This window comes from Streptomyces sp. NPDC054866, assembly GCF_053610745.1.
Genome location: NZ_JBSGZA010000010.1, coordinates 167,439 through 280,032, shown reverse-complemented (window position 1 = coordinate 280,032; position 112,594 = coordinate 167,439). Strand labels below are relative to the sequence as shown.

109 protein-coding genes, 1 pseudogene and 1 riboswitch (2 of these 111 only partly in view) are annotated in these 112,594 nt (G+C 70.7%); of the genes and pseudogenes, 42 read left to right on the top strand and 68 right to left on the bottom strand.

The window, feature by feature from the left end:
- Both ACWGI2_RS37675 and ACWGI2_RS37670 read left to right on the top strand, forming a co-directional pair.
- Positions 1-58, top strand: the final stretch of a protein-coding gene (locus ACWGI2_RS37675) for a hypothetical protein (protein WP_160503705.1). 137 nt of this gene lie to the left of the window's left edge; only the last 58 of its 195 coding nucleotides appear in the window; the start codon falls outside the window, past its left edge; it ends in the stop codon at positions 56-58.
- 45 nt (positions 59-103) lie between these two features.
- The gene (locus ACWGI2_RS37670; RefSeq protein WP_453700344.1) at positions 104-1,732 is read left to right on the top strand and encodes a hypothetical protein; all 1,629 of its coding nucleotides are present in this window, start codon (positions 104-106) and stop codon (positions 1,730-1,732) included.
- Positions 1,733-1,754: 22 nt separating this feature from the next.
- Here the strand turns inward: ACWGI2_RS37670 and ACWGI2_RS37665 are convergent, their stop codons facing one another.
- On the bottom strand, positions 1,755-3,254 hold the full coding sequence (locus ACWGI2_RS37665) for an SCO1417 family MocR-like transcription factor (RefSeq protein ID WP_453700343.1): 1,500 nt from the start codon (positions 3,252-3,254) through the stop codon (positions 1,755-1,757).
- Between the two features lie 101 nt (positions 3,255-3,355).
- Between ACWGI2_RS37665 and yczE the strand changes: the two genes are divergently transcribed.
- The 4 genes from yczE (at position 3,356) to ACWGI2_RS37645 (ending at position 6,808) form a co-directional block, all read left to right on the top strand.
- Positions 3,356-4,012: a membrane protein YczE gene (gene yczE / locus ACWGI2_RS37660; protein ID WP_453700341.1), complete on the top strand. Its 657-nt coding sequence runs from the start codon at positions 3,356-3,358 to the stop codon at positions 4,010-4,012.
- Complete coding sequence (locus tag ACWGI2_RS37655; protein ID WP_453700340.1) at positions 4,009-4,776, top strand: glycerophosphodiester phosphodiesterase; 768 nt, start codon at positions 4,009-4,011, stop codon at positions 4,774-4,776. Before yczE ends, ACWGI2_RS37655 begins: the two co-directional genes overlap by 4 nt.
- A 48-nt stretch (positions 4,777-4,824) precedes the next feature.
- Entirely contained in the window at positions 4,825-6,177 is a 1,353-nt protein-coding gene (locus ACWGI2_RS37650) for an MFS transporter (RefSeq protein ID WP_453700338.1), read from the top strand.
- 256 nt (positions 6,178-6,433) lie between these two features.
- The gene (locus ACWGI2_RS37645) at positions 6,434-6,808 is read left to right on the top strand and encodes an RNA polymerase-binding protein RbpA (protein WP_030360404.1); all 375 of its coding nucleotides are present in this window, start codon (positions 6,434-6,436) and stop codon (positions 6,806-6,808) included.
- 98 nt (positions 6,809-6,906) lie between these two features.
- Here ACWGI2_RS37645 and fxsA read toward each other — a convergent pair whose 3' ends face one another.
- The 4 genes from fxsA to ACWGI2_RS37625 all read right to left on the bottom strand — a co-directional run bounded on the left by fxsA (position 6,907) and on the right by ACWGI2_RS37625 (position 11,077).
- Positions 6,907-7,485 (bottom strand): FxsA family membrane protein, encoded by a 579-nt coding sequence (gene fxsA, locus ACWGI2_RS37640; protein ID WP_453399592.1) that lies wholly within the window; start codon positions 7,483-7,485, stop codon positions 6,907-6,909.
- Between the two features lie 118 nt (positions 7,486-7,603).
- Positions 7,604-8,443 (bottom strand): polyprenol monophosphomannose synthase, encoded by an 840-nt coding sequence (locus tag ACWGI2_RS37635; RefSeq protein WP_453399591.1) that lies wholly within the window; start codon positions 8,441-8,443, stop codon positions 7,604-7,606.
- Between the two features lie 492 nt (positions 8,444-8,935).
- The gene (locus ACWGI2_RS37630) at positions 8,936-10,579 is read right to left on the bottom strand and encodes an amidohydrolase (protein WP_453700337.1); all 1,644 of its coding nucleotides are present in this window, start codon (positions 10,577-10,579) and stop codon (positions 8,936-8,938) included.
- A 57-nt stretch (positions 10,580-10,636) separates the two neighbouring features.
- Positions 10,637-11,077 (bottom strand): Lrp/AsnC family transcriptional regulator, encoded by a 441-nt coding sequence (locus tag ACWGI2_RS37625; protein ID WP_160503714.1) that lies wholly within the window; start codon positions 11,075-11,077, stop codon positions 10,637-10,639.
- 199 nt (positions 11,078-11,276) lie between these two features.
- Here ACWGI2_RS37625 and ACWGI2_RS37620 point away from each other — a divergent pair, with 199 nt between their 5' ends.
- A complete protein-coding gene (locus ACWGI2_RS37620; protein ID WP_453399589.1) occupies positions 11,277-11,720 on the top strand; it encodes a hypothetical protein in 444 nt (147 codons plus the stop codon).
- A 4-nt stretch (positions 11,721-11,724) separates the two neighbouring features.
- Here the strand turns inward: ACWGI2_RS37620 and ACWGI2_RS37615 are convergent, their stop codons facing one another.
- Positions 11,725-12,816: a phosphotransferase family protein gene (locus ACWGI2_RS37615; RefSeq protein WP_453700335.1), complete on the bottom strand. Its 1,092-nt coding sequence runs from the start codon at positions 12,814-12,816 to the stop codon at positions 11,725-11,727.
- A 30-nt stretch (positions 12,817-12,846) separates the two neighbouring features.
- Entirely contained in the window at positions 12,847-13,974 is a 1,128-nt protein-coding gene (locus ACWGI2_RS37610) for a hypothetical protein (protein ID WP_453700334.1), read from the bottom strand.
- Between the two features lie 260 nt (positions 13,975-14,234).
- Here ACWGI2_RS37610 and ACWGI2_RS37605 point away from each other — a divergent pair, with 260 nt between their 5' ends.
- Entirely contained in the window at positions 14,235-14,573 is a 339-nt protein-coding gene (locus tag ACWGI2_RS37605) for a hypothetical protein (RefSeq protein WP_453700333.1), read from the top strand.
- Here the strand turns inward: ACWGI2_RS37605 and ACWGI2_RS37600 are convergent.
- Positions 14,536-15,711, bottom strand: coding sequence for an acyl-CoA dehydrogenase family protein (locus ACWGI2_RS37600; RefSeq protein ID WP_453700331.1), 1,176 nt, complete (start codon positions 15,709-15,711; stop codon positions 14,536-14,538). The genes ACWGI2_RS37605 and ACWGI2_RS37600 overlap by 38 nt on opposite strands.
- Before the next feature lie 411 nt (positions 15,712-16,122).
- On the opposite strand from ACWGI2_RS37600, the gene ACWGI2_RS37595 reads away from it, so the two are divergent.
- The gene (locus ACWGI2_RS37595) at positions 16,123-17,367 is read left to right on the top strand and encodes a glycoside hydrolase family 18 protein (RefSeq protein ID WP_453700330.1); all 1,245 of its coding nucleotides are present in this window, start codon (positions 16,123-16,125) and stop codon (positions 17,365-17,367) included.
- An 89-nt stretch (positions 17,368-17,456) separates the two neighbouring features.
- On the opposite strand, the gene ACWGI2_RS37590 is transcribed toward ACWGI2_RS37595, so the two are convergent.
- Positions 17,457-18,119, bottom strand: coding sequence for a TetR/AcrR family transcriptional regulator (locus tag ACWGI2_RS37590; RefSeq protein WP_453700329.1), 663 nt, complete (start codon positions 18,117-18,119; stop codon positions 17,457-17,459).
- Between the two features lie 133 nt (positions 18,120-18,252).
- Between ACWGI2_RS37590 and ACWGI2_RS37585 the strand changes: the two genes are divergently transcribed.
- From ACWGI2_RS37585 to ACWGI2_RS37575, 3 genes are read left to right on the top strand one after another with little or no spacing between them, the layout of a single operon-like run.
- A complete protein-coding gene (locus tag ACWGI2_RS37585; RefSeq protein ID WP_453700327.1) occupies positions 18,253-18,867 on the top strand; it encodes a DUF6230 family protein in 615 nt (204 codons plus the stop codon).
- Entirely contained in the window at positions 18,858-19,862 is a 1,005-nt protein-coding gene (locus ACWGI2_RS37580) for a DUF6114 domain-containing protein (protein ID WP_453700325.1), read from the top strand. Before ACWGI2_RS37585 ends, ACWGI2_RS37580 begins: the two co-directional genes overlap by 10 nt.
- Positions 19,859-20,779 carry a hypothetical protein gene (locus tag ACWGI2_RS37575; protein WP_453700323.1) on the top strand — a complete coding sequence of 307 codons (921 nt, stop codon included), beginning with the start codon at positions 19,859-19,861 and terminating at the stop codon, positions 20,777-20,779. The genes ACWGI2_RS37580 and ACWGI2_RS37575 overlap by 4 nt, the downstream gene beginning before the upstream one ends.
- On the opposite strand, the gene ACWGI2_RS37570 is transcribed toward ACWGI2_RS37575, so the two are convergent.
- Positions 20,757-20,924 (bottom strand): SCO1431 family membrane protein, encoded by a 168-nt coding sequence (locus tag ACWGI2_RS37570; protein WP_453700322.1) that lies wholly within the window; start codon positions 20,922-20,924, stop codon positions 20,757-20,759. The two genes, ACWGI2_RS37575 and ACWGI2_RS37570, sit on opposite strands and share 23 nt — an antisense overlap.
- Before the next feature lie 272 nt (positions 20,925-21,196).
- On the opposite strand from ACWGI2_RS37570, the gene ACWGI2_RS37565 reads away from it, so the two are divergent.
- The 3 genes from ACWGI2_RS37565 to ACWGI2_RS37555 all read left to right on the top strand — a co-directional run bounded on the left by ACWGI2_RS37565 (position 21,197) and on the right by ACWGI2_RS37555 (position 23,765).
- On the top strand, positions 21,197-22,696 hold the full coding sequence (locus tag ACWGI2_RS37565; RefSeq protein ID WP_453700321.1) for a M1 family metallopeptidase: 1,500 nt from the start codon (positions 21,197-21,199) through the stop codon (positions 22,694-22,696).
- Between the two features lie 122 nt (positions 22,697-22,818).
- Positions 22,819-23,001, top strand: coding sequence for a hypothetical protein (locus ACWGI2_RS37560; RefSeq protein WP_453700320.1), 183 nt, complete (start codon positions 22,819-22,821; stop codon positions 22,999-23,001).
- Between the two features lie 125 nt (positions 23,002-23,126).
- Entirely contained in the window at positions 23,127-23,765 is a 639-nt protein-coding gene (locus ACWGI2_RS37555; protein ID WP_453700319.1) for a hypothetical protein, read from the top strand.
- Between the two features lie 56 nt (positions 23,766-23,821).
- Here ACWGI2_RS37555 and ACWGI2_RS37550 read toward each other — a convergent pair whose 3' ends face one another.
- Positions 23,822-25,186: a peptidase C39 family protein gene (locus ACWGI2_RS37550; RefSeq protein WP_453700318.1), complete on the bottom strand. Its 1,365-nt coding sequence runs from the start codon at positions 25,184-25,186 to the stop codon at positions 23,822-23,824.
- 206 nt (positions 25,187-25,392) lie between these two features.
- Between ACWGI2_RS37550 and ACWGI2_RS37545 the strand changes: the two genes are divergently transcribed.
- On the top strand, positions 25,393-26,043 hold the full coding sequence (locus ACWGI2_RS37545; RefSeq protein WP_453700316.1) for a uridine kinase family protein: 651 nt from the start codon (positions 25,393-25,395) through the stop codon (positions 26,041-26,043).
- A 433-nt stretch (positions 26,044-26,476) separates the two neighbouring features.
- Positions 26,477-28,348 (top strand): AAA family ATPase, encoded by a 1,872-nt coding sequence (locus ACWGI2_RS37540; protein WP_453700314.1) that lies wholly within the window; start codon positions 26,477-26,479, stop codon positions 28,346-28,348.
- A 33-nt stretch (positions 28,349-28,381) separates the two neighbouring features.
- Here the strand turns inward: ACWGI2_RS37540 and ACWGI2_RS37535 are convergent, their stop codons facing one another.
- The 10 genes from ACWGI2_RS37535 to ribD all read right to left on the bottom strand — a co-directional run bounded on the left by ACWGI2_RS37535 (position 28,382) and on the right by ribD (position 36,863).
- Positions 28,382-29,458: a hemolysin family protein gene (locus tag ACWGI2_RS37535; RefSeq protein ID WP_453399572.1), complete on the bottom strand. Its 1,077-nt coding sequence runs from the start codon at positions 29,456-29,458 to the stop codon at positions 28,382-28,384.
- Positions 29,455-30,834: a hemolysin family protein gene (locus ACWGI2_RS37530; protein WP_453399571.1), complete on the bottom strand. Its 1,380-nt coding sequence runs from the start codon at positions 30,832-30,834 to the stop codon at positions 29,455-29,457. The genes ACWGI2_RS37535 and ACWGI2_RS37530 overlap by 4 nt, the downstream gene beginning before the upstream one ends.
- Before the next feature lie 198 nt (positions 30,835-31,032).
- Complete coding sequence (locus ACWGI2_RS37525) at positions 31,033-31,470, bottom strand: PH domain-containing protein (RefSeq protein WP_453700312.1); 438 nt, start codon at positions 31,468-31,470, stop codon at positions 31,033-31,035.
- 21 nt (positions 31,471-31,491) lie between these two features.
- Positions 31,492-32,340 carry an ATP phosphoribosyltransferase gene (gene hisG, locus ACWGI2_RS37520; RefSeq protein ID WP_453399569.1) on the bottom strand — a complete coding sequence of 283 codons (849 nt, stop codon included), beginning with the start codon at positions 32,338-32,340 and terminating at the stop codon, positions 31,492-31,494.
- 52 nt (positions 32,341-32,392) lie between these two features.
- A complete protein-coding gene (locus tag ACWGI2_RS37515) occupies positions 32,393-32,665 on the bottom strand; it encodes a phosphoribosyl-ATP diphosphatase (protein ID WP_055564821.1) in 273 nt (90 codons plus the stop codon).
- A 35-nt stretch (positions 32,666-32,700) separates the two neighbouring features.
- A complete protein-coding gene (gene ribH / locus ACWGI2_RS37510) occupies positions 32,701-33,186 on the bottom strand; it encodes a 6,7-dimethyl-8-ribityllumazine synthase (RefSeq protein ID WP_160503731.1) in 486 nt (161 codons plus the stop codon).
- A 39-nt stretch (positions 33,187-33,225) separates the two neighbouring features.
- Positions 33,226-34,527, bottom strand: a complete 1,302-nt coding sequence (locus ACWGI2_RS37505; protein WP_453700311.1) for a bifunctional 3,4-dihydroxy-2-butanone-4-phosphate synthase/GTP cyclohydrolase II — start codon at positions 34,525-34,527, stop codon at positions 33,226-33,228.
- Positions 34,524-35,120, bottom strand: a complete 597-nt coding sequence (locus tag ACWGI2_RS37500) for a nicotinamide mononucleotide transporter family protein (protein ID WP_453700399.1) — start codon at positions 35,118-35,120, stop codon at positions 34,524-34,526. Before ACWGI2_RS37500 ends, ACWGI2_RS37505 begins: the two co-directional genes overlap by 4 nt.
- Before the next feature lie 56 nt (positions 35,121-35,176).
- A complete protein-coding gene (locus ACWGI2_RS37495; protein WP_453700310.1) occupies positions 35,177-35,806 on the bottom strand; it encodes a riboflavin synthase in 630 nt (209 codons plus the stop codon).
- A 1-nt stretch (position 35,807) separates the two neighbouring features.
- Entirely contained in the window at positions 35,808-36,863 is a 1,056-nt protein-coding gene (gene ribD, locus ACWGI2_RS37490) for a bifunctional diaminohydroxyphosphoribosylaminopyrimidine deaminase/5-amino-6-(5-phosphoribosylamino)uracil reductase RibD (RefSeq protein ID WP_453700397.1), read from the bottom strand.
- A gap of 218 nt (positions 36,864-37,081) precedes the next feature.
- Positions 37,082-37,212, bottom strand: a riboswitch (FMN riboswitch).
- A gap of 130 nt (positions 37,213-37,342) precedes the next feature.
- On the opposite strand from ribD, the gene ACWGI2_RS37485 reads away from it, so the two are divergent.
- The 3 genes from ACWGI2_RS37485 to ACWGI2_RS37475 all read left to right on the top strand — a co-directional run bounded on the left by ACWGI2_RS37485 (position 37,343) and on the right by ACWGI2_RS37475 (position 39,619).
- Positions 37,343-38,233, top strand: a complete 891-nt coding sequence (locus ACWGI2_RS37485) for an RNA polymerase sigma-70 factor (RefSeq protein ID WP_453700309.1) — start codon at positions 37,343-37,345, stop codon at positions 38,231-38,233.
- Positions 38,234-38,300: 67 nt separating this feature from the next.
- Complete coding sequence (locus ACWGI2_RS37480) at positions 38,301-39,050, top strand: SDR family oxidoreductase (RefSeq protein WP_453700308.1); 750 nt, start codon at positions 38,301-38,303, stop codon at positions 39,048-39,050.
- On the top strand, positions 39,047-39,619 hold the full coding sequence (locus ACWGI2_RS37475; protein ID WP_453700307.1) for a hypothetical protein: 573 nt from the start codon (positions 39,047-39,049) through the stop codon (positions 39,617-39,619). The genes ACWGI2_RS37480 and ACWGI2_RS37475 overlap by 4 nt, the downstream gene beginning before the upstream one ends.
- On the opposite strand, the gene ACWGI2_RS37470 is transcribed toward ACWGI2_RS37475, so the two are convergent.
- Positions 39,576-40,739 carry an ROK family transcriptional regulator gene (locus tag ACWGI2_RS37470; protein WP_453700306.1) on the bottom strand — a complete coding sequence of 388 codons (1,164 nt, stop codon included), beginning with the start codon at positions 40,737-40,739 and terminating at the stop codon, positions 39,576-39,578. The two genes, ACWGI2_RS37475 and ACWGI2_RS37470, sit on opposite strands and share 44 nt — an antisense overlap.
- Before the next feature lie 99 nt (positions 40,740-40,838).
- Here ACWGI2_RS37470 and ACWGI2_RS37465 point away from each other — a divergent pair, with 99 nt between their 5' ends.
- A complete protein-coding gene (locus tag ACWGI2_RS37465) occupies positions 40,839-42,032 on the top strand; it encodes an MFS transporter (RefSeq protein WP_453700304.1) in 1,194 nt (397 codons plus the stop codon).
- A gap of 87 nt (positions 42,033-42,119) precedes the next feature.
- On the top strand, positions 42,120-43,535 hold the full coding sequence (locus tag ACWGI2_RS37460; protein WP_453399561.1) for a uracil-xanthine permease family protein: 1,416 nt from the start codon (positions 42,120-42,122) through the stop codon (positions 43,533-43,535).
- On the opposite strand, the gene ACWGI2_RS37455 is transcribed toward ACWGI2_RS37460, so the two are convergent.
- Positions 43,514-44,629 carry a glycoside hydrolase family 6 protein gene (locus ACWGI2_RS37455; protein WP_453700302.1) on the bottom strand — a complete coding sequence of 372 codons (1,116 nt, stop codon included), beginning with the start codon at positions 44,627-44,629 and terminating at the stop codon, positions 43,514-43,516. The two genes, ACWGI2_RS37460 and ACWGI2_RS37455, sit on opposite strands and share 22 nt — an antisense overlap.
- 232 nt (positions 44,630-44,861) lie before the next feature.
- On the opposite strand from ACWGI2_RS37455, the gene ACWGI2_RS37450 reads away from it, so the two are divergent.
- A complete protein-coding gene (locus ACWGI2_RS37450) occupies positions 44,862-45,566 on the top strand; it encodes a DUF5995 family protein (RefSeq protein ID WP_453700300.1) in 705 nt (234 codons plus the stop codon).
- A gap of 88 nt (positions 45,567-45,654) precedes the next feature.
- A complete protein-coding gene (locus ACWGI2_RS37445; protein WP_453399558.1) occupies positions 45,655-46,587 on the top strand; it encodes an LLM class F420-dependent oxidoreductase in 933 nt (310 codons plus the stop codon).
- Positions 46,588-46,669: 82 nt separating this feature from the next.
- On the opposite strand, the gene ACWGI2_RS37440 is transcribed toward ACWGI2_RS37445, so the two are convergent.
- Together ACWGI2_RS37440 and ACWGI2_RS37435 are read right to left on the bottom strand one after the other, a co-directional pair.
- Entirely contained in the window at positions 46,670-48,364 is a 1,695-nt protein-coding gene (locus ACWGI2_RS37440) for a flavin monoamine oxidase family protein (protein ID WP_453700298.1), read from the bottom strand.
- A 69-nt stretch (positions 48,365-48,433) separates the two neighbouring features.
- A complete protein-coding gene (locus ACWGI2_RS37435) occupies positions 48,434-49,222 on the bottom strand; it encodes a carbon-nitrogen hydrolase family protein (protein ID WP_453700395.1) in 789 nt (262 codons plus the stop codon).
- A 333-nt stretch (positions 49,223-49,555) separates the two neighbouring features.
- Between ACWGI2_RS37435 and ACWGI2_RS37430 the strand changes: the two genes are divergently transcribed.
- Both ACWGI2_RS37430 and ACWGI2_RS37425 read left to right on the top strand, forming a co-directional pair.
- Positions 49,556-50,176 carry a Repetin gene (locus ACWGI2_RS37430; RefSeq protein ID WP_453700297.1) on the top strand — a complete coding sequence of 207 codons (621 nt, stop codon included), beginning with the start codon at positions 49,556-49,558 and terminating at the stop codon, positions 50,174-50,176.
- 185 nt (positions 50,177-50,361) lie between these two features.
- Positions 50,362-50,559 carry a hypothetical protein gene (locus ACWGI2_RS37425; protein ID WP_453700295.1) on the top strand — a complete coding sequence of 66 codons (198 nt, stop codon included), beginning with the start codon at positions 50,362-50,364 and terminating at the stop codon, positions 50,557-50,559.
- An 83-nt stretch (positions 50,560-50,642) separates the two neighbouring features.
- Here the strand turns inward: ACWGI2_RS37425 and ACWGI2_RS37420 are convergent, their stop codons facing one another.
- The gene (locus ACWGI2_RS37420) at positions 50,643-51,098 is read right to left on the bottom strand and encodes an AsnC family transcriptional regulator (RefSeq protein WP_160503743.1); all 456 of its coding nucleotides are present in this window, start codon (positions 51,096-51,098) and stop codon (positions 50,643-50,645) included.
- Between the two features lie 10 nt (positions 51,099-51,108).
- Positions 51,109-52,578 (bottom strand): amino acid permease, encoded by a 1,470-nt coding sequence (locus tag ACWGI2_RS37415; protein WP_453700293.1) that lies wholly within the window; start codon positions 52,576-52,578, stop codon positions 51,109-51,111.
- A 307-nt stretch (positions 52,579-52,885) separates the two neighbouring features.
- Between ACWGI2_RS37415 and ACWGI2_RS37410 the strand changes: the two genes are divergently transcribed.
- From ACWGI2_RS37410 to ACWGI2_RS37400, 3 genes are read left to right on the top strand one after another with little or no spacing between them, the layout of a single operon-like run.
- Positions 52,886-54,001 (top strand): LLM class flavin-dependent oxidoreductase, encoded by a 1,116-nt coding sequence (locus ACWGI2_RS37410; protein ID WP_453700291.1) that lies wholly within the window; start codon positions 52,886-52,888, stop codon positions 53,999-54,001.
- A complete protein-coding gene (locus ACWGI2_RS37405) occupies positions 53,998-54,822 on the top strand; it encodes an SDR family NAD(P)-dependent oxidoreductase (protein ID WP_453700289.1) in 825 nt (274 codons plus the stop codon). Before ACWGI2_RS37410 ends, ACWGI2_RS37405 begins: the two co-directional genes overlap by 4 nt.
- Positions 54,819-55,817 (top strand): GDSL-type esterase/lipase family protein, encoded by a 999-nt coding sequence (locus tag ACWGI2_RS37400; protein WP_453700287.1) that lies wholly within the window; start codon positions 54,819-54,821, stop codon positions 55,815-55,817. Before ACWGI2_RS37405 ends, ACWGI2_RS37400 begins: the two co-directional genes overlap by 4 nt.
- On the opposite strand, the gene ACWGI2_RS37395 is transcribed toward ACWGI2_RS37400, so the two are convergent.
- On the bottom strand, positions 55,790-56,197 hold the full coding sequence (locus ACWGI2_RS37395) for a winged helix-turn-helix transcriptional regulator (protein WP_453399550.1): 408 nt from the start codon (positions 56,195-56,197) through the stop codon (positions 55,790-55,792). The two genes, ACWGI2_RS37400 and ACWGI2_RS37395, sit on opposite strands and share 28 nt — an antisense overlap.
- A gap of 105 nt (positions 56,198-56,302) precedes the next feature.
- Here ACWGI2_RS37395 and ACWGI2_RS37390 point away from each other — a divergent pair, with 105 nt between their 5' ends.
- The gene (locus ACWGI2_RS37390; protein ID WP_453700286.1) at positions 56,303-57,115 is read left to right on the top strand and encodes an NAD(P)H-binding protein; all 813 of its coding nucleotides are present in this window, start codon (positions 56,303-56,305) and stop codon (positions 57,113-57,115) included.
- A 27-nt stretch (positions 57,116-57,142) separates the two neighbouring features.
- On the opposite strand, the gene ACWGI2_RS37385 is transcribed toward ACWGI2_RS37390, so the two are convergent.
- The 5 genes from ACWGI2_RS37385 to rpe form a co-directional block, all read right to left on the bottom strand.
- Positions 57,143-58,585 (bottom strand): GuaB1 family IMP dehydrogenase-related protein, encoded by a 1,443-nt coding sequence (locus tag ACWGI2_RS37385; RefSeq protein WP_160503749.1) that lies wholly within the window; start codon positions 58,583-58,585, stop codon positions 57,143-57,145.
- 174 nt (positions 58,586-58,759) lie between these two features.
- The gene (locus ACWGI2_RS37380) at positions 58,760-59,137 is read right to left on the bottom strand and encodes a barstar family protein (protein WP_453700284.1); all 378 of its coding nucleotides are present in this window, start codon (positions 59,135-59,137) and stop codon (positions 58,760-58,762) included.
- On the bottom strand, positions 59,134-59,523 hold the full coding sequence (locus tag ACWGI2_RS37375; protein WP_453700283.1) for a ribonuclease domain-containing protein: 390 nt from the start codon (positions 59,521-59,523) through the stop codon (positions 59,134-59,136). Before ACWGI2_RS37375 ends, ACWGI2_RS37380 begins: the two co-directional genes overlap by 4 nt.
- 101 nt (positions 59,524-59,624) lie before the next feature.
- Positions 59,625-60,623, bottom strand: coding sequence for a sugar-binding transcriptional regulator (locus ACWGI2_RS37370; protein WP_453700393.1), 999 nt, complete (start codon positions 60,621-60,623; stop codon positions 59,625-59,627).
- Positions 60,624-60,844: 221 nt separating this feature from the next.
- Complete coding sequence (gene rpe, locus ACWGI2_RS37365; RefSeq protein WP_453700282.1) at positions 60,845-61,531, bottom strand: ribulose-phosphate 3-epimerase; 687 nt, start codon at positions 61,529-61,531, stop codon at positions 60,845-60,847.
- 132 nt (positions 61,532-61,663) lie between these two features.
- Between rpe and ACWGI2_RS37360 the strand changes: the two genes are divergently transcribed.
- The 3 genes from ACWGI2_RS37360 (at position 61,664) to ACWGI2_RS37350 (ending at position 64,656) form a co-directional block, all read left to right on the top strand.
- Positions 61,664-63,886 carry an MMPL family transporter gene (locus tag ACWGI2_RS37360; protein ID WP_453700280.1) on the top strand — a complete coding sequence of 741 codons (2,223 nt, stop codon included), beginning with the start codon at positions 61,664-61,666 and terminating at the stop codon, positions 63,884-63,886.
- A gap of 134 nt (positions 63,887-64,020) precedes the next feature.
- The gene (locus tag ACWGI2_RS37355) at positions 64,021-64,311 is read left to right on the top strand and encodes a hypothetical protein (protein WP_453399544.1); all 291 of its coding nucleotides are present in this window, start codon (positions 64,021-64,023) and stop codon (positions 64,309-64,311) included.
- A gap of 42 nt (positions 64,312-64,353) precedes the next feature.
- A complete protein-coding gene (locus ACWGI2_RS37350) occupies positions 64,354-64,656 on the top strand; it encodes a hypothetical protein (RefSeq protein ID WP_453700279.1) in 303 nt (100 codons plus the stop codon).
- A gap of 165 nt (positions 64,657-64,821) precedes the next feature.
- Here ACWGI2_RS37350 and ACWGI2_RS37345 read toward each other — a convergent pair whose 3' ends face one another.
- Both ACWGI2_RS37345 and fmt read right to left on the bottom strand, forming a co-directional pair.
- Positions 64,822-66,279: an RsmB/NOP family class I SAM-dependent RNA methyltransferase gene (locus tag ACWGI2_RS37345; RefSeq protein ID WP_453399542.1), complete on the bottom strand. Its 1,458-nt coding sequence runs from the start codon at positions 66,277-66,279 to the stop codon at positions 64,822-64,824.
- A gap of 34 nt (positions 66,280-66,313) precedes the next feature.
- Positions 66,314-67,258: a methionyl-tRNA formyltransferase gene (gene fmt, locus ACWGI2_RS37340; protein ID WP_453700278.1), complete on the bottom strand. Its 945-nt coding sequence runs from the start codon at positions 67,256-67,258 to the stop codon at positions 66,314-66,316.
- A 415-nt stretch (positions 67,259-67,673) separates the two neighbouring features.
- On the opposite strand from fmt, the gene ACWGI2_RS37335 reads away from it, so the two are divergent.
- The gene (locus tag ACWGI2_RS37335) at positions 67,674-68,222 is read left to right on the top strand and encodes a hypothetical protein (RefSeq protein WP_453399540.1); all 549 of its coding nucleotides are present in this window, start codon (positions 67,674-67,676) and stop codon (positions 68,220-68,222) included.
- 430 nt (positions 68,223-68,652) lie between these two features.
- On the opposite strand, the gene ACWGI2_RS37330 is transcribed toward ACWGI2_RS37335, so the two are convergent.
- From ACWGI2_RS37330 to pyrR, 14 genes are all read right to left on the bottom strand, one after another.
- Complete coding sequence (locus tag ACWGI2_RS37330; RefSeq protein WP_453700276.1) at positions 68,653-70,800, bottom strand: primosomal protein N'; 2,148 nt, start codon at positions 70,798-70,800, stop codon at positions 68,653-68,655.
- Positions 70,801-70,913: 113 nt separating this feature from the next.
- On the bottom strand, positions 70,914-72,122 hold the full coding sequence (gene metK, locus ACWGI2_RS37325) for a methionine adenosyltransferase (protein WP_453399538.1): 1,209 nt from the start codon (positions 72,120-72,122) through the stop codon (positions 70,914-70,916).
- A 306-nt stretch (positions 72,123-72,428) separates the two neighbouring features.
- Positions 72,429-73,658: a bifunctional phosphopantothenoylcysteine decarboxylase/phosphopantothenate--cysteine ligase CoaBC gene (gene coaBC, locus ACWGI2_RS37320; RefSeq protein ID WP_453700275.1), complete on the bottom strand. Its 1,230-nt coding sequence runs from the start codon at positions 73,656-73,658 to the stop codon at positions 72,429-72,431.
- A 128-nt stretch (positions 73,659-73,786) separates the two neighbouring features.
- Entirely contained in the window at positions 73,787-74,059 is a 273-nt protein-coding gene (rpoZ, locus tag ACWGI2_RS37315; protein WP_005319902.1) for a DNA-directed RNA polymerase subunit omega, read from the bottom strand.
- Positions 74,060-74,142: 83 nt separating this feature from the next.
- The gene (gene gmk / locus ACWGI2_RS37310; protein ID WP_453399536.1) at positions 74,143-74,736 is read right to left on the bottom strand and encodes a guanylate kinase; all 594 of its coding nucleotides are present in this window, start codon (positions 74,734-74,736) and stop codon (positions 74,143-74,145) included.
- A gap of 38 nt (positions 74,737-74,774) precedes the next feature.
- Positions 74,775-75,098 carry an integration host factor gene (locus tag ACWGI2_RS37305; RefSeq protein WP_005319887.1) on the bottom strand — a complete coding sequence of 108 codons (324 nt, stop codon included), beginning with the start codon at positions 75,096-75,098 and terminating at the stop codon, positions 74,775-74,777.
- A gap of 276 nt (positions 75,099-75,374) precedes the next feature.
- Positions 75,375-76,220: an orotidine-5'-phosphate decarboxylase gene (pyrF, locus tag ACWGI2_RS37300; protein WP_453700273.1), complete on the bottom strand. Its 846-nt coding sequence runs from the start codon at positions 76,218-76,220 to the stop codon at positions 75,375-75,377.
- Positions 76,217-77,323, bottom strand: a complete 1,107-nt coding sequence (locus ACWGI2_RS37295; RefSeq protein ID WP_453700271.1) for a quinone-dependent dihydroorotate dehydrogenase — start codon at positions 77,321-77,323, stop codon at positions 76,217-76,219. The genes pyrF and ACWGI2_RS37295 overlap by 4 nt, the downstream gene beginning before the upstream one ends.
- Positions 77,324-77,377: 54 nt before the next feature.
- Positions 77,378-80,686: a carbamoyl-phosphate synthase large subunit gene (carB, locus tag ACWGI2_RS37290; protein ID WP_453700270.1), complete on the bottom strand. Its 3,309-nt coding sequence runs from the start codon at positions 80,684-80,686 to the stop codon at positions 77,378-77,380.
- A complete protein-coding gene (gene carA, locus ACWGI2_RS37285) occupies positions 80,679-81,836 on the bottom strand; it encodes a glutamine-hydrolyzing carbamoyl-phosphate synthase small subunit (protein ID WP_453700268.1) in 1,158 nt (385 codons plus the stop codon). The genes carB and carA overlap by 8 nt, the downstream gene beginning before the upstream one ends.
- Positions 81,833-82,411 carry a PH-like domain-containing protein gene (locus ACWGI2_RS37280; RefSeq protein ID WP_453700391.1) on the bottom strand — a complete coding sequence of 193 codons (579 nt, stop codon included), beginning with the start codon at positions 82,409-82,411 and terminating at the stop codon, positions 81,833-81,835. Before ACWGI2_RS37280 ends, carA begins: the two co-directional genes overlap by 4 nt.
- 5 nt (positions 82,412-82,416) lie before the next feature.
- Positions 82,417-83,703, bottom strand: a complete 1,287-nt coding sequence (locus tag ACWGI2_RS37275) for a dihydroorotase (RefSeq protein WP_453700267.1) — start codon at positions 83,701-83,703, stop codon at positions 82,417-82,419.
- 3 nt (positions 83,704-83,706) lie between these two features.
- Complete coding sequence (locus ACWGI2_RS37270; protein WP_453700265.1) at positions 83,707-84,693, bottom strand: aspartate carbamoyltransferase catalytic subunit; 987 nt, start codon at positions 84,691-84,693, stop codon at positions 83,707-83,709.
- Positions 84,694-84,775: 82 nt separating this feature from the next.
- Positions 84,776-85,348, bottom strand: coding sequence for a bifunctional pyr operon transcriptional regulator/uracil phosphoribosyltransferase PyrR (gene pyrR / locus ACWGI2_RS37265; RefSeq protein ID WP_363211019.1), 573 nt, complete (start codon positions 85,346-85,348; stop codon positions 84,776-84,778).
- Positions 85,349-85,546: 198 nt separating this feature from the next.
- Here pyrR and bldD point away from each other — a divergent pair, with 198 nt between their 5' ends.
- Positions 85,547-86,047, top strand: coding sequence for a transcriptional regulator BldD (gene bldD, locus ACWGI2_RS37260; protein WP_135330908.1), 501 nt, complete (start codon positions 85,547-85,549; stop codon positions 86,045-86,047).
- Between the two features lie 185 nt (positions 86,048-86,232).
- Here the strand turns inward: bldD and nusB are convergent, their stop codons facing one another.
- From nusB to ACWGI2_RS37190, 14 genes are all read right to left on the bottom strand, one after another.
- Complete coding sequence (nusB, locus tag ACWGI2_RS37255; RefSeq protein ID WP_453700263.1) at positions 86,233-86,667, bottom strand: transcription antitermination factor NusB; 435 nt, start codon at positions 86,665-86,667, stop codon at positions 86,233-86,235.
- 2 nt (positions 86,668-86,669) lie between these two features.
- A complete protein-coding gene (efp, locus tag ACWGI2_RS37250; protein ID WP_160503769.1) occupies positions 86,670-87,236 on the bottom strand; it encodes an elongation factor P in 567 nt (188 codons plus the stop codon).
- A 60-nt stretch (positions 87,237-87,296) separates the two neighbouring features.
- Complete coding sequence (locus ACWGI2_RS37245) at positions 87,297-88,403, bottom strand: aminopeptidase P family protein (protein ID WP_453700261.1); 1,107 nt, start codon at positions 88,401-88,403, stop codon at positions 87,297-87,299.
- 60 nt (positions 88,404-88,463) lie between these two features.
- The gene (locus tag ACWGI2_RS37240) at positions 88,464-89,411 is read right to left on the bottom strand and encodes a Pro-rich N-terminal domain-containing protein (RefSeq protein WP_453399527.1); all 948 of its coding nucleotides are present in this window, start codon (positions 89,409-89,411) and stop codon (positions 88,464-88,466) included.
- Between the two features lie 161 nt (positions 89,412-89,572).
- Positions 89,573-90,676, bottom strand: coding sequence for a 3-dehydroquinate synthase (gene aroB, locus ACWGI2_RS37235; RefSeq protein ID WP_453399650.1), 1,104 nt, complete (start codon positions 90,674-90,676; stop codon positions 89,573-89,575).
- 5 nt (positions 90,677-90,681) lie between these two features.
- Positions 90,682-91,197 (bottom strand): shikimate kinase, encoded by a 516-nt coding sequence (locus ACWGI2_RS37230; protein WP_453399526.1) that lies wholly within the window; start codon positions 91,195-91,197, stop codon positions 90,682-90,684.
- Positions 91,194-92,378, bottom strand: a complete 1,185-nt coding sequence (gene aroC / locus ACWGI2_RS37225) for a chorismate synthase (protein ID WP_453700259.1) — start codon at positions 92,376-92,378, stop codon at positions 91,194-91,196. Before aroC ends, ACWGI2_RS37230 begins: the two co-directional genes overlap by 4 nt.
- Before the next feature lie 128 nt (positions 92,379-92,506).
- Positions 92,507-92,737 carry a hypothetical protein gene (locus ACWGI2_RS37220; protein ID WP_453700258.1) on the bottom strand — a complete coding sequence of 77 codons (231 nt, stop codon included), beginning with the start codon at positions 92,735-92,737 and terminating at the stop codon, positions 92,507-92,509.
- Positions 92,738-92,779: 42 nt separating this feature from the next.
- The gene (locus tag ACWGI2_RS37215) at positions 92,780-93,613 is read right to left on the bottom strand and encodes a shikimate dehydrogenase (protein WP_453700257.1); all 834 of its coding nucleotides are present in this window, start codon (positions 93,611-93,613) and stop codon (positions 92,780-92,782) included.
- Positions 93,603-95,276, bottom strand: a complete 1,674-nt coding sequence (gene mltG / locus ACWGI2_RS37210) for an endolytic transglycosylase MltG (RefSeq protein WP_453700255.1) — start codon at positions 95,274-95,276, stop codon at positions 93,603-93,605. The genes ACWGI2_RS37215 and mltG overlap by 11 nt, the downstream gene beginning before the upstream one ends.
- 124 nt (positions 95,277-95,400) lie before the next feature.
- A complete protein-coding gene (gene ruvX / locus ACWGI2_RS37205; RefSeq protein ID WP_160510134.1) occupies positions 95,401-95,865 on the bottom strand; it encodes a Holliday junction resolvase RuvX in 465 nt (154 codons plus the stop codon).
- A gap of 20 nt (positions 95,866-95,885) precedes the next feature.
- A complete protein-coding gene (gene alaS / locus ACWGI2_RS37200) occupies positions 95,886-98,555 on the bottom strand; it encodes an alanine--tRNA ligase (protein WP_453700254.1) in 2,670 nt (889 codons plus the stop codon).
- Positions 98,555-98,929: a DUF6167 family protein gene (locus tag ACWGI2_RS37195; protein WP_160503777.1), complete on the bottom strand. Its 375-nt coding sequence runs from the start codon at positions 98,927-98,929 to the stop codon at positions 98,555-98,557. Before ACWGI2_RS37195 ends, alaS begins: the two co-directional genes overlap by 1 nt.
- A 7-nt stretch (positions 98,930-98,936) precedes the next feature.
- A complete protein-coding gene (locus tag ACWGI2_RS37190) occupies positions 98,937-99,407 on the bottom strand; it encodes a DUF948 domain-containing protein (RefSeq protein ID WP_202121085.1) in 471 nt (156 codons plus the stop codon).
- 139 nt (positions 99,408-99,546) lie between these two features.
- Here ACWGI2_RS37190 and ACWGI2_RS37185 point away from each other — a divergent pair.
- Positions 99,547-101,692, top strand: a pseudogene (locus ACWGI2_RS37185) (ATP-binding protein).
- Positions 101,693-101,714: 22 nt separating this feature from the next.
- On the opposite strand, the gene rpsD reads toward ACWGI2_RS37185, so the two are convergent.
- The 3 genes from rpsD to ACWGI2_RS37170 all read right to left on the bottom strand — a co-directional run bounded on the left by rpsD (position 101,715) and on the right by ACWGI2_RS37170 (position 104,784).
- Positions 101,715-102,329: a 30S ribosomal protein S4 gene (rpsD, locus tag ACWGI2_RS37180; protein WP_160503779.1), complete on the bottom strand. Its 615-nt coding sequence runs from the start codon at positions 102,327-102,329 to the stop codon at positions 101,715-101,717.
- Between the two features lie 392 nt (positions 102,330-102,721).
- Positions 102,722-104,071 carry an AAA family ATPase gene (locus ACWGI2_RS37175; RefSeq protein WP_160503780.1) on the bottom strand — a complete coding sequence of 450 codons (1,350 nt, stop codon included), beginning with the start codon at positions 104,069-104,071 and terminating at the stop codon, positions 102,722-102,724.
- Between the two features lie 53 nt (positions 104,072-104,124).
- On the bottom strand, positions 104,125-104,784 hold the full coding sequence (locus ACWGI2_RS37170) for a vitamin K epoxide reductase family protein (protein WP_453700253.1): 660 nt from the start codon (positions 104,782-104,784) through the stop codon (positions 104,125-104,127).
- Between the two features lie 136 nt (positions 104,785-104,920).
- Here ACWGI2_RS37170 and ACWGI2_RS37165 point away from each other — a divergent pair, with 136 nt between their 5' ends.
- Genes ACWGI2_RS37165 through ACWGI2_RS37150 form a run of 4 tightly spaced genes read left to right on the top strand, consistent with a single transcriptional unit; the run spans position 104,921 to position 108,472 of the window.
- Entirely contained in the window at positions 104,921-105,808 is an 888-nt protein-coding gene (locus ACWGI2_RS37165; protein WP_453700251.1) for an ABC transporter ATP-binding protein, read from the top strand.
- The gene (locus ACWGI2_RS37160) at positions 105,805-106,659 is read left to right on the top strand and encodes an ABC transporter permease (protein ID WP_453700249.1); all 855 of its coding nucleotides are present in this window, start codon (positions 105,805-105,807) and stop codon (positions 106,657-106,659) included. Before ACWGI2_RS37165 ends, ACWGI2_RS37160 begins: the two co-directional genes overlap by 4 nt.
- Positions 106,656-107,852: a sensor histidine kinase gene (locus ACWGI2_RS37155; protein WP_453399517.1), complete on the top strand. Its 1,197-nt coding sequence runs from the start codon at positions 106,656-106,658 to the stop codon at positions 107,850-107,852. Before ACWGI2_RS37160 ends, ACWGI2_RS37155 begins: the two co-directional genes overlap by 4 nt.
- A complete protein-coding gene (locus tag ACWGI2_RS37150) occupies positions 107,849-108,472 on the top strand; it encodes a response regulator (protein ID WP_453700247.1) in 624 nt (207 codons plus the stop codon). The genes ACWGI2_RS37155 and ACWGI2_RS37150 overlap by 4 nt, the downstream gene beginning before the upstream one ends.
- A gap of 201 nt (positions 108,473-108,673) precedes the next feature.
- Here ACWGI2_RS37150 and hisS read toward each other — a convergent pair whose 3' ends face one another.
- Entirely contained in the window at positions 108,674-109,936 is a 1,263-nt protein-coding gene (gene hisS, locus ACWGI2_RS37145) for a histidine--tRNA ligase (protein WP_453700246.1), read from the bottom strand.
- 13 nt (positions 109,937-109,949) lie between these two features.
- A complete protein-coding gene (locus ACWGI2_RS37140; protein WP_160503787.1) occupies positions 109,950-110,654 on the bottom strand; it encodes an MBL fold metallo-hydrolase in 705 nt (234 codons plus the stop codon).
- 146 nt (positions 110,655-110,800) lie between these two features.
- Here ACWGI2_RS37140 and ACWGI2_RS37135 point away from each other — a divergent pair, with 146 nt between their 5' ends.
- Both ACWGI2_RS37135 and ACWGI2_RS37130 read left to right on the top strand, forming a co-directional pair.
- Positions 110,801-111,622 (top strand): peptidylprolyl isomerase, encoded by an 822-nt coding sequence (locus ACWGI2_RS37135; RefSeq protein ID WP_453700244.1) that lies wholly within the window; start codon positions 110,801-110,803, stop codon positions 111,620-111,622.
- 134 nt (positions 111,623-111,756) lie between these two features.
- Positions 111,757-112,594 carry the 5' portion of a DUF349 domain-containing protein gene (locus tag ACWGI2_RS37130; RefSeq protein ID WP_160503789.1) on the top strand. Its footprint extends 395 nt past the window's final position, so the window shows 838 of its 1,233 coding nt (coding positions 1-838); the start codon lies at positions 111,757-111,759; its stop codon lies beyond the right edge, outside the window.

Here is a 112,594-nt window from a genome sequence, read left to right as displayed (position 1 = left end):
GAGCATCAAGGCCGGCAGCGCGAGCCTGGCGAGCCTCCTCGGCGGGATCAAGTTCTGACGCCTCCTCCTCCCTGTCGTACGTCCGCACCACCTGGAGACTGACGTGGCCCGGCGCCCCCTCCCCCGCATCCTGAGCAACGGCACCGCCTCGATCGCCCGGAGCCGGGAGTTCGCACGGTCGGCCGCCGACAGCGCCACCGACGTCCTCCACCCGCTGATCACGATCACTCGTGGACTGCGCCGGCTGGCGAAGGCCGGGCGGCGCAAGTGGGCCGACACCCCCAAGGACAAGCGCGGCCCGCTGATGTTCCTCGTGGCCTCCGTCGTCCTGGTCGTGGTCCTCATGCCGTACGGTCCGCTGCTCGCCGCCATCTGCCTGATGGCGGCCGCCGCGTGGACCGGCAGGGAACGCACGGAGCCCGCGCCCACGGGCCCCGACGAGGCACAGACCCAGCGCCTCCAGTCCCTCTACGAAGCGCTCGTGCCGTACTTCTCCGTCCCCGAGGACCCGGCGCCGCTCTTCGCACACGGCGGCGAGTGGGACAAGGCCCTCACGTCGTACGAGTTCGACGACGACGGACGTGTCTCCCATCTGGTGGTGCGCTACCCCGCGTACTTCACGGACGGCGAGGCCGAATCCCGTACGCGGATCGAGCAGTTGCTGCACGCCAAGGCGGGGCGCGGCCGTGAATACCACTTCGAGTGGGACGAGGAGGGCAACCAGCTCACGGTGCACGTGCTGCCCCCGCTGCCCACCGACATCGCCGCCCAGCGGTTCGTCACGGCCCCCGGCGAGACCGTGCTCGGCTTCACCGACCCCACCGGCGTCCAGCGCACCCTCCCCGTTGCGGACGGCGACGCACAGCGCGACGTGCCCCCCGTCGTCTGGCGCACCGGCCCCCGCTCCACCGAGCCGCACCTCCTGGTGGTCGGCGAGCCCGGCAGCGGCACCACCACCCTGCTGCGCTCCATCGCCCTGCAAGCCCTCCTGCACGGCGACGTCCTGATCGTCGAGGGCAGCGGCATCGGCGACTACGCCTGCCTGACCGGACGTGACGGCGTACTGGCCATCGAGTGCGGGCTCGCCGGGGCCCTGGCCAGCCTGGAGTGGGCGGCGCACGAGACGGAGCGGCGCCTGATCTCCGCCAACCGCGCCCGGCAGGCGGGCCACCCCGCCCCGGAGGACACCAAGCGCCCCCTGTGGATCCTCATGGACCGCCCCAGCGTGCTCGGTCACCTCGCGGCGGCGGACGGCCGCAAGGACCCTCAGTCGCTGCTCCAGGTGCCCCTGCGGCACGGCAGGGCGGCGGGCGTCACGGTCGTCGTGGCCGACCAGTTCGACAGCCTGGACTCCCTGAGCGACCCCGTACGCCAGCACACACGCGCGCGCGTGGTACTCGGCCCCACGACGCTCGACCAGGTCGAGGACATCCTCGGGGTGCCGCCGCGCACGACGCCCACGTCCGACGTCCCGCCCGGCCGCGGGTACGCCCGGCTCGGCACGGGCCCGGTGCACCGGCTCCAGGTGCCCGCGACGCCCGATCCGTACGACGACGCGACAAGCGAGGCGCACCGGCAGGCGGTGACGGAGCTGCTGCCCGCGCGGAGCACCCCCGCCGACGCCGGAACGGGCACAGCCGAGACGGGCACAGAGGTCGTCGCCGACGCCGATGCCGACACCGCGGCGACGAAACCGGGCCCGCAACCGGAGCCCGTGCCCGCCGAAGGCTGACGCCTCCCGTAAGCCTGGGTGCTCAGGCCACGAAGGCCCTCGGCACCTCCACGCCCGCAGCCGCCCCCGTCTCCACCAGACGCGCGGCCGCGGCCAGGCGCACCGCCGCCTCTTCGGCCACCGCGCCTCCCACGGTGAACGGCAGCCGCACATACCCCTCGAAGGCTCCGTCCACGCCGAAGCGCGGCCCTGACGGGACCCTGACCCCCACCCGCTCGCCCACCTCGGCGAGGCGGGAGCCGGAGAGGCCGCCCGCGCGGGCCCACAGGGTGAGGCCGCCCGCCGGTACCGCGAACTCCCAGCCGGGCAGCTCCCGGCGGACGGCGGCGACCAGCGCGTCGCGGTTCTCGCGGGCCTGGGCCCTGCGCACCTCGACGGCTGACTCCCAGCCGCCGGTGCTCAGAAGCCAGTTCACGGCCAGCTGCTCCAGGACGGGGGTGCCCAGGTCGGCGTACGCGCGCGCCGAGATCAGGCTGCGGATCACGTCGGGCGCGGCCCGCACCCAGCCGATGCGCATGCCCGCCCAGAAGGCCTTGCTGGCCGAGCCGACAGTGATGACGGTCGAGCCCGCGGGGTCGAAGCCGCAGACGGGGCGCGGCATCGTCAGGTCGTCGTCGAGCTGAAGCTCGATCATGGTCTCGTCGACGACGAGGACCGTTCCCGCCGAGCGCGCGGCGTCGACGAGCTTGCGCCTCTGGTCCTCGTCGGCGAGCGCGCCCGTGGGGTTGTGGAAGTCCGCGACCACGTAGGCGAGCCGGGGCGCCGCGTCGCGCAGCACCTGCCGCCAGCGGTCCATGTCCCAGCCTTCGAGCCCCTCGGACATGGCGACGGGGACCAGGCGGGCGCCCGTCTCGCGCATGAGCTGGAGGATGTTGGCGTACGACGGGGACTCGACCGCGATGCGTTCGCCGCGCGGCGCGAACAGGTGGCAGATCGCGTCGATGGCACCCATCGCCCCGGTCGTGACCATGATCTGCTCGGGCATCGTCGGGATGCCGCGCGCGGTGTAGCGCTCGGCGAGCATCTGGCGCAGCGCGGGCAGCCCGGCAGGGAAGTCGCCATGCGTGTGCGCGTACGGAGGCAGTTCCTCCAGGGCGCCCTGCACGGCGCGGGTGAGCCAGGGCTCCGGGGCGGGCAGTGCCGCGCAACCCAGGTCGATCATGGAGCCGAGCGCCTCGGGCGGAAGGGGTTCGAGCCCGCGGGCGGGGAGGGGGTTACCAGCCGGGACGGCGGTCCAACTGCCCGCTCCCCTGCGGGACTCCAGGAAGCCTTCGGTGCGCAGCGCCTCGTACGCGGCCGCGACCGTGGTCCGGCTGACGACGAGGGACACGGCAAGCTCGCGCTCGGCGGGCAGCCGTGCGGCGACCGGGACGCGGCCTTCGAGGACGAGCATGCGGATGCCGTCGGCGAGGGCGCGATAGGCGGGCGGGCGGCGTGTGCCGGGGCCCGCGGGGCGTGTCTGCTGAGAGGTGAGCAGCCGGGCGAGCTGTGTGGCGCCCACCGCCGAAGTCCACTGAGCCATGATTCCCAGTCCACCTTCCTGGAATTGGCCATGGTTGGCATCCCTTTACGAGCCACAGAGTGTCATGCGTCAGGCCAACACCACCAGCAGGGGGGCATCTCTTGTCCACGACGAAGCCACACGTCACACGCCGACTCCTCCAGTTGTACGTCGGCCTGACGCTCTACGGCGCGAGCTCCGGGCTCCTGGTGGTGGCCGGGCTCGGCCTCGAACCGTGGAACGTGCTGCATCAGGGCCTCGCCGAGCTGACGGGGATGTCCATCGGCGTCGTCTCGATCTTCATCGGCGCCGCGGTGCTTCTCCTGTGGATCCCGCTGCGGCAGCGCCCCGGCCTGGGCACCGTCTCCAACGTCTTCGTCGTCGGCCTGGCGATGGACGGCACCCTCGCGCTGATGCCGGAAGCGCACGGGCTCGGCGCCCGCGTCCCGCTCCTCGTGGCGGGGATCGTCCTGAACGGCTTGGCGACCGGGCTCTACATCGCAGCGAAGTTCGGGCCGGGCCCCCGGGACGGCCTGATGACGGGCCTTCATCAGCGCACCGGCCGCTCGATCCGGATGATGCGGACGCTGGTCGAGGTCGCCGTGGTCGCCACCGGCTTCGCGTTCGGCGGCACGGTGGGCATCGGTACGGTCCTGTACGCGCTGGCGATCGGCCCGCTGGCCCAGTTCTTCCTGCGTTTCTTCGCCGTCCCCGCTCCATCCCAGGGAGGCGTCGTGGCTGCCGGCGATCAACCGGAGCAGGCGATACTGCAGCGGTGACCACGCGCGTACGCCATCCCTACCTCGACCACGCGGGACCGCTCGCCTTCGCCCACCGGGGCGGGGCGGCGGACGGCCTGGAGAACACCACCGCCGCGTTCCGGCGCGCGGTCGGCCTGGGGTACCGCTACATCGAGACGGATGTGCACGCCACGTCGGACGGCCGCCTCGTGGCCTTCCACGACGCGACGCTCGACCGGGTGACGGACGCGGCCGGGCAGATCTCCGACCTCCCGTGGAGCGCCGTGCGCCACGCGCGCGTGGCGGGCAGTGAGCCGGTGCCCCTCTTCGAAGAGCTCCTGGAGTCCTTCCCCGACGTCCGCTGGAACGTGGACGTCAAGGCCGAGCCCGCCCTGCTCCCGCTCATGGATCTGCTGCGCCGCACGGGTGCCTGGGACCGCGTGTGCGTCGGCTCGTTCTCCGAGGCGCGTGTGGCACGGGCACAGCGGATCGCGGGCCCGCGCCTGGCCACCTCGTTCGGTACGCGGGGCGTGGCGGCCCTGCGGCTGAACTCGTACGGCGTCCCCGCCGTCGTGCGCCGCTCCGCGGTGTGCGCGCAGGTGCCCGAGACGCACGGCGGGATCCGGGTGGTGGACCACCGCTTCGTCCGCGCGGCCCACGCGCGCGGGCTTCAGGTGCACGTGTGGACGGTCAACGACCCCGCACGCATGGCCGCTCTTCTCGACCTCGGTGTAGATGGCATCATCTCTGATCACATCGAGACGCTGCGCGAAGTGCTGAAGGACCGGGGAACCTGGGCCTGACCGCCTCCAGGGCGGCAGCGGACCACGGGGACCAGCGAGGGGGCACGGGTGGGCACCGACACCGTGCGGGCCGTGCCACCGGCCGACGAGAGCGCCGCCGGGCGACGGCGGGAGCAGCGCGGCTGGTACGTCTACGACTGGGCGTGCTCGGTCTACTCGACGAGCGTCCTGACGGTGTTCCTCGGCCCGTATCTGACGGAGATCGCCAAGTCGGCCGCGGACGGCGACGGATACGTCCACCCGCTGGGCATCCCGGTCAGCGCCGGTTCCTTCTTCGCGTACGCGGTGTCGGCGTCGGTGATCGTGTCGGTCTTCGTCATGCCCCTCGCGGGCGCGGCAGCCGACCGCACGGGCCGCAAGAAGCCACTGCTCGCGGCGGCGGCCTATCTGGGGGCCGCGGCGACGGCGTGCATGCTCTTCCTGGACGGCGACCGCTATCTCCTCGGCGGCTTCCTGCTGATCGTCGCCAATGCCTCGCTCGCCGTCTCGATGGTGCTCTACAACGCCTATCTGCCGCAGATCGCGCCTCCGGAGGAGCGTGACGCGGTCTCCTCGCGCGGCTGGGCGTTCGGCTACGCGGCGGGCGCGCTCGTCCTGGTGGCGAACCTGGTCCTGTTCCTGGCCCATGACACCTTCGGTGTCTCGGAGTCGACGGCCGTGCGCATCTGCCTGGCGTCGGCGGGCGTGTGGTGGGGCGCTTTCACCCTCGTACCGCTGCGGCGGCTGCGTGACCGCAAGGCGCCGCCATCGGAGGCGTCGGCACGGGGCTGGCGGCAGCTGGCGTCGACCGTGCGCGACATGCGCCGCCATCCGCACACCCTGTCCTTCCTGCTCGCCTATCTCGTCTACAACGACGGCGTGCAGACCGTGATCTCCCAGGCGTCCGTGTACGGCTCCGAAGAGCTCGGCCTCGACCAGTCCACGCTGATCGTCGCGGTCCTCCTGGTCCAGGTGCTCGCGGTGGCGGGGGCGCTCGCCATGGGGCGGCTCGCACGGACGTACGGCGCCAAGCGCACCATCCTCGGTTCGCTCGTCGCGTGGACGGTGACGATCGGGGCCGGGTTCTTCCTGCCCGCGGGCGCACCGGTGTGGTTCTTCGTGCTCGCCGCGGGGATCGGCCTGGTGCTCGGCGGTTCGCAGGCGCTCTCGCGGTCCCTGTTCTCGCATCTGGTGCCCGCGGGCAAGGAGGCCGAGTACTTCTCCGCGTACGAGATCAGTGATCGCGGCATGGCCTGGCTCGGGCCGCTGATCTTCGGCCTGACGTACCAGCTCACGGGGAGCTACCGGGACGCGATCGTCTCTCTGGTGGCCTTCTTCGTGATCGGTTTCGTGCTGCTCGCGCGGGTACCCGTACGGCGCGCGATCCGCGACGCGGGAAATCCCGTACCCGACAGGATTTAGCAACTGAAGCCAAAGGGCGGTAGTGTACGCGTTTGGCTTACCAGGCGGACCGTTACTGCGCGCTCAAGATTGAGAAACGCAGGGTGACATCCTCTGTCAGATGTGACATACCGGGCGCTGGTGGGTACAACAAGGGGCGGCATACGACGGCGACGCATGACCCTTAACGGGAATCTTTACCGCCGACCGGACGTTGACCGGATGACGACGACAGCGACACCTGTCCTGTGGGCGACAAGCCCGGGAGGCACAATTCATGAGTGAGCGAGCTCTTCGCGGCACGCGCCTCGTGGTGACCAGCTACGAGACCGACCGCGGCATCGACTTGGCTCCGCGCCAGGCCGTGGAGTACGCATGCCAGAACGGACATCGCTTTGAGATGCCGTTCTCGGTAGAGGCAGAAATCCCGCCGGAGTGGGAGTGCAAGGTCTGCGGGGCCCAGGCACTCCTCGTAGACGGCGACGGACCTGAAGAGAAGAAGGGCAAGCCTGCGCGTACGCACTGGGACATGCTCATGGAGCGCCGTACTCGAGAAGAACTCGAGGAGGTCCTGGAGGAGCGCCTCGCGGTTCTCCGGTCAGGAGCCATGAACATCGCGGTGCATCCGCGGGACAGCCGCAAGTCCGCCTGACGGCGAACTGAACAACACCGCACACGAAGGCCGGGGCCACTGCTGAGCAGTGGCCCCGGCCTTCGTGCTGTACCTGCCCTGTTCCGGCGGGCCGCCGCTCAGCGGGGCGGCAGCTGCGGGTCGTCCGGGTGCGAGCCGCGCGGCGGCCGCTCGTCGTCCCTGATGACCTCGCCCTGGACGACCTTGCCGTCAGGGCGGTGCATGCGTGCCTGCTGGAAGGCGTCGCCGAGGCCGCCCCGCGTGGCCTCGCGGACCTTGCGCTCGAAAGTCTTCTCCGCCGTACGGCTGACGGCCTTCTGGACGGGCGGCACCAGCAGGAGCAGTCCCAGGGCGTCGGAGATCAGCCCCGGCAGGATGATCAGCAGGCCGCCCAGCATCGTCAGGGCATTGCCGCCGCCCCGCTCGGAGGGATGCGGCGCCAGGCCGCTCTGCTGCTGTTGCACCGCCTCGCTCAGCTCGCGGAAGGCGCGGCGCCCGGCGTGCTTGATGACCATGCCACCGAGCACGACACCGGCCACGAGCAGCAAGAACACCGTGAGCCCGCCGGCGGCGCCCGCCACGACGGTGAGCAGCCAGATCTCCAGAACCAGCCACGCGGCGATGCCGAGCGGCAGGAACCTCAGGACGCGGGAGCGCCGGGGCCGGGCGGGGTGGGTGGGCGGTACGCCAGTCGTCATGGCTCCAGTGTGCCTGGGCCAGGCTCAGACCGGCATAAGGGAGTGATCAACAAACGGCCGCCGGAGCCACGATGGGAGAGGCTCGCGGGCGGGCGGTCCCTCACGGGCGGGCGGTCCCTCAGAGCTTCTTGCGGTCCTTCGGCGGCTCCTGCGCCCCCTCCGCGTCCTTGCGGCCCAGAGCACGGCCCACGCGGCCCACGCGCTCGCCCACACCCCACGCCGTGACGCGCCACAGCGCCTCGGCGACGATGTCCTGGCTCATCTTGCTGTCGCCGTGCTCCCGCTCGACGAAGGTGATCGGCACCTCGACGACGTGATAGCCGGTCTTGATCGCGCGGCGCGCCAGGTCGACCTGGAAGCAGTAGCCCTGCGAGGCGACCTCGTCGAGACCGATACCTTCGAGGGTCTCGCGGCGGAAGGCGCGGAAGCCGCCGGTGACGTCGCGGATCGGCACGTCGAGCATCAGCCGGGAGTACGTACTGCCGCCGCGCGAGATGATCTCGCGGTACTTGGGCCAGTTGACGATCCGTCCGCCCGGCACCCAGCGCGAGCCGAGGACGAGGTCGGCGCCCTTGAGCGCGGTGAGCAGCCGGGGCAGCTCCTCGGGCTGGTGGGAGCCGTCGGCGTCCATCTCGACGAGGACTCCGTAGCCGTTGTCCAGGCCCCACTGGAAGCCCGCGAGATAGGCCGCGCCGAGGCCTTCCTTGCCCTTGCGGTGCAGTACGTGGACGTGGTCGTCGTCGGCCACGAGCTCATCGGCGATCTTGCCGGTACCGTCGGGGCTGTTGTCGTCGGCGACGAGGATGTGCGCCTCGGGCACGGCGAGCCGGACACGACCGACGATGGACTGGATGTTCTCCGCCTCGTTGTAGGTCGGAATGATCACCAAGGCCAGGCCGAGCGGGCCGAACTGCCTCCCCTGGTCACCGGTTTCGGAGACCCCACCGCCGTCGTTCACTACTGCCCCTTCGTTCGTACGCAGAGGACCACCATAATGGCCGCCTCCCGCACGGCCACGGCGGCACGGGCGGTTGATGGGGGGAGTACTGCGGATCGGGGCCCGGCACCCTTCGGGCCGACCTGGGGCCCGCTGGCTGCGGGTCGACCGAGAGCCGTTGTCTACTGAGCGTCCGGGCCCCACCCGGGTCACACCTGCCGGCCCGGTGGAACGTTCCCTCGCGTCCGCGGCGCGGGCGCTGGACCTGGCTCCCAGTGGTGGTGCGCCGGTGCGGCACACCGCCCATGGCCCAGCGGCGTTCGACGGCTGCGTGGAATTTCTCCGGTCGGACGTCCTTTGGTGGACCCGGCCGAACCTACCGGCCGACGGCCGCTTTCTGTCAATAGCCGTTTGACCTGGGCCGATTCCAAAGACAGCCAGGTCAGTGCCGAGGATACGCAGGTCGTGCGACGCGACAACGGGCCGCGATCGGCGGTACGCACCGCCGGGACATCACTCGTCCGGCCGTACGAAGACCGGCTGTCCGAAGACCACCGTGCGCAGGCAGACGGGGAGTTCGGCGCCCGGGGTCAGGTCGGGCAGTCCTGGCGTGCCGGAGCGCGGATCGGTCGACCAGCGCGCGACCCGGTCGTCCGGGGCCTGGACCACGAGTTCCGAGGTGCGCCAGACGGCGTAGTCGGCGGGCGCCCCCGGTACCAGGACGCCCGCGTCATCCCGGCCGATGGCCCGCCAGCCGCCCCGGGTGTGGGCGGTGAACGCGGCGCGCACCGACACGCGGTGCTCCGGGGTCTGATGGAACGCGGCGGCGCGGACGGTGCCCCAGGGGTCGAGCGGGGTGACGGGGCTGTCGGAGCCGAAGGCGAGCGGGACGCCGGTGCGCAGGAGGGCCGCGTAGGGGTTGAGGGTGCGGGCCCGTTCGGCGCCGAGGCGCTGGACGTACATGCCGTCGTCGCCGCCCCACAGGGCGTCGAAGGCGGGCTGCACGGATGCGGTGAGGCCGAGCTCCGCGAAGGCGGCGATCGTCTCCGGGGTGAGCATCTCGGCGTGCTCGACGCGGTGCCTCGCCGCCCGGACGCGGGCCAGGCCGACCTTCTCGGCGGCGGCGCGGATGCCTTCGACGACGGCGGTCACCGCGGCGTCGCCGATGGCGTGGAAGCCCGCCTGGACCCCCGCCTCGGTGCAGGCGACGACGTGCGCGGCGACGGCGGCGGCGTCCAGATAGGCGGTGCCGCTGTGGGCGGAGTCGGCGTACGGCTCGTGCAGACAGGCGGTGTGCGAGCCGAGCGAGCCGTCGACGAAGAGGTCACCCGCGGCGCCGACCGCCCCCAGTTCCTTTGCACGGGCGACGCCTTCCTCGCCGTGCTGTGCCCAGTAGCCGACGACGCGCGGCCCGGCCTCGTCGGCGGCCAGGCGAAGGAGACCCGTCAGGTCGTCCTCGCCGGAGATCTCGGGGCCCGCGCACTCGTGCACGGAGCCGATACCGAGGGACGCGGCATGCTTCAGGGCCGCGCGCTGGGCCTCGGTGCGCTGCCGCGGGGAGAGCGCGCCGAGTGCGGCGGCGCGCACCGCGTGGTGGGCGTCGGCGGTCAGCGGTGCGTCCGGGTGGAAGCCAGTGCGCCCGGTGACGCCGGGGACGAGGTCCAGCAGCGCCGTGGTGGCGACGGCCGAGTGGACGTCGATGCGGGAGAGGTAGAGGGGACGGCCGCCGGCCGCCTCGTCGAGTTCCGCGCGCGTGGGCGGACGGCCGCCCGCCCAGCGGGCCGCGTCCCAGCCGTGACCGAGGAGGACACGGTCGTGCGGCCGGGCGGCGGCGTGTTCGCGTACGAGAGCGAGGGCGTCGTCGAGGGAGCGGGCACCCGTCAGATCGAGTCCCGTCAGGGCCAGTCCGGTCGACGTGGTGTGCACATGCGCATCGGTGAACGCGGGGGTGACGAGCGCCCCTTCGAGGTCGACGACCTCGTCCACACCGTCGGCGAAGGCGTCGGCCGCGCCCTCGGAGCCCACCCAGGCGACGTGCCCGCGTTCGACGACCATGGCCGTGGCGAACGGATCGGCGGGACTGTGGACCTCGCCACCGCGCAGCAGCACGGTGCGGTGGCCCTGGGGGCCGTTCTGGGGGGTGGTGCTCTCGCTCATGGGACCAGTCTGGCCCCTCCAGGTGCGGGCCCCTCCCTGGGGTCGCCCGCGGGCGACTCAGACCTGCGGAGGCCGGGCCTCGTACGGAGTGGAGAGCACGACCGTCGTGCGCGTGGAGACGCCGGCAAGCGCTCGCAGACGGCTCAAGAGATGCTCCAGTTCGAGTGGAGTCGCTACCCGCACCTTGAGGATGTAGTTCTCGTCGCCCGCCACGCTGTGGCACGCCTCGATCTCCGGGACGCCGGCGAGGCGTTCGGCGATGTCGTCGGGTGCGCTGGGGTCGAACGGCTTCACCGAGATGAACGCCGTGAGCGGCAGGCCGACGGCCTCCGCGTCCACCACCGCGGCATAGCCGCGGATGACGCCGCGCTGCTCCAGGCGGCGCACCCGCTGGTGCACGGCCGATGTGGACAGGCCCGTGGCCTTGCCCAGGTCGGTGTAGCTCATCCGCCCGTCCTTGACGAGCAGCTGCACGATCTGTCGGTCCAGCTCCTCCATGCGCTGAACCTACAGGGCTCTTGATCCCTTCGGATACCGGTAGGCGCGACGGCGGCATCTTCGCCGGGCATGTGACGAACGCCACATACCTGTGACCGTGTCCAAAGGGATGCCACGATTACCTCTACGACGGGACGGGAAGTGCTTGCTGTGGTCGAGGCCGCAGCGCCTTCTCGGCCCACCCAAGGGGGAGAATCCCATGCAGAACTTGAAGCGCCCCGGTCGCCCTGCCCGCAGCAAGCAGCAGCGCTCCGATGAATCCACGTCCGCACTCGTATCGGAGGGCGTCGAACCGGCTGAGACCGAGTTCGACGCGTACGACACCTTCGAGATGTACCGGGTGACGTGCCCCGACTGCGCGCAGCCGATCGCGCTCCTGGCCGACGAGGACGTCCTGCCCGAGCACGCGCTGTGCGCCCAGCCGTGGAACCCGTTCGGGCTCACGGTGTGCGCGGGCACGGGGCGTGCCGCGGCCGACGCCGAGCCCGCCGACGAGTCGATGGAGGCTCAGGAGCAGGACACCGCCCTGCTCCTGACGCTCCCTCAGGGACTCGACTGGCGGACACAGCCCTTCTCGCACGTCGGCGGCCAGAGCTCGCGCCCGCGTCGCGTGCCCGAGCAGGACGGCCGCTCCGCGGCCTGAGGCCCTACCAGTAGCTGCCCTGCACCATGGCCGCCAGGCTGGCGTGGTGCAGGATCAGCGTGTCCGGGTCGTCGGGGACCGAGGCCTCGCCGAAGTGCACCTGGCGGTAGGCGACGCGCAGCATGACGATGGCATGCCGCAGCGCCGCGTACAGCGTGTGGAAGTTCATGGACTGGGGTGTGTGGCCGGCGAGTTGGGCGTAGCGCTCCTCGATGTGGTCGCGGCGCAGGAAGCCGGGCAGGCCGTCCTGCCCGAAGCTCACCGTCAGGTCCTGGAAGAAGCGGTGCAGATAGACCATCCAGCCGAGGTCGACCTCGCGGGGTGCGAGCGCCGCCATCTCCCAGTCCAGTACGGCCGCGGGGTCGAAGCCGTCGTAGATGACGTTCCCGATGCGTGCGTCGCCCCAGTTGAGGACGGGCTCACCCTCGTCCTGAGGCCACCACTCGTCGAGCCGGTCGAAGGCACTCTCGATGAGGGGCGAGCGGGGCAGTCCGTCGACCACCCAGTCGTAGTAGGCGCGTTGGGCGGCCACGTGTCGCCGCAGCGGGCTGCCCTCGCCGGGCAGGGCGAGGAACTCGGCCTCTGCGACGGGCACTTGGTCGTGGAGATGCGCGATCAGGCGGATCGAGGCTTCCTCCAGGTGCGCGCGTTCGGCGTCGCTCGCGGAGTGGAGCCAATTCCCCTCGTACGTATAGGGCATGACGTCCGGCGGCACGCGCCCCTCGACCCGCTCCATGACGAAGAAGGGCGCCCCGAGCGGCCCTGGGTCCTCCTCCAGCCACAGCACGCGTGGCACGGGCAGGTCGGTGTGTTCGGCGACGAGCCGCATCGTGCGGTGCTGGCGCGGCAGGTCGTAGACCGGGAAGATCGTGTACGCCGCCGGGTCCGCCGCCACGCGCAACGCGCAGGCCCGCAGCGGTGGTTGAGGGTGCTCGATGTCGAAGAGCAGAGTCTCGCTCGACATGCCGTTGGACTCGGGGACCCGCACGCCTGTGGCCTTGGCGCCGGGCAGCCGCGCGGCGAGCCAGGCCGTGAGCCTGCGGGCGAGCTCCTCCGGGTCGCGGGTGGTGGTGCGGGGGCGGGGTGCTGTGGCCATCGCGGAGCTCCTCTCAAGGGGCGACGGACTTCAGGGCGCGACCGAGTCGAAGCCGGTGAAGCCGCTCGGGTCGTGGCGGCCGAAGCTGCCGTGCTCGAAAATCCCGTACCCCGTCTGCCCGTTGAGGGTGAAGCGGGCGGCATGGTCGATGACCCCGTACGCGGCCCGGGGGTGCGCCTTCGGGTCCGACAGGTCGTACACACGGCGGTCGGTCCAGCCCCGCCCCTGCCACGTGCCGTGCTGCCAGTCGTCCGCGGGCGGGTAGCCGGCGCCCACCGCGAGCGGCAGGGAGGCGAGGACCTCGACGCCGAGCTCCAGGGGCTTGCGGTCTTCGGGGTCGGTGAGGTGGATGACGGCGCGCTCGGGGTGCCGGGTGCCGGAGCGGTAGGTGATGTCGGCCTGGGGCCAGCCGAGTTGGCGGTCGCGAACCCCGGGGCGTACGAGCGTGGCGTCGTTGAGGGAGCGGTAGCCGTCCGCGTCCTCCTGGGCGATGACCATCAGGAAACGGTCCTCGAAGCGCACCGGGCTCCAGATCCAGTGGAAGCCCTCGGTGCCGAACTCCTCCTCGAGGCGCCCGCGTTCCTCGCCGGGGATGGGCCGCACTCCCCAGCTGCGGTCACGGGTCGCGGTCCACTCCCCCGCCGCCACCGGGATGTCCTCGCCGCCGACACGGATCGTCCCGGCGCAGCCGCCCGCCTGGACGAAGCGACGTCCTTCGAGGGAGAGCCGGTCGCCTCGCCGCTGGATGTGGTGCGGCTCCCAGAGGGCGGGGAAGGAGGCGGTCCACGTGATGTCGTACGAGAGGGAATCGGGGTCGTCGGGATCGGCGGCGCACCTCAGGCGCAGCCGCCGCAGCGGTTCCTCGACGGTGATGGTCAAGGGGCCGACGGAGAGGTTCATCCGATCGTCGCCGAGCGCGTCCGACGCGCGTACGGCATGGAGCGTATCCCCCCTGCGCAAAGTGGCGTACGCGTCGATCACACCGACGTTCGGATAGACGCCGAGCCCGAGGATGAGGAGCGCGCGGCCCTCGTGGTCGAAGAGATGGAAGATGCAGCGGTCGTAGGCGTTGCGGTCGCCCGTCGCGACCTGCTTCATGGACAGCGGCACCTGATGGACCGGGTACTCGTCGAGCGGGACGGGGCGGTCGTCTGCCACGGCAAACCTCCCTGGGCGCACGGCAGTTGGCTGGCGCGGGGCGGATACCGGGCCCCCGACGCGGAGTTGACGGTACGTCAGAGAGTCCGCCGGAGCCAGACACGTGTCAGCCCGCGTTCGGGGAGCCCTTGCCCCGCCCGGCTCGCGGGGACACAGGGCATCACAGGGCCCGCCGCCTGGGCTCCGCACGGGCACTTCGCGAACTGACGCTCGAATCCGAAGGGCGGTGACCTGTCCCCCGCGCCGCGCGTTGGCCCCGTATGACCACCCCCACGCCGATGCCCATGGCGCACCCGCCGACCGGCCGCCGCAGGCGCACCCTCCTGACGGCTCCCCCGCCCCCCGCAGAATCGGTTCCCCAGCATCCTCAGCAGCCGCATTCCCAGCCGTACCAGCAGCCCTACCAGCAGCCCCAACCCCAGCCGCAGCCGCCGCACCTCCAGGATCCGCCCATCTACCGCGCCCTCATCCGGAACTGGGCCGAGCGGGGCAAGACCCTGCCGGGGCGCCACGACCCGGAGTGGGTGCGGCTCGCGGCGCCGCCGGTCAGGCTCGGACAGTTCAGCGCGAGTCGGGACCCGCGAGGTGACGGGCGATGACCATCCGCTGGATCTGATTGGTCCCCTCGACGATCTGCAGCACCTTGGCCTCGCGCATCAAGCGCTCCACGGGGAAGTCCGCGGTGTAGCCATAGCCGCCGAGGACCTGCACGGCGTCCGTCGTGACCTTCATCGCGGCGTCCGTGCACATCAGCTTGGCCATGGCCGCCTGCTTGGAGAACGGCCTGCCCGCGTCGCGCAGCCGCGCCGCGGAGAGATAGAGCGCCCGGCCCGCCTCGATCTGCGTCGCCATGTCCGCGAGCATGAACCGAAGGCCCTGGAAGTCCGCGATCGGCCGCCCGAACTGCCGCCGCTCGGTGGCATATCGAAGCGCCTCGTCGAGTGCCGCCTGCGCCACGCCGATCGCACAGGCCGCGATGCCGAGCCGCCCGCCGTCGAGCGCGGAGAGCGCGATCGCGAAGCCCTGACCCTCCTCGCCGATGCGGCGGGCGTCGGAGACCCGTACCCCGTCGAAGTTGATCTGGGCGGTGGGCGAGCCCTTCATGCCCATCTTCTTCTCGGGCACCGCCGCGTTCAGGCCTTCGGCGTCGCCCGGCACCAGGAACGCGGAGATGCCTCGGGCGCCTTCGCCGCCGGTGCGGGCGAGGACGGTGTAGAAGTCGGCGACTCCGCCGTGCGTGATCCACGCTTTCGTCCCGCTGATCACCCAGTCGTCACCGTCGCGAACAGCCTTGGTCCGCAGGGAGGCGGCATCCGACCCTGACGCCGGCTCGGAGAGGCAGTACGCCCCGAGCAGTCCGCCGCCCAGCATCGCGGGCAGGTGTTCGGCCTGCTGCTCCTTGGTGCCGTAGCCCGCGAGGGCGTGGCAGGACAGGGAGTGGACGCTGACGCCCAGGCCGACGGTGAGCCGGGCCGCTGCGAGCTCTTCCAGGACCTGGAGATAGACCTCGTACGGCTGGTCGCCGCCGCCGAATTCGGAGGCGTACGGAAGCCCGAGCAGGCCGGACTCGGAGAGGAGTGCGAAGACCTCGCGCGGGAAGCGCCCCGCGTCCTCCTCCTCGGCCGCGCGGGGAGTGATCTCCCGCTGGACGAGTTCACGGACGAGCGAGAACAGATCCCGCGCCTCGTCGGTGGGCAGCTGACGGTCCACCGGCTGCTGCAAGGTTCGCTCAGGCATGGCGATCGATCCTCCCTCTCGGCACTGCGGCGGACCCGCGGGGTAGTGCGGCGCCACCGTGTCTCACGGCCCGGCCGATGGCGCGCTTCCGGGTCGCGGAAGGTGCTGTGACCAGCGGCTGTGGCGCGTTGAGTATGCCCGATCGGCGGCAGCCAGTCACTAGTTAACGACCGCTTACTTAAAAGATAGCCGAAGGCCGCAAGAGGGGCGCGAAACTGGTACGGGAATTGGTCCGAACCATTGACCCCACTGGTCTAGTCCTCCTAGAGTCCAGCCGAGCGCTTTACCGCGTTCATGCCAATTCAACGTTCATCGACGTCGCACTGGCATTCGCAGGTCAGTCGCATTGGCATTTGCAGGTCAGCAGCACCATGTCCCCCCATGCGCCCTCTCCCCCCACGAGGAGAAACGATGCTCAGACCGCACCTCCCCCGCGCCCGGTTCCGGGCGCTCATAGCCACCGCGTGTTGTGCCGTGCTCGGCGCAGGCCTGCTCGCCGGCGCGGGCAGCGCCGCCGCCGGGCAGGACAAGGACTCCGCGACGAAGGCCGCGGCCGGCTCCAAGGTCGTCGGATACTTCACCGAATGGGGCGTCTACGACCGGAATTACCACGTCAAGAACATCGAGACGTCCGGCTCGGCGGACAAGCTCACGCACATCAACTACGCCTTCGGCAACGTCCAGGGCGGCAAGTGCACGATGGGCGACGCCTACGCGGCGACCGACAAGGCGTACACCGCCGACCAGTCCGTCGACGGGGTCGCCGACACCTGGGACCAGGACCTGCGCGGCAACTTCAACCAGCTGCGCAAGCTCAAGAAGGCCCATCCGGACCTGAAGGTCCTGTGGTCCTTCGGCGGCTGGACCTGGTCCGGCGGCTTCACCGAGGCCGCCAAGAACCCGGCCGCCTTCGCCCAGTCCTGCTACGACCTGGTCGAGAACTCCAAGTGGGCCGACGTCTTCGACGGCATCGACATCGACTGGGAGTACCCGGGCGCCTGCGGTCTGACCTGCGACACCAGCGGGCGCGCTGCGTACAAGGACCTGATGTCCGCGGTGCGTTCGAAGTTCGGCGGCGACAACCTCGTCACCGCGGCGATCCCGGCCGACGCCGAGGACGGCGGCAAGATCGACGCCGCCGACTACGCGGGCGCCGCCCAGTACGTCGACTGGTACAACCCGATGACGTACGACTACTTCGGCGCCTGGGAGGCGAAGGGCCCGACCGCCCCGCACTCGCCCCTCAAGACGTACGAGGGCGCCCCCAAGGCGAATTGGAACACCGACGCCACGATCAAGAAGCTCCAGGGCCTCGGCGTCCCGTCCGACAAGCTGCTGCTCGGCATCGGCTTCTACGGCCGCGGCTGGACCGGCGTCACGCAGAAGGAGCCCGGCGGCACCGCCACCGGGGCCGCCGCGGGCAAGTACGAGGCGGGCATCGACGACTACAAGGAACTCAAGACCAAGTGCCCGGCCAACGGCACGGTCGGCGGGACCGCGTACGCGCACTGCGGGACCAACTGGTGGAGCTATGACACCCCGGCGACCATCGCGGGGAAGATGGACTACAAGAACCAGGCCGGTCTCGGCGGCACCTTCTTCTGGGAGCTCAGCGGCGACACGGCGGACGGCGAGCTGATCAAGGCCATCAACTAGTCGTTTGCAGGCGTGAGTTGGGGCGGGAGCCGGACGGCTCCCGCCCCTTCCTCATGGCCGTCGAGGGTCCTCATGGTCGCCGAGGGGCCTCACGGCCGCGACGGGGCCGGGAAGGACGGCTCGAAGTCCTCGATGACACGCAAGGTGTCACCGAGGGTCCGCACAAGGAGGTCGCAGACCGTCTCGCGCGGCAGACCCCGCTGACCGATCCAGTCGAGCGTGACGCCCTCGACGCTGCACAGCCAGCCGAGCAGTGCGGTGCGCGCGAGTTCCGGGATGTCGCGGCGGCCGTACGCCCCGTCGGCGATCGCACCGATCAAGGCCTCGCGCACACCGTCGCGTATGGCGTGCACCTCGGCGTCGAAGCCGACACCGCCGCTGATGATGGTGCGGTACGCCGCCTGATGGTGCTCGGCGTAGCGCAGATAGCCGTCGATGGTGCTGTGCACGCGCTCCACGGGCGGCAGGTCGTCGTGGCGCCCGGCGCGCGCGACCAGTTCGGCGACCGAGTCCTCGATGATCGCGAGGTAGTAGCCGCGCTTGGACTTGAAGTAGTAGTAGATCAGCCCCTTGGCGACGGACGCCTGCTTGGCGATGTCGTCCATCGACAGCGCGTCGTACGACGTGTCGGCGAACAACTTCCGCCCGATGGTGATGAGTTCGGCGCGGCGCGCCACGGACCGGTCGGTGCCGCGCGCCTGCGGGCGAGCGTCCGCGGGACGGTCGGTGCCGCGCTGTTGACTATTATTCAATTTCGGCCCTAGTCTCCAACTGCCTCGGGAATCCGCAGTATGGCAGAAGCACGCCACCTGCCGTTTCCGCGCCCGAAGGCGCTCTCCACGCACTCCCCCTACGCACATGGACCGCCGTACGGGAGGAAGACTTATGAGCGCAGCGCGTACCCCCTCGCGCGAGGGCAGAACCTCCTGGAAGAAGACGGCCGTCGTGGCACTGCCGGCCGTCCTGGCCGTCGGCGCGATGGCCTCCGTGATGGCCGAGGGGGCGCTCGCCGCCTCCTTCGCCGTCTCCGGCACCAGCTTCCAGGTGTCATCGGGCAAGCTCACCAGCGAGGGCCTGTCCTCGTACGTACAGACCGACCGGGACATCGACGGCAAGGGGCACCCGGTGGCGCTCCTCGGGATCGGTGACGCGACTCTGTCAGACATCTGCCAGGCCGCCGAGGTCAAGACCCCTGTCGGCAACGTGGTGTTCAAGCTGACCGCGGGCGGCCCGGCGGGGAATGTCACCGCGAGCAATCTCATCATCGACGGCGAGGACCTGGAGGGCGACGCCCGCTTCGGCACGGCGGAGATCGGCCGGGACGCCTCGACCCTCGACGAGGTGCCCGGGATCAAGGGCGAGAAGGGGAAGTTCGGGCTGCAGGCCGGAGACATCACCGTCTCCGGGGTGAAGTCCAACGCCTGGTCGGCGACCGGCGGGAACTTCCGGCTCAAGGGCATGAAGGTCGATGTCAGCATCGGCGGCAAGAAGTGCTTCTGACCGGCGGCCGAAGAGCCGGAGTCAGAGCGTGGGGCAGGGACGGCGGCGGCTGGCTGGACAAGCGGCTGCCGCTGCCGGAAGCGCGCCGGGTGCTGCGCAGGTGGCGGCGCACCCGGCCCTTCTGGGGCGGCCTGCTGCTCGTCCTCGGCGGCGCCGAACTGCTCCTCGTGCCGCTCTCGCCGCTGACCGTCCTGGTCAGCCTGGGGCTCGGCGGGCTCGCGGCGATCGGCATCGGGCTCGCCCTGATCGCCGCCGGGATCTTCCTGTGGCTGCTGCCGCACGCCCACCACTATGTGAGCGTCAACGCCCTGATCCTGTCGGTGCTTTCGTTCGCGGCCACGAATCTCGGCGGGTTCCTGGTGGGCATGGTGCTCGGCATCGTCGGCAGCGCGATGGGCTTCGGGTGGACGCCGGTGCCCGAGGGCGCCGAGGAGGATCCTGAGCGGCCGAAGGTGCGGGACGGGCAGGGCACGCGGACGCTCGGCGTGCTGCTTCCGGTGGTCATCGTGGGGGCGACGCTGTGGGGCGGGACTCCCGCGAGGGCGGCTCCCGGCGAGGCGATCACGGCGGCTCCTGGCCAGGGGATCGTTGCGGCGCGGACTCCGCCGACCGTCACCACCACGCTCTTCTCACCGCAGGGGTTCCTCCTGGCCGGCGTACGCGAGATCCCCACGGCTGACGGGCCGTTGAAGGTCATGGTGCTGAAGATGAAGGCCGCCTCGCTCACCGACTACCGGCTGAAGACGCGCGACGGGAGCGAGGAACTCGCCCTGGGCGCCGACACCTTGGACCTCAGCGGCTCGGTCACGCTCTATCTGACCAAGTTCAAGGGCTGCCTGGAGGGGCTGCTCTGTCTGACCTTCACGCCCGACAAGCTGCCGGTGCCGCCCGTCGTGCCACCGTTCGTCTTCATGACCGACGTACAGGCCGAACAGGCCCTGGTCACTTCGGACTTGATCGTCGCGGGCGGACTCACCCTGAAGGCATCGGCATGATCCAGATCCAGGCCGCCCTCTTCTGGGCGTACGCGATCGGCGCGACGTTCGCGCTCTCCGCGGGGCGGCAGCTCCAGGTGTGGGAGCGGATCAACGCGGGCGAGGGGCCGCGCACGCGCAGCCGCGCCGCCAATCCGTATCTGGCGCTCACCGCGCTGTTCGCGGCGGTCCTGATGGTGCCGACAGGTCTCTTCCTGCTCTGGCAGAACCCCGCGTGGGCGACGATGCACGTCGCTGACGGGCACGAGGGCGTGTGGGCGGGGTTCGTGCTCTTCTACGCGGGCGGGATACCCGTCGCCGCGATCATCGGGTTCCTGGTGGCGCAGGGGCTCGTCCTGGTGGGGGCGGGCTACTGGGCGTATCTCCAGTGCGTGGGCGGGTACTTCCTGCTGTTCGGGACGCTGGTCCACGGCTGGGACGGCAGGGGGTACGAGCGGTTCTTCTCGCCCGAGGCCCGGGACTTCGCGGGCTGGCGGCAGGACAGCGTGGTCAACCACGTCCTGGACTTCGCGACGTCCGGGACGTTCCTCGCGCTGCTGATCTTCGGCGCGGCCGTGATCGGCACGATGCTGTTGACGGAGATCGGCTGGCTGATGGAGGGCTGGTCGCTGCCCGGCGCGGACGAGGACCGGAAGGTGCACCGGTTCCTGGCGATCGCCATCGCGGCGGCCGGGGTCTACGGCCTGCCGTTCATCGGCGCGCTCGTCGCGAGCGTCCTCGTCCGCCTCCTGGGCGGGTGGCTCGGCCTGCCGCTGTTCGCGGTCGTCGCGGGGCTCACGCTGCTGTCGCGGCGCTCGCCCGTGCGCTGGCTCTACGGCCTGGTGGGCGTGCCGCACCGGCACTGGCGGGCGGATCTCGATCCGGGGCAGGCCCACGACGGTCAGGAGACCGGGGTCACATCAGACCGGTCTGCGTGACGAGCATCGCGAGGACGACGACGAGCGTCCAGCCGAGGACGTGCTCCAGCACCTTCGGGCCGTCTTCCTTGGGGCCGCCGGTGCGGGTGGTCGCGCGGGGCTGTGCGGTGGCAGTGACAGTGGCTGTGGCTGTGGCAGCGGTCATGGCATCACTCGATACGTATGCGTCACGCCTCTCGACGCGACGTCCGGCAGCGGACTCCCCCCACTGACCCGTCCACCTTGCCATCGGATTCAGCGGTCGCGGGCGAGAGCTTGGTCACTAACCGGCCGGATCCCGTGCAACTCGGGCCCAGTGCCGTGCGTCTCAGTACCAGTGGTGGGGCACATCCACGTCTCGCTACGGGTGGTGGGGCACACCCCCAGGCGCACCCCCCGCCGACTCGTCCGCGCAACCTTCCGACCGAAAGGTTTCCGATGAGCACGCACCGGACGCAGGGGCCGTACCGGACGCCCCGCCGCAGAGCGCGGCTCGCCCTGGCGGCCGCCGTCACCGTGACGGCGGCCCTCACCGGCACGGCGTCGCAGGCCGCGCCGTCCGCACCCGAGGCAGCATCGCCCGGCGCGCCCGGCCTGGGCGACCCGATGTTCCCGCTGGACGGGAACGGCGGGTACCGGGTCGACCGCTACACCCTTGACTTCGACTGGCAGGCCCCGAAGACACCGTTCGAGGCGACGGCGACGATCAGGGCCACCGCCACGCAGTCGCTCTCCCGCTTCAACCTGGACTTCGGGGGCAACACCCTGCACGGCGTGAAGGTCGACGGCTCGGCCGCGCGCACGTCCCGCGCCGGGGACGAGCTGACGGTCACGCCCAAGTCCCCGATCGCGAAGGGGCGTACGTTCACCGCGAAGGTCACGTACACCGCTGACCCGACGCAGACGCGGCACCGTGACGATGCCATCGAGGACTACGGCTGGATACCCACCCCCGACGGCACGGTGGTCTACCCCCAGCCGAACGGGGCCCGGCTGATCTTCCCGGCGAACGACCACCCCAGCCAGCGCGCGCCGATCACCTTCCGGATCACCACACCGAAGGATCTGACGGCGGTCGCGAACGGCAGGCTGGTCGACCGCGCGGAGCGCCCCGGTGACCGGGTGCGCTGGACGTACGACTCCGAACAGCCGCTGTCGACGCAGCTGGTGCAGCTGGCGGTCGGCAAGTTCAAGCTGGTGGATGACAAGGGCCCGGGCGGCCTGCCGCTGCGCGACGTGGTCCCGGAGGCCTTGGTCGAGCCGACAGCGGAGTACCGCAAACTCACGCCCGACCACCTCACCTGGCTCCAGGAGAAGCTCGGCCCCTACCCCTTCAACCGCTACGGCCTCCTGGTCGGCGACACGGACCTGGCCGTCGCCCTGGAGACCCAGACGCTGTCGCTCATCCCGAAGGCCGATCTCCTCGGCACGAAGGTCGACGCCGAGCGGAACATGGTGCACGAACTGACCCACCAGTGGTTCGGCGACAGCGTGGCCCTGAAGAGCTGGTCCGACCTGTGGGTGAGCGAGGGGCACGCCCGCTTCTACGAGCGGATGTACTCCGAGGAGCACGGCGGCGACAGCTTCGAGGCCGCCATGAGGACGGCGTACGCCGCTCACGACCAGTGGCGCCACAACTTCGGCGCCCCCGCGGAGCCGACCGAGCCGAACCTCTTCAAGCGCATGCGGTACGACGGCTCGGCCCTGGTCCTGTACGCCCTGCGGGAGCAGGTCGGCAACGCGAAGTTCGAGAAGATCGAGCGGGCGTGGCTGAGCGAATTCCGCGGAAAGACCGCGAGCACCCAGCAGTTCATCGACCTGGCCTCGAAGACCGCGGGCGAGGACCTGGAGGGCTTCCTGCGTCCGTGGCTGTACGGCTCGAAGACGCCGCCGATGCCGGGGCACCCGGACTGGGTGGTGGATCCGGTCCAGGGCTGAGAGGCGGCCAGGTCCGTCGTCTGGCGGCGGCGTTCGTGTGAAGTGGCCTGCCGGACGCCAGTACGACGGAATCGGCGGGTGCTCCGGGGTTACTTTGGGCGCCCGTCGAACTGGGAGGTCTCATGTCGGACGACGAGGACAACACACGGGAGCGGAAACGCCCGCCGCTGCTGGGCACGGAGATGCGGGAGGCGACACTGCCCGACGGTTCTCAGGCGGTGATCGTCGTACAGGCCGGAACCTCCCAGGCCGAGGTGGACGAAAAGGCGGCCCGAATGCGCCGGGGCACACCCGAGGCGAAGTAGCCCCAAGCAGCCCCTGACAGCCGCCGACGGCCCCTCCCACACATCCGGGAGGGGCCGTCGCTGTGCGGGCGGCGGGATGCGTCAACCTGGTGGCCCTGCCCGCGCCCCGACGAAAGAGACCGCTCATGTCCGAAGGCACCCTGTGGAGCGCCGACCTCGGTGAGCTCCACATCGATACGGATGCCAACCAAGGCCTCTGGGGCTACCTGCACCTCCAGATCGACAAGCGGACCTTCAAGGAGTGGCTGGACCTGCACTTGACCGGTCTGGCCTCCATCCACGGCATCGAACTCACCCGCAAGCTCCGCCGATTCCACAAGAACTTCTACGAGCAGACGGTCGTGACGCTCCGGGACAAGCTCAAAGCCGACGAGGCGTTCATCTACCACCCCGTTCCGCTGACCTACATGCCGCTGGTCATGCACGCCACCCGCATCCACTGCGATGCCCCCGACGCGGCATCCTGCGAGGGGCTCACCGCGCCCACCGTGCCCCACCCGGACATCCCCGAGTGGCAGCAGCGGACCGGCAGCATCCCTTTCTCCTCCCCGTATCTCGGCGAGGACGGGGTCCGGGTCACACGCTCCTACCCAGCGGACAGCACCATCCTGATGACCTCGGTGACGTACCACTGGCACACCCCGCCCGGCGTCCCGGACGTCATTCTTCGCGGGCACCACGACGATCCCGAAGTGATCGCCGCGGCCATGGAGCCCCTGGACGACTTCGCGCGGACGCTTCGGCTCCCCGAGGCGGCCCGGTAGCCGAAACGGAAGAGGGGCCCCCTCTCCGCGAGTGGAGAGGGGGCCTTCGTGTTGCTTCAGTGGATCCCCACGCCCGCCAGCGCCGCCTTCTGCTTCGCCGAGAGCTTCACCGGGAAGTACAGGTAGCAGACTCCTCCCGTGCCGGAGACCACCTTGCCCGTGGAGTTGTAGCGCTTCGTCCGGAGCCAGATGTTCTCCCACTCGCGGCGCTTGTAGATCCGGCGCACCGCCGGATTGCTCGGTGATGCCGGGTCGTTGGCGATCACGTCGCCCTTCGGCGTGAAGCCGATCACCGTCATCAGATGGCCCGCCGTGCCGTAGCCGGCGCCCGTCAGTTCCTCCTTGAGGAACGACTGCGACGTTATGACCGGGATGCCCGCCGCGATCAGCGACTCCAGTTCGGTGAGCGAGGCGAGGCGGGTGACGACGCCCTGCATGTCCTTGTACGTGGATGCGTACGCCGCGTTGAAGGGCCAGTTGCCGCAGCCGTTGTACTGGTAGTCGAAGGTGTAGCGCGCCGCGTGGCACACCTGTGGGTCCGCGAAGGACGGGTCGACCCAGGCGAGGTCGTCCGCGGTCGGCTTGCGGCCCCAGTACTCGATGATCATCTGCGAGGAGGTGGGACTGCACCAGGCCTCGCCGCCGTTGTCGTACTCCGGGTACTGGCCGACGTGGGTCTCCTGCGAGTAGCGCGGGACCGTCAGCTCCTTGGCGAGCCCCGGCTCGGACGCCGGGACGGTGAAGCGGTCGGGGACGGCGGACGCCATCGCGCCGAGCCGCCACACGGTGGGCGTGGCCGTGGCTCCCGGCTTGCGGTACAGGGTCAGGCGCAGCCGGTACGAGGCGAGGCGGAGCCCCGTCGTCGTGTCGTCGATGGCGAAGGTGTCCGTCCAGATGCTCGACTTTCCGTCGCTCTGGTCGTCGACCGACGTACGGCGGATGTCCTTCTCCTTGTCGTCGCCCGAGGCCCAGCGGCCGAGGACGTACCAGGGAGTCTTCGTCTTGTCCGAGTACGTTCCCTGGAGCTCCACCTGGAGCCACGTCCCGGTGGGCGTGCGGGCGTTCCAGGAGGCGACGACCTCCGTCGCGGGGACGGTGGGGCGGTGCACGGGCGAGGTCCACCGGGCGTACTCCCAGGTGGCGGTCCTGCCGGTGTGCGGGTCGGCGTAGTCGGTGCGGCCCGCGGCCTCGGCGATCTCCACGGCCGGGCGGGCTCCGGACACGGCGCGGGTGCCCTCGGCGGTGCCGGCGCTCCAGTCCGCGTGCGAGGCCCAGAAGCGGTTGTTCACGGGCCGCTTCGCGCGCGGCGCCGGGCGCGGGCCGCCCGAGGCGAGCGCCGGGCTCGCGGTGGCGGCCAGCGCTGCCACGGCCGCGGCCGCGGTGAGGACGGTTCTGCGGGACATGTCATCAGCTCGGTCCATGGCGGGGACCCCCAGTCGACGTGGGCTCCGGACGGGTCCGGAAGGGGCAGGTCAGGTGCACGGCGGTAGGCCAACTATGGCTGCTCCACGCCGACTTCTGCCAGCGCTTCGACCACCACCGCGTCCGCCAATATTGGCCTCGACCACTGGCGTGAGCTGCGACGGCGCGCGGAGCGGGGGATTCCGCACCCGTACGCTTGCCGGTGATGACCGCACACGCCACTCCCGCTCCCCTGTCCCGCCTCGCCGCGGAGCTGCTGCGCCTGCCGCCCTCCTGCGGCCCCGTCCGCCTCGTCGCGGTCGACGGGCACGCGGGCTCCGGAAAGTCGACCTTCGCCGACCGCCTCGCCGAGGCCCTGGGCGGCGCGCCCGTCCTGCGGCTCGACGACATCGCGAGCCATGACGCGCTGTTCGACTGGACGGAACGGCTGCGGCGGCAGGTCATCGTGCCGCTCTCGCGCGGCGAGACGGCGCACTACGAGACGTACGACTGGCATGAGCGCCGCTTCGGCCCCGGGACCCGCACCCTGCCGCCCGCGCCCGTGGTCCTCGTCGAGGGGGTCGGCGCGGGCCGCCGCGCGCTGCGACCGTTCCTGGCGCGGCTGCTGTGGATGGAGCTGCCCCGCGACGAGGCCTGGGTCAGGGGGCGTGATCGGGACGGCGCGGTCCAGAGCGAGTTCTGGGACGGGTGGGAACCCGCGGAGCGCCGGCACTTCACGGAAGACCCTTCGCGCCCCTTCGCTCAGTCTTTGGTGCGACAGTGGCGCGAGGGATATGAGGTGCTGCGGGGGCCGAATGAGACGGCTGCGCAGAGCCAAGCTATTACACAGAGTGATGGACCAGAGGCGATCCGCTGAACCTCGCAAAGAGCGCTCCCAGAAGTTCGAGCCAGATTCCACAGAGTCCCTCAACTCGGCTTGACCGAGGGCCCTTACAGGACTTACGTTCTGAATGTGCGGCCTTTCGGGGTCGCCCGCAGACGCGAAGCCCCCGGTTGTTCCCCCGTGATCGGGGGCTTCGTTCTGCCCTCCGAGCTCGCATTCCGGACGCTGCGAGCCGTCTTTCGCTCACCCTCGGTGACGACGAGGCCCCCTTCACCTGCCTGATCCCGCGCTGCGGCACCCTACGGCCGAGTGCTCCCCCGCAGGTACGATGCCTTTCGGTGCGTTTTACGGACGGCTGCTCTGCGCACCGGTTCAACGCCCGTCCGCAGCACGGCGGTTCAGCGAAGTTGCCGACGGGCACCGGTCCGGCGGTACACAAACGGGGGCACGGTTTGTGGGGGACGTGATGGACTTCGACGCGGTGGGCTCACCCGCCCCGGCCGACCTCGCCTGGCTGAGGGGCGTCGACGCCTACACGATGGGCGCCTATCCGCAGGCGGAGGAGGAGTTCCGGGCCGCGGTCCGGATGGATCCGGGGATGGCCGACGGCTGGCTCGGACTGCACGCGCTGCGCATCGACACGACGACGGCACTCCTCCGGATGTTCCAGCACCGGGACAGGTTCGGCGAACAGCGCACCCGGCACGGGCGCACGCTCAACTCCTGGTACTGGCTGGGCTGGTGGGTGCAGCCCGTCCTGGAGAGCACGCGCGACCTGCTGCTCGCGCACGCCTCGCACTGGCTCGACGGGCGTCATGTCCCGGAGCTCGACCGGGCGTTGGCGGGTCTGCCGCCGGTCGACGCGGACCCGCAGGTGCGGTTCCTGCACGCCTGCCGCTCCTATCTGGTCAAGGACTGGGAGCAGTTGGTCCGGCACACGGACTCGCTGATCGACGACGCGATGCTGGGCATCGAGGCGGGCCTCTTCGGAGGCATGGCCCGCGTACGCCTGGAGATGTACGGCCAGGCGGAGCCGCTGCTCTCCGCGGCCCTGATGCGGTGCCGCAGCGAGCAGCCGCAGCGCAAGGAGCTGCGCTACTGGCTGGCCCGCGCGCACGAGGGCACGGGCCGCTCGGCCGCGGCCCTGCCGCTCTACCGGGCGGTGCACCGGGTGGATCCCTCCTTCATGGACACCTCCGCGCGGCTCGCGGCGATCTCCGAGGGCGACGGGTACGACGAGGTCACCGACCTGGCGGCGATCGCCCTGACCGGCTTCGGGCAGGACGCGATGGACGGCCCCGACGGGATCGATCCGCTGTTCGGTACGGAGGGCCGCGATCTGAAGGTCACCGAGCCCGAACTGCCGCCCCCCGGCGGCCCCGCCGAGACCGACTCGGTGCGCGAGAAGGCCGTGATCCCCATCCAGCCTGGACTCTCGCAGCTGCCGCCGGGCCCCACCGACCCCGCCCTCCTGGAGGCCGCGCTCGCCGAACTGGAAGGAATGGTCGGCCTCGAACCGGTCAAACGGCAGGTCAAGGCGCTCTCGGCGCAGCTGAACATGGCGCGCCTGCGGGCCGCGCAGGGGCTGCCCGTGCAGCCGCCGAAACGACACTTCGTCTTCTCCGGCCCCTCGGGCACCGGCAAGACCACCGTGGCCCGCATCCTCGGGCGTGCGTTCTACGCGCTCGGCCTGCTCGGCGGCGACCACCTGGTGGAGGCTCAGCGCGCGGACCTGGTCGGCGAGTATCTGGGCCAGACCGCCGTGAAGGCCAACGAACTGATCGACTCGGCGATCGGCGGCGTCCTCTTCGTGGACGAGGCGTACTCCCTCTCCAACTCGGGCTACGGCAAGGGCGACGCGTACGGCGACGAGGCCCTCCAGGTCCTGCTCAAGCGCGCCGAGGACAACCGCGACCACCTGGTCGTGATCCTCGCGGGCTACCCCGAGGGCATGGACCGTCTCCTGGCCGCCAACCCCGGGCTCTCCTCCCGCTTCACGACCCGCGTGGACTTCCCCTCGTACCGCCCCCTGGAGCTCACGTCCATCGGCGAGGTCCTGGCGGCCGACAACGGCGATGTGTGGGACGAGGAGGCGCTCGACGAGCTGCGCTCCATCAGCGGGCACGTCGTCGACCAGGCGTGGATCGACGAACTGGGCAACGGCCGCTTCCTGCGCACGCTCTACGAGAAGAGCTGCGCCTACCGCGACCTGCGGCTCTCCGGCTATCCCGGCGCGCCGAGCCGTGACGACCTGTCGACGCTGCGGCTCCCGGACCTGATGCAGGCCTACGGCGAGGTGCTCTCGGGGCGGGGGCCGCAGAGCCCGCCGGGGATCTGACTCCCCGGGGGTCTGGAGCCCCCGCGCACCCGATCACACCAGGGCGCCGTCCCGGACCTCCTGGGGCTTGCGGGGCACCGCGACCCGGTGCGCCGGGTCGCGGACCTCGCCGACCAGGAGCTCCAGTACGTCCTCCAGGGCGACCAGGCCGAGCACCTTGCCCGACGCGTCGGCGACCTGCGCCAGGTGCGTCGCGGCGCGGCGCATCACCGTCAGGGCGTCGTCCAGGGGGAGTTCGGCGCGCAGCGTCGTCATCGGGCGCCAGACCTGCTGCGGCACCGCGCGATCCGTCTCCGCGCCCTCGGTGAGATCGAGTACGTCCTTGACGTGGAGGTAGCCCATGAAGGCGCCGTTCTCCGCGCAGACCGGGAAGCGGGAGTAGCCGGTGCGCCCGGTGAGTTCGATGACCTGGGCCGGGGTGACCCCGGCGCCCACGGTCACCAGCGAGGCCCGGTCGAGCAGGACGTCCGTCACCTGGCGCGAGCCCAGCTCCAGGGCGTCCTCGAGGCGCTCCTGCTCCTCGGGGTCGAGCAGCCCCGCCTGGCCCGAGTCGCCGACGAGGCGGTTGAGCTGCTCGCTGGTGAAGACGGCCTCGACCTCGTCCTTGGGCTCGACCCCGAAGAGCTTCAGTACGAGCCGTGAGCACGCCCCGAGCGCCACCGTGACCGGGCGGCAGAGACGGGCGAAGGCGACGAGGCCGGGGCTGAACCAGAGCGCGGTCTTCTCGGGGGCGGCCATCGCGAGGTTCTTCGGGACCATCTCGCCGACGACGAGGTGCAGGAAGACGACCACGGCGAGCGCGATGGCGTACCCGAGCGGATGGATCGCCCCTTCGGGGATGTGCGCCGCCTCGAAGACCGGCTCCAGGAGGTGCGCGACGGTGGGCTCGGCGACCGCGCCGAGCGTCAACGAGCACACGGTGATGCCGAATTGGGCGGCCGCCATCATCTGCGGCAGGTGTTCGAGGCCGTAGAGGACCTGGCGGGCCCGCTTGGTGTCAAGCGGTTCGATCTGGCTGCGGCGCACGGAGACGAGCGCGAACTCGGCCCCCACGAAGAAGCCGTTGGCGAGGACGAGGAGCAGGGCGAACAGGAGTTGGAGCATGCTCATCGGGCGGCCTCCGCCACGCTCATGGCTTCCGCGACAGCCGCGACTTCCGCGACGCCGGCGACTTCCGTGACAGCCGCGGTCCGTACGAGCCGTACCCGCGCGGCGCGGTAGTGGTCCACCTGGCGCACCGCGAGCCGCCAGCCCGGGAGTTCGGCGCGGTCGCCGGGGGCGGGGATACGGCCGAGCAGATCGGCGACGAGCCCCGCCACGGTCTCGTACGGCCCCTCGGGGACGTCGAGTCCGATCCGCTGGAGGGTGTCGACGCGGCAGCTGCCGTCGGCGTCCCACGCGGGGCGGCCGTCCTCGGCCGGTGCCGCGGCGATCTCGGGCAGGTCAAGGAGGTCGTGCTCGTCGCGGACCTCGCCGACGAGTTCCTCGACGATGTCCTCCAGGGTGACCACACCGGCCGTGCCGCCGTACTCGTCGACGACGACGGCTATCGGCTGCTGGCTGCGCAGCTGCTCCAGGAGCTGCTGCACGGGCAGCGTCTCGGGGACCAGGAGCGGCGCCTGCGCGATGCGGCCGACGGGTGCGCGCAGCCGCTCGTGGGCCGGCACCGCGAGGGCGTCCTTGAGGTGCACCATGCCGACGATCTCGTCGATGCGCTCGCGGTACACGGGGAAGCGCGAGAGCCCGGTGGCGCGGGTCAGGTTCACCACGTCCTCGGCGGTGGCCGACGTCTGCAGCGCGCTGACCTTCACGCGCGGGGTCATGACGTGCTGCGCGGTCAGCTCGCCCAGGGACAGTGCGCGCACGAACAGGTCCGCGGTGTCCTGTTCGAGGGTGCCCGCCTGCGCCGAGTGCCGGGCGAGGGACACCAGTTCGCCGGGGGTACGGGCCGACGCCAGCTCCTCGGCGGGCTCGACACCGAGCAGCCGGACGAGCCGATTGGCCGTGGCGTTCAGGAGGGAGATCACGGGCCTGAAGAGGCGCGCGAACACATGCTGCGGGCCCGCGACGAACCGGGCGACCTGGAGCGGCTTGGACACCGCCCAGTTCTTCGGTACCAGCTCGCCGATCACCATCTGCACGGCGGACGCCAGAAGCATGCCGACGACTACGGAGACGCCCGGTACGGCGCCTTCCGGTAGGCCGGTCGCCGTGAAGGGGCCCGCGAGCAGATGCGCGAGCGCCGGTTCGGCGAGCATGCCGACGACGAGCGAGGTGATGGTGATGCCGAGCTGGGTGCCGGAGAGCTGGAAGGACAGCTCCTTGAGGGCGTCGACGACCGTACGGGCCCGTCGGTCGCCTTCGGCGGCGGCCTTCTCGGCGTCCGGGCGCTCCACGGTGACGAGCCCGAACTCGGCGGCCACGAAGAAGCCGTTGGCGAGAATCAGCAGGAATGCCGCCCCGAGAAGCAGCAGGGAAGTCGTCATGCCGCCGCCTCCCTGGTCTGACCTGTCCCGGTATGTCGGGAGGGGGCGGCGCATGTACTACAGGACGAACCGTCCATCGCCGGAGGGAGTCACTCCTCGGGTAGCAGGAGCCCCTGTGGACCGGGCGGGCCCGACAGGGGCGGGGCGGCACACCTTGCGTGCCCCGCCACCAGATTAATCAAGACCTGGCCCGAAGCGTCAGCCCTGCGGGGTGCGGGCGTCGGCCAGGGCACGCAGCGCTCGGGCGTCGCTGATGGCCCGCTGCTTGGCGATGCCCGGCTGGATGCCCATGGCGGGGAGGCTGGTGCCGTCGCTGAGGTTGAGGAACACCCACGGGTCGCCGGGGCGCAGGTTGACCTGAACGATCTCGGCCCAGGCCAGGTGCCTGCTGGTGGCGATGTTGACGACGGTCACGCCGGACTCGTCGGCGACGACCTTGGGCCTGCTCAGGAGCATGAGCACACCGAAGAGCAGCGCGCCGGTGAAGATGAAGCTGAGCCGCTCCCCCGGGCTGAGGCCCGGGATGAGCAGGGAGATCACCGTGAGGACCACGAAGATCGTGGCGCCGGCGGTGAGCAGGACGGCCCGGGTCCGCTTCGGCCGGAAGGTGACGGGCAGGGCGGGGAGCTCAGACATGAGGCGGATTCTCCTGCCGGTTCAGAGGCGGCAGGCGTGGATGGCCGTGGTCAGGATGGCCCGCGCCCCGATGGCGTACAGGTCGTCCATGATCCGCTGCGCCTCCTTGGCCGGGACCATGGAGCGGACGGCGACCCAGCCCTCGTTGTGCAGGGGGGAGATCGTCGGCGACTCCAGGCCCGGGGTGAGGGCGACGGCCTGCTCCAGGTGCTCGGCCCGGCAGTCGTAGTCCATCATCACGTACGCGCGGGCGACCAGGACGCCCTGGAGGCGGCGCAGGAACTGCTGGACCTTGGGGTCGTCGGTCTCGGCGCCGGTGCGCCGGATGACGACGGCCTCGGACTTCATGATCGGCTCGCCGAACACTTCGAGGCCCGCGTTGCGCAGCGAGGTGCCGGTCTCCACGACGTCCGCGATGACCTGGGCGACGCCCAGCTCGATGGCGGTCTCGACGGCGCCGTCGAGGTGGACGACGGAGGCGTCGATGCCGCTGTCCGCGAGGTGCTTGGCGACGATTCCCTCGTACGAGGTGGCGACGGTCTTGCCCGCGAGGTCGGCGATGGTGTTCGCCGTGCCCGGCTTCGCGGCGAAGCGGAAGGTGGAGCGTGCGAAGCCGAGGGGCAGGATCGTCTCGGCGTTCGCGCCGGAGTCGATCAGGAGGTCCTGACCGGTGATGCCGATGTCGAGCTTGCCGGCCGAGACATAGATCGCGATGTCCTTGGGCCGGAGGTAGAAGAACTCGACTTCGTTGTCCGGGTCGACGAGGACGAGTTCCTTGGACTCCTTGCGCTGCTGGTATCCGGCCTCATGGAGCATCGCCGACGCAGGTCCGGACAGTGAACCCTTGTTGGGGACGGCGATGCGCAGCATGAGGACGGATTCCTTTGCGTTAAGGGGAGTTGGAGACGGTGGGGCGTACGGCTCAGAGGTGGGCGTACACGTCGTCGAGGGAGATTCCGCGGGCGACCATCATCACCTGCACGTGGTAGAGGAGCTGGGAGATCTCCTCGGCCGCGGCTTCCTTGCCCTCGTGCTCGGCGGCCATCCAGACCTCGGCGGCCTCCTCGACGACCTTCTTGCCGATGGCATGGACGCCCTTGTCCACCAGCTCGGCGGTGCGCGACGTGGCGGGGTCGCCGTTGGCGGCCTTGTGCTGGAGCTCGGTGAAGAGCTCCTCGAAAGTCTTCTTGGACATGATGTCGCTTACTTTACGCGGCTCCCCGACCCCGCTCACCGCCAGGGTTCGGAGATCGTACGCAGCGTGGTCGCGGTGGCGACGGCCGCCGTGACCGCTTCGTGCCCCTTGTCCTCGCGCGAGCCCTCGATGCCCGCCCTGTCCAGGGCCTGCTCCTCGGTGTCGCAGGTGAGGACGCCGAAACCGACGGGCACTCCGGTGTCGATGCTGACCTGGGTCAGGCCCTGGGTGACGCCCTGGCACACGTACTCGAAGTGCGGGGTTCCGCCGCGGATGACGACGCCGAGGGCCACGATCGCGTCGTAGCCGCGTCCGGCGAGGACCTTGGCGACGACCGGCAGCTCGAAGCTGCCGGGGACGCGCAGGACGGTCGGCTCGTCGATGCCGAGCTCGTGCAGGGCGCGCAGCGCGCCGTCGACGAGGCCGTCCATGACCTTCTCGTGCCACTGGGCGGCGATCACCGCGACCCGCAGGTCTCCGCAGTTCTTCACGCTCAGTTCGGGTGCACCCTTGCCACTCACGCGCTTCTCCTGGTCGCTCGAAAGTTCTCTGTACGTTGCTTACTGGTTGCCGCAGGCGGACACTTCGGGGGTGGTGTCCAGCCAGGGCAGGTCGTGCCCCATCCGGTCCCGCTTGGTGCGCAGGTAACGGAGGTTGTGCTCGCCCGCCTGGACCGCCATGGGCTCGCGTCCGGTGACCTTCAGGCCGTGCCGGATCACCGCGTCGGTCTTGTCGGGGTTGTTCGTCATGAGGCGCACGCTGCGGATGCCGAGGTCGTCCAGGATCCGCGCGCCCGCGCCGTAGTCCCTGGCGTCGGCGGGCAGGCCGAGTTCCAGGTTGGCGTCCAGGGTGTCGCTGCCGCGCTCCTGGAGTTCGTAGGCGCGCAGCTTGGAGAGCAGGCCGATGCCGCGCCCTTCGTGGCCGCGGAGGTAGACCACGACGCCGCGTCCCTCGTCCGTGATGCGCCGCATGGACGCCTCAAGCTGAGGGCCGCAGTCGCAGCGAAGCGAGTGGAAGACGTCGCCGGTCAGGCACTCGGAGTGGATGCGGACGAGGACGTCGTCGCCCTCGCCGACCTCGCCGTGGACGAGGGCGACGTGCTCGACGCCGTCGACGGTGGAGCGGTAGCCGTACGCCGTGAAGTCGCCGAAGGCGGTGGGCAGGCGGACCTCGGCCTCGCGGCGGACCGTCGGCTCGGAGCTGCTGCGGTAGGCGATCAGGTCCTCGATGGAGATGATCGTCAGGCCGTGCTTGCGGGCGAACGGGATCAGCTCCGGCAGGCGGAGCATCGTGCCGTCCTCGCCCGCGATCTCGACGATCGCGCCGGCCGGGCGCAGGCCCGCGAGGCGTGCCAGGTCGACCGCGGCCTCGGTGTGGCCGTTGCGGACCAGGACGCCGCCGGACTTGGCGCGCAGCGGGAAGATGTGGCCGGGCCGCACGAAGTCGGTGGGCTCGTACGTGCCCGCGGCGAGCATCTGGAGCGTGGTGGCGCGGTCGGCGGCCGAGATGCCGGTGGTGACGCCGTGCGCGCCGCTCGCGTCGACGGAGACGGTGAAGGCCGTCCGCATCGACTCGGTGTTGTTCTCGACCATCTGCGGGAGCTGGAGGCGGTCGAGCTCGTCGCCCTCCATGGGCGCGCAGATCAGGCCGCGGCACTCGCTCATCATGAAGGCGATGATCTCGGGCGTGGCCTTCTCGGCCGCGATGACGAGGTCGCCCTCGTTCTCGCGGTCCTCGTCGTCGACGACCACGACGGGCCGCCCGGCGGCGATGTCGCGGATGGCCGCCTCGACGGGGTCGAGGGCGAGGTCCGACGCGTCCTCTTCGTGACCCGTGCTGTACCAAACAGGTGCCGCAGTCATGCCGGGGCTCCTTCCATGACGGGCTGCGAGGCCTGCGAGGACGCAGAGCGCGACCGCAGCCACCAGTCGCGCATGCCCCACAGGACGAGCGCGAGGTAGATGACGTACACGAGACCGGAGAAGGCCAGGCCGCTGCTGAACGCGAGCGGTACGCCGACCACGTCGACCAGGAGCCAGGCGAACCAGAACTCGACCAGGCCGCGGGCCTGGGCGACCATCGCGGCGAGGGTGCCGACGAAGATGTAGGCGTCGGGCCAGGGGTTCCAGGACAGGTCGGGGACGGCGGAGAACAGGGCGCCGACCGCGAGGGTGCCGACGGCGGTGCCGCCGACCAGGATCCCGCGCTCCTTCCAGGTCGCGAACCGGACGGCGATGGAGCCGTCCTGGGCCTGCTGCTTACCGTTCGTCCACAGGCGCCAGCCCCACAGGGCCACGCCGATGACGAGCAGCTGCTTGCCGACGCCGCCGGAGAGGTGGGCGGACGCGTAGGCGCCGACGAGGATGACGCCGGAGAGGAACTGGGCGGGCCAGGTCCATATGGAGCGCCGCCAGCCGAGCGCGAGGGCGATCAGGCCGATGGTGTTGCCCACCATGTCGGACCAGATCACGTGCTGCCCGAAGGCCGTGAAGGCTTCGGAGTTGAGCCAGTTCACTTCGTGGCCTCCTGAGCGGGAGCGGGAGCGGCGAGTACGCGGTCGCCGAGCATCCGCTCGACGTACTTCGCGATGACGTCCACCTCGAGGTTGACCGGGTCGCCGGGCTGCTTGATGCCGAGCGTGGTCAGGGCGAGGGTGGTGGGGATGAGGCTGATGGTGAAGTAGTCGAGTCCTGCGTCGACGACCGTCAGGCTGACGCCGTCGACGGTGATGGAGCCCTTCTCCACCACGTAGCGGGAGAGGTCCGCGGGGAGCGAGATCTTGACGATCTCCCAGTTCTCGGAGGGCTTGCGCTCGACGATCTCGCCCGTGCCGTCCACGTGCCCCTGGACGATGTGGCCGCCGAGGCGGTCGCCGACCGCGGTGGGCCGCTCCAGGTTGACCCGCGATCCGGCGGCGAGCGCGCCGAGGCTGGAGCGGTTCAGGGTCTCGGCCATCACGTCGGCGGTGAACTCGTCGCCCTCGTGCTCGACGACCGTCAGACAGACGCCGTTGACCGCGATGGAGTCGCCGTGCTTGGCGCCCTCGGTGACGACGGGGCCACGGACGCGGAAGCGGGACGCGTCGTCCAGGTTCTCGACGGCGGTGATCTCGCCCAGCTCTTCGACGATTCCGGTGAACACTTCAGTGCTCCTTCGCTACGAGGGTCGCGGTGACGCGCAGATCGGGGCCGATGCGGACGGTCTCGCTCACGTCGAGCCGCAACGCTTCGGTGATGGTCGTGATTCCGCCGCCCGTAAGGGCTGCGGGGCCCGCGCCGAGCAGGACGGGGGCGAGGTAGGCGACGACGCGGTCGACGGCGCCCGCGGCGACGAAGGCTCCGGCGAGCGTCGGCCCGCCTTCGAGGAGGACGGAACGCACCCCGCGCCCGTGCAGCTCGCCGAGGAGGGCCGGAATGTCCAACCCGCCGTTCGCGCGCGGCAGTCGCACCGTCTCGGCTTCGCCTTCGGCGGTCACGTTGTCGGCGACCGCGACGAGGGTGGGCGCGGCGTCGTCCAGGACGCGGGCGCCGGCTGACACCGCGGTGCCGTTCGTGTCGACGACGACGCGCAGCGGCTGTACGGCGCCTTCGATGCCCCGCACGGCGAGGTGCGGGTCGTCGGCACGCTGGGTGCCGGAGCCGACGATGACCGCGTCGCACTCGGCGCGAAGCCGGTGGACGTCGGCGCGGGAATCGGCGGAGGTGATCCAGCGGCTGGTGCCGTCGGCGGCGGCGATGCGGCCGTCGAGCGTCGCGGCGTACTTCCAGGTGACGTGGGGGCGGCCGAGGCGTACGGAGGTCAGCCAGGCGGCGTTGCCCGCGGCGGCCTCGTCCTCCAGGAGCCCCGCCCGCACGTCGACCCCGGCGGTGCGCAGTCGCTGCGCGCCCCCGGTCGCTGCGGGGTTCGGGTCGCCGACGGCGTAGACGACGCGGGCGATCCCGGCGTCGATGAGCGCCTGGGCGCAGGGACCGGTGCGTCCGGTGTGGTTGCAGGGTTCGAGGGTGACCAGGGCGGTGGCGCCCCGGGCCTGCTCGCCGGCCGCGCGCAGGGCGTGGACCTCGGCGTGCGGGCCGCCGGCGCGCTGGTGGTAGCCCTCGCCGACGATCTCTCCGGAGGCGTTGACGATCACGCATCCGACGACCGGGTTGGGGCTGGTGGAGCCGAGCCCGAGGGCGGCGAGCGTGATGGCACGGCGCATAGCGACGAGCTCGTGCTCGTTCGCTCCTGCTGCGGGTGCGGTGGCCACCGGGTCCTCCTGCCTCATAGGGCACGGACTCCGGGGCCTGTCGATGACGACAGAATGTACGGACTGCGGCGCCGGGAGCGACGCCGGAAACGAGACCTCTCCCCGGGAAACCCGAAGAGACGGGTATCCCAAAAACAAGCCACTCGGCGACGCGCACGAATGCCCGCCCGCCGCGCACTGCCTCCCATCCGGACTTTCACCGTCGGTCCAGGAATTTCACCTGGTCAACCGGCCGCTGGAGGCGACCGGGTCGCGGACTGTAACCGCCGGTTCGGAATTACACCGACCCCGGAGTGCGCTGCTTTTGGTACGAGGCCAGTGTGCCACGCCTGATCGACGCCCATACGGGCGAATCCCTGTGGCCTGGCTCACAGCAGCGCGTGACAGGGCTCTGACCGGCGGTGACGGCCCCCCTCTGGCACGCTGAGCGGGTGACGACCACAGCGCCGGCCGAAGAATTCGAGTCCCACCGGCCCCGTATGTTCTCGCTGGCCTACCGCATGCTCGGCTCCGCCCAAGAGGCGGAGGACGCCGTCCAGGACGCGTATCTGCGCTGGAATGGCGCGGACCGCGCGAACATCGGTCAGCCCGCGGCCTGGCTGGCCAAGGTCGTCACCAACCTCTGCCTGAACAGGCTGACTTCGGCGCGTGCGCGGCGCGAGGAGTACGTGGGGCCCTGGCTCCCGGAGCCGGTCGTCACGTCGGGCGGCACGCTCGGCCCGCTGGAGTCGGCGGAACAGCGGGACGCGGTGTCCATGGCCCTGCTGATCCTGCTGGAACGGCTCACGCCGGTGGAGCGCGCGGTGTACGTGCTGCGGGAGGCGTTCGCGTACAGCCATCGGGAGATCGCCGGTGTCCTGGACATCGGCGAGGCCAACTCCCGCCAGCTGTACCGCAGGGCGGCGCGGGCCGTGACCGACGAGCGGGCGCGGTTCGACGCGGCGGCGGAGCGTCGTGAGGCCCTCCTGGAGTCATTCGTCGCGGCGGCTCGCGAGGGCGATCTGACGGGCCTGGAGAAGATGCTCGCGGCGGACGTGACGTGGTGGGGCGACGGCGGCGGCAAGGCCACTGCCGCGCGCAGGCCGATCCTGGGGCGCGAGAAGGTGGTGTCGTTCGTGGTGGGCGGCATGAAGAAGTTCGCGTCCGCGATGGACCTCTCGTACGCCGAGGTCAACGGCGGGCCCGCGATCGTCGCGCGGACGGCGGGGGCGGTGGTGGGCATCGCCTCGTTCGAGTTCCGTGACGGCCTGGTCAGCGAGGTGTGGGTGATGGTCAATCCCGACAAGCTGGGGTTCGTGGCGCGGCAGCTGTCACATTCCTGACGGCTGTCCGGTTCTCAGCAGGTGAAGGACGACGCGGAAGTCGTCCACGCTGCGAAGGAGCCGAGCAATGACCACGATCCTGGTGACCGGCGGCACCGGCACCCTCGGCCGTCCGTTGGCCGAGAAACTGCGCGCGGCCGGACACGAGGTGCGCGTACTGAGCCGCCGCTCCCAGCCGTACGCCGTCGACCTGCGTGAGGGCGGCCCGGGACTCGACGCGGCCGTGGCGGGCGCCGACGTGGTCGTGCACTGCGCGACCACACAGCGCGGCGGCGACGAGAAGTCGGCGGCGCATCTCGTCGAGGCCGCACGGCGCGCCCGGGTCCCGCATCTGGTCTACATCTCGATCGTCGGTGTGGACCGGGTGCCGCTGGGCTACTACCGCTCGAAGCTCGCCGTCGAGAAGCTGGTCGAGGAGTCGGGGACCGGCTGGACGGTGCTGCGGACCACGCAGTTCCACGATCTGGTGGCGCGGATCCTTCAGACCTCGGCGAAGCTTCCGGTGATGTTGCTGCCAGCGGGCGTCAGTGACCAGCCGATCGAGGTCACCGAGGTCGCCGACCGGCTGGCGGAGCTGGCGCTCGCGCCGCCGGCCGGACGCGTCGACGACATGGGCGGCCCGGCGGTGCACACGTTCACCGAGCTGGCCCGCGCCTATCTGCGGGCGGCAGGCAAGCGACGACCGCTGCTGTCGGTGCGGCTCGCGGGCAAGGCGTACCGCGGCATGCGCGAGGGCGGGCATCTGGCGCCTCAACAGGCCGTGGGAAAGGGCACGTTCGAGGATTTCCTCGCGGCGCGGTTCGGCGGGCGGCGGTGAGCGGGTCCTGCCGGGAGGGCGGGAGCGGGCAGCCCTCGGCCGGACCGGGCGAGCCGGACTCCGCGGGCGCGAGCGGGCAGGGCCGAGCCGCCGCCGGTGGGCGGGGGCAGGACACGGGCGAGGGCAGCCGCACCGTACGGCGAGCCGGGCATGGCGCGCCTCTCCTCCGTGGCGGCCTGATCTTTCTCGCCGTCACTCAATTCGCCGTCGGCTTCTGGCAGTTGCTGGCACCCCGGTCCTTCTTCGGCTCGCTGTGGGTCTCCACCCTGCCCCCGTACAACGAACACCTGATGCGTGACCTGGGCGCGATGGTGCTGGCGCTGGGGGTGGTCGTGGCGGCGGCCGCGTGGAGCATGGAGCCGCGTCTGATCAGCGTCGCGCTCGCCGCCGATCTGACCTTCACCGTGCCGCACCTGGTCTTCCACTCGGCGCACTCGGGCCACCTGTCCGCCGGGTCCGCGCTCACCCTGCTCGGGCTCCTCGGGGGCGCCGTCCTGCTCCCGGCCTGGCTGCTGCTGCTCGCGGCTAGGGGCGCGGGCCGAACAGCTCGTCCTGCGCCGCGTCCCTAGCGGCGAGCAGCGCGCCCCGCAGCACCGCCGCGCCGCCGAGCGCGCTCGCGCGCACCTCGGTGTGCAGCGGTGACATGGCGGCGAGGCGGTCCGCCACACGGGTGGCGAGCGTGTCGCCGCCCGCACGGCCGATCTCGCCGCCGAGGACGACGCAGCCGGGGTCGAGGATCGCGGCCATGGCGGCAGCACCGATGGCGACGCGGTCGGCGGCGGCGTCGAGGAAGGCGTCGTGGCCGGTTGCGACGGCGTGCCGTACGAGGTCCGCGGCCTCGTCCCCGGCCGCGGATGCGAGGCCGTGCTCCGCACCCAGCTCGCGGAGCGCCGCGGCGCAGGCCAGCGAGTGGAAGCCGCCCTCGCAGCCGGTGGCCGATGGCAGTACGTGCGTGCCGGGCACCGGCAGGAAGCCGATCTCCCCGGTGCCGCCGGACGCCCCGCGGCGCAGGCTTCCGTCGAGCACGACGGCGGCGCCGACGCCTTCGCCGAGCCAGAGGAGGACGAACGTGTCGCGGTCGTGAGCGGCGCCGTCGCGCTGTTCGGCACGCGCGGCGAGGTTGGTCTCGTTCTCCACGAGCACGCGGGCCGGGAGCCGCCCCTGGAGGGCTCCGGCGAGACGGCGGTGCCAGGCGGGGAGCGAGGTGGTGTCGCGCAGTTCGCCGGTGGCGGGGTCGATGAGCCCGGGGGCGCCGATCGCCACGGTGTGCAGCCGCTGAACGCCGCCGTCCCGCGCGGTGCGCTCCACGAGGGCGACGGCCCGCTCGACGGCGGGCCCGGTGCCGGTGTCGGCGCCGATGGGCGCGGAGGCCTCGGCGAGCACCGCGCCGAGCAGATCCGTGACGACCACGGAGACGCCCCCGGTGCGTACGTCGAGGGCGGCGAGATGCGCCCGGTCGGCGACGATCCCGTACAGCCGGGCATTGGGGCCGCGGCGCTGGGCACCCGCCTCCCCCACGACCGCGATCAGGCCGGAGCCCTGGAGGCGCTCGACCAGATCGGCGACCGAGGGCCGCGAGAGGCCGGTCAGCTGCTTCAACTGGTTGGCCGTCAGCGGCCCTTCGCGCTGCAGGAGCCCCAGGGCGAGCCGGTCGTTGATGGCCCGGGCGGTGCTCGGTGATGCGGGCATGCCGGGGATCCTTCCATAAAGCTGCTATTTATCAGGCAGGGTTCCTGATAGTTTACGTCGCCGTAGCGGGGCGGCACCCTCGGGAGGGGCGGAGCATCGATGAGTGAAGTGACCTACGACGTACGTCAGTTGAAGCGGGCGCGGTACGCCGTGGCCGCCGTCTTCTGTGTGCACGGCGCCGTCACCGGCTCCTTCGCCACCCGCGTGCCCTGGATCCAGGAACACGCCGACCTCAGCGCGGGGCTCCTCGGTCTCGCCCTCGCCTTCCCCGCGATCGGCGCCTCCGTGGCGATGCCACTCGCGGGCTGGGTCAGCCACCGCTTCGGCGCCAGGACGGCGCTGCGCGGACTTCTCGCCCTGTGGACGATGTCGCTGATCCTGCCCTCGCTTGCGCCGAACCTCCTCACGCTCTGCTTCGCCCTGTTCGTGTACGGCGCGACGGCGGGCATGTCGGACGTGGCGATGAACACCCTCGGCGTCGAGGTCGAGACCCGCATGAAGAAGTCGATCATGTCGGGACTGCACGGCATGTGGAGCGTCGGCGCCCTGATCGGCTCCGCCGCCGGCACCGTCGCCGCGCACCTGGGCTCGGACGCCCGCCTGCACCACGCGCTCGCCGCCGTGGCCCTCACCGTGATCGGCCTCTTCGCCTGCCAGGGCGTGCTCGATCTCCAGGCGGCGCCCGAGGAGTCGGCGCCGCCGCGCTTCTCGCTGCCGCCCAAGTCGGCGCTCCTGATCGGCGCGGTCGGCTTCTGCGCGGTCTTCGCGGAGGGCGCGAGCCTTGACTGGTCGGCGGTCTATCTGCGGGACGTCCTGGACAGCTCGGCCGGTGTCGCCGCCGCGTCCACCACCGGTTTCACGCTCACCATGGCGATTGCACGGCTGGCGGGCGACGCGGTGGTGGACCGCTTCGGGGCGGTCCACACGGTGCGCGTGGGCGGCGTGGTCGCGGCGCTCGGCGGCCTGCTCGTCGTGGTGGCGCCGCATCCGGCGGTCGCCATGGGCGGGTTCGCGCTGCTCGGGCTCGGCATCGCGGTCGTGGTGCCGCTCGCGTTCGCCGCGGCAGGACGCAGCGGCCCCAACCCGAGCCAGGCCATCGCGGGAGTCGCCACCATCACGTACACATCGGGTCTGATCGCCCCGTCCGCGATCGGCACGCTCGCCGACGCGACGAGCCTGGTGGTCTCCTTCGGCCTGGTGACGGTGCTCGCCTGCGGGCTCGCGGTGTTCGCGGGGGTCCTGCGTACGGACAGCCGCGAGGCCACTCCGGTCGCTCCCGCGAACATCCCGTGAGAACCCATGGAACTTATGCCGGATTAACATTGCGCTGACTCATTCAGGTCTTGACAAAGTCGGGCGCACAGAAGGCGGAACAGAACCATGGATCTCGGCGTGCGCTGGAGACTGCACGGCGACGGGCGCACCCCCGCGCCCGGAGCCGTCGTCCGTCCCGACGAGCGGCTCTCGTGGCCGCGCACCTTCGGGCTCGGCGCCCAGCACGTGGTCGCCATGTTCGGCGCGTCCTTCGTGGCGCCCGTCCTGATGGGCCTCGACCCGAACCTCGCGATCATGATGTCGGGCGTCGCGACGGTCATCTTCCTGCTCGCCACGCGCGGCCGGGTGCCCAGCTACCTGGGCTGTTCGCTCTCCTTCGTGGGCGTGGCCGCGGTCATCCGCGCGCAGGGCGGCTCGTCGGCGACCGTGACGGGCGCGGTCTTCGTGGTCGGCGCCGCGCTCTTCCTGGTGGGCCTCGCCGTCCAGAAGTTCGGGGCGCGGATCATCCACGCCGCGATGCCGCCGATCGTCACCGGCGCCGTCGTCATGCTGATCGGCTTCAACCTGGCGCCGGTCACCGCGTCCACGTACTGGCCGCAGGACCAGTGGACGGCGCTCCTGGTGATGTTGTTCACCGGTTTGGCCGTGGTGTGCCTGCGCGGATTCTGGTCACGCGTCGCGATCTTCCTCGGCCTGATCTTCGGATACGCCCTGTCCTGGGTCCTCGACCTGACCTTCGGCAAGATCCACTCGGCGGACGGCTCGGGCAAGGTCGTCGACCACTGGCGCCTCGACCTCTCCGCCGTCGGCAACGCCGACTGGATCGGCCTGCCGTCCTTCCACGCGCCCAGCTTCGAGTGGTCGGCGATCCTCGTCGCGCTGCCCGTCGTCATCGCGCTGGTCGCCGAGAACGCCGGGCACGTCAAGGCGGTCGGCGAGATGACCGGCGACTCCCTGGACGACAAGCTCGGCACCGCGATCTCCGCCGACGGCGCCGCCTCCATGCTCTCCACGGCGGTGGGCGGCCCGCCCAACACGACGTACTCCGAGAACATCGGCGTGATGGCCGCGACCCGTGTCTACTCCACGGCCGCGTACTGGGCCGCCGCGTGCTTCGCCCTGCTCTTCGGCCTCTGCCCCAAGTTCGGCGCGGTCGTGGCGGCCATCCCGGGCGGCGTCCTCGGCGGCATCACCGTCATCCTCTACGGCATGATCGGCCTGCTCGGCGCCCAGATCTGGATCAACGCCAACGTGGATCTGCGCAATCCGCTGAACCTCGTCCCGGCCGCGGCGGGCATCATCATCGGCGTCGGCGGCGTCTCGCTGAAGATCACCGACAACTTCGAGCTGAGCGGCATCGCGCTCGGCACGATCGTCGTCATCACCGGCTACCACGTGCTTCGCGCCTTCGCCCCGCCGCACCTCAAGACGCAGGAACCGCTGCTGGATTCGGGCACGTCCACGTACGACGAGGGCGAGGACGGCCCGGAAGCGAGCGCTCAGCCGCGCGCCAAGTCGTAGGCGTAGCCGGGCGTGAACGTCCCCGGCGCGCCCTTGCAGCCGTCGGACTCACCCGGCAGTTTGATCCACAGATAGGCGTCGATGCGGGCCCGGCCGGTACGCAGCGTCGGGCTCTGCCCGAGTTTGCGGCCCGCCGGGTCGCACCACTCGCCGTCGGCCGGGGCGCCGTTTCCGTTGCGGCTCGTGTCGATGACGGCGCCGTGGCCCGCCGGGCCGCCGAGTGCGGACAGGACCTTGCGGGCGTAGGCGGCCTCGTCGTCGGTGCGGTGGAAGTTCGAGACGTTCGTGAAGATGCCGTCGGACGACGCGGGAGACGCCGCGCCCGCCGCGCGCAGCCGTCCGGCCTGCTTGACCGCGGCGTTCCAGCCGGAGTGCCCCGCGTCGTAGTAGACCCTGGCCTTGGGGTTGGCGTCCTTCAGGGTGCGGCCCGCGCGGGCGAGCGAGGCGAAGCGTGCGGTGCGCTCCTTGGCGGAGAGGCACTCGGAGAGCGCGATCGCGTCCGGTTCGAGGATGACGACGACCTCGCCGGAGCCGAGGCCCGCGGCGAACTTCCCGATCCACGCGTCGTACGCAGCGAGGTCCGGCGCCCCGCCCTGCGATGCGCCGCCGCAGTCGCGGTCCGGTATCGCGTACGGCACGACGACGGGCACCCTGCTCCCGGCGTTCGACGTCACCGCGCGCACCCGTGAGGTGATGGTCCCCGGCGCGTACTCCGCGAACCAGACGGCGGCGGGGCGGTCGGCGATCCGTGACTCGATGAGCGGCCTGCGCGGGTCGCCGCGGTTCGCCCTGACCCAGTCCAGGACCTGGGAATCGCCGTACCGGTAAAGGGAGTTGGCCTTCGGCGCCGCGCTGCTCGTCTTCCTGGGGCGCTGCGTCGAAGGCTTCGGCTTCGGGGCCGCGGAGGACTTCGCCGGGGACGGCTTCGCCGATGACTCCGACGCGGACGGCGTCGGCACCGCGGGCAGCGGTTCGAGCGTCGGCGACTTCGTCACCTTCGGGCGCGCCTGCTCCTTGCCGCCGCCCTCGTCCAGGGCGGACACCATTCCGGTGACGGTGCCGACCGCGGCCACGACCGAGGCCGCGGCGACCATGACTCCATGGCGGGCGGCGCGCCGCCGTTCCGCTGATTGTCCGGCCCGTCGTCCGGCGCGATGTCGTGCGCGGTTGCCTGACACAGTGCGGTTCCTCCCCCTCCCCCGTGTCCCCCTGACACGGCGTGCCGGCTCCCCTCCCCAGGGGCACACACGGTCGCCGTTCCCTCGTTCTGGGGAAGCGGCCGGTGCGGTGGCACTCGGGCCAGCGTAGGACTGGGACCCTGCCACCATGGCGCAGTTGGAGCGGTTCGCGGAGTTCACAGGCCCGGCATACGGGGTTGACGGCGTGGTGACGCGGATGCGCGCGCTGGGCGCCGGCTTCCCGCCGGGCGACGGGGTCGGGGTCTTCAACCGGGTGTATCTGTCGGTCACCGAAGAGGTCGGCAGGCACCTCGACGGCGGCCGTTTCCCGGACTCCGGGGCCGCGATCACGCTGGACGTCCTGTTCGCCGAGCGCTACCTGCGGGCGGTCGACGCGTTGGCGGCCGACCGCAGGCCGCCCGCCTGCTGGCGCCCGCTGTTCCAGCTCCGGCGCCATCCCGGCGTACGTCCCCTGCAGTTCGCCCTCGCGGGCATCAACGCGCACATCGGGCACGACCTACCGCTGGCCGTCATGGACGCCTGCCGTACGCTCGGCTGCGAACCGGCGGACCTGGAGGACGAGTTCGACCACGTGGGCGACATCCTCGTATCCCTTGAGGAGAGCATCCGCGAAGAGCTGATGCCGGGCCCCGACCTCTTCCAGATCGCCGACCCGCTCACCCACCTGCTTGGCTCCTGGAGCCTGGAGCGGGCCAGGGACAGCGCCTGGGCGACGGCCCTGACCATGCGGGCGCTCGATGAACTGCCCTCCATCGCCGCGGAGTTCAGGGAGCGCCTCGACGGAGCGGTCGGCCTGGTGGGCCGCATGCTGCTCACGCCCCTGCCGGACTGATCCGGCCACGGTGCGCCCGACGCCGAGGAACTCCCCGACGATCGCTGTACGTTGAAGGCAGTGACCCCGGATGCGAAGGAGCACCAGCATGGCCACACGACTCGGGCTCAGCCTCCCGCAGGGCCGGCAGTACAGCATCGGACGTGACGTCCCGGCTGTCGCCCGCGCGGCGGAGGAGATCGGTTACGAGAGCCTGTGGGTCTACGAACGCGTTCTGTTCCCCGAGCCCGCGACCCAGGGTCTTTACGGTGTCGAGGGCCTGCCCTGGCCGGACACGTACCGCTCGGTGCCCGATCCGCTGATCACGCTGACCCTGGCCGCGGCCGCCACGGAGCGGGCCCGCCTGGGCACCAGCGTCCTGGTCGCCCCGCTGCACGTGCCGTTCCAACTGGCACGCTCCCTGGCCACGTTGGACGCGGCGAGCGGCGGCCGCGTCGTCGCGGGCTTCGGCACAGGCTGGTCCCACGACGAGTACGCGGCTTCGGCGGTGGCCCCCTTCGAGAAGCGCGGCAAGGTCCTGGACGAGCTGATCGACGTCTGCCACGCGGTGTGGGGCCCGGACCCGGTGTCGTACGAAGGGGAGCTGACCACGATCGCGCCCTCGGTGGTCGGCCCCAAGCCCGCGCGCCCCATCCCGATCCTGCTGCCGGCCAACAGCCCGCGCGCCCTGCGCAGGCTCGTCGACCGCGCCGACGGCTGGATGCCGGTGGGCATGGGCGCCGAGAAACTGGCCGAGCAGGCCCAGGCGCTGAAGGAACTGGCCACCGAGCGGGGACGCACGCAGCCGGTCCAGAGCGTCCTGCGCGCCAACGCCCGGTACACGGCGAAGGCGTACGAGGGCGAGAAGCGCGCGCCCTTCCGGGGCAACGTCGCGCAGATCGTCGAGGACCTGGAGGCACACGCCGCGACGGGCGCGGTGGAGGAGATCCTCATCGAGCTCCAGGGGAGCACGCGGGACGCGGAGGAGCTGAAGGACCTGGCGGCGGAGGTGTACGAGGCGGCGAGGGCGGCGGGGATCTAGGGCCCCGAAGGGGCGCGGGGAACTGCGCGACCAGCCACGACGGCCCGGCAGGTCCCCACGCGCCCTGAGCACAACGGCGCGGTCAGTCCTCAGGCAACTCGACGGGAGCAACCTCGTCGTACACGTCCCCCGGACCAGGGTTGGTCGCATCCGTGGCCCCGCCAAAGTGATGCATAACCCCCCACACGGCATTCAGCGCAGTCTGAACCGCACCCTCGGCCCACCCCGCCGTCCAGGAGATGTCATCCCCGGCGAGGAAGATCCCCCGCTTGTCCGCCGGCAGGCGATCCTGCATGAAGTGCGTGAACAGGCGCCGCTGGTAGCGGTAGTGGCCCGGCAGGTTCGCCTTGAAGGCGCCCATGAAGTACGGCTCGTTCTCCCACGACACCGTCACCGGGTTGCCGATGATGTGCTTGCGGATGTCGACCTTGGGATAGATCTCGCCGAGCGACTTGAGCATGACCTCCATGCGCTCGTTCGCCGACAGCGGCAGCCACTTCAGGCTGTCGTCGCACCACGTGTAGGAGAGGCAGATGACGGCGGGCTTGTCCGGCCCGTCGTCGAGCAGGTAAGTACCGCGCGTCATACGGTCGGTGAGCGTCATCGACATGACGTCACGCCCCGTCTCCTCGTCCTTGTCCAGCCAGAACGGCCGGTCCACCGGCACGAAGAGCTTCGAGGACTCCATGTAGTGGGTCCGCTCCATCGCCGTCCAGTGGTCGATGGGGAAGAGCGTGTCGTCGCAGGCGATCTTCGAGAGCAGCATCCAGGACTGGGCGGTGAAGATCGCCGCCTGGTAGGTGCGGATGTCGCCCGAGGCGTCGGTGACGGTGACGCGGTTGCCCGCGGTGCGGTCGAGACGGGTCACGGCGGGCTTCGGCACACCGCCCTCGTGCAGCGAGCTCAGGGACGTGCCGGGCTCCCAGTGCACGATCTTCTGCGGCTCGCGGTCCCACATGCGAAGGGGCAGCTGCTGGCTTCCGCCGACGATGCCGCGGTGGTGGTCGTCGGCCTCGGTGTAGACGACGCGCAGGATCTCCAGGATGGAGTTCGGGAAGTCGGTGTCCCAGCCGCCCGTGCCGAAGCCGACCTGGCCGAATATCTCGCGGTGCCGGAAGGACTTGAAGGCCTCGGAGTCGCAGAGGAAGCCGTAGAAGGTCTGGTTGTCGAGCTTCTCGACGAGCTTGGACCAGATCTCGCGGATCTTCGGTACGTCGCGCTCGCGCAGGGCGCGGTTCATGTCGGAGAAGTCGGCGCCCTCCTCCAGGCAGGAGTTCCAGGCGTTCATCACGTCGCGGTAGACCTGGGGCAGGTCGTCGACGGACGTCGCGTAGTGGGACTCGCCCTTGAGGTCGACGACCGTCGAGGGGGTCGACTCCGCGAGGGGGTTGGGGAACGGCTGGGTCTTGAGGCCCACCAGGTCGATGTAGTGCTGGAGCGCCGTCGAGGACGGCGGGAAGCGCATGGCGCCCATCTCGGCGGTGAGGTCGCCGTCGCAGCCCTCGAAGCCGACGGTGCGCAGCCGGCCGCCGATCTGGTCGGCCTCGTAGACGACGGGCTTGAGGCCCATCTTCATCAGTTCGTACGCGGCCACGATGCCGGACAGGCCGCCGCCGATGACCGCGACCTCCGTGCCGTGCTCGGTCGCGGGTATCTGGCCGAGGCCCGCCGGGTGGGCGAGGAAATCGTCGTACGCGTAAGGGAAGTCCGGACCGAACATGGTGATCGGCGGCTGCGCGTCGGTGTGCTGGACGGCGTTGGGCACCGTGGACGTCATGGGGTACGGACTCCTTGCGGGAACGGCAGAACAGAAGACAGGGGAAGCTTTGGGGGGGGGCAGCGGGGTTCAGATCAGGGAGGCGTACAGACCCGGGCGGCGGTCGCGCAGATAGGGGTTGGCCTCGCGCGACGCGGCGAGGAAGGCCGGGTCGGCGTCGGCGAACACCAGCTGCTCTTCCCGTCCGGCGCGGGTGCGCGCGACTCCGTCGGGTCCGGCCAGCGTGGAGAGGCCGACGAATTCGAACTCCCCTTCCTTGCCGACCCGGTTGACGTACGCGACGTACATCTGGTTCTCGAAGGCCCGCACCGGCACGACCGACTCGGCGACGAACTGGAAGGGGTGCATCTGGGCCGTGGGCACGAGCAGCAGGTCGGTGCCCGCGAGGGCGTGCGCGCGGACGTTCTCCGGGAACTCCACGTCGTAGCAGATCATCAGGCCGATCCGCAGACCGCCCAACTCCGCCTGTACGACGGCCTGTTCACCGGGGGTGAAGTGGTCGCGCTCGAAGCAGCCGAAGAGGTGGGTCTTGCGGTAGTTCGCGAGGCGCGAGCCGTCGGGGCCGATCAGCTGGACGGAGTTGAAGACCTGCTCGCCCTCCCGCTCCGGGTAGCCGTAGGCGATCGCGACGCCGTGGCGTACGGCGGTCTCGGCGATCGCGGCGGCCGACGCCCCGTCGGCGGCCTCGGCCAGGCGCGGCACGTCGTCGCCGATGGCGTACCCGGTGAGGTACAGCTCGGGCGCCACAAGGAGCCCGGCCCCCGCCTCCGAGGCACGGCCCGCGGCGTCGTCGAGCGCCTTGAGGTTCTCGGCGACGGATCCGAGCTGCCCGGAACTCTGGAGCAGGGCGGTGCGCAGCGCAGGCATGGCGGATCCTCGGGGCGTACGAAGGGGCAGGTGGGGTCCGTTAGACGGTACGGTCGGCGGCCCTGCCCGGACAAGGCGCGAGCGTTGCGGGCCGCCGCTCGATCTGTTGCGCGTACAGGGCCCGGAGCGGCGATTCGTTGCGTGGCGTCGTGGGACCTGGGTCGTAGCGGTGTCCACCGCCGGGCGCAGGGGGTACGGAGGCGTTCCCCGCCGCGCGGCGGAGGCGGATTGCCGCCCGTGGCCGGACGTGCCGGCACCCCCTGCCGCGAGACCGTGATCTCGCCCGGAAGGACCGGGTGAACGGCACGCATCAGGAGGCTTCCCGTGAGCCGCAACGCAAGCACCCGGATCGCTGACAGCGGCCCGACCGGCGCCCGCCGCCGTGTGATCGCCATAAGCACCGCCCTGTTGCTGTCCGTGGGGACGGTGGGAGCCGCCGTCGCGTCGGACGACCGCGGGCCGCGGAAAGCCCCGTCACATCCGCAGGCCCGCGAGGCCGCCGCCCTCACCGGCAGCGCGAAGCTGTACCGCAAGACGACTGAGGACGTGACGTTCACCTTCGACGCCCATCTCGCGCGGCGCGACACCATGCGTCCGGACAAGGCGACCGGCACCTTCCGCTTCGTCCACCTCGACAAGCCGGGCGGCGAGGGTGGCTGGGCGAAGGGCCGTATCGACTGCCTGATGACGGGCGGCAAGGTCGCCACGGCGACCGGCGTGATCACGGACACCAATCTCAAGGAGATCAAGGGCGGCCGCGTCGGCTTCACGGTCCACGACCAAGGCAGGCACGACCGCGTGGGCTACAGCTGGGCCGCGGTCGGCCGCCCCGACGGGACCAAGAAGCTGCCCAAGTGCACGAGCGCGGCCCCCTTCGAGAAGGTCAAGCAGGGCACAGGCGACTTCGACGTCAAGCCCTGGCACCCCACGTACCCGACCGACTGACCGCGCCGGGCCCACCCGTACGGGGGTCGGGCGGGCCCGGCGCCTCCGCCTCACGGACCAGCAGCCCCCCGCCGCACGGCGGAGCCGGTCACCACCTTGCGCGCGATGTGCGGCCCGCGGGCGCACGGGAGTGTTGATCGCGCCCGGAGATGCCGGGCGCAGCACCCACATGACGGAGGATTCCCGTGAGCCCGACGATTCCCGTGAGCCCGACGAGCAGTACCGCCCGCACCCGCACCCGTGCCGCAGCCACGCTGGCCATCCTCCTCGTACTCGCCACCGGGGTGGCGGTACCAGCGGCGATCGCATCGGACGCCCCGCAGGGCACGGCCCACGGCACGTTCCACGCCCAGCCGGTCCAGCCGGTGCAGCCGCGGGGCTAGGGAAGCCCCGAAGGGGGCGCGGGGAACTGCGCGCTCAGCCGCAGCGGACCCGCAGAGACAGAACCGCCCATCCAGCGGAGCGACTAAGCAGGCGCCCCGGAAGAGAATCTCCGCATCAGCGGCGAAAGCACGAGCACGGACTTCGTCCGCTCCACGAAGTGCTCGCCCGCGATGCGTTCGAGCACCCGCTCGAAATGCCGCATGTCGGCGGCGAAGACCTGGACGACGGCGTCCGCCTCCCCGGTGACGGTGGAGGCGGACGCGATCTCCGGATAGCGCTCGAGGCCACGGCGGATGGCCTCGGGCGAGGTGTTGCGACGGCAGTAGATCTCGATGAACCCCTCGGTCTCCCAGCCGAGCGCGGCCGGGTCGACCCGCACGGTGAATCCCGTGATGGCGCCGGTCTCCCGGAGCCGGTCCACGCGCCGCTTCACGGCGGGCGCGGAGAGCCCGACCAGCTGGCCGATGTCGGCGTAGGAGCGGCGGGCGTCCTCGGCGAGGGCGTGCACGATGCGTTCGTCGAGATCGTTCAGTCGCACTGGGGGTGGATCACTTCTCTGCGGAGGCCAATCGGGAGCGGCTCATGCCGTACAGGAAGTAGAACACGAGGCCGACGGCCATCCAGACACCGAACACGACCCAGGTCACGGAGTCGAGGCTGAACATGTTGTACGCGCAGAAGCCGAAGCCGAGCACCGGGAAGAGCCAGCCCAGCGGCACGCGGAAGGTGCGCGGCATGTCCGGGCGGGTCCGGCGGAGCACGATCACGGCGATGTTGACCAGGCCGAAGGCGAAGAGCGTACCGATGCTGGTGGCGTCGACAAGCTTGCCGAGCGGGATGACCGAGGCGAGCGCGGCGCAGAACAGCGACACGATGACGGTGTTCACGCGGGGCGTGCCGGTCTTCTTGCTGACCTTGCCGAACACCTTGGGGACCAGTCCGTCGCGGGACATGGCGAACAGGACGCGGGTCTGGCCGTAGAGGACGGTCAGGACGACGGACGCGATGGAGATGACAGCGCCGGCAGCGAGGATCGTGCCCCACATGCTCTGGCCGCTGACGTCGTTCATGATCGCGGCGAGCGCGGCCTCGGAGCCTTCGAAGTCCGTCCAGTTCCAGGCGCCGACGGCGACGGCCGCGACCAGGACGTAGAGGGCCGTGACGATGATCAGCGAGAGCATGATCGCGCGGGGCAGGTCGCGCTGCGGGTTCTTCGCTTCCTCACCTGCGGTGGAGGCGGCGTCGAAGCCGATGTACGAGAAGAAGAGGCTCGCGGCGGCGGCGCTGACGCCGGCCGTGCCGAGCGGCATGAAGTCGGAGTAGTTGCCGGACTTGAAGCCCATGAAGCCGATGGTGCAGAAGAGGATCAGCGCGGCGATCTTCACGATGACCATGATCGTGTTGGCCGTCGCCGACTCCTTGGCGCCGCCGAGCAGGAACACCATGGCGAGCAGCACGACGATCAGGCCGGGCAGGTTGATGATGGCGCCGTCGACCTCGCCGGGAGCCGCCGAGAGGACGTCCGGGATGGTGACGCCGATGGTCCCGTCGAGCAGTTCGTTGAGGTACTCGCCCCAGCCGACGGCGACCGCCGCGACCGATACGCCGTACTCCAGGACCAGGCACCAGCCGCAGACCCAGGCGACGAGTTCACCCATCGTTGCGTACGCGTACGAGTATGAGGAGCCCGCGACCGGTATGGAGCCGGCCAGCTCGGCGTACGAGAGCGCGGAGAAGAGCGCGGTGAGGCCGGCGATCACGAAGGAGATGGTGACGGCGGGCCCGGCCTTGGGGACGCTCTCGCCGAGGACGACGAAGATGCCGGTGCCGAGCGTGGCGCCGATGCTGATCATGGTCAGCTGCCACATGCCGAGGGAGCGCCGCAGCGAGCCGCCCTCACCCTGGCCGCCCTCCGCGACCAGGAGTTCCACCGGCTTGCGCCGCATCAAGCGGGCGCCGAACCCGGTGGCCCGCGGGGGGCTTGGGCGGTTCTGCGGGGGTGCGCCTTGGTCGAGCACGCGTGGCTCCTTCATCGCTGCCGGTCAGGGCGGCGGGACCGGCGGCAGCTCCCACGCATGGATGGGGACCGCCGAGCAGGCGGTCCCCGCCACACCACGTACAGCGGATGACTCTATGAGGCGCGCTTCACGTACGTAATGCAGCAACCTTGCGCAGCCCCGCATGATCGTTGCGTACTTCCCTTTCCTGCGGGTCTTTGTTGCGCGGTCCGTTTCGTCCGTTGCGTGCCAAGGCTCTCGGGTGGTCATTGACACTTCGTCAGATCTCCCCCATCGTGCACTGCGGTCGAGAGGGAGGCAGCAGGCCATGGACCTCGATGTGCTGTACGAGATCGACGTACCGAAGCCCTGGGACGGACCCCATCCGCACGGCCAGCGCACCGCCGAGCAGCGTGCCTACCGCGAGGCCGTGGAACAGATCCGGCTCGCGGACCGGGTCGGCTTCCGCACGGTGTGGGCCGTGGAGCACCACTTCCGCGAGGGCCGCTCGCACTGCCCCGCCCCCGAGGTGCTCCTCGGGCACCTCGCGGCACTCACCGAGCGGATACGCCTCGGCTTCGGCGTCACGCTCACCCCCTTCGGCTTCACTCCCCCGCAGCGGATAGCGGAGAAGGTGGCGGCGGTGGACGTGCTCTCGGACGGCCGCGTGGAGTGGGGCACCGGGCGCTCAACACCCATGGAACAGACGGCCTTTGGCGTCGACAGGGAGCAGTCGCGGTCCGACTGGCGCGAGGCGATCGAGATCGTGACGGGTATGTGGCGCGAGGAGTACTTCGCGTACGAGTCCGAGCGGTTCTCCTTCCCCCGCCGGATGGTCACACCGAAGCCGGTCCAGGACCCGCACCCACCTTGCTGGATGGCGGCGACGTCCCCCGGTTCGGCGGAGGTGGCGGGCGCGGCGGGCCTCGGCCTGCTCTCCTTCTCGATCATGCAGCCGCTGGAGGCGATGGCACGTCAGGTCGCCGCCTACCGCGCGGCGGCGCGCACGCCGTCCCCCATCACGGATGTGACCACGGACCGCGTCAGCGCGTACACGCTGGTGCATGTGGCGGACCGGCCCTCGCGGCGGGTCTGGGACTCGGTGGCCTGGTGGTACCGCAACCTGGCCCAGTTCACGCTCGACTGGGAGCTGCCGCACCTGACCCCCGAGGAGCGCGAGCGGACGTTCCCCTTCCTGACCTCGATCATCGAAGGGACCGTCCCCGTCGAGGAGTTCGACAACGGCGACATGATCCTCATCGGCGACGCGGAGACCATCATCCGCAAGGCGAAGCGCTACGCCGACCTCGGCATCGACCAGCTCATCTGCTACGTCCAGTGGGGGTATCTGGAGCACCGGGAGATCCTGCGCACGATAGAGATCCTGGGCAAGGAAGTAATCCCGGAACTGGCGTCGTACAGGCCGCGGCGGGCGGAGCCGTGAGCGAGGAGCCCGTCGAGGAACCCCTCGACACATCCCCCGTCCCCGACTACGCGGCGCTCCACCGCTTGGACGGCCGCGGCTTCGTCCTGCTCGGCGCGGGCAATGGCATCGGCCGCCAGACCGCGCACGCGCTCACGGCAGCGGGCGCGCGGGTGCTGTGCGTGGATCTCGACAAGGGCCGCGCCGACGCGGTGGCGGCCGAGACGGGCGGCATCGCGTACGTCGCGGACGTGACGCGACGCGAGGAGGTACGGGAGCTCTTCGCTGACGCACGCCGGGAGTTGGGCGGAGTCGGCGGAGTCATCGATATCGTGGGCATGGCCCGCTACGCCCCTCTGGAGGAGCTGGACGACGCGTCCTGGGACTGGCACTTCTCCCTCGTCCTGCGGCACGCCTGGCTGGCGGTGCAGTACGGCGGTGAGGCGCTCGCTGACGCGGGCGGCGGCCCCCTGGTCTTCGTCGCGTCGGTCTCGGGCCTGACGGCGGCGCCCCTGCACGCGGCATACGGGGCGGCCAAAGCAGGCCTGATCTCCCTGGTCCGCTCGGCGGCGGTGGAGTACGGCCCACGCGGGGTACGGGTGAACGCGGTGGCGCCAGGCGTGGTGTGGACCCCGCGGGTGGCGGCCCTGATCGGCGAGGAGGGCCGCGCCCGCAACGCCGGCAACGCCCCGCTGGGCCGGGTGGCCGAGACATCTGACATCGCATCGGCCCTCCTCTTCTTCGCCTCGCCACTCTCCTCGTACGTCACCGGGCAGACGCTCGTCGTGGACGGCGGGGTGGGCGTGAAGTTCCCGTATCCGACCATCGGGGGCGCAAGGTGAGGGAGTTCGTGCGGGGCGCGCCCTGGTGGACCGAGGACGGCCGCGCAGTACGAGCAGACCCGTCCGACCGCGAAAGACTCACCGGCGACACATGGGAACGGGCGGGCGTCCCGGCCGGAATACGCCTGGAGTTCACGGCGCACGCAGTAAACGCAGTAGAGATCACGTACAAGGCCACACCCCCATCACAAACAGACACGCACCGCACAACACCCCAGGTATTCACGCTCCTGACGGCCTCGACCGAGGGCTTCCGCAAGGGGGCGGACGACACCCCAGCCGCGCCCGGCTCGCACTCGGTGTTGGTTCAACTCCCCCAAGCCGACGGTGACTTCGTCCTCCACCTTCCCGAGGCGCTTCGTCCCGCGCTCACCGGGCTGCGGCCCGTCGGGGGTGGCACGCTCGCGCCTCGGCCCAGGCAGCCGCGTTGGCTGGTGTACGGCGACTCGATTGCCGAGGGCTGGTTGGCCAGCCGGCCACACCTGGCGTGGCCCGCGGTTGCGGGGCGGGTCCTCCGGGTGGAGACGGTGAACCTCGGGTACGCGGGTGCGGCCCGTGGGGAGCTCGCTTCGGCCGAGCAACTCGCCTCACTGGACGCCGACTTGATCACCGTCGCCTTCGGCACGAACTGCTGGTCGCGTACGCCGCATTCGGCGAAGCTGCTGTACGAGACGGCGCGGGCGTTCCTGGACCTGGTGCGCCGGGGGCACCCGGACGTTCCCCTCCTGGTCGTCTCCCCCGTGCTCCGCCCGGACGCCGAGGCGGTGCCGAACGTGCTCGGCGCCACCCTGCGGGACCTGCGGACCGCCGTGGAGCGTGCGGCCCTGGACGCGGGGACCGAACTGCTGCCGGGCGGCGGCCTGCTGGACGCCGGGCACCTGGTGGACGGGGTGCATCCGGGCGACGCGGGCCACGCCGTCCTCGCGGAGGCGGTGGCGTCAGCCCTGCGGAGAGGGCTGCGGAAGGGTCACTCCTGGGCGGCCGCCTCGTCGTAGGCCTCGCGCGCGGCTGCGATGGCCGGGCGGTGGTCGATGGACCAGTCGGCGAGGGCCTTGACCAGGTGCGTGAGGCTGTGGCCCAGCTCGGTCAGCTCGTACTCGACCTGCGGCGGAATCGTCGGATACACCGTGCGCTTGACCAGGCCGTCCCGCTCCAAGCGGCGCACGGTCACGGTGAGCATGCGCTGCGAGATGCCGCCGTGGATCCTGCGCTGCAGCTCCTTGAACCGCAGGACGCCCGAGGCGAGTTCGACCACCACGTACACGGACCACTTGTCGCCGAGCCGGTCCAGGACGTCCCGCACCCCGCACTCGTCCTGCGGGGTCTCACAGCTGATGACCGGCGGGGTGGTTACCGCCGTGTGCCCTGCTGACATGAAAGTGCCTCCTTATGCGCCTGCGTCACGCCGATCACCATGGTCACAAGGCCGGCGCAACCGCACCACGCGCCCATCACGCACTCACCACGGGGGTACCTTCCCATGCTCATGATCACCGGCGCCACGGGCGCCCTCGGTTCGCTCATCACCGCCCGCCTCGCGGACCGCGAGGACGTCATCGTCGGCAGCCGAAACCCCGCCCCCGGCGGCCGCCGCGTCGACTTCGACGATCCGGCGTCCCTGGACTTCACCGGAGTCGACACTCTGCTGGTCATCTCCGCGGGCGCCGCCGAGGACGACGTGGTCGTCGCCCGCCACGAGGCCGTGATCTCCACGGCCGAGAAGGCAGGCGTCGGCCACCTCGTCTACACCAGCCTCAGCGGCGACGGCGACCACCTGACGTACGCGCTCGCCCACCGCTGGACCGAGCGCAGACTGCGCGGCTCCTCGCTGAAGTGGACGGTCCTGCGCAACGGCCTGTACGCGGAGTTCCTCGCGGCCGTCGCCGCGCCCGGCCCCGACGGGACCATCGCCGCGCCGCTGGGGACGGGCCGCCTCGCCGCCGTGGCGCGAGCGGACCTGGCCGAGGTCGCGGTGCGGGTGGCGACGGACCCGGCCCCGCACGCGGGCCGCACCTACGAGCTGATCGGCGAACAGGCCCTGGGCGGGGCCGACTTGGCGGCAGCACTGGACGCGACGTACGAACCAGCCACACTCGCCGCCACCCGCGAGGCGATCACCGCGGCCGGCCAAGCGCTGCCCTTCCAGGTACCGATGCTCCTGAGCACCTACTCAGCGATAGCGGGCCGCTTCCTGGACGGCACGGGAATCGAGGACCGGGGCGCGCTCCGCACCCTGCTGGGCAGAGAGCCGCGCCCAGCCCTCGACGCGTACAGGGCCGCGGTACGGGGCTGACCCCCGGGGGGGCGCCCCGTCGACGCGCTAGCTCCAGCTGGCGTGCAGCGGCTTGCCCTCCGCATAGCCCGCGGCACTCTGCACACCCACGGTGGCACGCTCGGCGAACTCCTCGAGCGAGCCCGCACCGGCGTACGTGCAGGAGGAACGGACACCCGCGATGATCGAGTCGATCAGATCCTCCACACCCGGACGCTCCGGGTCGAGGAACATCCGCGAGGTCGAAATGCCCTCCTCGAAGAGCGCCTTGCGGGCACGGTCGTACGCCGACTCCTCGCTCGTGCGGTTCCGCACCGCCCGCGCCGAGGCCATGCCGAACGACTCCTTGTAGAGGCGGCCGTTGGCGTCCTGCTGCAGGTCGCCCGGGGACTCGTACGTCCCGGCGAACCACGAGCCGATCATCACGTTCGACGCACCGGCGGCCAGCGCCATGGCGACGTCACGGGGGTGACGGACACCGCCGTCGGCCCACACGTGCTTGCCGAACTTCTTGGCCTCGGCGGCGCATTCGAGCACCGCGGAGAACTGCGGGCGGCCGACGCCGGTCATCATGCGCGTGGTGCACATGGCGCCGGGGCCCACGCCGACCTTGATGATGTCGGCACCGGCCTCGATGAGGTCCCGTACGCCCTCGGCGGCGACGATGTTGCCCGCGACGATCGGCACCTGCGGGTCGAGCGCGCGCACGGCCTTGACCGCGGCGATCATCGACTCCTGGTGGCCGTGCGCGGTGTCCACGACGAGCGTGTCGGCGCCCGCGTCGAGCAGCTGCTTGGCCTTGGCCGCGACGTCGCCGTTGATGCCGACGGCGGCGGCGATGCGCAGCTTGCCGTTGGCGTCGAGGGCGGGCGAGTAGAGGGTCGCGCGCAGGGCGCCCGTGCGGGTCAGGATGCCGGCGAGGCGGCCGTCCTTGCCGACGGCGGGGGCGTAGCGACGGTTGGCGTGGTCCAGCTTGTTGAACGCGTCGATCGGGTCGATGTCCGCGTCGAGGAGCACGAGGTCCTTGGACATGACCTCGGAGAGCTGGGTGAAGCGGTCGACGCCGTTCAGGTCCGTGTCAGTGACGACGCCCACCGGCTTCTGGTCGGCGTCCACGACGACGCCCGCGTTGTGCGCGCGCTTGGACAGCAGGGCGAGCGCGTCGGCGACGGTCTGCGTGGGGGCCAGGACGATCGGGGTGTCCAGGACGTGGTGGCGCGTCTTGACCCAGGAGATGACCTCGGTGACGACCTCGATCGGAATGTCCTGCGGGATCACGACGAGGCCACCGCGGCGGGCGACGGTCTCAGCCATGCGGCGTCCGGCGATCGCGGTCATGTTCGCGACGACCAGCGGGATCGTGGTGCCGGTGCCGTCCGGCGACGAGAGGTCCACGCCCTGACGCGATCCGACGGCGGAGCGCCTCGGCACCATGAAGACGTCGTCGTACGTCAGGTCGTACGCAGGCTGGATGTCATTGAGGAAGCGCACGTGCTGCTCATCCCAGTCGTTCAGAGGTGGCCCCCGGACAGTTAGGCCGAGGGAAAAGCACGTACTTCAGTGTCCCATGCCCGGGGCGGTGCGCCGCCTGGGATGATCACCCAGCCGGGCTGGAAGGGCCCTGGTCGGATCCTCCAAGCACCGGTCCGGACGGTCACCCTCCGCTCAGGTGTGGGTGCCGAGCGCGAGAACGATCTCCAGGCCGGCCTCGCGCTCCCGGGCGTACTCCACGGCGTCCGCGAACACCTCTTGGGCGACGATCCACTCCTGGGGGGCGGCTTCGGCGTACTCCTGCCAGCCGGTGACGACGAGCAGCCGTCCGGGTGCGGCGGGCGCCCATCCGAGGTCGGTGAGGCAGTCGGCGAGCGCGTCCCAGTTGCGCCCGAACCAGTCGGGCAGTTCCAGGGCGCGGGCGCAGCGCTCCATGAAGGCCGCCTTGTCGCTCACGCCTCTCAGGTCGAGCGAGACGGTGCTCAGTCCGGCGGCGCGGACGGCCTCCAGGACTGCTGTCAGGGGTTCGCGGGCCAGCGGTTCGGGCGTCATCTCAGTACCGCCTTGAAGGACGCGTAGTGGTCGTCCGTGTAGTAGGTCTCGCCGCCGCTCCCGGTGACGATGCGGCGCGCGCCCCGGTCGTGTTCGCCGGGGGTGGGGACGGTGTACTCGCGGTAGTGGCCGCGCCGCTGCTTCGGCAGCTCGCCCTCGAAGTTGCCGAAGACGGAGCCGTCCTTGGCGTAGAGGAAGGGCCCGCCGTCATCGATGAGCCGCAACGTCCGCCGCGCCTCGGCGGGCAGCCGACCGGCCTGGACGGTGGGCATGCCGTGCGCCCAGTCGGGGGCGGAGGTGCTGCTTCCCGAGGAACACCCCGTGCCAAGGACAGCGAGGCAGACCAGCAACGCCGCCAGAGCACGGGGGACAAACCGGGTCAGCATGCGACAGATGCTGCCACGGCGCCCCGTCAGGGGCGCGGGGCTGCGTCCATTTGCGGCTCCGCCGCGTGGGCGCGCTCAGCCACAGCGGACCCGCAGACGACTCAGCTCCCGTCCGGGTCCGCCCGGTCCAGCGCGGGGTGCGGAGTGGCCCCCATGACAAGCAGCTGATCCGCCGCAGCCGTGTCCGTGACGAGGCTGGTGACAAGCCCAGACCTCAGCACCGCGTCGATCGCCGCGGCCTTTCGCTGCCCACCCGCGATGGCGACGACCTCAGGAATCCGCCGGAGCCGATCCGCCTCGACAGTGATGCACCGCTCCCCCAGGTCACGCCCCACCCGACGCCCCTCGGCATCGAAAAGGTGCGCGGACATCTCAGCCGCGACACCCAGCGAAGCGTAATGCGCACGCTCCTCGTCGCTGAGCATGTCGTGGACGGTGGAGATGCCGGGCTCCCAGGAGCCGATGGACACCGCGGCGACGGTGACCTTGTCGAAGTACTCAAAGGCCCGCGCGATCCCGGTCTGGTTCCGCAGGGCGGCGGCCGTGGCCGGGTCCGGCAGGAGCATCGGCGCGTAGATGGGGTGGGCCTCGCCGCCGGAGACCTGCGCGGCACGCCGCACGGCCTCGACGGAGCCGCGTTCGGCGGTCCCGGCGTCGTACACGCCCGTCAGCTGCACCACCGTGCACGGCGGCAGCTGGTCGAGGGCGGCCGCCATGTGAATGGTCGAGCGTCCCCACGCGAGGCCGAGGACGTCGCCCTCGGTGACCAGCTCGCCGAGCAGATCGGCCGCGACCTCGCCGAGGTTCTCGGGGTCGGGCGACTCGTCGACCTCGTCGGCGGAGGACGGCGACTCGACGACGACCGCGTGCCGCAGGCCGTAGCGGGCGCGCAGCGCGTCCGAGCGCTCCGCGTCCAGCTCGGCGGGCACACGGATCTCGATCCGTACGAGATCACGCTCGAGAGCCGTCTCCAGGACCCTGGCCACCTTGAAGCGGCTGACGCCGAACTCCTCGGCGATCTGGATCTTGGACTTGCCCTCGAGATAGAAGCGGCGGGCCATGGCCGCCGCCTGCACCAGCTCCGCGGGTCCCATCCGCATGGCTGACCGGCCGCCCGTCGACACGACGATCTCCTCACTGTTATTTCAAGCAACTGTCGTTCACGCGTTCACACGCATTGGTGCGGCTTCGCGCGCATGGCCACGGCTTCGCGCGCAAAGCCTCTCGCGCATGGCCGCGGCGCAACCTGGGTTCGTCGTTCATCCTTGCAGATCTGACGTACTTGATCAGCCCCGAAGGACTGCGTTCACGTATCCGTGGCTCAGTGGCCGCATGCCCATGCCGCCGTGGACGTTGCCCCGGCCGCTTGGGTGCGCAGTGCACGTACCGCCTCCGCCGGGTCGTCCGCGCCGTACACCGCGGAACCGGCCACGAAGACGTCGGCGCCGGCCTCGGCGCAGCGCTCGATGGTCGAGGCCGAGACCCCGCCGTCGACCTGGAGCCAGAGTTCGAGGCCGTGCTTGCTGATCAACTCGCGGGTACGGCGGATCTTCGGGAGCATGATGTCGAGGAACGCCTGGCCGCCGAACCCCGGCTCGACGGTCATGATCAGCAGCATGTCGAGCTCGGGGAGCAGATCCTCGTACGGCTCGATGGGCGTCGCGGGCTTCAGCGCCATGGAGGCACGGGCTCCCTGGGCGCGGATCTCACGGGCCAGGCGGACGGGAGCCGCGGCCGCCTCCACGTGGAAGGTGACCGATCCGGCGCCCGCTTCGACGTACTGCGGAGCCCAGCGATCGACGTCCTCGATCATCAGATGGCAGTCCAGGGGCGTGTCCGTCGCTCGGGCGAGAGACTCTACGACCGGCACCCCAAGGGTGAGGTTAGGGACGAAGTGGTTGTCCATGACGTCGACATGGAGCCAGTCGGCACCTTCGACCGCCGTTGCCTCCTCGGCAAGACGGGCGAAATCCGCGGACAGGATGCTGGGGTTGATCTGCACGGCCATGCCCCAAGACTGCCATGCCCCGCGCTCGTTGCCCTCCGCGGTCCGTAGCGTGAGCCAACCGGCTCCTTTGACCATGGACCGCGTGCCATGCTGGGCGGTCCACCGGGACGACGTGGGGCAGCGGGGGTAGCCATGCCGGACGAACGGTCGGAGGCACGGTCGGACGCGCGGTTGGACGCGCGGTCGGAGGGACAGCGCCAGGCGGGCCGTGGCGTGGCCTGGCTGGTGTGCGGGCGGCGCACCAAGTGGCTTGTGGTGCTGTTCTGGCTGGTGGTGATCGTCGCCGCAGCGCCGCTCGCGCAGAAGCTCACGGACGCCCAGGACAACCAGGCGTCGTCCTGGCTTCCCGGCTCCGCGGAATCCACCCAAGTCCTGGACATCTCCGAGGAGTTCAGGCCCGAGCAGATTCCCGCGATCATCGTGTACGCCCGTGACGGCGGTCTCACCGCCGAGGACCGGGCGCGGATCAGCGAGGACCTCGGCGAGCTCAAGGAGCTGCGGGCCCACGGCGTGCGCGGCGCGGAGACCCGTGGCCCCGTCTTCGACGCGAAGGCCACATCGGGTGCCGACGCCGCCGAGGCGGCGCAGATCTTCGTACCCATCACCATGGACGAGAAGGGCTGGGAGCGGATCACTCCCGCCGTCGACTCGATGCGCGAGCGCGTGGGAGAGAGTGCGGGCGGCCTCTCGGTGCACGTCACAGGGCCGGGTGGTACGTCGGCGGACTTCTCCGAGGCCTTCGAGGGCATCGACTCGACGCTGCTCCTCTCGGCGGCCGGCGTCGTCATCGTGATCCTCCTGATCACCTATCGCAGTCCGATCCTCCTGATCGTCCCGCTGCTCGCGGCGATCGTCTCCCTCTTCGCCGCGCAGGCGCTGATCTATCTCCTGGCGGAGCACGCGGGCCTGACGGTCAACGGCCAGAGCGCGGGCATCCTGACGGTCCTCGTCTTCGGGGCGGGGACGGACTATGCCCTGCTCCTGGTCGCCCGCTACCGCGAGGAGCTGCGCCGCCACGAGGACCGGCACGAGGCGATGCAGTTGGCCCTGCACCGGGCGGGCCCCGCGGTCATCGCGTCGGGCGCCACGGTCGTGGTCAGCATGCTGGTGCTGCTCACCGCGGACATGAACTCGACGCGGGGCCTAGGCCCCGTGGCCGCCATCGGCGTCGCGGTCGCCCTGCTGGCGATGCTTTCGCTGTTCCCCGCGCTCCTGGTGGTCTGCGGCCGGTGGCTCTTCTGGCCACTGATCCCGCACAACGGCTCCGACGAGCCCACCGAGCGGGGCATATGGGCCCGTATGGGCCGCCGCATCGCTCACCGCCCGCGCCTGACCTGGGGCATCACGGCGGTGGCGCTCGCGGCCCTGGCGCTCGGCCTGACGCAACTGCGCGCCGAGGGACTCAGCAACGCCGACTCGTTCACGGACAAGCCGGACTCGATCGTGGGCCAGGAGGTGCAGGGGAAGTACTTCCCCGCGGGCAGCGGTGACCCACTGGTGATCGTGGCCAACGCCGACCAGGGCGACGAGGTCCGCGGGGCGGTCGCGAAGACGCGGGGCGTGGACCCGGCGAGCATCGGCGTACCGCCGGGGGCGAAGGCGGAGGCCGACGGCCGGGTCCTGTTCGAGGCGACTCCGACCGACCCCTCCGACAGCGAGGCGGCCAAGGAGACCGTGGAGCGGGTGCGCGACGCGGTGCACGCCGTGCCCGACGCGGACGCGAAGGTGGGCGGCGGCACGGCGGCCCTCCTGGACATGGACCGCGCGACGACCCACGACAACAAGCTGGTGATCCCGCTCGTCCTCGTGGTCGTCCTGCTGATCCTCGCCGTGCTGCTGCGCGCCCTGATCGCGCCGCTGATCCTGATCGCGACGGTGGTTCTCTCCTTCTCCGCCGCGCTCGGCATCAGCGCGCTCGCCTTCCGCCACCTCTTCGACTACGCGGGCGAGTCCACGGACTTCCCGCTCTTCGTCTTCGTGTTCCTGGTGGCGCTCGGCATCGACTACAACATCTTCCTGTCGACCCGCATCCGTGAGGAGGCGGGCCGCCAGGGCACCCGTGCGGGCGTGGTGACGGGCCTGGCCGCGACCGGCGCGGTCATCACGTCGGCGGGCCTGGTCCTCGCGGGCACGTTCGCCGCGCTCGGCACGCTCCCGATGGTGGCGTTCGCCGAGATCGGCTTCGCGGTCGCACTCGGCGTCCTGCTCGACACCTTCGTCGTACGGTCCGTCCTGGTCACGGCGCTGTTCCTGGACGTGGGCCCGAAGGTGTGGTGGCCCCACGCCCTGAGCAAGGACCTGGCGGCCGAACGCAACGCGACTCCCGCGAAGGCTGTGGGTTCTGATTCCCCATGACCCCTGGCACACCCCTGACCTGCACGCCTTCGGTGTCTCATGCGGTGGCCCCCGCTGATCCGTCTGGACTGTCAAGTACGGCACCGTACGCAGCATGTATCCGATCACGAAGCCGGTCGAGTAGGGGAAAGCCCGTGGCAGTCAGCATCTACCTGGAGAACGGGGCGCACGAGCGAGTGGCGGGCGTCGGCGACGATCCGAACGAGAGTTTCCTGTCGGCGTGCCAGGCCGCTCCGGACGGGAGCGTCATGAGCGGCGTCTTCTCCGTCGGCGACACGATGTTCAACGAACGGCAACTGGAGCAGTTCGCCCAGGAGTTGGACCAGCTCCCCGAGGAGCGGAAGACGGGTACGACCCGGCAGGTGGCCGACATGGCGCGGCGGGCGGCAGCCTTGCGCGGCTACTTGTTCATCTCCGGGGACTGACCGGAGCGACCCCGAGCGACACTCTGGAGGAAGACGTACCGCATGCCCCTCGTCATCTACGTGGAAGACCAAGTGCACGGCCGCATGGCCAAGACCTACGAGGACCACAAGGAGACGTTCCTGGCCTTGTGCGAGTCGGCACCGGAGGGAAGCATCCTGCGCGCCGTGAACCGCCACGGCGACACCATGTTCAATGAGCTTCAACTCAAGCGGTTCGTAGCAGAGTTGAACGCGCTCCCGGAACGAAAGAAGAACAGCACGGTGCGGAAGCTCATCGCGGCGGCCGAGTTCGCGATCGCCTCCTTCGGCTACCTGTATTTCGTCGGGGAGCCCGCACATGCCTGAGGGCCTGAGCCACTGAGAGGTGGGCGCCCCGCTTCGCGCGGGGCGCCCACTGCCGCGCTGGTACCCATGGGTTGACGTGTCCCACCGCAACCCCGCGTAACTTCTCCGCTCGTCGGCGAGCACGCCGATGACCATCGTTCTGAGGCGCTACACCCGAAGGCTGCCTCAGGCGGTTCGCCGGATCAGCGCTAGGTACATCGCGTCCGTGCCGTGCAGGTGCGGCCACAGTTGGACGTCCGGGCCGTCACCGAGCGCCGGTACGCCCGGCAGCAGCGGTCGCGCGTCGATGAGTTCGGCGCCCTCGTGCTGCTTGAGCACGTCATCGACGACGGCACGCGTCTCCGCGAGGTGCGGTGAACAGGTGGCGTAGCCGACGACGCCCCCGACGCGCACGGACTCCAACGCCGTGCGCAGCAGCCCCCGTTGGAGCGGCGCGAAGCCGTCCAGGTCCTCCGGGCGGCGGCGCCAGCGGGCCTCGGGGCGGCGGCGCAGGGCGCCGAGTCCCGTGCACGGCACGTCCATCAGGACCCGGTCGAAGGTGCCGGGCTGCCACGGCGGCCGGGTGCCGTCGGCGGCGATGACCTCGTACGGGCCCGGGTTTCCGCGCAGGGCCTGCGCGACGAGGCGGGCCCGGTGCGGCTGCTTCTCTGCGGCGAGCAGGGCGGCGCCCCGCTGGGCGGCGAGACCCGCGAGCATGGCGGCCTTGCCGCCGGGGCCCGCGCATCCGTCGAGCCACTTCTCGTCGCGCCCCTCGACCGGGGCGTTCGCGAGTGCGATCGCGACGAGCTGGCTGCCCTCGTCCTGGACCCCGGCACGGCCGTCGCGCACGGCCTCGATCGACCCGGGCTCACCGCCTTCGCTGAGCCGCACGGCGTACGGAGACCAGCGACCCGGCAGCGCGGACTCCTCGCCCACGACGTCGAGGAGTTCATCGGCGGTGGAGCGGCCGGGGCGGGCCACGAGGGTCACTTCGGGGCGCTCGTTGTCGGCGTCCAGAAGGTCCTCGATGCCCGCACGGCCGCCGCCGAGGGCGTCCCAGAGCGCGGAGACGACCCAGCGCGGGTGCGAGTGGACGACGGCGAGATGGTCCTCGGCGTCCTCGTCGTAGGAGGGCGCGACCTTCGCCACCCACCCGTCGAGGTCGTCGGCGGCGACCTTGCGGAGCACCGCGTTGACGAACTTGGCCCGTCCGTCACCGAGTACGACGCGCGCCAGCTCCACGGAGGCGGAGACGGCGGCGTGCGTCGGGATACGCGTCCCGAGCAGCTGATGGACACCCATGTTCAGCACGTCGAGGACCGGCGGGTCGACCTCGCGCAGCGGCCGGTCGATGCAGGCGGCCACGATCGCGTCGTACGTTCCCTGCCTGCGCAGCGTCCCGTACACCAGCTCGGTGGCGAGCGCCGCGTCCCGCGCGTCGAAATCGCCCTTGTCGCGGGCCTTGCGCAGCAGCGGCGGCAGGACGAGGTTCGCGTAGGCGTCACGCTCGTCCACGGCCCGCAGCGCCTCGAAGGCGAGGAACCGGACGGGATCCTTCTTGGGGCGGCGGTGGGGCTTGCCGGGCTTGCCGGACGTACCGGGCTTGCCCTGCTTCTGGGGTCGCCGGCTGGGCTGGTCGTTCAAAGGTGCTCCGCTAATGGGTGGGGGCCGAACCTGTTCAGCCTACGTCGGTTGCACCGAGTCGCTCACCCGGGGCGATCCGCACCCCGCGCGCCCAGTCGGCGCCGCGCATCGGCTTCTTGCCCTGCGGCTGGACCCAGAGCAGCTCCACGGCGTGCGAGCCGGTGCCGACGTACACGTTGTTCTTGGCGGCGGCGAGCTCGCCGGGTGCGAGGTCGGTGCGGTCCGCGACGAGCGCGGCCTGGATGATCTTCAGCCGCTCCCCGCGGAACACGGACCAGGCGCCGGGCGCCGGGGTGCAGCCACGCACGACGCGGTCGACACGGAGGGCCGGGGCCGCCCAGTCCACCTGGGCGTCCTCGACGGTGATCTTCGGGGCGAGGGTGACGCCGTCGGCTGGCTGCGGTACGGCCTTCAGGGAGCCGTCCTCGATGCCGTCCATGGTGGCGGCGAGCAGTCCGGAGCCGGCGAAGGCGAGGCGGGTGAGCAGGTCACCGCTGGTGTCGGTGGGCCGGACGACCTCGGTGACGGTCCCGTACACCGGACCGGAGTCGAGACCCTGCTCGATCAGGAAGGTGGAGGCCCCGGTGATCTCGTCCCCCGCCATCACGGCGTGCTGCACGGGCGCGGCTCCACGCCAGGCGGGAAGCAACGAGAAGTGCAGATTGACCCAGCCGCGGGCCGGGACGTCCAGGGCGACCTTGGGCAGCAGGGCCCCATAGGCGACGACCGGGCAGCAGTCGGGCGCGATCTCGCGAAGGCGCGCCAGGAACTCCTCGTCGCGCGGCTTCGCGGGCTTGAGCACCTCGATACCGGCCTCCTCCGCGCGCTGGGCGACGGGGCTCGCGACGAGCCTGCGGCCACGGCCCGCGGGAGCGTCGGGCCGGGTGACCACGGCGGCCACCTCGTGCCGGTCGGAGGCGATCAGGGCGTCCAGGGCGGGGACGGCTACCTCGGGGGTGCCTGCGAAGACGAGCTTCATCGTTGCCTTTCGGCCTCTCGGGACGGGAACGTACGGCGAGCGCACCAGTCTATGAGCCGCTCCATCGGGCCGCTCTCCGCGGGGCCGTCTGTCCCTGGCCGTCACGCCGCGGGTGCCGCTCTCCGCGAGGTCGTCTGTCTCCGGCCGTCACACCACGGGTGGCGCTCTCCGCGGGACCATCCGTCCTCGGCCGTCACGCCGCGGGCGCCGCTCACCGTGGGGCGCCGTCCCGAGCGTCTCTCCCCGCGTGCGGCTCATCTGGGGGCGTACGCACGGCCGCGCGCCCTGTGCACATACGCACACGCCCCTGCACCGTGACCCCACACGAGCTAGCGCGTTGGTCAAGAAAGAGTTGACCACAACGGGCCGCGATGGCGGCCCGATCCTTTTCAACGCCGGTTCGAGAGGCTTGTTCATGGCCGACCACGCAACCCACGACGCCCAGGCACGGGCCAGCCTGCACCTTCTGGTGCGGGACATCGAGCGGGTCCGCCGGCAGGTGGACGCACTGCGTACGCTCACCGCCCAGCTCGGCAACGTCTACCGCCCGCGCCGCTCAAGCCCCTCCGCGGGCTTCGTCGTGTACGGGCGGGCCCCCGCCCCGACCGTCCGCCTCGCCCAAGAACTGCGGGACAGCGTCGAGACGTTGGTGACCGCCGCGGTCGACTTCGACCGCTCGCTGGGCTTCTCGTGGGACGCGGTGGGCTCGGCCCTCGGGGTCACCAAGCAGGCGGTGCACCGCCGTTACGGGGCCCGCCGGGCCACGACACAGGCGGCGGCGGAAGCGGAGCGCGCCACGGAGACGATCCCCGCCCCCGCGGCCGCCCGCCCTCCGGTCCCGGTCGGCGCCCCCCTCCCCTCGGTCCCCGCGGCCCGCGCGATGCCGACCCAGCCCACGGCAGGCAGCCCCGCCCTCCGCGAGGACCCCCGCCCCAACGCTTTCCCGGGCCCACGCAACGGCTGACCACGACAACTCGGCGGCTGCCCTACCGGTTTCCCCGGCGCGGGCAGCCGCCGTCGTTGTGGGCGGCCACCGCCGTTGCGAGCGGCCCCGTCGTCGCGAGCGAACGCCGCCGTTGCGAGCTGCCGCCGCCGGTGCGGGCAGCCGCCACCGTTGCGAGCGGCCCCGTCGTCGCGAGCGAACGCCGCCGGTGCGAGCAGCCGCCGCCGTTGCGAGCGAACGCTCCACCCGGGCAGAGGCCCCCGCCCGAAGCCACGGCTGCCTGACTGCCCCGACCGCCCCGGTCCGCCCCGCCGTACGCAGACTTCCCCACGGGCGGAACACCCCGCCCCAACCCCGAACCCGGGCACCGGACACCGGACACCGCCAGGCAGCACCCCCAGAGGAGCCACGCCCGCACTCGCCCCCGGACGGAGCACAGCAGCAAGGCGGCCTAGCCGATATCCAGCGGGTCCACCCGAATCCGCACAGGCTCCGCGGCCCCCCGCGCCATCCGCGCGGCCTGCGCCACCTTCAGCGAAGCGGCGAGCGCGGCGCCGCTCCCCGGCGGCACCCTGATCAGCACCCGCTCCCACCGCTCCCCGGCCGGCGCGGCCCCGGCCCGCCGCGTGGGGCCGGGCCCCGCGTCCGGCACCGGAACGGGCCCCAACACCGCCGCGTCCCCCGGCAGTTCGGCCGCCGCGAGAAACCCGGAAAGCGCCTCCGAAGTCCCCGCCACGGAGGCCATCCGCGACACGGGCGGAAACCCCAGCTCTGCCCGCTCGGAAAGCTCCCGCACCGCATGCCCCACGGGATCCCACCGCACAAGGGCCTGCACGGGCCGCAGGGTCGGCTCGGCGACGACCACCACGGTCCCGCCCGCCCCCTGGGGCCGCACCAGGGCAGAGGCCGCGATCCACCGCCGCAACGCATCCTCCCCGGCCCGCAGATCGGGCCGCCCCAGCATGGCCCACCCGTCCAGCAGCAGGGCAGCGGCATAGCCGCCCTCGGCGACCGGCTCCGCCCCCGGAGTACTCACCACCAGCGCGGGCGTACCCGCCACGGTGTCCAGAACCTGCTCACGCCCCGACGTCCGCACCGGCACCGCCGGAAACGCCCGCCCCAACTCCTCGGCCGTACGCCGCGCCCCCACGATCTGCGCCCGCAGCCGGAACCCCCCGCACTCCCCGCAGTGCCAGGCACCTTCCTCCACCCCGCACCAGCCGCACCACAGCCCGCCGCCGTCCCGCGCCTCCAACGGCCCCGCACAGTGCCGGCACCGCGCGGGCTCCCTGCACCGCTCGCAGGCGAGCCGAGGCACGTACCCCCGCCGAGGCACCTGGACCAGCACAGGCCCATGCTTCAGCCCCTCCCGCACCACGTTCCAGGCCAGCGTCGGAAGCCGCGCGGCCCGAGCCGCCTCGTCCCGGGCAAGGTCGCCGTCCCCCACGGTCCGTACGAGCGGCGCGGCCCCCCGTACCTGCTCACGATCGGCGACCAGCGGCGCCGCCCACCCACTCTCCACCAGCTGCGCGGCCTCAACGGTGCAACTCCAACTCCCCAGCAGAAACCCGCACTTGTCCCGCGAGGCCCGAAGCTCCAACACCTCCCGCACATGTGGGAAGGGAGCGTTGTCATCGCTGTGGCTGGCATCGCCGTCGTCCCAGATCACGACGAGCCCGAGATTCCGTACGGGGGCGAACATGGCGGCCCGAGTGCCCACGACGGCCCGAACGGCACCGCGCCGCACAGAAAGCCACTCCCGATACCGCTTCTCCTGCCCCACGTCAGCGGTGAGCAGAGCATGCTGCCCCGCCCCCATCAGCTGGGTCAGCGCCGCATCAACCCGCGCCGCGGGCCGCCCAGCAGGCACGACAACCAGTGCCCCCCGCCCCGATGCAAGAGTCGCCTGCACGGCCCTGGCGATCTCCTCGGCCCACTCGGGCCCGGGAAGGGCGGTCCACACAGCCCGAGGCGCACCCCCGGAAGCCAGCGCCCCCAAAAACTCGGCCCCATGCCCATACCGCCGCCAGGTCCCCACGTCAGGCGCGGCAGGAGCGGCAGGAGCCTCCCCCGCTGCCCGCGCCTCGGCCCGAGCATGCCGAGGCGGAACCGCCAGCTGCAACACATCGGCAAGGCTCCCCGCATACCGATCGGCCACAGCACGCGCCAACCCGAGCAACTCGCCGTCGAGCACAGGCTCAGGCGAAACGACCTGCGCGAGCGCGGCCAGCGGCCCGGAGTAGTCGGTCTCCGCAACGCGCTCCACAAGAAACCCGTCGATCAACCCCCCACCCTCACGCCGCCCACCCCGAACGTTCCGCGCCCCGGCCCCGAACCGCACCCGAACCCGCACCCCGGGCTGAGCCTGCTCGTCCAGTTCCTCGGGCACCGCGTAATCGAAGTACCGATCAAGATGCAGCACGCCCTTATCAACAAGGACGCGAGCCACGGGCAGACTCTTCGCCAACGCGGCCCCCCGCCACGTCCGAGGCTTCGCCCGCGGCACCTCGGCCTTGCGCACCGCTTCCCGAATGAGCGCAAGCTGCTCGGGGGGCTCGGCCCCGCCGCCCCCCTCAGATTTCTGATCCTCGCTGCTCACAGCAGCATTCCTACCAGACCCCACTGACACGGCCACGAGCCCGATATCCACCACGGCACGACGAAGCCCGGCTCCCCCGAGAGGAAGCCGGGCCCCGAAAAGCCAACTGCCGGTTACAGCCCCGCAGCCTTCCGCAGCGCCTCCACCCGGTCCGTCCGCTCCCACGTGAAGTCGGGGATGGCGCGGCCGAAGTGGCCGTACGCGGCGGTCTGGGCGTAGATCGGGCGCAGCAGGTCCAGGTCGCGGATGATCGCGGCCGGGCGGAGGTCGAAGACCTCCGAGATGGCGGCCTCGATCTTGTCGGTGTCGACCGTGGCCGTGCCGAACGTCTCCACGAAAAGGCCCACCGGCTCGGCCTTGCCGATCGCGTACGCGACCTGGACCTCGCAGCGGGCGGCGAGGCCCGCGGCGACGACGTTCTTGGCGACCCAGCGCATCGCGTACGCGGCGCTGCGGTCGACCTTGGAGGGGTCCTTGCCGGAGAAGGCGCCGCCGCCGTGGCGGGCCATGCCGCCGTACGTGTCGATGATGATCTTGCGGCCGGTGAGGCCGGCGTCGCCCATCGGGCCGCCGATCTCGAAGCGCCCGGTCGGGTTCACCAGGAGGCGGTAGCCGTCGGTGTCGAGCTTGATGCCGTCGTCGAGGAGGGCCTTCAGCTCGGCCTCGACCACGAACTCCCGGATGTCGGGGGCCAGGAGCGAGTCCAGGTCGATGTCCGAGGCGTGCTGCGAGGAGACCACGACGGTGTCGAGGCGGACGGCCTTGTCGCCGTCGTACTCGATGGTGACCTGGGTCTTGCCGTCGGGGCGCAGGTACGGGATGGTCCCGTTCTTGCGGACCTCGGACAGGCGGCGCGAGAGACGGTGCGCGAGGTGGATCGGGAGCGGCATCAGCTCCGGCGTCTCGTCGCAGGCGTAGCCGAACATCAGGCCCTGGTCGCCGGCGCCCTGCTTGTCGAGCTCGTCCTCGTCGCCCTCGACACGCTGCTCGTACGCCGTGTCGACGCCCTGCGCGATGTCGGGGGACTGCGAGCCGATGGACACCGAGACGCCACAGGAGGCGCCGTCGAAGCCCTTCTTCGAGGAGTCGTAACCGATCTCGAGGATCTTGTCGCGCACCAGCTGCGCGATCGGCGCGTACGCCTTGGTCGTCACCTCGCCGGCCACGTGCACCAGGCCGGTGGTGATCAGCGTCTCCACGGCGACCCGGGATTTCGGGTCCTCCCGCAGAAGCGCGTCGAGAATGGTGTCGCTGATCTGGTCAGCGATCTTGTCGGGGTGACCCTCGGTCACAGACTCCGAGGTGAAGAGACGGCGGGACACATCGCTCCCTGTGGTTGCAGCGGCTGCTGGCTGATCATTGGTGGACGGGCCGGGAGCTGCGCCCGGCGTCGTCCGAGACCAGTTTATCGGTCGCACTCGGCCGCCGGACCACGTGTCTCGCCACTTGGGAGTGCTGTGACCTGCGGCACTGCATTGTGCGGTACGACGATCGGTCTCCACCAGAGGGCCTCACGCCCGAATTTCCCGGGTTTGAGGCGCCCAGTGGGACGAATGTGGCATTCGAGCCCAGGTTTCCACCCCTGTTCTGCTGTGGCCAGGGCAGGGGGTTTCTTCTGGGGGTCACCCCTATTTTTTCAGGAATTCGTCGGCAGGCGTCGCCAGGCGTTCCACCACGAGATCCCAGACCGTGTCCGCGAGCACTTCCTTCGGGCCGTACGGCACCGCGGTCTCGCTGCCGTCCGCGCCGAGCACGACCGCCTCGTTCTCCTCGGAGCCGAACGTCTTGCGCTCGCCCACTTCGTTGACGACGAGCAGGTCACAGCCCTTGCGCTCCAGTTTGGCGCGGCCGTTGGCGAGCACGTCGTCCGTCTCGGCGGCGAAGCCGACGACGATCTGGCCGGGGCGCGGCCGGTCTCCGGCGATCTCGGCGAGGATGTCGGGGTTGCGGACCAGGGCGATCGGGGGCTGCTCCTGACCGTCCCTCTTCTTGATCTTTCCGGTCGCGTACGTCTCGGGGCGGAAATCAGCCACGGCCGCCGCCATCACCAGGGCGTCGGCGTCCGCGGACGCCTTCAGGACCGCCTCGCGGAGCTGGACAGCGGTGCCGACGGGCACGACGTCGACTCCCGCGGGTTCCGGAAGGGCCGCGTTCGCCGATACGAGCGTGACGCGGGCGCCCCGCGCTGCCGCGCTGCGGGCCAGCGCGTACCCCTGCTTGCCGGAGGAACGGTTGCCCAGGAAGCGGACCGGGTCGAGCGGCTCGCGCGTGCCGCCCGCGCTGACGACGACGTGCCGCCCCGCGAGGTCGCGGGCCAGGTCGCCGCGCGCCAGGACACGGCGTACGACCTCGAAGAGCTCCACCGGGTCGGGGAAGCGGCCCTTGCCCGTGTCCACGCCCGTGAGGCGGCCGACGGCGGGCTCGATGACGAGGGCGCCGCGGCGGCGCAGCGTGGCGACGTTCTCCTGCGTGGCCGGGTGCTCCCACATCTCCGTGTGCATGGCGGGCGCGAAGATCACCGGACAGCGGGCGGTGAGGAGCGTGTTCGTCAGGAGGTCGTCGGCGAGGCCGTGGGCCGCCTTGGCCATCATGTCGGCCGTCGCGGGGGCGACGATCACGACGTCCGCGGCCTGGCCGATCCGCACGTGGGGCACCTCGTGGACGGAGTCCCACACCTCGGTCGAGACCGGGTTGCCGGACAGCGCCGACCAGGTCGCGGCGCCCACGAAGTGCAGCGCCGACTCGGTCGGTACGACGCGTACGTCATGGCCCGACTCGGTCAGCCGCCGCAGCAGCTCACAGGCCTTGTACGCGGCGATTCCGCCGCTGACCCCCAGAACGACCTTGGGCTTACCCACCCGTGCCTCCCCGCACTTGTGTTCCCCGCACCGGGGAACGTACGACTCCATGACACACCACAGGCCCGGCAGTCGCGCTGCCGGGCCTGTGGGGAAGAACTGCAAGTGAAGAAACTCAAGCGGAGAAACTACTGAGCCGGGCCCTCGATGGCCTCGGACGTCAGCAGACCCGCGTTGATCTCGCGGAGCGCGATCGAGAGCGGCTTCTCGTGGACGTGCGTGTCCACCAGCGGGCCGACGTACTCCAGCAGGCCCTCACCGAGCTGCGAGTAGTACGCGTTGATCTGGCGCGCGCGCTTGGCGGCGTAGATCACGAGGCTGTACTTCGAGTCGGTCGCTTCGAGGAGCTCATCAATCGGCGGGTTGATGATGCCCTCGGGCGCAGTGATGGAAGAGGACACTCTCTGCCTTCCGATGGGGATTGACCTCAGGAATGACCTTCGAATGAAAATGGAAGATCAAACCGGGTTACTGAGGATGAAGATCAAACAACTTTCATCAAGGCTAGCAGCTCACGCGCTACATCCTCGACGGAGGTATTGACCAGGGTCGTATCGAACTCGGCCTCCGCGGCGAGTTCGATCTTCGCGGCGCCGAGCCTGCGCTCGATCACCTCGGGCGCCTCGGTCCCCCGGCCGGTGAGCCGGCGGACCAGCTCCTCCCAGCTCGGCGGGGCGAGGAAGACCAGCTGCGCCTCGGACATCGACTCGCGGACCAGGCGCGCGCCCTGCAGATCGATCTCCAGGAGGACGGGCTCGCCCGCCTCCAGGCGCTGAAGGACGGCGCCCCGCGGCGTGCCGTAGCGGTTGCCCGCGAACTCGGCCCACTCCAGGAGCTCGCCGTTGGCGATCAGCTTGTCCATCTCATCGTCGGAGACGAAGAAGTAGTGGACACCGTCCTTCTCGCCGGGACGCGGCTTCCGGGTGGTGGCCGAGACCGAGAGCCAGACCTCGGGGTGTTCTTTGCGCATATGAGCGACGACCGTGCTCTTGCCGACCCCTGAGGGGCCGGAGAGCACGGTCAGCCGCGGACGTACGTCCGGGGGCACGGGGGTCGTCCCCCGGGATGTTGCAGCCATGCAGCGATTATCCAGGTTCTCAGGAGTGCCTGAGAACGTCAGGCAGCGCCACCACCGAACTCACGCTCCAAGGAGGCGATCTGGTTGGAGCCGAGACCGCGCACACGGCGGCTCTCGGAGATGCCAAGACGCTCCATGATCTGCTTGGCGCGGACCTTGCCCACGCCGGGCAGGGACTCCAGGAGAGCGGAGACCTTCATCTTGCCGATGACATCGTTCTCCTGTCCCTGCTTGATGACCTCATGAAGAGAGGCGCCGGAGTGCTTGAGTCGATTCTTGACCTCGGCCCGCTCCCGGCGAGCCGCGGCGGCCTTTTCGAGCGCGGCTGCGCGCTGTTCAGGGGTAAGGGGCGGAAGAGCCACGCCTACGTCACCTCGGATGTCGAACTGTCGGATACGGACCGGTGAGGAACCTAGTCGCCCCACACCTGGTGAGCAACGTGCAACGCGCTTGCCCGTTCGCTCTCGTCGGAGACTAGCGGGCATGGCCGCCGGAGTCAGCGAGAACAGACGAAAAGTCCTGGTCAGCCTCTACCGAGGTGTGCATTTCGGGCATTTCACCCCGGATTTGGTCCGGTGAGCCATCAACGAAACGTAAGGACGTGGCCGGACACGTCGTTCGAAGACGGAAAAACACCCTCAGGCCGAGGCGACGGCCTCACGGATCTCGTCCGCGAAGCGGCTCGCGGCGAGGCGCAGACCCACCACGTCGGGACCGTGACGCAGAACACCCCGGCTGACGCTCGGCACGACATTGCGCACGGCGTCTCCGAAGACCCCCGGCAGATCCGCCGGAGTGGCACCCTGCGCCCCGATGCCGGGGGCGAGCAGCGGACCGTTGACAGCGAGGTCGTACGAGGACAGGTCACCCAGCGTGGCCCCTACGACGGCACCGAAGGACCCCAGGGGCTCCGCACCCGCGTTCTCCGCCGCCAGGTGCCCGAGCATCGTCGCGCCGATCGTGCGGCCGTCCTCGCGCACCGCGTGCTGCACCTCGGCGCCCTCGGGGTTGGAGGTGAGGGCGAGCACGAAGAGCCCGGTGCCGTTCTCGCGCGCGAGGTCGACGGCCGGCTTCAGCGAGCCGTAGCCGAGGTAGGGCGAGACCGTGAGGGCGTCGCTGAACAGCGGCGAGTCCTTGTGCAGGAAGGTCTCGGCGTACGCGGCCATCGTCGAGCCGATGTCGCCGCGCTTGGCGTCCATGACCACCAGGGCCCCGGCCGCGCGCAGCTCCTGGACCGCCTTCTCCAGTACGGCGATGCCGCGCGAGCCGAAGCGCTCGAAGAACGCGCTCTGCGGCTTGAAGACCGCGACGCTCCCCGCGAGCGCCTCGACGACGGTCCCGGTGAACCGCTCCAGGCCCGCGACGTCGTCGTGCAGGCCCCAGGCGGACAGCAGGGACGCGTGCGGGTCGATGCCGACGCACAGGGGCCCGCGCTCGTCCATGGCGTGGCGCAGGCGCGTACCGAAGGGTTCGAGGGCACTCATGCGGACTTCCTTACGTCGGCGCCGACTGCCTCGGCGAGGGTGGCGTACGAGCTCGCCCGCAGACGGGCGGCGAGCCCCTTGTGGATCGCACGGCCCCAGAAGGGCCCTTCGTAGATGAACGCGCTGTAGCCCTGCACCAGGGTGGCGCCGGCGAGGATCCGCTGCCAGGCGTCCTCGGCGTTCTCGATGCCGCCGACGCCCACGAGCGTGATGCGGTCGCCCACGCGCGCGTAGAGGCGGCGCAGGACCTCCAGGGAGCGCTCCTTGAGGGGGGCTCCGGACAGACCGCCGGTCTCTCCGTAGAGCGAAGGTTCGGATTGCAAACCGAGGCTCTCGCGCGCGATGGTCGTGTTCGTGGCGATGATGCCGTCGAGCCCGAGCTCGACGGCCAGGTCGGCGACCGCGTCGATGTCCTCGTCCGCCAGGTCGGGGGCGATCTTCACGAGGAGCGGCACGCGCCGCCCGGTGACGCTCCGGTCGGCCGCCTCGCGTACGGCGGTGAGCAGCGGCCGCAGCGACTCCGTCGCCTGGAGGTTGCGCAGGCCGGGGGTGTTCGGGGACGACACGTTCACCACGAGGTAGTCGGCGTGGACGGCGAGCCGCTCGGTCGACTTCACGTAGTCGGCGGCGGCCTCCTCCTCGGGGACGACCTTGGTCTTGCCGATGTTCACGCCCACGACCGTCTGGAAGACGGCCTTGCGGGCGCCCAGGCGCTCGGCCACGGCCGCCGAGCCCTCATTGTTGAAGCCCATGCGGTTGATCAGCGCGCGGTCCTGCACGAGGCGGAAGAGCCGCTTCTTGGGGTTGCCGGGCTGCGGCTCCCCCGTGACGGTGCCGATCTCGATGTGGTCGAAGCCCAGCATCGACATGCCGTCGATCGCGACGGCGTTCTTGTCGAAGCCCGCGGCGAGACCGAAGGGCCCGTGCATCCGAAGGCCGAGGGCCTCGGTGCGCAGCTCCTTGTGGCGCGGCGCGAGGACGGCCGCGATGAACGTGCGAAGGACGGGGATGCGGGCCGCGAGACGGATCCAGCGGAAGGCCATGTAGTGGGCCTGCTCCGGGTCCATGCGCTTGAAGACGAGGTTGAAGAAAAACTTGTACATGTACGTGTCCTCACCAGAAGGGGGACACCGGATCGGTGTCCCCCAAGTGGGCTGCTAGTCGCGGGCCGCGGTCAGATGCTCCGCGTGTTCCTGGAGTGAACGGACGCCCACGTCCCCGTGGTTGAGCGCGTCGATGCCCTGGACGGCGGCGGCGAGCGCCTGGACCGTCGTCAGGCACGGCACGGAGCGGGAGACCGCCGCCGTACGGATGTCGTAGCCGTCGAGGCGGCCACCCGTGCCGTACGGGGTGTTGACGATGAGGTCGACCGCGCCGTCGTGGATCAGCTGGACGATCGTCTTCTCGCCGTTGGGGCCCTCGCCCTCGGACTGCTTGCGCACGACCGTGGCGTTGATGCCGTTGCGCTTGAGCACCTCGGCCGTGCCGGACGTGGCGAGCAACTCGAAGCCGTGCGCGACCAGTTCACGCGCCGGGAAGATCATCGAGCGCTTGTCGCGGTTGGCCACCGAGATGAAGGCGCGGCCCTTGGTCGGCAGCGGACCGTACGCGCCCGCCTGCGACTTGGCGTACGCGGTGCCGAACACCGAGTCGATGCCCATGACTTCACCGGTGGAGCGCATCTCCGGGCCGAGGACGGTGTCGACGCCACGCCCGTGGATGTCGCGGAAGCGCGACCACGGCATGACGGCTTCCTTCACCGAGATCGGCGCGTCCATCGGCAGCGTGCCGCCGTCGCCGGTCGCCGGGAGCATGCCCTCGGCGCGCAGCTCGGCGACGGTCGCGCCGAGCGAGATGCGCGCCGCGGCCTTGGCCAGCGGCACCGCGGTCGCCTTCGAGGTGAAGGGGACGGTGCGCGAGGCACGCGGGTTGGCTTCGAGGACGTAGAGGATGTCCCCGGCCATCGCGAACTGGATGTTGATGAGCCCGCGCACGCCGACGCCCTTGGCGATGCCCTCCGTGGAGGCCCGCAGGCGCTTGATGTCGTAGCCGCCGAGGGTGATCGGGGGCAGCGCGCACGCGGAGTCGCCGGAGTGGATGCCGGCCTCCTCGATGTGCTCCATGACGCCGCCGAGGTAGAGCTCGTGGCCGTCGTAGAGCGCGTCCACGTCGATCTCGATCGCGTCGTCCAGGAAGCGGTCGACGAGCACGGGCCGCGAGGGGCTGATCTCGGTCGACTCCTCGATGTACGCGGAGAGGCGGGTCTCGTCGTACACGATCTCCATGCCGCGGCCGCCGAGCACGTACGACGGGCGTACGAGAACGGGGTAGCCGATCTCGTCGGCGATGGCCTTGGCCTCGGCGAACGTGGTCGCGGTGCCGTGCTTGGGCGCCGGCAGGCCGGCCTCCGCGAGCACGCGCCCGAAGGCGCCGCGGTCCTCGGCGGCGTGGATGGCCTCGGGCGGTGTGCCCACGACCGGCACGCCGTTGTCCTTGAGCGCCTGCGCGAGACCCAGCGGGGTCTGACCGCCGAGCTGGACGATGACGCCCGCGATGGGCCCCGCCTGCGCCTCGACGTTGACGATCTCCAGGACGTCTTCGAGCGTGAGCGGCTCGAAGTAGAGGCGGTCGGAGGTGTCGTAGTCCGTCGAGACGGTCTCGGGGTTGCAGTTGACCATCACGGTCTCGTAGCCCGCGTCGCTCAGCGCGAAGGAGGCGTGGACGCAGGAGTAGTCGAACTCGATGCCCTGGCCGATGCGGTTGGGGCCCGAGCCCAGGATGATGACCGCGGGCTTCTCGCGCTTGGCGACCTCGTTCTCCTCGTCGTACGAGGAGTAGAAGTACGGCGTCTTCGCGGCGAACTCGGCGGCGCAGGTGTCGACCGTCTTGTAGACGGGGCGCACGCCGAGCGCGTGCCGCACCTCGCGGACGACGTCCTCGCGCAGGCCGCGGATCTCGGCGATCTGGGCGTCGGAGAAGCCGTGCCGCTTGGCCTCGGCGAGCAGATCGGCGTCCAGGCGCTCGGCGGCGGTCAGCTCGTCCGCGATCTCCTTGATCAGGAAGAGCTGGTCGACGAACCACGGGTCGATCTTCGTGGACTCGAAGACCTCCTCCGGGGTGGCGCCGGCGCGGATGGCCTGCATGACGGAGTTGATGCGCCCGTCGGTCGGCCGGACGGCTTCTTCCAGAAGAAGAGCCTTGTCGCCGGGCTCGCCCACGAAGGTGAACTGCGAGCCCTTCTTCTCCAGGGACCGCAGCGCCTTCTGCAGCGCCTCGGTGAAGTTGCGGCCGATCGCCATGGCCTCGCCGACCGACTTCATGGTGGTCGTGAGGGTCGAGTCCGCCGAGGGGAACTTCTCGAAGGCGAAACGCGGGGCCTTGACCACCACGTAGTCGAGGGTCGGCTCGAAGGAGGCCGGCGTCTTCTCGGTGATGTCGTTCGGGATCTCGTCCAGCGTGTAGCCGACGGCCAGCTTCGCGGCGATCTTCGCGATCGGGAAGCCGGTGGCCTTCGACGCCAGCGCGGAGGACCGCGAGACACGCGGGTTCATCTCGATGACGATGACCCGGCCGTCCGTCGGGTCGATGGCGAACTGGATGTTGCAGCCGCCGGTGTCGACGCCGACCTCGCGGATGATCGCGATGCCGACGTCACGCAGCGTCTGGTACTCGCGGTCGGTCAGCGTCATAGCGGGCGCGACGGTGATCGAGTCGCCGGTGTGCACGCCCATCGGGTCGAAGTTCTCGATGGAGCAGACGACCACGACGTTGTCGTTCTTGTCGCGCATCAGCTCCAGCTCGTACTCCTTCCAGCCGAGGATGGACTCCTCCAGGAGCACCTCGGTGGTCGGCGAGAGCGTGAGGCCCTGTCCGGCGATGCGACGCAGCTCCTCCTCGTCGTGCGCGAAGCCGGAACCGGCGCCGCCCATGGTGAAGGAGGGACGCACGACCACGGGGTAGCCGCCGAGCTCGTCGACGCCCTTGAGGACGTCGTCCATGGAGTGGCAGATGTACGAGCGTGCGGACTCCCCGTGCCCGATCTTCTTGTTGACCTCTTCGACGACGCCCTTGAAGAGGTCGCGGTCCTCGCCCTTGTTGATCGCCTCGACGTTGGCGCCGATGAGTTCGACGCCGTACTTCTCGAGGACGCCCTGCTCGTGCATGGAGATCGCGGTGTTGAGCGCGGTCTGGCCACCGAGGGTGGGCAGGAGCGCGTCGGGGCGCTCCTTGGCGATGATCTTCTCGACGAACTCGGGGGTGATCGGCTCGACGTACGTGGCGTCGGCGATCTCCGGGTCGGTCATGATCGTCGCCGGGTTCGAGTTCACCAGGATGACGCGCAGGCCCTCGGCCTTGAGCACGCGGCACGCCTGGGTGCCCGAGTAGTCGAACTCCGCTGCCTGGCCGATGACGATCGGGCCGGAGCCGATGACCAGGACGGACTGGATATCGGTGCGCTTAGGCACGCTGGCCCTCCATCAGGACGGTGTTCATCAAAGACGTGAAGCGGTCGAAGAGGTACGCGGCGTCGTGCGGACCCGCGGCTGCCTCGGGGTGGTACTGGACGCTGAACGCGGGCTGGTCGAGGAGCTGGAGCCCCTCCACCACCTGGTCGTTGAGGCACACGTGGGAGACCTCCGCGCGCCCGTAGGGGGTGTCGGAGACCTTGTCGAGGGGCGCGTCGACGGCGAAGCCGTGGTTGTGCGCGGTGACCTCGACCTTGCCGGTCGTGCGGTCCTGCACGGGCTGGTTGATGCCGCGGTGGCCGTACTTCAGCTTGTACGTGCCGAAGCCGAGCGCCCGGCCGAGGATCTGGTTGCCGAAGCAGATGCCGAAGAGGGGGGTCTTGCGCTCCAGGACGGCTCGCATGAGGGCGACAGGGCCGTCCGCGGTCGCCGGGTCACCGGGACCGTTCGAGAAGAACACGCCGTCGGGCTTCACCGCGTAGATGTCCTCGACGGTCGCGGTGGCGGGCAGGACGTGCACCTCGATGCCGCGCTCGGCCATGCGGTGCGGGGTCATGCCCTTGATGCCGAGGTCGACGGCGGCCACGGTGAAGCGCTTCTCGCCGATCGCGGGGACGACGTACGTCTCCTTGGTGGCGACCTCCGCGGCGAGGTTCGAGCCCTTCATCTCGGGCTGCTGGCGGACCTCGGCGAGCATCACGCCCTCGTCGGGGAGCGCGCTGCCGGAGAAGATCCCGACCCGCATCGCACCGCGCTCACGCAGGTGGCGGGTGAGGGCGCGGGTGTCGACGCCGCTGATCCCGACGACGCCCTGGCGGACGAGCTCCTCGTCGAGGGTGCGCTGGGAGCGCCAGTTGGAGGGCACGCGCGCGGGGTCACGTACGACGTAACCGGCGACCCAGATCCGCTTCGACTCGGGGTCCTCGTCGTTCACGCCCGTGTTGCCGACGTGCGGAGCCGTCATGACGACGACCTGACGGTGGTACGAGGGGTCGGTGAGGGTCTCCTGGTAGCCGGTCATGCCGGTGGAGAACACCGCTTCGCCGAAGGTCTCCCCCACGGCCCCGTAGGCGCGGCCGCGGAAGATGCGGCCGTCCTCCAGGACGAGAACGGCGGGAGTCTTGGAGGCTCCCCTGGTGGAGGTCGTCATCGTGCGGTGCCTTCCGTAGTGCTGGTGTTGATCATGTTGTTGATGGCCTCGACCCAGTCCGCCTGTTCAGCGGCGTGGTCCGAACGGAAGCCCGAGTCGATGAGCTTCTCGCCGTGTTCCCAGGTGACGATCAGCAGACCGCCCTCCGCGAGGACCTTGCCCGCGATGCCCTTGTCGAGACGGGCCTCGCGCAGCTGGGCGACCGGGATGAAGAAGTCGGCTGCCCCGGGGCGTACGACATCGAGGCCCGCGTCCGTGAGCGTCAGCTCCACGCGGCTGCGGGTACCGAGGCCGTGCGCCACGATGCGGTCGAGCCACTGCCCTGCCGTGGTCGAGCCGTGGTAGCGGCCGCTGAGCTCAAGTTTCGCCGGGCCCGGCTCGCTCGGCGCGCTGGGCAGCTCGGGCAGGTCGCCCTGGAGCGTGCCGCGCCACTTCCAGCCCTCGCGCATCAGCCAGTAGACGAGCGCGATGAAGAGCAGAAGGCCGACGACCCAGCCCGCGCGAGCGGCCCAGTCCGTGACGTCCGCCGACTTCTTCTCGGCGGCGATGGCACTTGCTGCGGCGGCAGAGATCAGAGAGGTCACGCGAGCTTCCCGTCGACGAGCGTGGCGCGGCCCCGCAGCCACGTGTGCGTCACGCGGCCGGGCAGCTCACGGCCCTCGTAGGGGGTGTTGCCGCTGCGAGAGGCGAAGCCCGCGGGGTCCACGACACCACGGTAAGCCGGATCGAGAAGCGTGAGGTTCGCGGGCTCACCTGCCGAGACGGGGCGTCCGTGGCCCTTGGCCTGCCCGATCTCGGCGGGCTTGACGGACATCCGGTCGGCGACCGCGGCCCAGGTGAGCAGGCCCGTCTCGACCATCGTCTGCTGGACGACGGAGAGCGCGGTCTCCAGGCCCACCATGCCCATGGCGGCCGCGGCCCACTCGCAGTCCTTGTCCTCGTGGGGGTGCGGGGCGTGGTCGGTGGCGACGATGTCGATCGTGCCGTCGGCCAGGGCCTCGCGCAGCGCCATGACGTCGCGCTCGGTGCGCAGCGGCGGGTTGACCTTGTAGACCGGGTTGTACGAGCGGACCATCTCGTCGGTCAGGAGCAGGTGGTGCGGGGTGACCTCGGCGGTCACGTCGATGCCGCGCGACTTCGCCCAGCGCACGATCTCGACCGAGCCGGCGGTCGACAGGTGGCAGATGTGCACCCGCGAGCCGACGTGCTCGGCGAGCAGCACGTCACGCGCGATGATCGACTCCTCGGCGACGGCGGGCCAGCCGCCGAGGCCCAGCTCGGCGGAGACGACGCCCTCGTTCATCTGGGCGCCCTCGGTGAGCCGGGGCTCCTGCGCGTGCTGGGCGACGACGCCGCCGAAGGCCTTCACGTACTCCAGGGCGCGGCGCATGATCACGGCGTCGTCGACGCACTTGCCGTCGTCGGAGAAGACGGTGACGCCGGCCGCGGACTCGTGCATGGCGCCGAGCTCGGCGAGCTTCTTGCCCTCCAGGCCGACGGTGACGGCGCCGATGGGCTGGACGTCCGCGTAACCGCCTTCCTGGCCGAGGCGGTAGACCTGCTCGACGACGCCCGCGGTGTCGGCGACGGGGAAGGTGTTGGCCATGGCGAACACGGCGGTGTAGCCGCCGGACGCGGCGGCGCGCGTACCGGTCAGGACGGTCTCGGAGTCCTCGCGGCCGGGCTCGCGCAGGTGGGTGTGCAGGTCGACGAGGCCGGGCAGCAGGATCTTGCCCTCGGCCTCGACGACGGTCGCGTCGCCCGCGTCGATGCCGGTCCCCACTTCGAGGATGGTCCCGCCGTCGATCAGGACGTCCTGGGGCTCGCCGCCAAGGACCTTCGCACCACGGATCAGGGTCTTGCTCATGTCTTACTTCTCCTCGGAACCGGTGGGGCGGGTGTGGGTGACGGCGGGTTCGTTGCCGCCCAGGAGCAGGTAGAGGACGGCCATCCGGGTGTGGACGCCGTTGGCGACCTGCTCGATGACCGTGCAGCGGTCGGAGTCGGCGACCTCGGCGGTGATCTCCATGCCGCGGACCATCGGCCCGGGGTGCATGACGATGGCGTGCTCGGGCATCTTCGCCATGCGCTCGCCGTCCAGGCCGTAGCGACGCGAGTACTCGCGCTCGGTCGGGAAGAACGCGGCGTTCATGCGCTCGCGCTGCACGCGCAGCATCATCACGGCGTCGGACTTCGGGAGCACCCGGTCCAGGTCGTACGACACGTCACAGGGCCAGCTGTCGACGCCGACCGGCACGAGCGTGGGCGGGGCGACCAGGGTGACCTCGGCGCCCAAGGTGTGCAGCAGGTCGACGTTCGAGCGCGCGACCCGGCTGTGCAGGACGTCGCCGACGAGCGTGATGCGCTTGCCGCTCAGGTCCTTGCCGAGGCCCTCGTCCTTGCCGACGAGCCGGCGCCGCATGGTGAAGGCGTCGAGCAGGGCCTGCGTGGGGTGCTGGTGGGTGCCGTCGCCGGCGTTGATCACCGGGGCGTCGATCCAGCCGGAGGTGGCGAGGCGGTAGGGGGCGCCGGACGCGCCGTGCCGGATGACGACGGCGTCGACGCCCATCGCCTCCAGGGTCTGGGCGGTGTCCTTGAGGGACTCGCCCTTGGAGACGCTGGAGCCCTTGGCGGCGAAGTTGATGACGTCGGCGGAGAGGCGCTTCTCGGCGGCCTCGAAGGAGATCCGGGTCCGCGTCGAGTCCTCGAAGAACAGATTGCAGATCGTGCGTCCGCGCAGGGCGGGAAGCTTCTTGATCGGCCGGTCGGCGACCCGGGCCATCTCCTCGGCGGTGTCGAGGATGAGAACGGCGTCGTCGCGGGTGAGGTCGGCGGCCGAGATGAGGTGTCGCATCATCTGGGTTTACTCCGTCATGTGGAGGTGTGCGGGCACGCGGGCGCGCAGGGGTGTGCCCCGGTGCCCGTGGAGGGAGCCGGTGCTACGCGGAAGCGGGCTTGGCACCGAGCAGCACGGCGTCGCGGCCGTCCTCCTCGGCGAGCTGGACCTTGACCGTCTCCCGCAGCGACGTGGGGAGGTTCTTGCCGACGTAATCGGCGCGGATCGGGAGTTCGCGGTGGCCGCGGTCGACGAGGACGGCGAGCTGCACCGCGCGCGGGCGCCCGATGTCGTTCAGACCGTCGAGGGCGGCGCGGATGGTGCGACCGGAGAAGAGCACGTCGTCGACGAGGACGACGAGGCGGCCGTCGATGCCGTCACCGGGGATCTCGGTGCGGGCCAGTGCGCGCGGCGGATGCATGCGCAGATCGTCGCGGTACATCGTGATGTCGAGTGAGCCAACCGGGATCGTGCGTCCGGTGATTTCTTCGAGCTTCTCGGCGAGGCGCCGGGCGAGGAAGACGCCGCGGGTGGGAATGCCGAGCAGCACCACGTCCTCGGCGCCTTTGGCGCGCTCGACGATCTCGTGCGCGATACGGGTCAACACCCGTGCGATGTCCGGGCCTTCGAGCACGGGGCGCGCGACATCGGGTTCGTTCGTGTCGTTCGAGTCCATATGAAACGGACCTCCTTCTCCGCCTCACGGGACGGACCTTAAAGGACGTCGGAATTGCGCCATCCACGGTACCAGCACGGGCAACACCGCCGGTCACGACCCCCCTGAGAAGTGCCGGTACGGACCATTCGGCTTGACGCAGCCAAGTAACGCTGCGTAACCTCACAGTGAGTTACCGTTCTTCGTCCGGGGAGCTATATGTCCAGCGAATACGCCAAACAGCTCGGGGCCAAGCTCCGCGCCATCCGTACCCAGCAGGGCCTTTCCCTCCACGGTGTCGAGGAGAAGTCCCAGGGACGCTGGAAGGCGGTCGTGGTCGGTTCGTACGAACGCGGCGACCGCGCCGTGACCGTGCAGCGCCTTGCCGAGCTGGCGGACTTCTACGGCGTCCCGGTCCAGGAGCTGCTGCCCGGCACCGCTCCGGGCGGCGCGGCCGAGCCGCCGCCGAAGCTCGTGCTCGACCTGGAGCGCCTCGCGCACGTCCCGGCCGAGAAGGCGGGCCCCCTCCAGCGATATGCCGCCACGATCCAGTCGCAGCGCGGTGACTACAACGGCAAGGTGCTCTCGATCCGCCAGGACGACCTGCGCACCCTCGCCGTGATCTATGACCAGTCGCCCTCGGTCCTCACCGAGCAGCTGATCAGCTGGGGCGTCCTGGACGCGGACGCCCGCCGCGCCGTCGCCCACGACGACGTCTGATCCGTCAAGGGACACTTGAGCAGAAACGTAACGCCGGGGTGGCCGGAACCGATCGGGTTCCGGCCACCCCGGCGTTTTACGTACGCATCTGAGCCCTCGGGAGCCCACAGAGGCACCGGAAGCCCCCGGACATGCCAGAGGGCCCGCAGCGACGTGCTGCGGGCCCTCTGAGCGGCGTAGGAGGCTTACGCCTCGTCGCGGCGCAGACCCGGCTTCAGATCCTTGAAGCGGCCGAGCAGGCCGTTCACGAAGGACGGCGAATCGTCCGTGGAGAACTCCTTGGCGAGCTGCACGGACTCGTCGAGCACCACGGCGTCCGGCGTCTCGTCGACCCAGATCAGCTCGTAGGCACCGAGCCGCAGGATGTTGCGGTCGACGACCGGCATCCTGTCCAGGGTCCACCCGACGGCGTACTGCGAGATCAGCTCGTCGATGCGGCGCGCGTGATCCGCGTACCCCTCGACCAGCTCCATCGTGAACTCGCTCACCGGCGGCTGCCGGGTATCGGTCCGCGAGTGGCGCACCCAGTCCGCGAGGACCGTCACTACATCTGCGCCACGCTGGTCGGCCTCGAAGAGAATCTGGAAGGCGCGCTTGCGGGCCGTATTACGAGCAGCCACGGTTAGCTGTTCACCCGGCCGAGGTAGTCGCTCGTGCGGGTGTCGACCTTGATCTTCTCGCCGGTGGTGATGAAGAGCGGCACCTGGATCTGGTGGCCGGTCTCCAGCGTCGCGGGCTTGGTGCCGCCGGTGGAGCGGTCGCCCTGGACGCCGGGCTCGGTCTCCTGGATGACCAGCTCGACGGCGGCCGGCAGCTCGACGAAGAGGACTTCGCCCTCGTGCTGCGCGACGGAGGCCGTGAAGCCCTCGATCAGGAAGTTGGCGGCGTCACCGACGGACTTGCGGTCGACGTGCAGCTGGTCGTACGTCTCCATGTCCATGAAGACGAAGTAGTCGCCGTCCATGTAGGAGAACTGCATGTCGCGCTTGTCGATCGTCGCCGTGTCGACCTTCACGCCGGCGTTGAACGTCTTGTCGACGACCTTGCCGGACATCACGTTCTTGAGCTTGGTGCGCACAAAGGCAGGGCCCTTGCCGGGCTTGACGTGCTGGAACTCGACGACGGACCAGAGCTGGCCCCCGTCGAGCTTGAGCACCAGGCCGTTCTTGAGGTCGTTCGTGGAAGCCACGGTTGCGGAATCTCCTGGACTGACGTGGACGACCCCGGCGCACGCGCATAGCTCGGAAAGCTAGAGCGCGAGCAGCTCCTTGGTCGTAATGGTGAGTAGCTCGGGTCCGCCGTCCGCCTCGGGGCGCACGACGAGCGTGTCATCGATCCGGACACCACCCCGTCCCGGGATGTGAACCCCCGGTTCGACGGTGACCGGCACGCAAGCGTCCAGTTTACCCATGGCCGCGGGCGCCAACTGCGGGTCCTCGTCGTTTTCGAGCCCCAGCCCATGTCCCATCAGCGGAGCGAGACCGTCCGCATACCCCGCGGAGTCCAGTACGAGGCGTGCCGCGCGGTCGATGTCGCGGTAGGCGGCGCCCGGTACGAGAGCCTCCCTGCCCGCCCGCTGAGCGGCGAAGACCAGGTCGTACAGCTCGATCTGCCAGTCCGCGGGGGACGTACCGATGACGAACGTACGCCCGATCTCACAACGATAACCGCGATAGTCGGCCCCCAGGCACACGGAGAGGAAATCCCCTTCCTCCACCCGCCGGTCCGTCGGCCGGTGGCCTCCCTTTCCGGAGTTCGGCCCGGTGCCGACGGAGGTCGGGAAGGCGGGCCCGTCCGCCCCGTGATCGACGAGGCGGCGCTCCAGCTCAAGGGCGAGGTGGCGCTCCGTACGTCCTACGAGGATGGATTCGAGGAGTTCGCCGAGCGCCTGGTCGGCGATCTCGGAGCCGATCCGCAGGCAGGAGATCTCCTCCTCGTCCTTGACGAGCCGCAGTTGCTCGACCGCTCCCCCGAGATCCGTGAGCCGCAGCCGCGGCGCGACCGATCTCAGCGCGCGATGCCGGGCGACCGTGAGGTCGTGCTCCTCCACGGCGAGCGCATCGGCGCCCCGCGTGGCCGCGAGGTCGGCCCCCGCGACGGCCGGGTCTCCGCCGGCCGCGTCGAGCAGCTGCACCCGCAGCCTCTCGTCGGGCCGCCCCTCGCCCTGCTGGTCGCCGAGCGGTCTGGAGCACAGCAGCAGGTCCTCGCCGCTGCCGAGCAGGAGCACGGCGCCCTGGGGCGCCGCCCCCGCGAGATACCGCACGTTGGCGGGACGGGACACCAACGCCGACGCGCTGCCGCCCGCGGCACAACGCTCCCTCAGCCGCTCGCGGCGGGCCGCGTACACCTCTGACATGGGACGAGCCTATGAGCGGTGGCGCCAGGCGGCCGGTTCAGCGCGTCCGACTGAGCGGTCCTACCACTGCGGCGGGCTCGCGATGGAGCGGGCGAGGACGTCGTCAAGGACCCGGGCCGTGGCGGGCACGTCCAGCTGGGAGTTGTCGATGATGGGCAGGCCCGAGCCGTACCAGCCGGCCATGCGGCCGTGGATGCGGGCCACTTCCTCGTCCGTGAGGCGGCGGTTGCCGCTGCGCTCGGCGTTGCGCTCCAGGACGATCTCCAGGCCAGGCAGCAGGACCACCGGAAGGAGGCCGGGGCCCACGTGGCGCTTCCAGCCACCGAGGCCGACGACCGGGCGGTCGGGGAAGACCGCGTCGTCGAGGATGCAGGAGATGCCGTTGGCCAGGAAGTTCCGTGCGGCGAAGCCGCAGGTGCGGCGGGCCAGGCGGTACTGCGCTTCCGAGTGGTCGTTCCAGCCCGACTGGGGGTCCGCGAAGCCCGAGCGGACCCATTCCCGTACGTCGTCGAGGCTGATGTGGGCGGTGGGCACCCTGCGGTGCTCCGCCCAGTACTTGGCGACGCTCGTCTTGCCCGCGCCCGCGGGGCCGATCAGAAGGACGGCCAGCGTGGTGGCGCCGGTGTCCGCCTGGGCCGTGCCGAGAGGGGGGCTCGGCATGGCGACGGGGCCGCCGGGCGGGAGCTGGATGTGGCCGGTCGTGTCCGGGGTCGGGGGCACAGGGGCGGCCGGGGCGTGGCTGTGCTGGGGGGCGGCGCCGTGCGGAGCGCCGGGCGCCACGTGCTGCGGCGTCGGGACATGCGGGTGCGGGGCAGGGCCCTGCGGATGGGGGGCCGTGCCCGGGGGGTGCGGGGCGCCGGCGAAACCCGGCGCGGGAGGCGGTGGGCCGCCCGGCGCTGCACCCGGCGGCGGACCGCTCGGGTGATGTGCGGCCGGGGACCAGCCGGTGGCCGGTCCGTGCCCCGGCTGATGGGGCGGCGGCAGCGGAGACCCCACTGCGTGCTGCATCCGGTGCCACTCCGTCTCGTGCGACTGACGCTGGTCGGGCGGCGGCCGGGGCCACCCGTTACCGAACGGTACCGTCCCCGGCCGACGTTGTGTGAACGGCCGGGGAGGCCGCAGGGTGCCCGTGGCTTGTTCTGACGGGCCGATTCAGCGCATTTCGAGCGCTAGTTCGCCACTTCGCCGTACGCGGCGAGCAGCACCGCGGGGTCGGGTCCCTCCAGGACGGTCGGCTTGCCGAGGCCGTCAAGGACGATGAACCGCAGCAGGTCACCGCGGGACTTCTTGTCGACCTTCATGGTCTCCAGGAGCTTGGGCCACTGGTCGTAGCGATAGCTCAGGGGCAGACCGACCGACTCCAGGACGGTGCGGTGCCGGTCGGCTGTCGCGTCGTCAAGGCGTCCGGCCAGGCGGCCGAGTTCGGCCGCGAAGGCCATGCCCACGGAGACGGCGGCGCCGTGCCGCCACTTGTAGCGCTCGTTCTTCTCGATGGCGTGGGCCAGCGTGTGCCCGTAGTTGAGGATCTCGCGCAGGCCCGACTCCTTGAGGTCGCCGGAGACGACCTCGGCCTTGACCTTGATGGAGCGCTCGATCAGCTCGGCGGTGTGCGGTCCCTGCGGGCTGCGCGCCGCCTGGGGGTCCTCCTCGATCAGTTCGAGGATCACCGGGTCGGCGATGAAACCGGCCTTGATGATCTCCGCGAGGCCCGACACGAAGTCGTTGACCGGCAGCGAGTCGAGCGCGGCCAGGTCGCACAGCACGCCCGTGGGCGGGTGGAAGGAGCCCACCAGGTTCTTGCCCTCGGCGGTGTTGATGCCGGTCTTGCCGCCGACCGCGGCGTCCACCATGCCGAGCACGGTGGTCGGCACGGCGATCCAGCGGACCCCGCGCAGCCAGGTCGCGGCCACGAACCCGGCGAGGTCGGTGGTGGCGCCGCCGCCGACACCGATGATGAGGTCGCTGCGGGTGAAGCCGGACTGGCCGAGGGCCTTCCAGCAGTACGCGGCGACCTCGGCGGTCTTGGCCTCCTCGGCGTTCGGCACCTGGATGGCGACGACCTCGTACCCCTGTCCTGCCAGGTCCTCACGCAGGGCGTCCCCGGTCTCGGCGAGCGCCTCGGGGTGGATGATCGCGACGCGCTTGGTGCGCTCACCGATCAGGCCGGGCAGCTCACCGAGGAGCTGCCGCCCGACGAGGACCTCGTACGGCTCGGTGCCCGCGGTGCCGCCGACCTGGATACGGGTGGGCGTCTGCCCCGCCGTCTCAGCCATCTCCGTCATGCTTCCTTCAACTCCAGTGCGTCGAGGACCGCCTGGGCGACCTCTTCGGGGGTGCGGTCGTCGGTGGCGACGACGGCGCGGGCGACTTCGGCGTAGAACTGGCGGCGGGCGTCCATCAGTTCGCGCCACTGCTTGCGCGGATTGACCGCGAGCAGGGGGCGCGCGACGTTCAGGCCGGTGCGCTTGACCGCTTCCTCGACGTCCATCGACAGATAGACGACGGGGTGCGGGGCAAGGAGCGCGCGGGTCGTCTCGTCGAGGATCGCGCCGCCGCCGAGCGCGAGGACACCCTCGTGCTCGGCGAGCGCCGTACGCACGGCATCGCGCTCCAGGTCACGGAAGTGCGACTCACCCTCGTCCACGAAGATGTCCGCGATCTCCCGGCCCTGTGCGGCCACGATGTCGGCGTCGGTGTCGCGGTAGACGGTGCCGAGGCGCTCGGCGAGCAGCGCGCCCACCGTCGACTTGCCCACGCCCATCGGCCCGACCAGAACGATCTGCGGGCCGGTCACCGGATCTGGAGGTTGTCGAGGTACGACGCCACGTTCCGCCGGGTCTCGGGCACGCTGTCGCCGCCGAACTTCTCGGCGACGGCGTCGGCCAGGGTCAGCGCGACCATCGCCTCGGCGACGATGCCGGCGGCCGGGACCGCGCACACGTCGGAGCGCTGGTGGTGCGCCTTGGTGGCCTCGCCGGTGGCGACGTCGACGGTGGCGAGCGCGCGCGGCACGGTCGCGATGGGCTTCATCGCGGCACGCACGCGCAGCAGTTCACCGGTGGTCAGGCCGCCCTCGGTGCCGCCGGAGCGGCCGGAGGTGCGCTTGATGCCGTCCTCGGTGGAGACGATCTCGTCGTGCGCCTTGGAGCCCGGCACCCGCGCGAGGTCGAAGCCGTCGCCGACCTCGACGCCCTTGATGGCCTGGATGCCCATGAGCGCGGCGGCGAGCCGCGCGTCGAGCCGCCGGTCCCAGTGCACGTGCGAGCCGAGGCCCACGGGCACTCCGTACGCGAGTACTTCGACCACACCCCCCAGGGTGTCGCCGTCCTTGTGGGCCTGGTCGATCTCGGCGACCATCGCCTTGCTCGCGTCCGCGTCGAGGCAGCGCACCGGGTCGCCGTCGAGCTTCTCGACGTCGGCGGGGGTGGGGTAGACGCCGTACGGAGCCTTGGCGCTCGCCAGCTCGGTCACGTGGCTGACGATCTCGATCCCGGCCGTCTCCTTCAGGTACGAGCGGGCGACCGCGCCGAGCGCGACGCGGGCCGCGGTCTCGCGGGCGGAGGCGCGCTCCAGGATCGGGCGGGCCTCGTCGAAGCCGTACTTCTGCATGCCCGCGAGGTCGGCGTGGCCGGGCCGTGGCCGGGTCAGCGGGGCGTTGCGGGCCAGGTCGGCGAGGATCTCGGGGTCGACCGGGTCGGCCGCCATGACCTGTTCCCACTTGGGCCACTCGGTGTTGCCCACCATGATCGCGATCGGCGAGCCCATGGTCAGACCGTGCCGGACGCCGCCCAGGAAGGTGACCTCGTCACGCTCGAATTTCATGCGCGCACCGCGCCCATAGCCGAGCCGCCGCCGGGCCAGGTGGTCCGCCACCATCTCCGTGGTGATCGGCACGCCGGCGGGAAGACCCTCCAGCGTCGCGACAAGTGCGGGTCCGTGGGACTCTCCCGCGGTCAGCCAACGCAACCTGCTCAACGGTGCTCCTCATGCTCGCGCCTGGAACTGCGTGGCGCGGCCGGGTGCGCGGCCCTGGCCCGCCATCCCCGATCCTCCCACGTCGGGGGGCGGGACCTGGCCTCCGGTCCATAAGACGGACGGCCCCGCTACCCCGCGGCGGTCGCGTCGGCCTTCGCGCGGGCCGCTCTGCGGGCGGCGATCTTGCGCGTGCGCTTGATGGTCCAGGCGGCCACGACGATCGCGACGATGACCGCGATGACCGTCAGCTGCAGCCACCAGGGCATGAATCTGAACGGCAGGAACCTGATGAAGAGCTCGAAGAGGTCCCCCTTGCCCGAGGCCAAGGACACCCCGGACATGGCGCTCACCATCGACATGACCCCGCACTCCCCCGTAATCGGTGCCGAACGGGGTGGATCTTAGCGTTTTTCGAGCGCGTGCTCCCCTGCCTTGCGCATCGCTGCCAGCGGCGCGGGCGAACGCCCTGTCATCTGCTCGACCTGGAGCACCGCCTGGTGCACGAGAAGATCGAGCCCGCTGACGACGGCCCCTCCGTACATGGACCAGCGGGCCGCCAGAGCGGTGGGCCACGGGTCGTACAGGACGTCGAAGAGGGTCGCGGGGCGCTCGGGCGCGGCGGCCGACAGCGCGTCGGTGGCACCGGCCGGAGTCGTGGCGATCACCAGCGGCGCACTCAGCGCCTGCTCGGCGTCCGCCCAGGCCTCGGTCCGCACCTCCACCCCGAGCCGCTCGCCCCACTGCCGCATCTCCGCGGCTCGCGCCTCACTGCGTACGTACGCGACGACCGCGCCCGTGCAGATCCGCGCGAGCGCGGCAAGAGCGGACGACGCGGTGGCGCCCGCGCCGAGGATCGCTGCCGACTCGACTTGCTCGATGCCACGTTCCCTGAGGGCGGCGACCATGCCGGGGATGTCGGTGTTGTCGCCGACGCGGCGGCCGTCGTCCGTGAAGACGACGGTGTTGACCGCCTCGACGGAGGCGGCGGTCGCGCTGATCTCGTCGAGCAGCGGGATCACCGCGCGCTTGAGCGGCATCGTCAGCGAGAGCCCGGCCCACTCAGGACCGAGACCCTTCATGAACCCGGGCAGGGCCGCCTCGTCGACGTCGAACAGGTCATACGTCGAGTCGACAAGACCCAGCTCCCCGTATGCGGCGCGGTGCAGTACCGGGGAGAGGGAGTGGGCGATGGGTGAGCCGAGGACCGCGGCCCGGCGGCCAGCCTCAGTCGCCATTCTTCTGCCGATCATTGAATTTGGCGACCAGCTTTTCGTGCTCAGCCAGCGTCTTCGTGAACTGGGTCTTCTTCTGGTCGACGGAGATGAAGAACATCCAACCACCACCGTCCGGAGCCAGTGTGGCCTTCAGCGCCTCGTCGCCCGGGTTTCCGATCGGCCCCGGCGGGAGGCCCTTGTGGAAGTACGTGTTGTACGGGTCGGGATCGTTCCGGATCTTCGAAATCGGGATATCGATCTCGCTCTGACCCTTGAGGTAGTTGTACGTCGAGTCGAACTCGAGCTTCTGGTTGGTCACCGTGTTGGACGTCTTGAGGCGGTTGTAGACGACGGACGCCATCTTCTTGAAGTCGTCGTGCGTCATGCCTTCGGCCTGGACGAGGCTGGCCACTGTGAGGACCTGCAGCGGATCCTTCAACTGCAGCTCAGCGGCCTTCGACTTGAGGCCCAGCTCGTCGTACTTCTCGTTGGCGCGGGTGACCATCTTCTTGAGGACATCCTCCGGCTTCTGGCCCTTGGCGACCGGATAGCTGGACGGGTAGAGGAAGCCCTCGAGCGGGTCCTTGATGTCCTTGTTGGTGTTCGCCCAGTCCGGAAGTCCGAGACTCTTCCATTCCTTCTTGGCGACGCCTGCCGTCGTTCCCTTGTCGAGCTCCAGGCGAGTGTCGATCTGCGAGTAGACCCACGCATTACGCCGCCCCTCAGGAATAATGAGGTTATTGCGGCTCTTCGGGCTGAGCATCAGTTCGACGGCACTCTTGGCGGACATTTCCTTCTTCAGGACATAGACGCCTTCCTGAATGGTATTGCCCTTGGGGTTCTGCGCCTGCGCGGAGACAAAGGCGTCCACGCTCTTGACGACCCCGGCCTCTTTCAGTTTCTGGCCGATCACATAGCCGCCGGCCCCCTTCGGGATGTCGACCGTCGCGATGCCGGTGCCCTCGCCCGCGTAGTCCGGCGACGTACCGAATCGGTCCTGGTAGAACTGGTAGCCGAAGTAGCCGACCCCGCCGAGACCACCGGCGAAGACCAGCGTCACGACCAGGCAGGCGCAGCCGCTGCGGCGCTTCTTCGGTTTCTTGCCGCCCCGGCCGCCCCGGCGGTCCCCGCGGCGCCCCGGCGGAGTGTCGTCGTCCTCGTCATCGTCGTCCGCGCCCGAGAAGAAGGCGTGCTCGCGCTGGTCCGGGCCCGGGTCCCAGTCCTGCCGCGGCTCCGGTTCGGGGCGGCGGCGGGACGGCGGCTCCGGCGGGGGGTACGCGTCGGGCGTGCCGTAGTAGTCCGGGCTCTCCGCGCCGTAGCCGCCCGGCTGGTGGCCGTAGGGGTCCGCGGGGTCGGCGGCGTAGGGGACCTGGCCGTGCTGGCCGGTGTCGTAGCCGCCGTTGTACTGCTGCTGCCCAGGGGCGCCGTTGTACTGCTGCTGGCCGGTGGGCCCGCCGTACTGCTGCTGGCCCTGCTGACCGTAGGCCTGCTGCTGGCCCGTGTTCCAGTCGTCGTACTGCGCCTGCTGCTGAGGGTGCTGCGGCTGCTGAGGGTGGTACTGCCCCTGGCCGCCGTAGGTGGACTGGCCGCCCGAAGGCTGCTGTCCTCCCCATCCGCCGTCCCCGTACAACGGGTCCTCGGGATGCCACGGTTCGGAGCCTGGACCCCGGCCATACTCAGTCATCGATCCCCTACATGCCGCGAGGCGGGGCCGCCGTCTGAGTGGGAGGGCAACCGTTCCGCCTCTTGATGCTGTGCGGCAGCTGTTCGAACACCGCCGCATCGCGCGGAACGTTACCGTATCGCGATCAGATGACCACTTCGACGCCCTCGCCCGGAGCTTTACCTGACGCCCGTTCGGACTCCAGTGCCTGCTGAAGGATGATGACGGCCGCCGCCTGATCGATGACAGACCTGCCCTTTTTGGACTTCACGCCCGAGGCGCGCAGCCCCTGACTGGCCGTCACTGTGGTCATCCTCTCGTCCAGGAGCCTCACCGGAATGGGCGCCACCAAGCGCGCGAGGTCCTGGGTGAAGGCACGAACCTTGACGGCCGCCGGGCCCTCGCCCCCCTTGAGGGAGCGAGGGAGACCGACGACGATCTCGATCGGTTCGTACTCGTCGACGAGCTGCTTCAACCGGCGCTGGGCGGCCGGGACATCGCGTCCCGGCACCGTCTCCACCGGCGTGGCGAGGATCCCGTCGGGGTCGCACGACGCGACCCCGATCCGGGCGTCACCGACGTCGATGGCCAGACGCCGGCCCCTGCGCATGCCCCCCGCGGAGTCGTCCATCAGGCCGTCTCGGCGACGAGGCGCTCGACGGCGGCCATGGCGTCCCCGATGGCCGCGGGGTTCTGGCCGCCGCCCTGGGCGACGTCCGGCTTGCCGCCGCCACCGCCGCCGAGGGTCTTGGCGGCCGTACGGACGAGGTCGCCGGCCTTGAGGCCGCGCTCGCGGGCGGCTTCGTTCGTGGCGATGACCGTCAGCGGGCGGCCGTTGGCCGTCGTGAACAGGGCCACCACCGCCGGGCGGTCGCCCGGGATGCGGTGCCGTACGTCGAGGACCAGCTTGCGCAGGTCGTCGGCGCCCGTGCCGTCCGGCACCTGGCCGGTGGCGAGCGCGACGCCTCGTACGTCCTTGGCGGACTCGACGAGACCGGCGGCGGCCTGGAGGACCTTCTCCGCGCGGAACTTCTCGATCTCCTTCTCGGCGTCCTTCAGCTTGCCGAGCATGGCGGAGACCTTCTCGGGCAGCTCCTCGGAGCGGCCCTTGACCAGCTCCTGGAGCTGGGCGACGACCGTGTGCTCCTTGGCGAGGAAGTTGTACGCGTCGACGCCGACCAGGGCCTCGATGCGGCGCACGCCGGAGCCGATGGACGATTCGCCGAGCAGCTTCACCAGGCCCAGCTGGGCAGTGTTGTGGACGTGGGTGCCGCCGCACAGCTCCTTGGAGAAGTCGCCGATGGTGACCACGCGGACCCGCTCGCCGTACTTCTCGCCGAACTCGGCGATGGCGCCCTGCTTCTTGGCCTCGTCGATCGACATGACCTCGGCCTGTACGTCGAGTTCATGGGCGAGGACTTCGTTGATCTTCTGCTCGACGTCCGTCATGACGGCCGTGGGAACGGCCGACGGGGAGCCGAAGTCGAAGCGGAATCGGCCCGGCTGGTTCTCGGAACCTGCCTGGGCGGCCGTCGGGCCGAGCGCGTCGCGCAGCGCCTGGTGCGTGAGGTGCGTGGCGGAGTGCGCGCGGGCGATGGCGCGGCGGCGGTGCACGTCGATCGAGGCCCACACCTGGTCGCCGACGGTGATCTCGCCGACCTGGACGACACCCTTGTGGACGTGCACGCCGGGCACCGGCTTCTGCACGTCACGGATCTCGACGACGGCGCCGTTGTCCAGGCGGATCCGGCCGGAGTCGGCGATCTGGCCGCCGCCCTCGGCGTAGAAGGGGGTGCGGTCGAGGACGACCTCGACCTCGTCGCCCTCGCGGGCGGCGGGGGACGAGACGCCGTCGACCAGGAGGCCCACGATCACGGCCTCGTTCTCGGTGAGGGTGTAGCCGGTGAAGTCCGTGGCTCCCGAGGCGTCGACGATCTCGCGGTAGGCGCCGAGGTTCGCGTGGCCGGTCTTCTTGGCCTGGGCGTCGGCCTTGGCACGCTCCCGCTGCTCCTTCATCAGGCGCCGGAAGCCGTCCTCGTCCACGGTCAGGCCCTGTTCGGCGGCCATCTCCAGGGTGAGGTCGATCGGGAAGCCCCACGTGTCGTGCAGCAGGAACGCCTTGTCGCCGGCGAGGACCTTGCCGCCTGCGGCCTTGGTCTCGGTGACGGCGGTGTCGAGGATGTTCGTGCCGCCCTTGAGGGCCTTGAGGAAGGCGGCCTCTTCGGCGAGGGCTACGGTCTCGATGCGCTTGCGGTCGGATCGGAGCTCGGGGTACTGCTCGCCCATCGACTTGATGACCGTGTCGACGAGCTCGTGGACGACCGGGCCCGTGGCGCCCATCAGACGCATGTTGCGGATGGCGCGGCGCATGATGCGGCGCAGGACGTAGCCACGGCCTTCGTTGCCGGGCGTGACGCCGTCGCCGATGAGCATCACGGACGTACGCATGTGGTCGGCGACCACGCGCAGGGAGACGTCCGAGCCCTGCTCGGCGCCGTACCGGACGCCGGTCAGCTCGGTGGCCTTGTCCATGACGACGCGCAGGGTGTCGGTCTCGTACATGTTCTGTACGCCCTGAAGGATCATGGCGAGACGTTCGAGGCCGAGGCCGGTGTCGATGTTCTTGCTGGGCAGCTCGCCGAGGATCTCGAAGTCCTCCTTCGAGGTGCCCTCGCCGCGCTCGTACTGCATGAAGACCAGGTTCCAGATCTCCACGTAGCGCTCGTCGTTGACGGCGGGGCCGCCCTCGACGCCGAACTCGGGGCCGCGGTCGTAGTTGATCTCGGAGCAGGGGCCACAGGGTCCGGGGACACCCATGGACCAGTAGTTGTCCTTCTTGCCCAGGCGCTGGATGCGCTCGGCGGGGACGCCCACCTTCTCGCGCCAGATGGTCTCGGCCTCGTCGTCGTCGAGGTAGACCGTCACCCACAGGCGCTCGGGGTCGAGGCCGTAGCCACCGTCCGCCACGGAGCTGGTGAGCAGCTCCCAGGCGTACTTGATGGCGCCTTCCTTGAAGTAGTCACCGAAGGAGAAGTTGCCGCACATCTGGAAGAACGTGCCGTGCCGCGTGGTCTTGCCGACCTCTTCGATGTCGGGCGTACGCACGCACTTCTGCACGCTAGTGGCGCGCGAGAACTGCGGCTTGACCTCACCCAGGAAGTAGGGCTTGAAGGGCACCATGCCCGCGGGGACGAGGAGCAGAGTCGGGTCGTCCGCGATGAGCGACGCCGAAGGGACGACGGTGTGCCCGCGCTCCTCGAAGAAGCTCAGCCAGCGGCGGCGAATCTCGGCCGACTCCATCAGTGGTCCTCATTCCGGTTGTACGAGTACTTCGACTTCGAGAGGTACTTGCCCTGCTTGTTCTTGTCGGTCTTGCTTGACTTGCTGGTTCTGCCGTTCTCGATGGCCACGACCACGCGGCGCTGCCCGGGCAGTTCGGGGTCGACCGGGGCTTCGAGGCCGAGGGCCTCGCCCAGTTCGGCCTCGCGCTGGGCCATGCCGTCGCGGACGTCGAGAGCGAAGTCCTTGAGCTTGTGACCCGCCTCGACCGCCTTGTTCGCGGCCTGCGCCGCGAGGCTTTCGGGGGTCAGTTGCTTGATCTTGCGGTTGACCTTGGTGGTGGCCCACACACCGGCAGCGGCGCCCGCGGTGAACCAGAACGTACGGCGGAACATCGCTGCGTCAGTCCTTCTTCCGCTTGCCCCGCCGCCGCGCGGAGGGGACGGTGCGCCCCACGATCACGGTACGTCGGGCGGGCGCCGGGGGCACATTGGTTGATTCGGGTCCTGCCTTGCGGCCCAGGGCCCTGCGCACCCCGTAGCCGAACGCGGCGACCTTGACGAGGGGCCCGCCGAAGGTGGAGGCCACCGTCGTGGAGAGCGCCGAGGCGTTCGACGTGACTTCCTGGACGTCCGACGCGATGGCGTCGACCCGGTCGATCTGGGTCTGCGCCGAGCGCACCGCGGTAGAGGCGTCCGCGAGGAGCGGGACGGCCTGCTCGGTCACTTCCGCGACGAGCTTGGTGGTCGCCCTGAGCGTCTGCGCCAGCCTCACCAGCACCACGGCCAGGAAGGAGACCAGGATCGCCCAGAAGACGGCCACCAGGATCCCGGCCACCTCTCCACCGGACACTGTGCACCGCTCCCTGAACATCGGTCCCGAACATCGAAAAGTCGTCCCCCGACCCTATCGCGCCGGGGCGAAGGCTCCGCACCGCATTACCGTGTAGCGGCAAGGGAGTTACCTGAAGTGATTGTACGGACTGCTTACGGATGGGTACGCTCCGTATCTCATGCGACGCGATCAGGGCACCGGTAACCGTCGGTACGACTCCCCCGCCCGCCCGCCGAGACCCGGCAACCTCCCTCTGGAGCTCAACGCCTTCGTCGGACGCACCGCCGAACTCGCCTCTCTCGCCGCCGCGTTGGAGGCCGGACGCCTGGTCACGGTGACCGGCGTCGGCGGTGTCGGGAAGTCGCGCCTCGCCCTCCGGGCGGCCTGCGGCACCGCGCCGCGGGGCGGTGCCTGGCTGGTGGAGCTCGCCGGGGTCAGGGATCCCGATCTGGTGGAGCACGCCGTCGCCGACGCCCTGCGTCTGACGGATCACACCCACCGCGCGCCGCGCGAGGTGCTGCTCGACCATCTCGCGGAGCGGGAAGTCCTCCTCGTCGTCGACGGGTTCGAGCACCTGGTGGAGGCGTGCGCCTCGCTGGTGGGGGATCTGCTGCACCACTCCCCCGGGCTCCGCGTGCTCGCGGCGGGGCGCCGGCCGCTCGACACCTGTGGCGAGCGGATCTTCCCGCTCGCGCCGCTGCCCACCGAGGACGCGGCCGTGCTGTTCGCCGACCGTGCGGCGGCCGGGCTCCCCGGGTTCGCCCTGGACGAGGAGAACGAAGCCGACGTGGCGGAGCTGTGCCGCCGCCTGGACGGGATCCCGCTGGCCGTCGAGCTGGCGGCGGGGAGGCTGCGGGCGCTCTCGCCCGCACAGCTCCTTGCCCGGCTCGACAACCGCTTCGCGCTGCTCACCGGGACGCGGCGCGATGTGCCGCCGCGGCATCAGACCCTGCGGACGGCCATCGGCTGGAGCCATGAGCTGTGCACGGCGAGCGAGCGCCTGCTGTGGGCGCGGCTCTCGGTGTTCTGCGGGCCTTTCGACCTGGAGGCGGCCGAGTACATCTGCAGCGGCGACGGACTGCACGCCGACGACGTCCTCGACGTACTCGGCGAGCTGCTCGCGCAGTCCGTCGTGACGCGTGAGGAAGGGCCGACGGGCGTCCGCTACCGCATGCTCGACACGGTCCGGGCGTACGGCGCCGACTGGCTGGAGGCGACCGGCGACGCCGCGCGGATGCGGCGCAGACACCGCGACTGGTACATGGGGCTCGCCACCTGGTGCGAGCTGGACTGGTTCTCGCCGCGCCAGGCGCGGGTCGCCGAGCTCGTCGACTGTGAACTGCCCAATCTGCGGGGCGCGTTGGAGTACTGCCTGACCGAGCCGGACGAGACGCATCTGGGCCAGTATCTGGCGGGCAGTCTGTGGTTCTACTGGGTGGGCTGCGGGCGGCTCGCGGAGGGGCGGCACTGGCTCGACCGCGCCCTCGAACTGGACGGCGGCCACGACGAATCGCGCCTCAAGGCGCTGTGGGTGCTCGGCTACGTCGCGGTCCTCCAGGGCGACACGGTCGCCGCGCTCGCCGCACTCCAGGAGTGCAAGGACGAGGCGGAACGTACCGGCAGCGCCATCGCGACGGCGTACGCCGTGCACCGCATCGGCTGCCTCGCGCTCCTCGCCGACGACATGGAGCGCGCCGAAACCTTGCTGCGCTCGGCTCTCGCGCAGTACCGCGAGATCGGCGAGCTGAACAGCAACGTCCTGATGGGCCAGGTCGAGCTGGCGATGGCCCTGGCCTTCCGCGGGGAGCTCGCCGACGCGGTGGAGCTCTGCGAGGACGTACGCCAGGTCTGCGAGGACCACGGCGAGCGCTGGACTCTCGCGTACGCCCTCTATGTCCTCGGCTTCGCGGCCTGGACGCGGGGCGAGGCGGCGACCGCCCGTGACCTGGTGATGCGGTGCCTGGCGCTGGACCACGCGTTCCACGATCTGCTCGGTACGGTGCTCGCGATCGAGCTGCTCGCCCTGTTCACCGCGGTGGAGGGTGACCCGGCTGAGGCCGCCGTCCTACAGGGCGCCGCGTCCCGTATCTGGCCCTCGGTGGGCCTCCCGCTGTTCGGCTCCGGGCACTTCGGCAGGCCGCACGCGCTGTGCGAGTCGCAGGCCCGCGAGCAGCTGGGCGACGCGCGGTACGAGGAGTGCGTGGCCGTCGGGGCCGGTCTCGCCCCGGACGCGGCGGTGTCCCGTGCTCTGGGCGCCGGCTCCAGGAGCAACGCAAAAACCCGCCGCCTGCCCCACCACGAAGGGAGGGCGGGCGACGGGCTGAAGCAGGGAGAGCTACGTCCGGGTCAGCGGGCGTAGTACTCGACGACGAGCTGCTCGTCGCAGATCACGGGGATCTCCTTGCGGTTCGGGTCACGGTCCAGACGGAAGGCCAGGGCCTTCAGGTTGACCTGGAGGTAACGCGGGATCTCGCCGTCGGGGGCGAAGCCGCCCTCACGGGAGACCTGGAACAGCGGCTTCTCGCGGCTGCGCTCGCGGACCATCACGACGTCGTCGGGACGGACGCGGAACGACGGCTTGTCGACCTTGCCGCCGTTGACCTCGATGTGGCCGTGGCTGACCATCTGACGGGCCTGGTAGATCGTGCGGGCGATGCCCGAACGCAGGATCAGGGCGTCGAGACGGCGCTCGAGCTCGATGACCAGGGCCTCGCCGGTCTTGCCTTCGGCCTTCTTGGCGCGGTCGTAGGCACGGGCCATCTGCTTCTCGCTGATGTCGTACTGCGCGCGCAGACGCTGCTTCTCGAGCAGACGGACCTTGTAGTCCGAGTTCTGCTTGCGCCCACGGCCGTGCTCGCCCGGCGGGTAGGGGCGGGCCTCGAAGTACTTGACGGCCTTCGGGGTCAGCGCGATGCCGAGGGCACGCGACTTCTTGACCTTGGGGCGGGACTGGTTCGGCATGAACCAACCTCTCTGTTCATTGTGAAATCGGCTTCACCAGGGTTAGGGGAGGTCGCAATCCGCAGCCTGGGAAACCCATCGGATCCGGTGGTTCTGGATCCGGCGGGCAGCCGCTCCCTGGTCTGGGCACTATGTGCAGCACGCGAGTGGCCCACCGACCGCTTCCCGGAGTACGAGATGGTGGTGGGCTGCCCGCGACACCTTCGACGGTGCGCGACGCTCCTGGAGATCCCTGGACGGTGAGGTCCGGGGCTCCGGCTGGATGTCCCGTTCTGGTGGTGCCGGTACGAGACCGGACACAGGACGCAGCACTTCGGGCAAGTGTACCGGGTGGCGGGGGGTGCCTCAGCCGCGGGCCGGAGTGGGCCGCGAAGAGGTGGGGAGGGGTGGGGCTACTCGCCCTTGAGGCGCTCGCGCACCCGCTCGACCACGTCGGCGTACCTCGCCTCGGCTCCATAGCGCGTGGGCTGGTAGTAACGCTTGGCCGCGACGGTGTCCGGTGCGTACTGCTGGGCCGCGATCGCGCCCGGTACGTCGTGCGGATACACATAGCCCTGGGCGTGGCCGAGCTTGGCCGCTCCCTTGTAGTGCCCGTCGCGCAGGTGGGGCGGGACGGGGCCCGCGAGGCCCGCGCGGACGTCGGCCTGGGCGGACTGGATGGCGATCGTCGCGGCGTTCGACTTCGGGGCCAGGGCGAGCGCGATCGTCGCGTGGCTGAGGGTGAGCGCGGCCTCCGGGAAGCCGATCATGGCGACGGCCTGGGCGGCCGCGACCGCCGTGGGCAGGGCCGTGGGGTCGGCGAGGCCGATGTCCTCGCTCGCGGAGATCATCAGGCGGCGGGCGATGAAGCGGGGGTCCTCGCCCGCCTCGATCATCCGGGCCAGATAGTGCAGGGCCGCGTCCACGTCCGAACCGCGGATGGACTTGATCAGGGCGCTCGCGACGTCGTAGTGCTGGTCGCCGTCGCGGTCGTACTTCACGGCGGCGCGGTCGACCGACTCCTCCAAGGTCTGGAGGGTGATCGTCTTCTCGCCCTTGGCGAGGGCCGAGCCCGCGCCGGCCTCCAGGGCGGTGAGCGCGCGCCTGGCGTCGCCGCCGGAGATCCGCAGGAGATGCTCCTCGGTGTCCTCGGGCAGCTCCACGGCGCCGCCGAGGCCCCGCTCCTCGGTGAGCGCCCGCCGCAGCAGGCCGCGCAGGTCGTCGTCCGTGAGGGGTTCGAGGGTGAGGAGGAGGGAGCGGGACAGGAGCGGGGAGATGATCGAGAAGTACGGGTTCTCGGTCGTCGCCGCGATGAGCGTCACCCAGCGGTTCTCGACGGCGGGCAGCAGGGAGTCCTGCTGGGCCTTGCTGAAGCGGTGGATCTCGTCCAGGAAGAGGACGGTCTCCTTGCCGTGGCCGCCCATCGCGCGCCGGGCGCCCTCGATGACCGCGCGGACTTCCTTGACGCCCGCGGTGATCGCGGAGAGCTCCACGAAGCGCTTGTTCGTGGCCTTCGAGACCACGTACGCAAGGGTCGTCTTGCCGATGCCCGGCGGTCCCCACAGGAACACCGACGAGGGGCCCGCCGGTCCTCCGCCGCCCTCGCCGACCAGCCTGCGCAGGGGCGAGCCCTGCTTCAGCAGATGCTGCTGGCCGACGACTTCTTCGAGGGTGCGCGGGCGCATCCGGACGGCCAGGGGACTCGTCGAAGGGTCCTTCTCCTGGCGGTCCTCGGCAGCTGCGGTGAACAGGTCGGGCTCCACGAATCGAACCCTACGTCAGCCCACTGACAACGCGGCCCGCGCGAGTGCGGCTGTCAGCTGGTCCAGAAGTCCCACCAGCGCGTGAGGATCAGCATGCCGATGATGCCGATGTGCAGCACCGGAAGCACCCAGGTGAACTCGCTGAAGAACGTACGCAGCCAGGAGGGCGCGGGCAGGAAGCCCTTGCGGATGTTGAACGACGTGACGTACCAGAACATGATGATCGTGGCGACCCAGGCCAGGCAGCACCACAGGCACAGCGAGTTGATCTCGTACAGCGACTGGTACTGGAGCCACGTGCAGAAGCCGACCCCGAAGAGCGTGCCCGCGTTCAGCGTCAGCCAGTACCAGCGCGGGAAACGCGCGCGGCCCAGCAGGCTCATGCCGACACAGATCACGGCGGCGTACGCGGCCAGGCCCAGCATCGGGTTCGGGAAGCCGAACACCGATGCCTGGTCGCTGGTCATGATGTTGCCGCAGGAGACCACCGGATTGAGGCTGCACCCCGGCGTGAAGTCCGGGTCCTCAAGGAGCTTGAACTTGTCCAGCGTGATGACCCACGCCGCAAGGAGGCCCGCCGCACCCGTGATCACCAGAAGCAGCGCGAACGCACGGCTCCCACCGACACTGCGTGGCGCGTCCGCGTCCGTTCCCCCGTGATCGTGCTCGTGCTCGGAGGGGCGGCTTTCGCTTGCCGGGGTCGTCTTGCTCATCACGCCGTTCCGTCGCTTGGGGGGCCTGCGGGCACGGACATTGTGCCGCACGCGCGCGGGTGTCCACCGTTCGATGGACATAAGGAGGTACGCACGGAGGTCCCGGAGCGTTCGGTTCACCGGAACGCTCTACGTCATGACAGCAGACGACGGCACGACGGCAGCCAGAGGCGAACTCGCGGTGGACGTTCGAGGGCTGCGCAAGCGATACGGCGATGTGACGGCGGTCGACGGCATCGACCTGGCCATCCGGCACGGCGAGGTCTTCGGCATCCTCGGCCCCAACGGCGCGGGCAAGAGCACCACGGTGGAGATCCTCCAGGGCAACCGCGCCCGGGACGGCGGCGAAGTCGCGGTACTCGGCGCCGACCCCGCGTCCGCAGGGCGTGCGTGGCGCTCGCGCGTGGGGATCGTCTGGCAGGACGAGTCTGCGCCCGCCGAGCTGACGGTGCGCGAGACAGTGCGTCAGTTCGCCCGCTACTACCCGAAGCCGCGCGACCCCGAAGACGTCATCTCGCTCGTCGGCCTCGATGAGAAGGCGGCGAGCCGCGTCAAGGGCCTCTCCGGCGGCCAGCGCCGCCGCCTCGACGTGGCACTCGGCGTCATCGGCGACCCCGCGCTCCTGCTCCTCGACGAGCCGACGACGGGCTTCGACCCGGCCGCGCGGCGCCAGTTCTGGGGCCTGATCCGCAGGCTCGCCGACGAGGGCACCACCATCGTGCTCACCACGCACTACCTGGAGGAGGCCGAGGCGCTCGCGCACCGGCTCGCGGTGATCGCCGACGGCCGGGTGGTCGCCGAGGGCGAGCCCTCGGCCCTGCGCCACCGCCACGGCGCGGAGGCCACCGTCGAGTGGACCGACCTGGACGGGACCCCGCGCGGCGAGCGCACCGGCACACCGACGCGGACCGTCGCCGAGCTGACGGCCCGGTTCGACGGGGAGATCCCGGGGCTGCGCATCAGCCGGCCCTCCCTCGAAGACGTGTATCTGCGGCTCACCGGGCAGGAAGGCGACGCACGATGACATCGACGGCGAGCACCACGGGCGTACGTCCCTCCGAGCGGGTCCCCCAGCGGCTGCCCTCCGCCTGGGCGCTCGGTCTGCACCAGGGGGCGATGGAACTGCGGCAGTTCTTCCGGCTGCGCGAGCAGGTGGTCTTCACCTTCGCCTTCCCCATCGTCTTCCTCTTCCTCTTCGCATCGATCTTCAGCAACGACGTGGAGGGCGCGGGCATCACGGCGTCGCAGCTCTACGTGGCCGCGATGATCGCCGCGGGCGTCATGTCCACCAGCTTCCAGTCGCTCGGCATCTCCATCGCGATCGAGCGCGACGAGAAGGTGCTGCGGCGCCTGCGCGGGACGCCGATGCCGCCCGCCGCGTACTTCCTCGGCAAGATCTGGCTCGTCCTGGTCACCGGACTCCTGGAGACCGTCGCCCTGCTGGTCGTCGGCGTGACGCTCTTCGACGTCGATCTGCCCACGAGCGCGGGCAAGTGGCTCACCTTCGGCTGGGTCTTCGTCCTCGGCCTCACCGGCTGCGCGCTGCTCGGCATCGCGATCAGCAGCGTCCCGAAGTCCGGACGCGGCGCGAACTCGGTGGTCGTACTCCCGTTCCTGGTGCTGCAGTTCATCTCCGGCGTCTACATCGCCATCGACACGATCCCCGACTGGATGCTGAACATCGGCGCGCTCTTCCCGCTGAAGTGGATGTGCCAGGGTTTCCGCGGGGTGTTCCTGCCCGAGTCGGCCAACGTCCTGGAGCAGACGGGTAGTTGGGAGTACGGCCGTATCGCCCTGGTGCTCGGTGCCTGGTGCGTCGGAGGATTGGTGCTGTGTCTGCTGACCTTCCGGTGGAAGAACCGGCGCGAGGGATGAGCAAGGCGTCCGGACCGCGCGACGCGCACATCTGGCTGCGCACGTTCCGGCTCTGGGACGCGTACTTCGCCGTGGTGTGGGTGGCCACCCTGATCTTCGTGCTCGGCACGGCGGAGCCGGGGTGGCCCGTCCGGCTCACCACCGCGGGGCTGCTGCTGCTCCTGGCCCCCTGGTACGTGGGGTTCGGGCGCGGCGTCCTCATGGAGGAGGGCACCGACGAGCGGCGGGCGTTGATCTACGTCGCGGGCGCCGTCGTGCTGTTCCTGCCACCGGGTGTGCTGATCGGCGAGACCCGCCTGATGACCTTCGCGCTCATCCCGCAGTGCTTCATCTGTCTGCGGATGCGCTGGGCGATCGCGGGGGTCACCGTCATCAACTTCGCGCCCGTGGCGGGCTGGGCGCTGCTGTGGCGGCCCTCGCCGCAGGACCTCTTCTACAACTCGGTGTTCGCCGTGGTGACGCTGGTCTTCTCGGTGGCGATGGGCAGCTGGGCCGTCCGCATCATCGAGCAGAGCCTCGAACGGGCCGAGCTCATCGCCGAGCTGGAGGCCAGCCGCGAGGAGGTCGCCCGGCTCTCCGCCGAGCGCGGCGCCCTCACGGAGCGCGAGCGCATGTCGCGCGAGATCCACGACACCCTCGCGCAGGGCTTCACCAGCGTCCTCATGCTCGTCCAGGCCGTCGACGCGGAGCTGGAGCGCGACGTTCCCGCCGCCCGCCGCCACCTGGGCCTGATGGAGGCGACGGCCCGGCAGAACCTCGCCGAGGCGCGGGCCCTGGTCGCGGGGCGCGCGCCCGCCGACCTGGACGGCGGTTCGCTCCCTGACGCCTTGCGGCGCCTGGCCTCCCGGCACGAGGCCGAGGTCTCCGTGACGGGTGAGGTGCGCCCGCTGCCGCCGGGCCTCGAAGTGGTGGCCCTGCGCTCCTGCCAGGAGGCCCTCACCAACGTACGCAGGCACGCCGGGCCCGGTGCGTCGGCGAGTGTCGCCCTGGCCTACGCGCCGGGCTCGCTCACCCTGGCGGTGCGGGACACGGGGCGCGGCTTCGACCCCGGCGTGCCGCGGCAGGGGTACGGCCTGCCGGGGCTGCGCGAGCGGGCCGCCGAGGTCAGGGGCACCGCAGAGGTGACCAGTGGCCCCGGTGGCGGCACGACCGTCACCGTCCTGCTTCCGATCCCCGAGAGGAGCGCCCCGTGATCCGCGTCGTGCTGGCCGACGACCATCCCGTCGTACGCGAGGGACTGCGCGCCATGCTGAGCGCCGAGCCGGACCTGGACGTGGTCGCGGAGGCGTCCAGCGGGCCCCGGGCGGAGGCGCTGGCCGCCGAACTGCGGCCGGACATCGTCCTGATGGACCTGCGGATGCCCGGCGGTGGCGGGGCCGACTCGATCGAGCGGATGGCGGCGGCGGGGCTGCCCTGCCGGGTCATCGTGCTCACGACGTACGAGACCGACCGCGACATTCTGCGGGCCGTGGAGGCGGGGGCGGCGGGTTATCTGCTGAAGGATCTGGCGCGGGGGGAGCTGGCCGAGGCGGTGCGGGCCGCTGCTCGCGGGGAGACGGTCCTTGCCCCTTCGGTGGCGGCGCGGCTCGTCGACCAGCTGCGGACTCGCCCGGAGCGGCCTCGGCTGTCCGCGCGCGAGACTGCGGTGCTCCGGCTTGTCGCCGAGGGGTGTACGAACGCGGAGATCGGGCGGCGCTTGCACGTCGCGGAGTCCACGGTGAAGACGCATTTGCTGCGGGTCTTCGGGAAGCTGGGGGTGGATGACCGCACCGCCGCAGTCACGAGTGCGATGCGGTGCGGGCTGCTGGACTGAGTTTCTCGCCCCCTCCGCCCCTACCCGTCCCGTCCTGGGGCTCCGCCCCAGACCCCGCTCCTCAAACGCCGGAGGGGCTGAATTTCAGCCCGTCCGGCGTTTGAGGACGAGGCCGTTCAGGCCGATCCGGGGGTCTGGGGGCGGAGCCTCCAGGGACGGGACGGGTAGGGGGCGGAGGGGGCGAAAAAACTGCCCCCGGGGTTAGCTCAGCCGGGACTTCAGCTCCGCCACCAACTCGTCCACGGCGACAGCCACCTGCTCCCCGGACTCCATGTCCTTGAGCTGGACCACGCCCTCGGCGAGATCCCTCTCACCGGCGACGACGGTGTACCGCGCGCCGCTGCGGTTGGCGTTCTTCATCGCGCCCTTGAGGCCCTTGCCGCCGTACGAGAAGTCCGCCGCGACCCCGGCCCTGCGCAGCTCCGTCACCTTGGAGAACAGCACCCGGCGCGCCTCGTCGCCCAGCGGCACCGCGAACACGCTGGTCGCCGAGGGCAGTTCGAGCTCCACGCCCTCCGCCTCCAGGGCAAGGACCGTGCGGTCCACGCCGAGCGCCCAGCCGACCGACGGCAGCGAGGGGCCGCCAATCATCTCGGACAGGCCGTCGTAGCGGCCACCGCCGCCCACCGCGGACTGCGAGCCCAGGCCGTCGTGGACGAACTCGAAGGTCGTGCGGGTGTAGTAGTCCAGGCCGCGGACCAGCTTCTCGTCGTCCTCGAAAGCGACACCCGCCTCCGTGATCAGCTCGCGTACCTGCTCGTGGTACGCCTTGCACGCGTCGCACAGATAGTCGCGCAGCATCGGAGCGCCGACCAGCTGCTTCTGGACGTCGTCACGCTTGTCGTCCAGGACCCGCAGCGGGTTGATGTCGATACGTCGACGTGTCTCCTCGTCCAGATCGAGCCCGCGCAGGAAGTCCTGCAGCGCGGCGCGGTAGACGGGGCGGCACTCCTTGTCGCCGAGCGAGTTCAGCAGGATGCGGAACTGCCGCAGGCCGAGCGCGCGGTACGCCTGGTCCGCGAGGATGATCAACTCGGCGTCCAGGGCCGGGTCCTCCGCGCCGATCGCCTCGGCGCCGACCTGCGAGAAGTGGCGGTAGCGGCCCGCCTGGGGCTTCTCGTAGCGGTAGTACGAGCCGGAGTACCAGAGCTTGACCGGCAGGTTTCCCTGCTTGTGGAGGTTGGCCTCCAGGGCCGCGCGCAGCACGGAAGCAGTGCCCTCGGGGCGCAGGGCGAGCTGGTCGCCGCCCTTGGTCTCGAAGGCGTACATCTCCTTGGAGACGATGTCGGTGGACTCGCCGACGCCACGCGAGAACAGCTCGACGTTCTCGAAGCCGGGCGTCTCGACGTAGCCGTACCCGGAGTTCCGCAGCGGCGCGGCAATGGCCTCGCGCACCGCAAGGAACGTAGCCGAGCGCGGCGGAAGCAGGTCGTAGGTGCCCTTGGGGGCCTTGAAGGTGCTCACGGGTTTTCTCTCGTCACATTCCTCGTCGGGGAGCGTCGGCTCCCAGGCCGGCGGCCACCTGGCGCAGATACGGGTTGGTGGCGCGCTCACGGCCGATGGTCGTGTGCTCGTTGTGACCGGGCAGGACCACGGTCGAGTCGTCGAGCGGCAGGCACACACGCGCCAGCGATTCGAGCATCTCGTCGTGCGATCCGCCGGGCAGGTCGGTGCGGCCGATGGAGCCGGCGAAGAGCAGATCGCCCGAGAAGAACACCGAGGGAACCTCGGCGGACTCGGGGAGCTGGAACGTCACCGACCCCTTCGTATGCCCCGGCGCGTGCGCGACGGAGAAGTCGAGTCCGGCGAGCTTCAGCCGCGCGCCGTCGGCCAGCTCCTTGACGTCGGAGGGTTCCCCCACGGTCAGTTCGCCGAGCAGCTGCGCGCCGAAGGAACGGCCTATGGCCTTCTCCGGGTCGCTCATCATGTACCGGTCGTCGGGGTGGATCCACGCGGGCACGTCGTGCGCCCCGCAGACCGGCACGACCGAGGCGACGTGGTCGATGTGGCCATGGGTGAGGACGACCGCGACGGGCTTGAGCCGATGCTTCTTGAGCGCGTCCTCGACTCCCTCGGCGGCCTGGTGGCCCGGGTCGATGATCACGCACTCCTCGCCTGCGGCGGGGGCGACCAAGTAGCAGTTGGTGCCCCAGGCCCCGGCGGGAAACCCGGCAATGAGCACGATCGTCCTTCGTTCGTAGTCCGGCGGAGGTGACCGCGCGGGATCGCGGCAGATCAGAGCCTACCGGCGCTCCCGATTCCACAGCTAACCCATATACGGTACGGGGCACACAGAAGCGGTCATCCACGCAGAGGAGAGAGAACCCGGTGGTCAGCAACGATCAGCGGCGGCGTCAGCTCGCCCGGGAGAAGTTCTTGCGGCAGCAGCAGCGCCGGGAGGCCGCGCGGCGCAGGGCGCGGGTGCGCAACGCGGTGATCGCCTCGGCGCTCGCGGTGGTGGTGGCCGGTGGCGCGGTGTCGTACGCGGCGGGTGCCTTCGACGGCGACAGCGCGGCGAACGACGAGGCGAACGCGAGCCCCACCACCAAGCCGGACCCCTGCGAGAAGCCCGCGGGCGGCAAGGTGAAGCCGCTCAGCTTCAAGAAGGAACCGAAGCTGACGATCGACAAGTCGGCCGACTACACGATGAAGCTCGGCACCACCTGCGGCGACATCGACCTGAACCTGTCGGCGGCCAAGGCCCCGCACACGGTCAACTCCTTCAACTTCCTGGTGAACAAGGGCTACCTCGATCACACCAAGTGCCACCGGCTCACCGCGGGCGGCATCTTCGTGCTCCAGTGCGGCGACCCGAAGGGCACCGGCGAGGGCGGCCCCGGCTACTCGATCCCGGACGAGAACCTCAAGGACAAGCGCCTGAAGGGGAACGTCTATCCGGCGGGCACGGTCGCGATGGCCAACCAGTACAACGCCGAGAAGAAGACGGGCCGGGACACCGGCGGCAGCCAGTTCTTCCTCGTCTACCAGGACAGTCAGCTCCCGCCCGACTACACACCGTTCGGGACCATTTCCGATTCCGGGATGAAGGTGCTCAAGAAGATTGCCGACGCCGGCGAGAGCACCGGGCAGGGCGACGGCGCCCCGAACGCGACGGTCGTCATCAACAAGGCGACCGTGTCGAAATCCTGACCGCCCGCGGGCAAACTTCGGACGCGCGGGATGCGGACAGCCGCCCCGCTGGTCGCCTATGTTGGCGGTGACGAAACTGTGGACGATGCCGGGGGCCCCGAGGCCCTGCGCAGGCATCATGTGGAGGAGGCGCTGTGAGCAGCGACCCGTGGGGCCGCGTCGACGAGACGGGGACCGTGTACGTGCGCAAGGCCGACGGCAGCGAGCGCGAGGTCGGTTCGTGGAAAGCGGGGTCTCCTGACGAGGCCCTGGCCTACTTCGAGCGCAAGTACGACGGTCTGGTCGTCGAGATCGGACTTCTCGAGCGCCGGGTGAAGACGACCGACCTGTCGGCCAAGGACGCCATGACCGCCATCGACCACCTGCGCCAGCAGGTGGACGAGGCACACGCGGTCGGCGATCTGGACGCCCTGAGCACGCGCCTGGACAAGCTCGTCGAGACCGTCGACGCGCGCCGTGAAGAGCGCAAGGTCCAAAAGGCCAAGCAGTCGGACGAGGCGAGGCACGCCAAGGAGGCGCTGGTCGTCGAGGCCGAGGAGCTCGCCCAGAGCGAGCAGTGGCGGGCGGCGGGCGAGCGGCTTCGCGCCCTGGTGGACACCTGGAAGGGTCTGCCGCGCCTGGACCGCAAGTCGGACGACGAGCTGTGGCACCGCTTCTCGCATGCCCGCTCGGCGTTCTCCAAGCGGCGCAAGGCCCACTTCGCCTCGCTGGACGCCCAGCGCGAGGAGGCCCGCAAGACCAAGGAGAAGCTGGTCGGCGAGGCCGAGGCGCTGTCCGGGTCGACCGACTGGGGTCCGACGGCCGCGCGCTACCGCGACCTGATGACCGAGTGGAAGGCCGCGGGCCGCGCCCAGCGCGAGCACGAGGACGACCTGTGGAACCGCTTCCGCGGCGCCCAGGACGTGTTCTTCGCGGCGCGCAGCGCGGTATTCGCGGAGCGGGACGCCGAGCAGACGGAGAACCTGAAGCTGA

Coding starts and splice junctions, on each gene's coding strand:
- ACWGI2_RS37665 (WP_453700343.1), bottom strand. CDS start 3,254: ATGGCTCAGTGGACTTCGGCGGTGGGCGCCACACAGCTCGCCCGGCTG.
- ACWGI2_RS37645 (WP_030360404.1), top strand. CDS start 6,434: ATGAGTGAGCGAGCTCTTCGCGGCACGCGCCTCGTGGTGACCAGCTAC.
- fxsA (WP_453399592.1), bottom strand. CDS start 7,485: ATGACGACTGGCGTACCGCCCACCCACCCCGCCCGGCCCCGGCGCTCC.
- ACWGI2_RS37630 (WP_453700337.1), bottom strand. CDS start 10,579: ATGAGCGAGAGCACCACCCCCCAGAACGGCCCCCAGGGCCACCGCACC.
- ACWGI2_RS37625 (WP_160503714.1), bottom strand. CDS start 11,077: ATGGAGGAGCTGGACCGACAGATCGTGCAGCTGCTCGTCAAGGACGGG.
- ACWGI2_RS37620 (WP_453399589.1), top strand. CDS start 11,277: ATGCAGAACTTGAAGCGCCCCGGTCGCCCTGCCCGCAGCAAGCAGCAG.
- ACWGI2_RS37615 (WP_453700335.1), bottom strand. CDS start 12,816: ATGGCCACAGCACCCCGCCCCCGCACCACCACCCGCGACCCGGAGGAG.
- ACWGI2_RS37605 (WP_453700333.1), top strand. CDS start 14,235: ATGACCACCCCCACGCCGATGCCCATGGCGCACCCGCCGACCGGCCGC.
- ACWGI2_RS37600 (WP_453700331.1), bottom strand. CDS start 15,711: ATGCCTGAGCGAACCTTGCAGCAGCCGGTGGACCGTCAGCTGCCCACC.
- ACWGI2_RS37595 (WP_453700330.1), top strand. CDS start 16,123: ATGCTCAGACCGCACCTCCCCCGCGCCCGGTTCCGGGCGCTCATAGCC.
- ACWGI2_RS37585 (WP_453700327.1), top strand. CDS start 18,253: ATGAGCGCAGCGCGTACCCCCTCGCGCGAGGGCAGAACCTCCTGGAAG.
- ACWGI2_RS37575 (WP_453700323.1), top strand. CDS start 19,859: ATGATCCAGATCCAGGCCGCCCTCTTCTGGGCGTACGCGATCGGCGCG.
- ACWGI2_RS37570 (WP_453700322.1), bottom strand. CDS start 20,924: ATGACCGCTGCCACAGCCACAGCCACTGTCACTGCCACCGCACAGCCC.
- ACWGI2_RS37565 (WP_453700321.1), top strand. CDS start 21,197: ATGAGCACGCACCGGACGCAGGGGCCGTACCGGACGCCCCGCCGCAGA.
- ACWGI2_RS37560 (WP_453700320.1), top strand. CDS start 22,819: ATGTCGGACGACGAGGACAACACACGGGAGCGGAAACGCCCGCCGCTG.
- ACWGI2_RS37555 (WP_453700319.1), top strand. CDS start 23,127: ATGTCCGAAGGCACCCTGTGGAGCGCCGACCTCGGTGAGCTCCACATC.
- ACWGI2_RS37550 (WP_453700318.1), bottom strand. CDS start 25,186: ATGGACCGAGCTGATGACATGTCCCGCAGAACCGTCCTCACCGCGGCC.
- ACWGI2_RS37545 (WP_453700316.1), top strand. CDS start 25,393: ATGACCGCACACGCCACTCCCGCTCCCCTGTCCCGCCTCGCCGCGGAG.
- ACWGI2_RS37540 (WP_453700314.1), top strand. CDS start 26,477: ATGGACTTCGACGCGGTGGGCTCACCCGCCCCGGCCGACCTCGCCTGG.
- ACWGI2_RS37535 (WP_453399572.1), bottom strand. CDS start 29,458: ATGAGCATGCTCCAACTCCTGTTCGCCCTGCTCCTCGTCCTCGCCAAC.
- ACWGI2_RS37530 (WP_453399571.1), bottom strand. CDS start 30,834: ATGACGACTTCCCTGCTGCTTCTCGGGGCGGCATTCCTGCTGATTCTC.
- ACWGI2_RS37525 (WP_453700312.1), bottom strand. CDS start 31,470: ATGTCTGAGCTCCCCGCCCTGCCCGTCACCTTCCGGCCGAAGCGGACC.
- hisG (WP_453399569.1), bottom strand. CDS start 32,340: ATGCTGCGCATCGCCGTCCCCAACAAGGGTTCACTGTCCGGACCTGCG.
- ACWGI2_RS37515 (WP_055564821.1), bottom strand. CDS start 32,665: ATGTCCAAGAAGACTTTCGAGGAGCTCTTCACCGAGCTCCAGCACAAG.
- ACWGI2_RS37505 (WP_453700311.1), bottom strand. CDS start 34,527: ATGACTGCGGCACCTGTTTGGTACAGCACGGGTCACGAAGAGGACGCG.
- ACWGI2_RS37500 (WP_453700399.1), bottom strand. CDS start 35,120: ATGGTGGGCAACACCATCGGCCTGATCGCCCTCGCGCTCGGCTGGCGG.
- ribD (WP_453700397.1), bottom strand. CDS start 36,863: ATGCGCCGTGCCATCACGCTCGCCGCCCTCGGGCTCGGCTCCACCAGC.
- ACWGI2_RS37480 (WP_453700308.1), top strand. CDS start 38,301: ATGACCACGATCCTGGTGACCGGCGGCACCGGCACCCTCGGCCGTCCG.
- ACWGI2_RS37470 (WP_453700306.1), bottom strand. CDS start 40,739: ATGCCCGCATCACCGAGCACCGCCCGGGCCATCAACGACCGGCTCGCC.
- ACWGI2_RS37465 (WP_453700304.1), top strand. CDS start 40,839: ATGAGTGAAGTGACCTACGACGTACGTCAGTTGAAGCGGGCGCGGTAC.
- ACWGI2_RS37460 (WP_453399561.1), top strand. CDS start 42,120: ATGGATCTCGGCGTGCGCTGGAGACTGCACGGCGACGGGCGCACCCCC.
- ACWGI2_RS37455 (WP_453700302.1), bottom strand. CDS start 44,629: ATGGTCGCCGCGGCCTCGGTCGTGGCCGCGGTCGGCACCGTCACCGGA.
- ACWGI2_RS37450 (WP_453700300.1), top strand. CDS start 44,862: ATGGCGCAGTTGGAGCGGTTCGCGGAGTTCACAGGCCCGGCATACGGG.
- ACWGI2_RS37445 (WP_453399558.1), top strand. CDS start 45,655: ATGGCCACACGACTCGGGCTCAGCCTCCCGCAGGGCCGGCAGTACAGC.
- ACWGI2_RS37440 (WP_453700298.1), bottom strand. CDS start 48,364: ATGACGTCCACGGTGCCCAACGCCGTCCAGCACACCGACGCGCAGCCG.
- ACWGI2_RS37410 (WP_453700291.1), top strand. CDS start 52,886: ATGGACCTCGATGTGCTGTACGAGATCGACGTACCGAAGCCCTGGGAC.
- ACWGI2_RS37395 (WP_453399550.1), bottom strand. CDS start 56,197: ATGTCAGCAGGGCACACGGCGGTAACCACCCCGCCGGTCATCAGCTGT.
- ACWGI2_RS37390 (WP_453700286.1), top strand. CDS start 56,303: ATGCTCATGATCACCGGCGCCACGGGCGCCCTCGGTTCGCTCATCACC.
- ACWGI2_RS37380 (WP_453700284.1), bottom strand. CDS start 59,137: ATGACGCCCGAACCGCTGGCCCGCGAACCCCTGACAGCAGTCCTGGAG.
- ACWGI2_RS37375 (WP_453700283.1), bottom strand. CDS start 59,523: ATGCTGACCCGGTTTGTCCCCCGTGCTCTGGCGGCGTTGCTGGTCTGC.
- ACWGI2_RS37370 (WP_453700393.1), bottom strand. CDS start 60,623: ATGCGGATGGGACCCGCGGAGCTGGTGCAGGCGGCGGCCATGGCCCGC.
- rpe (WP_453700282.1), bottom strand. CDS start 61,531: ATGGCCGTGCAGATCAACCCCAGCATCCTGTCCGCGGATTTCGCCCGT.
- ACWGI2_RS37360 (WP_453700280.1), top strand. CDS start 61,664: ATGCCGGACGAACGGTCGGAGGCACGGTCGGACGCGCGGTTGGACGCG.
- ACWGI2_RS37350 (WP_453700279.1), top strand. CDS start 64,354: ATGCCCCTCGTCATCTACGTGGAAGACCAAGTGCACGGCCGCATGGCC.
- fmt (WP_453700278.1), bottom strand. CDS start 67,258: ATGAAGCTCGTCTTCGCAGGCACCCCCGAGGTAGCCGTCCCCGCCCTG.
- ACWGI2_RS37335 (WP_453399540.1), top strand. CDS start 67,674: ATGGCCGACCACGCAACCCACGACGCCCAGGCACGGGCCAGCCTGCAC.
- gmk (WP_453399536.1), bottom strand. CDS start 74,736: ATGGCTGCAACATCCCGGGGGACGACCCCCGTGCCCCCGGACGTACGT.
- pyrF (WP_453700273.1), bottom strand. CDS start 76,220: ATGAGTGCCCTCGAACCCTTCGGTACGCGCCTGCGCCACGCCATGGAC.
- ACWGI2_RS37295 (WP_453700271.1), bottom strand. CDS start 77,323: ATGTACAAGTTTTTCTTCAACCTCGTCTTCAAGCGCATGGACCCGGAG.
- carA (WP_453700268.1), bottom strand. CDS start 81,836: ATGACGACCTCCACCAGGGGAGCCTCCAAGACTCCCGCCGTTCTCGTC.
- ACWGI2_RS37275 (WP_453700267.1), bottom strand. CDS start 83,703: ATGAGCAAGACCCTGATCCGTGGTGCGAAGGTCCTTGGCGGCGAGCCC.
- ACWGI2_RS37270 (WP_453700265.1), bottom strand. CDS start 84,693: ATGATGCGACACCTCATCTCGGCCGCCGACCTCACCCGCGACGACGCC.
- pyrR (WP_363211019.1), bottom strand. CDS start 85,348: ATGGACTCGAACGACACGAACGAACCCGATGTCGCGCGCCCCGTGCTC.
- bldD (WP_135330908.1), top strand. CDS start 85,547: ATGTCCAGCGAATACGCCAAACAGCTCGGGGCCAAGCTCCGCGCCATC.
- ACWGI2_RS37245 (WP_453700261.1), bottom strand. CDS start 88,403: ATGTCAGAGGTGTACGCGGCCCGCCGCGAGCGGCTGAGGGAGCGTTGT.
- ACWGI2_RS37240 (WP_453399527.1), bottom strand. CDS start 89,411: ATGCAGCACGCAGTGGGGTCTCCGCTGCCGCCGCCCCATCAGCCGGGG.
- aroB (WP_453399650.1), bottom strand. CDS start 90,676: ATGGCTGAGACGGCGGGGCAGACGCCCACCCGTATCCAGGTCGGCGGC.
- ACWGI2_RS37220 (WP_453700258.1), bottom strand. CDS start 92,737: ATGTCGATGGTGAGCGCCATGTCCGGGGTGTCCTTGGCCTCGGGCAAG.
- ACWGI2_RS37215 (WP_453700257.1), bottom strand. CDS start 93,613: ATGGCGACTGAGGCTGGCCGCCGGGCCGCGGTCCTCGGCTCACCCATC.
- mltG (WP_453700255.1), bottom strand. CDS start 95,276: ATGACTGAGTATGGCCGGGGTCCAGGCTCCGAACCGTGGCATCCCGAG.
- ruvX (WP_160510134.1), bottom strand. CDS start 95,865: ATGCGCAGGGGCCGGCGTCTGGCCATCGACGTCGGTGACGCCCGGATC.
- alaS (WP_453700254.1), bottom strand. CDS start 98,555: ATGGAGTCGGCCGAGATTCGCCGCCGCTGGCTGAGCTTCTTCGAGGAG.
- ACWGI2_RS37195 (WP_160503777.1), bottom strand. CDS start 98,929: ATGTTCCGCCGTACGTTCTGGTTCACCGCGGGCGCCGCTGCCGGTGTG.
- ACWGI2_RS37190 (WP_202121085.1), bottom strand. CDS start 99,407: ATGTTCAGGGAGCGGTGCACAGTGTCCGGTGGAGAGGTGGCCGGGATC.
- rpsD (WP_160503779.1), bottom strand. CDS start 102,329: ATGCCGAACCAGTCCCGCCCCAAGGTCAAGAAGTCGCGTGCCCTCGGC.
- ACWGI2_RS37170 (WP_453700253.1), bottom strand. CDS start 104,784: ATGAGCAAGACGACCCCGGCAAGCGAAAGCCGCCCCTCCGAGCACGAG.
- ACWGI2_RS37165 (WP_453700251.1), top strand. CDS start 104,921: ATGACAGCAGACGACGGCACGACGGCAGCCAGAGGCGAACTCGCGGTG.
- ACWGI2_RS37160 (WP_453700249.1), top strand. CDS start 105,805: ATGACATCGACGGCGAGCACCACGGGCGTACGTCCCTCCGAGCGGGTC.
- ACWGI2_RS37155 (WP_453399517.1), top strand. CDS start 106,656: ATGAGCAAGGCGTCCGGACCGCGCGACGCGCACATCTGGCTGCGCACG.